Source organism: Vibrio sp. Vb2960 (assembly GCF_033337665.1).
GTDB classification, from domain to species: Bacteria; Pseudomonadota; Gammaproteobacteria; order Enterobacterales; family Vibrionaceae; genus Vibrio; species Vibrio alginolyticus.
On sequence record NZ_JAWORD010000013.1, the window covers coordinates 57,672 to 164,558 of the forward strand.

Here is a 106,887-nt window from a genome sequence, read left to right on the forward strand (position 1 = left end):
AACCCCAAGTTCTGAGCCAACATCAACATTCCTCTATTTGTTGGCATGGTCATTCCAGACATTTGCTTTGTGCCTTTAACTTTGCAATAGCTGATTATTTTCTGCATCAGCACTTTGCCTAAACCTTTTCCTTTCAAATCTGAACGAACCAAAATAGCAAACTCAGCGTCACTATTGTCTGGTGTAATCAATGCGCGGGCTACCCCTATGATAGACGGTCCGTCAGTATTAAACGCTACCGCAACAAACGCCATTTCGCGGTCGTAGTCGATTTGAGTAAAGTTTGCCAAAGCCTCATGGTTGAACTCTCCAACTTCAGAAAAGAAACGTTTATAGAGATCTTCTTTCGATACGCTATTAATGAATTGAGCATGCAGCGGTTCATCCTCAGGCAAGATAGGGCGAAGCAGGATAGGTTGGCCATCTCGAAGCGTTACAGTTTCGACAAACTCTGCCGGGAAAGGGCGAATCGCTAGCCGTTTTTGGGCGTCTCCTTCGTATTTACACAGTGTGACATCTGCATCAAGGATAGTTAAATCGCTTCCGGATACCAGTACTGGATGGATATCCAGCCTTTGTATTTCTGGTAACTCAACTGCCATTTGGGAGATACGAACCAAGAACTTCGACAACTCAGTAATATCGAGCGCATCTTTGTGTTTCTGCAGGCGAATCTTTCCAGACTTTAGGGCAACAACGACAAGGTAGCGCGCAAGCGTCATGTTCAAAGGAGGAAGTGCAGCGACGGCATCTTGGGCGATATTCCACTCAGAGCCGCCTTGACCAAGCAAGATCACTGGTCCAAAGACTTTATCTACTGCAATACTAATCCGTAGCTCTTCAGCGCTGCCGAGCTTTGCCATCCCTTGTACCAACAGCCCATGTACATTGGCGGAAGGGTAGCTGAGCTTTACGGTATCTAAAATGGATAGCGCTGCGTTGGAAACTTCTCGACTGTTTCTTAAATTTAGAGCGACACCGTGAACATCCGATTTATGAGGAATGTCTGGAGAACGCAATTTAACCGCAACAGGATATCCAATATTTTCTGCCATATGAACGGCTTCAATGTCGTCAGATGCAATCCACGTAGGCAAAACGTTAAACCCGAACAGCTTAAATAATGGGCTGGTTTGATGCGTATCCAAGGTGACTGTGTTTTTATCCAGTAGTCGTTCGTTTACCCATTCTTTTGCTGAACTCACACTTCCAGAATGTAATGGCTCTGCCGTCGTTGGCGTTTCCATTAGTTGTTTCTGGTTTCGTCTGTATTCGACCAAGTGCATGTATGCTACAACCGCACTTTCAGGTGTTCTATAGGTTGGAATGCCTGCTTGAGTAAAGGCCAGTCGCGCTTCTCTCGACGTTTGTTCTCCTGACCAGTTGGTCAAGATATTAAAATGCTTATGCCGAGGGTGAGATTTGATGGCATTAATAACGACTTGAGCAGTTTCAAGAGGATCAGAAACAGCAGAAGGACTATGCATAATCAATATCGCATCTGCACAGTCGTTATTCATCAGTGCGTTAATGGTATCAATATAGCGTTTTTGGGTTGCGTCACCAGACAGATCAATTGGATTTCGAGCACGCCAGTTGGATGGAAGTACTGCTTGTAATTGCTCAATGGAAGCGTCATCAAGCGTTGCGAGTTGGCCACCACGTTCAATCAAAGTATCAACGGACATAACAGCAGGGCCGCCGCCATTGGTGATGATCGCTAAACGCTCTCCACGAAGTGGCACAGAATGCGTGAGTGTTTCTACCGCGGCAAAAAGCTCATGCGTATTGCTGACTCGTAACATACCAGTTCTGCGAATAGCAGAATCGTAAATTACGTCAAGTGTATCTCCGTCTTGCTGCTCAAAAGTATTCATCTCTTTAGAGCGGCCCGCTTTTAGCACCAATATACGTCGGTTACGTGAAGCGGCGCGCGCAGCAGACATAAATCGGCGAGCGTCTTGGATATTATCAACATAAAGCAGAATAGCTTCAGTGTTTCCATCCATACTCAAATAGTCGAGCAAATCTGCAAAATCGATATCTTGTCCGCGCCCAATCGAAATGAACGAAGAAAAACCAATGTTCTTATCATTTGCCCAGTCTAAAACCGTGGTACAAACCGCCGCGGATTGTGAGATGAAAGCAATTTTTCCGGGTTTAGCTGCAACAGGGGAAAACGTGCAGTTAAAATTGTGCCAAGGAAGGATGATACCTAAGCTGTTTGGGCCTAAGACTCGAATGTTCAATGATGAGATATCTAAAGGGTTAGGGTCATCAGAGATAACAATCGCAAACGGTGTGCCTCTCTCATCTAGCTCTTTAAGCAATTGCTCGTTACGTGAAACGTTCGTACACAAAATTGCAATATCTGGCGTATAGGGCAGGGAAGCTACATCAGGGTAAGCGATCACGCCAGATACGGCTTTATATCGCGGCGTTACTGGCATAATCGCGCCACCAAATCCACTTTGTAGAAGGTTGCGCATCACAACATGTCCTGCTCGCAATGCTTTTTGAGATGCCCCAATAACGGCCACAGAGTTGGGTTTAAAGAGTTTATGTAGTTTATTCATGCTGACTCCTGGCCGTTTGTAAGTCACGTTGGCTTCTCGGTTTCATATCAATCATAAACGAATAATTTACTGATAAAACATCTTCAGACCAGACATTGCAGAAAATGTGTACGATGCTTATGGAGTTTGTGTTATTCATCACATCAAAATCACAGATTATTGTATTTGATGCTTGATAAACGGCCCTGCTATCGGCATGATTTATCGTAATATTTATCCAGAGCATTTGTTACTTCATGAAAAAAATCGCAATCATCGGCTTGTCAGTTCTGCTTTCTGCTTGTGCATCTGAAACTTACATCACGGATGTGACCTCAGAAAGTTACCGAGAGGACTACAAATCAGATCGTATCTCTAAACCAATTATGGCGTCTGAAAACGCTGTAGTAGAAAAAGACGTACAACCAACTGTTGTGAAAATGACGGCAAAGCCTGAAGAAAAGAAAGTAGTCAAGCTAACGCCAAAAGAGCAGGCGAAGCCAGTTAAGATCGTACCACCAAGTAAAAAGCAAGCTGGCATTCAACGATTCGGCTATACCATTCAAGTCGCAGCTGTGGGTAGCCAAGCTAAAGTCGATCAGTTTGCAAATAAGCTGCCACAGAACGGTCAGCCAATTTGGGAAAACTACAAAGTTGTAAACGGTACTAAGTGGTTCTCAGTTTTATACGGAGACTACGCAACAAGCGCAGAAGCCAAGCAAGCGATTTCGACTTTGCCAGCTCAATTTCAGCAGTTAAGACCATTTGTTAAAAGCATTGATGCAATCAAAAACTCAGCTTACCCAACGCTTAACAAATTAAATTAACACATCAAATAAGGGAGCGAATAGCTCCCTTATTTATTTGCTCAAATCCTATTCGAACAACATTCCTCACATTAAAATTACTGTACGTCACACTTCAAAGGTTTATCATAATAAATAGTATCTTTTGTAGGTCACGGAAAGATGGATTCATGATTAAAAATATTCTTTTACTATGCGGCGGTGGCTCTTCTGAGCACGAGATTTCATTATTGTCTGCAAACTTTGTCGAACAACAACTAAATCTTATTGAAGACGTTCACGTTACACGCGTAGAAATAAAAAACGAAGGTTGGATGACCAACCAAGGTGAGTTGGTTTACTTGGATCTCAATACCAAGCAGTTGTGCTCAAGTGAATCTAATCAAACCATTGATTTCATCGTGCCTTGTATACATGGTTTTCCTGGCGAAACAGGCGACATTCAATCTCTGTTTGAAATCGCAGGTATTCCTTATCTTGGCTGCGGGCCAGAAGCGAGTAGCAATAGTTTCAATAAAATCACATCTAAGCTTTGGTACGACGCTATTGGCATACCCAATACGCCATACTTATTCTTAACGCGAAACGATGAAGAAGCTCACGTTCAAGCTCATAAAGCCTTTGAAAAGTGGGGAAAAGTTTTTGTTAAAGCCGCTCGCCAAGGTTCTTCCGTTGGCTGTTACAGTGTCACAGAAAAAGACAAGCTTTCTAATGCAGTAAATGATGCTTTTGGGTTTTCTGACCAAGTGTTGGTTGAGAAAGCAGTAAAACCTCGAGAACTTGAAGTTGCTGCATATGAGATGAATGGCCAACTACATATCACTAAGCCAGGCGAGGTCATCGCGCCTGATGGTGCTTTTTACTCGTACGATGAAAAGTACAGCAGTTCAAGTCACTCGCTCACAGAAGTTGAGGCGAAGAATCTAACTCAAATACAATTAGATTCCATCCAACACGCGTCAGAGACGGTATTTAAACAAATGAATCTTCGTCATTTATCTCGTATCGACTTTTTCCTAACGGAAGATGATGAGATTTACTTAAACGAAGTAAACACATTTCCAGGAATGACTCCGATCTCAATGTTCCCTAAAATGCTTCAAAACAACGGGCACAAATTTCATGAGTTCTTGGAAGATTGTATAAACAGTGCAAAGTGATTAACGTTATCGAGACGCGTTTTATGATACAAGTTGTTTTCTAGAGCAAGGATTATTCAAGCCGTATTTGAATATTGCTCAGTAGCAATTATGATTATATCAACGCATTAAACAGATGACTCAGTGGTATGGCGATTTCAAATTATAGAGGTTTTAACCTGCAGTCAGTCGGATCAGATGGCAGTGTTTGGAAGGTTAAAATCAAGAACCACGTTTTACAGGGCAGTTTGACGGCGGTAAAGAAAAGCATTGATTGGTGGTGTGACACCGCATCGATTATTGATCCCAAAGAGTTTGCTTCACTCGGACAAAGAGTGCAGCAAACTGGTGTTGCAAAATCAGAGGTCTTTAACGGCTATACTATTCAAAACGATACAGGCCAACCTAACTCTTGGTACTGTATGTTTAATGGTAAACTGATTAAGGGCAGTAAAGCCGCTATTCAACGCCATATCGAAGCTTATTTGGTTGCAAAGCAAAAAGCGATGCAAGCTCAACAACAAAAGAAACAATAGAATGACTCTGGTGTATTCAACAGAAACCGGTCGAATTAAACCGGAAGAAGAAAAAGTATCTCGCCCTAAAGGCGATGGTGTTGTTCGGATTCAGCGCCAAACGAAAGGCCGTAAAGGTAAAGGCGTATGCATTGTTACAGGTTTAGACTTGGATGATGCACCTTTAAAGTTATTAGCGGCAGAACTCAAAAAAGTCTGTGGCTGTGGTGGCTCTGTAAAAGATGGCAATATCGAGATTCAAGGTGATGCTAGAGACAAGATCAAGGCACATCTTGAAAAGAAAGGCATGACAGTCAAATTAGCCGGTGGCTAATTTAATATTTCCAGTAAACAAAAATGGCGTCTAAAGAAATAGACGCCATTTTTTATAAGTTGCTAATTGAAGAGCAAGCAATCGTAGATTGATAGATCGATATTAGCTATTTTATGGTAAATAACCATTATGTTTAATACTTACAGTAAGGCCCTTAAATTTAAAATCTGCAGGGGAATAGGAGCATACTCAGACAACATTTAGCGTACAGCAATACATAATTTAACATAATATACATAATGCGCACTTAGCTATAGCTACTTTAAGGTCGCCAAGCCACAACGCAAACATGCCACAAATCATTGAAATACTTGATAATCCTAGCCCGTTAAACTTTTTTGCTATGTTTTCCCACATTCCTTTTATGTGCGGATTTTCGTTGCGATCAGCGTGACATCCCAACAAAGCTATCTCTGGGTCAATTCCTGAATTCTCCGCTAGAAAAACTGCTTCTGAATCAGATATATAGCGTCTTCCTTTTCGCATTTCGCTGATTCTGGACGCGTTTACATTCAAATCGTGCGCGATTTGCTTGTCTTGTACGTAGTTTTTTGCCTTTTTGTAGGCATCTAACAGCTCACTTTGATACATGGGACTACCTCCGTTTTCTTGATTTTAGCTTACTAGTTACGGAAATTCGCATCTAGTAATTACGAAAATCCGCAATTACACTTGCGGAAAATCGTAATTAAGACCGCCTTAGCTCTGGGCGTTTGCCCTTGACGCTTTCGCGCTTGGCTTCGGCGGTCGCTCTCACAACTAGTCAAGGTGGTTGTTATGTCAGAAGTCTCCAATACAAAAAAACTAGAAATATATCTGAATCGCGCTTGGAGTTTGTTTCTTGTCTCGGTTATTGCCGCGGGTATTTATTTCTTTGGTTCCCTTATCTACGACTCGTTTGAAATCCCATACGACGATTACGAAACTTTTTCGTTTTATCTTGACCATGAATTTTGTGGTGATTTGGCTCGCGACTATGCCTCTGACGGTCGCGTCACTGTTTATGAGTATCTGGTTGTTTCACATTGCTCTGGCAAAGATGAGAAGCGTAAATTCTACTCAGAGCTTGAGGCTCAATAATGCGTGAACTTGTTATTGATTTGGCATCAGGCAAACAAGAATGGATTGATTTTGTTCCTGTCCATTCTTGGGCTTCATGTGAGCATATTCCTGACAACTTATTCGACCATCGTTTTGAGTACGTCGACCACAGATTCACAACGCCTGAGGATTTCATTCCGTCGGCTGTGAAATCGGCAATGAGTGCGTCAATCTACTCACACGACCTGTCAGATTTTATTGAGCGCCCTACTTCTAACCCTTGTTTGGACTTGCCGAAATCATTACACCGTAACGGCGACTTCGCTCGACACATGACACGCGCTTACACCGACATCCTGAAAACACGCAACGCTCTGGAAGCTGTACGCGCAGTTAACGACGCTCACGACCGTTTGACTGAGCACGGCTACAGCTACGCGATGTCAGATGAGCAAATTACCAATCTAGCCAAGCGCAAATCACGCGACTTTTCTCGCGTGTTAAGTGCGATTCCTCTTGAAGAATCACAAGCGCGTTTTGATAAATCGGTTCAGCTTCTTGATTCATTAGGCTTGGCATTTTCACCTGAGCAAATTCAATACGCAGAAAACAACTGTGAACTTTTCGCATTGGTGAACCGTGCGCTTGATGAGCATTGGCTTGTTCGTCAACTGCGTCGTAAATGTGCTTACGAGGTTGAATGTGTTGCGCGTGATTTAGCGCTTGTTCAACGCCGTAAGCAAGTTTACTGCTCGGATTTTTCTCTAAGCCGTCAACGTGATCGCAATACATCTAACCGTATCGCGCTAGAAAACACGATTGCTTACGATGAGGCTGACCCATCTAACTACTTCACACTCAGTGAGCTATCCGCTAAGTCGGTTTCCAACGCTGAGATTCGCCGCGCTGAAATGTTCGTTCGTCTGCGTGGCTTTGAGGAAATCGCTCAAGAATCGAGTCACGATGCGGTGTTCTTCACGGTAACAGCGCCGTCTCGTTTTCACTCTGTTTCTAAGGGTGACCTCAACCCTAAATGGCTTGAGGCTGGCAAGCCTGATGCGAAAGCGGCTCACGCTTACCTCATGGGCGTTTGGGCGAATCTTCGTAAGTCGATTGATAAGAGCAAAATCAAGGTTTACGGGATGCGTATTGTCGAGCCTCACCAAGACGGCACGCCGCATCACCACTTGTTGCTGTTCATGGAAAAATCCGCACGCAAATTTGTGACGTCTGAGTTTCGTCGTCTTGCTATGGCTGACTCGCCAGACGAAAAAGGTGCAAAGAAAGCCCGTTTCAAAGCCGAAGTTATCGACTGGTCGCAAGGTTCAGCCGTTGGTTATGTCGCTAAATACCTGAGCAAAAACATCGACGGTCAACACATTGATTCTGACAAAGGTTCGTCTTTGTCTGGCTCAGATGCGGCAGAACGTGTCGTAACTTGGGCGCGTGTGAATCAAATTCGTCAATTTCAATTTATTGGTGGTCCATCTGTCACGGTATGGCGTGAGCTTCGTCGTCTTCGTGATGAATTCAAAGAGGACGATGCTTTGTTTACAGATTTATCTCAAGACGAACACTTTCTATTAGAAAAGGTTCGCCGCTCTGCTGATGAGGGCGACTGGAAAGCGTTTTGTTACGCAATGGGCGGTGTGTTCGTTAAGCGCAAAGACCAACCAGTAAAAGCGGAATACTCCGTTTCAACATCTATCGAAAAACTGATTGCTTCAGGCGGTGAATACTCATCGACTCGCTACGGCGATATGGCTCAAGCGCGTTTGAATGGCTTGATGTTCCATAAGATTTTTATCGCGACTCGCTTCCGTACTTGGAAGACCGAGAACAAAGAGCAATTCATTCGTGCTCAACAAGGGATTATGTCTAACGTGGTCGATTACTTTGACGCACTAGAACGTGAAAAAGAATACGAGCGTATGTATGACGACCTTTACGAGCAATACGAAAAACACCTAGCGCTCTATGACGAAATGGAAGCGCTGTTGCTCACCGACCCTCAGGAAATTAATGCGTCGTGTTGGGTGGGCGCAGCCCCGCCCGACATGATGCATTAATTTCCCTTGGACTTGTGTCAATAACTGTCATTTCAATTTTCAACTAACCAACAACGTAAAAATAAGGGCAAAACACTATGAGAATGGAAGGTTTAATTCTAGATGTTTCGGACATCGTTCAAGAAACCAAAACAGACCGTAACGGCGAACAAAAGCAAAACGGCAAGCTGCGTCTCATCACGACCAACCCAACGGACACTATTGAAGTGCGTGTCTCTCCTGAGCTTTGGGAAAACGGCAAGGCTGGCGAACTGCTCAAGCGCTGTGTGGGTAATCGCATGATGTTTGATGTGGAACACAAGAAATTCAGCTTTGGTAACGATGAGGGTAAACACGTCTCTATCGACGGTTTCCACCTCTACGCCCTACCTCAACTTAACGAAAAGTAAGGGCTAAATCATGACCGAGACGCAATTTGCAGAGCTAATGGCTCGACTCGATAACTTTCAGTTAATGGTGTTTTTAGGCATTTGCTTCTTGCTAGTTGCGCTCGGTTGGATGGTCGGAGGACAAAGATAAATGCTGTCATCAGAGTTCATGCTCGGCTGTTTCGCGACAGCCTTTATCCTTGGCTTCTCGATTGGCTTCCACATTCTCGGATTCAAGAAAGCGGCTGAGGTTTCAACTTCTTCATAAACCATAACATAGGAAATAAGACTATGGAAAAGCAAAGCAAAGTACGCGCAGCAATGGCTAAGGCTGGCGCAGTAGTAACGGCAAAACGTGCGGCATTTGGTGGTGCACTTCTTATGGCAGCATCTTCTGCGAATGCAGCACTGCCAGAAGTGGCAACACAAGCCTTTAGCACACTGGCAAGTTACGTCACTGAAATGCTCACCTCGACATGGGGCATCGCCGTGCCAATGACGGTTGGCTTCATCGGCATCAAGCTATTCAAGAAAGGTGCAAACAAAGCAACGTAATTCTAACAGTTGTTTTATACACCCATTGGTCAACGCCTCCGAATGGGGGCGTTTTTTATGAGGAAAATAAATGAGTATTAAACAAAGCATTGCGTCACTGGTTATTTTGCTGAGTGTTTCGTTTAGTGCTAATGCTAGACTCATGATTGTTACTAGCTCTAAACACTCGTGTATTCAAACGGGGCAAATTATTGATTTTTCATCTAATAGTGGAGGTTGGCCATTTGCACCGGGCGTCTGTGCTGGTCTTAAAACTAGATACGGTGATATTACTACTGGTTTGCAGGATTATGATGGCGGTAGGCTTTTAGCTAGTGCTCCTGGTTCTTATATTGAGGTTGGTTACGCCAGTCGTTTTTCAGGCTGCTCAGATGGTGAAACTTATAATCCTGAAACTCGTAAATGTGAATCTCCACCTCCACCTGCTTTTTGTTCTCAAGAGTCAACACAACAGCAGATGAGAGATTATGAAGCCTCTTGCCTTGCGGATGGTGGTTCTCCAACAATTATTTGTAATGACCAAGTTAATCCTCCTGACCTTCGCATGTCTTGTGATGTTCCACCGCCAAAACCTGATCCAGATGAATGTACCCCTGATTCATCTGATTGGCCTGCATGTAAAGACCCGGAGCCTGAGGAATGTACACCTGATTCGCCGGACTGGGACCCTAGGTACGGTACGTGCTGTAGACCAGAAAACAACTGGTGTGACACACCTGAACCCGAATCTTGTGTTATTGGTGGTCCTAATTGGCCAGCTTGTGCCACTGATACCGATATCGACCCCCCAACGGGCGGTGATTTGGGCGACCCTGATAAACCAAGTGGTGGCGGTACTGGTAATCCTGACCCAGATAAACCTGAGCCTGATGTCGATAATACGAGTGATACCCTCGCCGCTATTAAATCCATGAATAGTGATTTGAATGCACAGCTAACTGGCATCAATAACGATATGAACAAGAATCAGGCGGAAACTAAGTCCGCCCTTGATGCGCTCAAGGCGTCGGTTGATTTGAATACCGATACCGTTGTCGATAATGCAAACCATGTAGCGAATGCTATTCAAGGTCAGTCCGATATGTTGTCTGATATTGGCAATAATACAAATCGCTTGCTGACTTCGGCAAACAACCAGTTAAGTAATGGTTTTGGTCAGCTGTCTAGCGACCTTGGAGATTTGCAGGAAACCAACCAACAAGGTTTTGATGACCTTTTGAACAAGCTAGACGATTTAAAACCATGCGACCCTACTCCTGAGAATAGATTCTGTGAAAGCCCTCATGGATTGGATAGTAACTTTGTTGGTGATGCACTAACTCAAGCGGATTCGATTGTTTCCGGTGCTTTAGGCTCTTATGAATCGACGGTTGTTGGTGCGGCAAATGATTTGCTTGAAAAGAATATTACGGCTGAATCTGAGGCGCATATTACTGCGGTTTCTGATTCATTCCTTAACTTGCTTCCACAACCTAGCGAATGTATGCGGCTTTCTTTGCCAACACTCAATGGTGGGAACGTTTCAATCTCTTGTGAGTTCTCTCATAAGTTAAAAATGATCCTCTCCATTCTGATTTACATCTATACGATTAAGACGCTTGTTGAAATCCTGCTGACTGAGGTCACGCCTGTACCAAGTAACAAGCCAGGTTCGGGGAGATATTACTAATGATTCAGCTATTACCTATTGTTTCAGGCATTAGTGCGGCACTGCGTTTACCTGCTTTGGTCGCGTTTATAGCACAAATAGCGACGACTCTGTTTGGTTGGTTCTTTATCGCCAAGGCGCGCAACGTCACGATTAACTTGGTGATTATTACCTTATTGATTGGGCTTACACTCGCGCTCACTCTTGCCATTTATACGCTTGCCACTGGGCTTTCTTACGTCACGCCCCCGTTTTGGTCACAAGCGGCGGGCATGTTTATCCCAAATAACGCAATTCCTTGCGTGAGTGCGATTTACTCGGCGCGTCTGCTGCGTTGGGTGTGGGAGTGGAAGTTCTACGCGATTGTGAGGGCGGCGTAATGGCATCGGTCTACTTTGTCACGGGTAAGCTCGGCTCAGGCAAAACACTAACGGCGGTCGGTAAGATTCGTGAGGCGTTTATGCGCGGTGTGCCTGTGGCGACAAACCTCGATATCAACTTGAAAGAAATGCTTGGACGCAACAAGCGCAATACTCGCCTTTATCGTCTGCCGGACAAGCCTCAGGTAGAAGATTTGATGGTGATTGGCTCAGCAAACAAGAGCTATGACACCAAAAAAGACGGTTTGATTGTGCTCGATGAGTGCGGAACGTGGTTTAACTCGCGCACATGGAATGACAAGAATCGACAAAAGTTAATTGATCACCTTTTGCATATTCGAAAGCTTGGATGGGATGTGATTTTCATCGTTCAAGACATTTCGATTGTTGATAAACAAGCGCGTCTTGCACTGGCAGAACACACCGTGTTTTGTCGTCGTTTAGACCGCCTTCAAGTGCCTATCATCTCGACTGCGGTATCCGTTCTCACGCTCGGTCAACTCAAGTTGAAAATGCCTAAGCTGCACGTTGGCATTGTGAAGTATGGTGACAATGCGAACTCGCTCACCGTTGAGAAATGGATGCTTTGGGGCACGGACTTATACAGCTCTTACGACACTAAGCAGATGTTTAGAAACAACTATGAGGACGGCGTTTATTCAGTATTGCCGCCCTACTATACCCACGGACGTTACACTGTCCCGTATACGTTGAGAAATATCATGCGCATTACGAAAATCTATCTCCGTAAATACTCTCGATTCAGTGTATTTACGGCAGGTGTCGCCGTCTCGTTTGCGGTGTTCACCTTAGTTGGCACGCCGAACATGTCGACGGAACCCGAAACGACTCGAACGGCGGTGCCTCGCGAGTCATTGAGTGACTTGCTCGACGGCTATCGAATCGAATCTTCAATGAATCCTCCAAACGTTGCCCCGTCTTTTGTGCTGGTTAAGGACGATGTGCGTCTGTCGTCCTCACAACTATACGCAAAGGGCTTTACGGCTCAATCTAACGGCTCTTGCTCCATTACGGTTAGCGGCAACGGTCAATCATTCAAAGTCATGTGCTAGGGAATAAGGTGCGCTTTATGTCATGGATAATCGCAAAACTCACAGCTTGTCTTTCAAAAAAACAAAAAAAATCTTATTGTGTCAGAGGCTTATTATCAGCGCTCTCGTTGCTCACTATGCGCTGTGGTAAAGTTGAGAAACAAACTACGGCTTGTTCCAACTTTTCCACATCCAGCATTACCACCTTTCTGCTCGCGTGCACCCTGCTCAGCTCCCCTTCTTTTGCTGCAAGCTCTGCGCCTTTTGAGGCAAAGAACACACCGATTGGAGACTTTGCATCGTGGTTCTCGGTTCATACTGGGAATACGGTGGTGCTCGGTCAAGGTGTTGCTGGTGAGGTCACCTTTACCGCACCGGATTTGAAAGATGAGGACTATCCAGCCTTTTTCCTTTCGGTGCTTCGTGCGCACGGTTACGAGCTTACGCATGACCACGGCGTTTTTACCATCATTGCTGACGCCAACAAAGTGGAGACGTTCGAACCCTCTCAAGTGAAGTTGTACTTCTTTGAGAATGTCCGAAATACCAAGGTCGTTGATTTGATTTCCTCGATGCTTGCTGCAACGCAGAATCAAACACTGAACAATAAAGCAATTAAGAATTACAAGGTTGAGGTATTACCGACCACAAACAGCATTATCGTGACTGGCTCTGAGAACCAATTGAAGCACATTGATGTGCTCATCAAAGGGATTGATAGACCACAAAAGCAAGTCTTTATTGAGGCGGTGATTACCGAAACTGAGCTTGGTGATTCTCAGGAAGTCGGCGTGAATATGGACTTGGCACTGAGTGAAGCAGGCTTTGTTTCGCAGCCTACTGCAATCAAGAAAGCCGTTGATAACCTACTATTTTATGAGGGTGGTGATTTTAATGCGCTTATTAAAGCCGTGTCTAAGAATCAGAATACTAAGCTCCTATCACGACCAAACATGTTCATCATGGACAGAGAGCGCGGTTACATCACGGTTGGCCAGAACGTGCCGTTCCTCACTTCCTCTGAGGTGACAGATGGCGGTAATAGAGTCCAGCAAATCGAACGTAAGGATGTGGGCGTGTCACTTGAGGTAGTGCCTCATGTAATTGGTGATCATGTTGTGCTTCAGATAATGCAAAAATCCGACTCGGTGACGGATTCCTCTATCGCATCCGACATCATCACCAATACGCGAACACTGCAAACCGTGGTCAAGGTCAAAGACCGCCAGACGATCTCTTTAGGGGGCTTGATTTCCCAAGAGCAGCGCGACTCAGTAAGCGGTGTGCCTGTCTTGATGGATGTGCCTTTGCTTGGTGCTCTATTCCGGTCAGAAAAGACCAATACGGTAGATAAAGAGCTTAAAGTAACGATAAGAACCACGATACTTTGAGTTAGAAAGAAAGCCGAACAATTGCTGTTCGGCTCTGCTTTAGCTGTACTGTAATACGCTTTCCAATTCTCTACACTTTATTATCGTGTCACGTTCTAATACGGTTGCGATATGTGTTTTGTCATAAGAACTTCTAGCTTCGAACCTAAGCAACGGATGGTGTCCGTTAAGTGCATTGTTTACGTATATGTCTCGTTCTTGTCTCTTCTTCTGCCTATGAGATGAATCATCTAGCTCTATGACCGCCAAGACTTTTGTGTCTCTATCCGTTATCACGTAGTCCATTCTTTTCGCCCAAGTTCGAGAATTGTCTTTAAAGTTGGTCGGTTGAACTAACGCCATCAATGAAACTTGGCTATGAATCACGTATTCATCAGGTATAAGCTCCTGCAACACTTTATAGAATCTGCGCTCTGTCTTGGTGGCCAAATATGTACTTTTCTTGTGAGGTACAGAATTGGTCTTATTGTTGGTGTTTGGAAAAGGTACTTCGACTATCTTTGGGTTCTGTTCTACAACTTTAGGTTCAAAAGAATGTATGCTGTTCGGTCTTCTAACTGCTGCACCTTGTTCCCATTCGTTAAGCCTACGTTTAGGTTTCTTACTCTTTTTTGTGAATAGATACACAATACACGCTAAGGATATAAGTATCAGTAATTCAGGCACTTTCCGTTCCTCACTCATAAAAAAATGAGTGCATGGTAGCATATCGTTTTTGTTCGGTGTGTTATTGAAATCAGCTTTTATGCGCCCCCGTAATGTATTACGGGGGTAAATTCCCACTCACTACTAACCTTGTGCTCTGATACAAAAAAGCCGAACAGTGATTGCTCGGCTTAAAATTTAGCTCTCGGGTAAGTTACACTTATCTTTGAGCGTTGTGTACGCGTCTTCTATTCCTTCCAGTGAAAAGTGTATTTTTTCCTTTTCACTATCGATTACGCTTATCTCCAACAATTTCCCAGTTAACATTTCTCGAATCAACAAATCAGTTGAGCCACTTGAGTAAAACATATCGTCATACTTGTTTGACCCACCTTTAATTGACAATACTTTGCCGCCGTCTATTGAAAGCTTCACATTTGTAACACCACTCCAGTCATAAAGGCTGTGATGTTTAAACCCAACAAGGCTGAATACTTTCTTGTCAGCTCCTCTTCCACATCCAATATGAAATTGAGAGCGATTGCTTTCAGTATAATGCGTTCTTAAGTACTGTCCGTTTGAGTAGCTCTTCTCGGTAAATCCTTCAAAGTTCGCTAGACTTGGAAAAGGCATGAGTAAAGGCAAAGTTAACATCACAAGTGTTTTTTTCATTTAGAGTCCTTCCCTTCAAATATATGCTACTTATTTTTTATCCCTGCTATACATCTAGCATACTTCATGAGTTTTGTAAGTGTTCCTGTGTCACTAGGTGACTGAATTTCAAGTAAAGCTATTCCAGTAAGGATCTCTTGGGGTGTAACTAGTTGTCCTGTTGGTAGTTCAAGCGTGTCTTTATGCATTTTGAAATTTTCCCAAGCTTCCGAGGTGGCTAGTTCCCTCCCCTTGGTCATTCTCATTAGCCGTTTGCATTCGGGTGGTATGGGCTTTCCTGAGTCCCATAATTTGACCATCCTCACACTTTTAAAACATAGTTTTGCTGCTTCTTCTACACTTAAACCACACTCAAATTCACGAAAAACGTAATTCTTGCTCATTTTTCGAAAGTTCGTCATATATACCCTGATAATCAAAAGGGTGTATATGTAATTGATATGAAACATTATTCAACATAACGTCGCATAATGCGCACTTTAGAGTTAGAAGATTAGCATTGGCGATGATAGCTTAGTTACACCGTATTTGGCTATTGCGGCCTTGCAAGCTTCATCAGCTGTCTTGTATGGGCCGTGAACTTCGATTTCACCACAGCGGCCACTTGATAAGAACCAGTCATCAACTTTAAAACCGTGTAGCTGATTAAGTTCCTGCACTGTATCTTGGGTTACGTTCGACACCATACACGTTGGTTCTGCATCTTGCTCATTCAACATGAGTCAACATGGACACGCATTTGCTTAACCCAAACGTGTAAGTACTACATTAGTTTTATAGGAACAAGGAATCTAACAGATGTAAACTCTCTACTTTTCAATCTATACCTAGATCTTTCTTCATATGTTCACTCAACTCGTTAGTGGTTCTTACATTAATCTTATGTTTGCAATGATGGATTCTCAACTCTTCACCAAATAATTTTGCTAGTGATTTGGTATACAAAGTATTAATATTATTTATTATTCTATACAATGTATCTTTCTGATAAACAGATCTTTTCGAATTTTGTATTGCAGTCTTCATATTTTAATATCCTTACACATTTAACTTTATAATTTAAAAAATCAATTTCAACTTTTATTATTACTTTTTTAGATATGTAATGAGTCATTATCAATGATGCACAATCAACAATTAAATCACCCGAATCCAACTTAGTAATTTCACGAGACAAATTCTTTATTTTTAAATCTTTATTTTCTATATTTAATCCGATTGAGTTAATTTCTTCAGGATATCGGTTTAACTTAATATCCAATATGGTTTTATTAAGATAGTAGTCTGCCATTATTTCATGGCGGCTTTTAAATATCATTGTCCCCCTCCGATGATGCAAGTTATACTTTCCCACCAGTTAAAAGACAACGTGACTCAGAGTTGCAAAAAGGTAACAATCATGGAATTGATGAACAATGAGCTGATCTGCTTTGCAGCCATTTGTAAACACCTCTCTCTTACAGAGGCATCAAAAGAACTTGGAAAGTCGAAAGCTCAAGTCAGCAGGCAGCTAGCAGCATTAGAAAAACAACTTGGTGTAACACTCGTCCACAGGACAACAAGGAAACTCGTTTTAACTGATCATGGCGAAAGCATTAGAGAGCTTGCTATCAAGACGTTAGAGAGTTTGCACGAGTTAAATTACAGAGCTAGCTCGTTGAGTGAATGCATTGATGGAAAGTTTAAAATCACAATGCCCAACTCTATAGCCTCTTCTATTTTTGGTTCTGTTCTTAAAGACTTACAAGAACGATATCCAAAAGTTGATTTTGAAATATCGTCAAGTAACAATGTAGAAAATTTATTAGAAAGCAATGTAGATTTAGCGATTAGGCTTAATAATGTTATTGATGACAATCTTATTGCACATAAAATTGGTGATTATAGTGATGTTTTGATATCTAGGGTAAGTAATGCCAACAACAAAACACTATTAATCTACAAACATCATTCGAATAAGGAATCAATTAAAAATCAATATACTGATGTTATCGAAGTTGATAACACCTCTATTTTAATAAACTTTGTTTCTGAGGGAGTTGGGGTTGGTGTCATTCCAAACTATCTTATTAAAAGTAACTATATAGACAAAAACATCCGAATATCGCAAACTTTTGATATAGAACGTTCCATGTATATTGCCTACCCTTATCAAAACCCTTTGCCAAGAAAGCTAGCTGAGATATCTACTTTTATTAGGTCTGAGTTATCACAAGTATTGAAGAGTGAGTCATTTTAGGGCGGTTGTTCAGATTTAGAATTTTGCGTTGTCTACTCAACTAGGCCTAACGCTAATCTTTGTAACATATTGTTTCAGCGGTATTTATTAACACCCCCATCTTTATGCTTGCTATCACAATGTGAGATGCTCTGCCGTCTTGTTATCAAGGTTTTGCGTGGAATAAATCACGTGGGGTAAACGATAGATTGACTTACATTAAAATTTTCATCAAAAGCAACTTTATATAAAATTGATTTCATACAAATCTATGTGTATCTTCTACCCATATCCCCACAATAACCAAGGAGAATGCCATGGATAAGCTACTCGCGTCTGCATTAGAAATTAAGCAGCGAACTATGGTGACTGGCTTTTTTGCTAGAAATGGATTCAAAATCGCTATGACCGATTTTGATGATGTCACTTTTGAGCGAGAAGGCGTGCAAGTTAACGTACATTTTGATCTGCAGTCAAACGCGGAGTCTGCATCTGTTTTATCTCATGAGGCATCAATCATTCCTGGCTAAAAACTTTTATTATCACCGATACACCAAGCCGAACATAAAAGTTCGGCTTTTTAGTGATAAAAAATGATGAGTGCGAACAAGAGTTGTCGATCACTCGTCTAAATAGACGATTAATAAATCAGCTTCAACTTCGTTCACAACCTTTGGTATCGATGAAAAAAAGCGACTCAATAAGTAGTGATGATGACCACAGACAACTAAATCTATCCCCTCTTTTTTGACGATTCCCGATAGTTTTATATGAAGATCGCCGATTACTACCATGGTCTCGTTTACTGGGTATAAGCATTTATCAGCGAGCTCTTGCAGCCTTCTTTCCAATTCTTGCTCTTCCTTAGCTTCCATGACTATGCGATCAACATCTACGTAAACAAATGAGAGTTTGCTGCTTGAGTTATCTGCTTGCATTATTGCTTTTTCGATAACGGCTTGGCTAGATTTAGATAAGTCGACAGCAACCAAAACATGCTTGTAACCCATCATTCCTCCCTTGGTTAGTTTTTGTTCTCATATTAAGTCTAGTCCACATAGAGCGAACACAACATCAAAACTACTGCTACTCATCCAAAGATCAACGATGTTTTTCCAATTTCTTCTCTAATTATCGGACTATTTAACAGGAAGGACGTCAGGAAACGTTACGTTGTAATAGGCGTTACTGCTCTTGATTTCTACTACTCTTGAGGTTTCATATTACCCACTTCAACGTCGCCTAGTTTAGTAAAACTACTTTAGGTTAAGCGTGTTCAATATGTAACGCTCCGCTCAAATCCAGGAGACGTATTTCGGCTAAAAAAGCAGCTCAATAAGATGAACTTCGATTCATCTATTATATATGTCTGCGAGTGCTTACTGTTCTTATATCGCTTATTTAATAAGTCTAGTTTAATTACCGCTATAAGTTACGGTGTATCTTTTTTCTTTTTTCAGCATAATCCTCTGCCTGGGAACAAAGCCCTCTCGTACTTTGTAATTAAATTACCAGATCAATCACTACCAATATGGTTGACAGATTAAATGACCGAGTTAAATAATTGATATTATTGAGTTTAATTTGTTGGTTCTTTAAAAATGCCTAATTACCTGTACTGCGAAAAATAAGGTTAACTAGATTAAGTAAAATTTTACTAACTCGCTATTTAGTCTTAAAGGCAATTGAACAAGATTAAAATCATATAGGTATAGTAAATTTTAGTTACAGCGTAACCAGGGTGGTGTTTGGGAGTGTAAAGGAATAGAAAATAGAAAGGCAAAAAACAGGGCGTATGCCCTGTCCATGAATTGATTAGTTTTGTTGCTGTTGTTTTTCTGCGTACTCAGAACGAATCCGTTCGGCAACAATTTTGATAGCTTCTGCAGTACTTGTGCCCTTCGCCATCAATTCTTGAATTCTCTCTACAGCTTGTTGTTGCTCTTGGTGAGATAGAGGGGGTAAATCGTCAAACATAAAAAGCTCCTCATTTTGAGGAGCTGACTATAACGATTCAATTAATAGGTAGCAAGGAAATTAATGGATGCACCCATAGCGTTCTCGTTTGTGTACTGAGCTGCGATATCCAATTCGAACAACTTAAGTGGGGACAACCCGATACCAGCAGTAATGGTTCCTTCGTCATTACTTCGAGCTAAGTTCTTCATATACCCTGCTCGTAATGCCATTTGACGCAAAATATCAAACTCAATACCAGCTCGAATCATTTGCGTATTATCATCAAAGGATGAAAAACGTTTTTCTTCGTTAAGATCGTAGTCAACACTCATCGTAAAGTAATCGGCAACAATCCCTGCCCCAACGGTGTATACAGGACGCATGCTATATTCGTATGATTTTATCGTATCGCTGCCATATTGGAATGATTTTGTTTTAACGTCTCTTCCGATCAAATTTTTCGCTGAAATACCGAGACGATATGGGCCAAAGAACCAAAGTGCGCCTGCGTCTAAGTTAAACATCGTTTCCGCGGTCTCATTTTCACGTAAGTCTTTAGTATCAAAATTCTGAAAACTCGTGGCGTATGAGTATGTGTATATACGCTGAAGTTTAGGAGTAACACCAAAAGAAAGGTGTTGGTTCATGAAATTAGTGTATTTAGCAAGTGAAATACCAGCTTCAGCCACGCCAATAGAAACACCTTGTACATAGCTATCATCTAATGGATTAGTACCTGAGGTATCAACATTTGGTTGTACGAATGATTCAGTGTATAGCTTACCGTATGCAGTTGCAGATAAGAATTTGTTGGGGATACCAATGGCAACGACACCACCAAGATCAAAGTCTGTCTTTTTCCCATCGATAGCATCCATCGATTTTTTGATTTCATCGACGTCTGTCAATTTGCTGATGCGTTCGATCTCATCAACTAGATCATATTGATCATCGTAGCTGCCACCAAAACTTGGCACGATCATGCCTGCATCGTCATTTCGGCGATAAATCGCAGTAAGAGCGGGGTTGAAAAAAGGCGCAGTTAGATAAGTTGCTGATACGGTACCAACGCCACCCATTGCATCACTACGAGCCTCTATCGCATAAGTAGCAGCAGAAGCAGCATTAGCGAAAAGAATAGTAGCAACAGAAGTGGCAAGAATTTTATATTTGTTTTTCATACTACACTTGTGATTTTAGTTCGTCCTGAACCTTTATCGGCACAAGTAGTATTTCTTTAACTATTCTTCCTGGGAAAGATCATAGGTTCGGCTAATAGTTTGAGCCTGCTCAACAATTATATCGCCCTGCCAACGGCGACTATTGATACTTACCGCCAATACGTATCTATCGTTTGGGACACCCGCTAGCTCCAATGAATTTGGATAGTTAGACTCATAAGTCTTTTTCCACATTTGCTCGTACTGGCCATCAATGTAGTCATACAAACCAACTTCAAGTTGCGGTAATGGACAATGGGGATTACGAAGTGCGCTCTTTTCTACTTTCCAATTCTCTTTAGATGTCCAACGAACATATTGAGAAGAGTTTGAATCTCCAAGTATTACCCAAGTTCGATACTCTTGTTTATCAGTAGAAACAACGGTTAAGTGATATAAACCAGCTTCAAGCTTGCCTGTTAAGTTATAGCGTTTCGAGTAACTACGCTCGTTGGCAAGTTCTGTCCCGTTCGGCTGTTGTTCATAGCTGAATGAACTGTCCGCGGATATAGAATCATCCACCCATCGATTAAATGAAATATTTTCGATGTCAGTTGTAGCTCTTAGCTTGATCACCAATCTAAATGTATCTCGCCCAGGGCTTTGAATAGTCTGACGAATAACGTTCACACCACTTATCCAATCAGGCAGCGTTACACCAGTGAGAGCCTTGCCACAGTTTTTGGATAGTGACTGACCAAGAAGATCATTAAGGTGAGGAGTCAAATCTTTACTTGGTTCCGTTTGCCAGAGTTCAACAAGAGAGTTGAACATACCCGCAAGATCATCTTCAAGTAAGTGTTGATGTGCCTGTGTTAAAGGCGTGTTAGTTTGAAACCAGTCCATCGCATGGACTGGTTTCACTAACGCTAATGAGACAACTACAGGGAGTAGTATTTTCATTACGACTTATGCTTTCATCTTGTAGCCAACACCACGAAGTGTTTCAATTTCCAGTCCTGGCAGTTTTTGACGAAGCTGTAGTACATGTGTATCAACCGTACGTGTTGTCGGGAAGTGATTGTAACCCCAAACGTGGTCAAGTAGCTCATCACGAGTAAACACGCGACCTAAGTTTGACGCCAAAAATAGCAGCAAATCAAACTCTGTTCGAGTAAGCGTAATTAGCTCGTCTTTATAAGTCACTTCACGAGTCGAGCGGTCAATCTCTAAGTCTTTTGTAATCACTTTATCAGCGTTGCTTTGTTCTGCTGAATCCGGTGCTCGTAGCTGTGCACGGATTCTCGCAAAAAGCTCCGCCTCAGCAAAAGGCTTTGTTAAGTAGTCGTTCGCGCCGGAATCAAGGCCTGCAACTTTATCTTTTACGGTAACAAGTGCCGTTAACAAGATAACTGGTACGTCTTTAATCTGTTTCCATTCTGGGAGACATTGTACAGAGTCACCATCTGGGAGTTGGCGATCGAGAATTACCAAGTCAGCTTTTTTCCATTGTGGCTCTACGTCTGCAATACGCTCCACATGTAAACACTCATATCCTGCTTGTTCCAGGCTTACTAACAGGCCGTCAGCCAAGTTTTTATCGTCCTCAACGAGAAGCAGTGTCTGTTTCACAAGGTATCTCCAATATAAAAGTTGTAGGTGGTCCCATTAAGGACATTTTTCCGCCCATGCGGCCTACCATAGATTCAACGATTGTTAATCCAAGTCCTAACCCGCTCTTACTTACGAACGGTTTCTTCAAATTTGCCCAATCTTTAGCCGTTAGGCCTCCTGCATCTCGGACTTGGAATACTATTTTTTCTTCACTAGTTGAGACATCCAATTCAACCGGTGCGACACCGTACTTAAGCGCATTACGAAGCAAGTTATCGATACAAGTTCCTAACCAGTACACATTAACTTTAGCAGCCACATCTTCATTGATGTTAAAAAGCACGGCACTATCAAATTCTTCTTCGATCTTAAATTCTAACCAATCTGCAACGGATGGTACCCAGTCTGTTGCAAGCATTTGGTTATCAGATTGCAAATAATCTTTACTCGCTTCTGCCAATTGACGCAGGCGGCGCGTATCTTCACACAATCTGCGGAATTCGTCATACACACTTTCAGGCAAATGCTCGAACTCTCGACGAAAGCCTTCAACCGTTAGTGACAGAGATGCAATCGGTGTTCTGAGCTCATGCGTTAAAATTTGCAACACGAGCATTCTACTACGTAGTTCTTCTCGCTTGCTATTCCAACGGTACACCGCCCAACCAATCACCAAAAGAATATTGGCGATTACCAGTATGATCATACTGATCCGCAAAACTTGCGAGTGATCTTCTACATCCCAACAAATATTGCCTCGTTTAACAAAGCAACTTTTGCTTTGAGAGGCTAGAGCATATGACAGACCCGCATTCGCTACGTTCTCTTGCCAGATATCTTTCTCGAAAACAAAGTAACGGTCACCACGTCTTAGCCAAAGTTCGTTACCTTCAATAAACATGCTCGCGCCTGCAATCAAAGCATTAATGGCGTCGTCATCCATGTTTTTCAAGCTTTCTAGCAACTCATCCCCTTCCTCGTTATCACGCTCTTTTATATGCATGTACTGAGATAGTTTGGGTTTGAGTTCTGGATACTTATCCACATAACGTGCCGCGTACGTCCCACCACCAGGGTGAATGAGACCACTACGCGAGAACCAACGAGGTGTCAGCTGCGTCCCTTTACAAATCGCTCTTGTAAATACTAAAGGCTCAGTAATTAAAGGACTTAATGGTAATTTGCCACGACAAGTATTCGCCAAGCTGTAAAGCTGTTGGATATCTTTTAACGGATAGTCAGACGTTTGCGGCAGAAGCGAATCTGGCGCAAGTAACTTGGTAGGATAATTTGATTGCAGAATACGAATATCGTACGACTTAAGAGCTACTTCATAGTTAAATAGCTCTGTAAACGTATCTATTCTTTCTGGTAGTGAATCGGAAAATGCAGGTGCCGAAAAAAGCGGCAATACAGTTGCAAAACCGAGCAAAAACTTTTTAATCAAACTGTTACCGTCACTTGTTACATTAGCCAAAACTATACATCAATCTACAAGCAATTGACATCTGCTAACAGAAGGATTTGCATTACTATAACATTGAAACGGAACAAAAAAGGGCCAGCGATTGCTGACCCTGTATAGTTTTAAATCAAGAATGGTTAAAGTGCTTTAAAAATAGACTCAACACTTTCTTTCGCATCACCAAATAGCATTGATGTATTTTCTTTGAAGAACAGTGGGTTCTGTACTCCTGCGTAACCAGTATTCATTGAGCGCTTGAATACCACTACGTTTTTCGCGTTCCATACCTCCAATACGGGCATACCAGCGATTGGGCTGTTCGGATCTTCCAGTGCGGCTGGGTTGACCGTATCGTTAGCACCGATAACCAATACGGTATCGGTTTCTGCAAAGTCATCATTGATTTCATCCATTTCAAGAACGATATCATACGGTACTTTTGCTTCAGCGAGTAACACATTCATATGCCCCGGTAGACGACCCGCTACTGGGTGAATCCCAAAGCGAACTTCAATACCTTGTGAACGAAGTACATCAGTAATTTCATGAACAGGGTATTGTGCCTGAGCTACTGCCATGCCATATCCTGGAGTGATGATTACTGATTTTGAGTTCTTCAACATCTCTGCAACTTCTTCAGCCGTTGTTTCACGATATTCGCCCTGCTCTTCGTCACCTGAAATCACTATCTCTTGACCAAAACCACCGGCAATAACACTGATAAACGAACGGTTCATTGCTTTACACATGATGTAAGAAAGAATCGCACCTGATGAACCTACCAAAGCACCTGTTACAATCAATAGATCATTTGCTAGCATGAAACCTGCTGCCGCTGCTGCCCAACCTGAGTATGAGTTCAACATAGAGACAACAACTGGCATATCAGCACCACCAATTGAAGCGACTAAATGGTAGCCGAATGCGAACGCAATCAAAGTCATCACAATAAGAGCGAACATGCTGCCATCTGCTTTTACGAAGTAGATCATAAGAAGCGTAGAGATAACAACCGCTGCGAGATTCATTTTGTGCTTATGAGGTAGGTTAAGTGGCGACGAAGAAATCACACCACGCAGCTTACCAAATGCGACAATTGAACCGGTGAAAGTTACGGCACCGATGAACACACCCAAGAATACTTCTACAAGGTGGATAACATGCTCAGCATGTGTTGCTGCTTCTGGCGCATCTAGGTAACTGTTGTAGCCAACTAAAACCGCAGCTAAACCTACAAAGCTGTGTAGAATCGCAACCAGTTCTGGCATCTCGGTCATTTCTACTTTCTTCGCATAGAAAATACCGATCGCACCACCTATCGCCATCGCGATAATGATCCAACCAAAACCTTGCGCATCTGGGCTAAAGATCGTCGCTATTAGCGCGATCGTCATACCAGCGATACCGTAGTAGTTACCATTACGAGCAGACTCTTGCTTTGAAAGCCCCGCCAAACTCATGATGAAAAATAATGCAGCAACAATGTAAGCTGCTTGTACTAATCCTGCAGACATTGTGACTCCTATTTATCTTTGCGGAACATTTCAAGCATACGCTTGGTGACGGTGAAACCACCGAAGATATTGATACTCGCGATCAATACGGCAATAAAAGATAGGAATGAAACGACGCCATTACCTTGTCCAATTTGCAGTAATGCACCAACGACAATAATGCCAGAGATAGCATTCGTTACTGACATTAGTGGAGTATGAAGTGCATGGGTAACATTCCATACTACGTAGTATCCGACAACACACGCTAGAACAAATACAGTAAAGTGAGAAAGAAACGCTGCCGGAGCAACCGATGCAACCCATGCAAAGGCTCCAACAGCCGCTGCCACACCAATAATTTTCTTCGTTGGAGACGTAGGTTCTTCTACTTTAGGCTCTGGCTTCACAGGCTGTTCTTGTTTCACTTGCGGCTGAGCTGAAACCTGAATTGGTGGCGCTGGCCAAGTAACTTCACCTTCTTTCACCACGGTAACGCCTCGGATAACAACATCTTCAAAATCAATATTGATGTTGCCATCTTTCTCTTTACACAGCAGTTTTAGAAGGTTAACAAGGTTTGTCGCGTAAAGCTGAGAAGATTGTGTTGGCAAACGACCAACCATGTCAGTGTAACCAACAATTTTTACGCCGTTATCCGTCATGATAACTTGGTCTTTCACTGTATATTCACAGTTACCGCCATTAGCAGCTGCCAAGTCGACAATTACACTGCCCGCTTTCATGCTGTCGACCATTTCTTTGGTGATCAACTTCGGCGCAGGTTTACCAGGGATGAGCGCGGTCGTAATAATGATATCAACATCTTTAGCTTGCTCTGCGTATAACTCTGCCGCTTTTTTGTTGAAGTCATCAGACATTTCTTTTGCGTAGCCATCCCCAGAGCCTGACTCTTCTTGAAAGTCAACGGTCAGGAACTCAGCGCCCATCGATTCAACTTGCTCTTTTACTTCTGGGCGGACGTCAAACGCACGGACAATGGCACCTAAGCTACCTGCAGCACCGATAGCCGCCAAGCCAGCGACGCCAGCACCCGCAACCAATACTTTCGCTGGAGGTACTTTACCGGCAGCCGTAATTTGACCTGTAAAGAAACGACCAAACTCATGAGCTGCCTCAACCACTGCGCGATAACCAGCGATATTAGCCATCGAAGATAGCGCATCTAAGGCTTGTGCACGTGAGATACGAGGAACGGAATCCATGGCAAGAACGTTAATGTTCTTACTTGAAAGTTGTTCCATCAACTCAGAATTTTGAGTCGGCCAAATAAAGCTAACCAGTGTTGCTCCATCTTGCAGTAACGCAATTTCGTCAATGCCTTGCTCATCATCCACAATTGGCGCATTAACTTTTAAAATAAGGCCAGATGCCCAAACTTCTTCACTAGAAACGATTTTCGCACCAGCTGCTTCATAAGCGGCATCATCGAAACTCGCTAGCACCCCCGCTTGGGATTCAATCGCGACATCGAATCCCAATTTTATTAACTGCTCAACCGACTTCGGCGATGCAGCCACTCGCGATTCACCCGCGAGTATCTCTTTAGGTACACCGATTTGCAAAACGCATACTCCTTGTATACATATCAATAAATTAGTCCCAAAACAGAGCGTCGCTCTACTCTAATTCTTTTTTATTTCTATCTGTTTACCACGCAAGACAATTGCAAACGAAAGATGATGTTTGGGGACACCCATTTGCACAATAACACCTTGACTAACAGCCCTGTTATTATTCTGTTTGTATCGAACGCGTCTCATTACTTCAAGTGTTTTGTAATTTAAATACTAAATTTCATTACATATAACGCTAAGTAATGAATGATTGTCGCTCTGTGCACGAAAAATAACAACGCAACACCGTACTAGACTGAGGTCTAACCAGGTAACGATTAAATACTGACTTAACAGAGATTTAAGCGTTAAAAAGAAAGAGCCACTAGCATATACACTAATGGCTCTTTTTAAGATGACTGGAATCAAATTGCAGTAAATTGCTAGTCGAAGATTTTATCGCCCATTTGATCAATAAACATTTGAGATTTCTTCAACATAAGGTCATTGGCATCTTGCTCTGAGCCAAGCAAATCGGAGCGAATAAACCGATGTGTTTTCACTTCATCATCGTCATGCTTTTCTATTCGACCAGCGATGCGATATTGTCCGCCCTCTGAAAGGCTCTCTGGGTAAATAAGGAAACCTTTATATTCAACTGGTTCGATATTTTTGGCTTCAACCGTTTTCTCACTACCACCAAACAAACGCGAAAAAAATCCCACGATTCCTCCTTGGGTCAGCTCACTAGTCAACTGAGCGACTCTTACTTAATATTAACGTTAAGGATCGGTTTTTCATACCAATCCAACTCTTTGTCATCATCATAACTAGTATGGGAAAAAATTACAGGCACATCATACTCTCGGTTCTTACGCCTGTCTTCTTTCACCATTTCTGCGGCGTTTTTCACCGCTATATCCGCGCTTTGCTTAAACTGGCTTAATTTTTGTTCAGGAAGTGAAGACAAAAAATCAATATCATGACGGATATAGACAGGCTTGAGCTGGATAAGCGCAAGGCAAGCAATATCGGCTAACTGTTCGTTGTTATACTGTTCTAAAAATTCGGGCAAACTGAGAACCTGGCCTACTAATGTTTCCATGTAGTTGTGCACATCTGAGCTTATCTGCATCTGTAAATCTCCTTTTTCCTATGAAATGAGTATAGCAACGACTTGTTTATAACAACTTATTGATTGCTCTTAATTTAATCAATCTCTCTCTTTTTGCCGTAATGTCTTCCAAAATACTTGGGAAAAGGAACAAATAGACGTATTCTTGCTAGTTCTCAAAGTTCGAAATTCAATAACGGATAAATATCCATATTGATAAAACGATTTACCTAACCAATTATATAATCAACTATTTTCAGGCAGTTTGTAATAGATGTCCTCATCGTCAATGACTTCATCAGGCTTCAGATTCTTATTCCCTTTTTTGCTACTGGGCATAGTGAGTTCGGGCATGGACAGCATTATTCAGATGACTCAGGCAAACTGGGGCATTGCCGCAAACTTGCCGTACATACTATTAGGTTGTGCGCTACTCCTTTGTTATTCATTTAAGCAAGGCAGAGAGTCCATGGTGTGCTTGGCAATGTTGCTAGCCTACTTCGTGATACAGCACCGCCTACAAGTCCCGCTTCAAAGTGGTACCGCTTTACTTGAGCTAACCATTTTAGCCACGTTACTTCCTGTCTCGTTTCTTACGGTATTTTTGTTTAGTAAAGAAGGTTTTGACTCTAGAGCCATGTTGACTTACATCTTGATGTTAGCAATGTTCGTTCTTTGGTCTTATCTAACGCTAGCATATTACGTTGAAGGAGGGTTTGAACAATGGACAAGCGGTATTTTATTTATTGTACCGACGGTCTCTAAACTGCCTTTAATTCTTGTTTTATATTGCGTGGGTATTGTCTGTTTTCTTGGAATTCTTGTTTTAAAGAAGAATGAAATTATCCATGCGATGACCTACTCTGCCATGGTATTGGCGTCTGCGACGTTCATTTTCTTTGATGTGCAGTACATATCAAGCACCATGTTTACGCTAACAGGGCTGCTTATCATTGTTTATGCCGCTTCCGCTAGCCATCAACTGGCTTTCACCGATAGCCTAACGCTGATTCCGAGCAGACGTGCACTTGATCTCGATCTAAAACACATGGGTAAGAAGTTCACGATCGCAATGCTTGATGTTGACCATTTTAAAAAGTTTAACGACACCTACGGTCACGATACTGGTGATGACGTTCTAAAAATGGTCGCTTCGCGCCTCACTAAAACCCCAGGCGGCGCAAAAGTTTATCGATTTGGCGGAGAAGAATTTACCATCGTTTTTAAAGGCAAATACGCTGACGAATGTAAGAACTTTTTGGAAGAAGCTCGCAAATCGATTGCAGAATACGAGATGATATTACGCGATGAAGAATCTCGCCCTGAGAACCATAAACAAGGACAAAAACGTCGTGGTAGCAACAGTTCGAAAAGAAAGTCGGTTTTTGTTACCGCAAGTTTCGGAGTTGCTGATAGCCGGAATGTGCAAGCTCCTCTGGACGTCATTAAATCAGCGGACGAAGCACTTTACAAAGCGAAAAAGGCCGGACGTAACTGCATAAAGCTTCGTTAGACCCTCACCAATCGTGAAAGTTAACAAGCTTGTCTGGGTTTACAACAAAACCGAACTTCCCCATCAGCATAATAACTGCAATCATCGTTGCCACTATCCCGATGTTATCTATCTAATCAAAGGTATAAGGTATACGCCCGATTGCGACATTCCGTTCGAACTGTGTTGCCTATCTTACTTTGAGTTAGCTTTAAAACAACCACCAAAAAGTGACAACGCAACAAAAAGAGTGACATTCATAAGATTTTGTTTTTAAAAAGAATTGACCACAGTATGTGTGTTTCTTCCCAAAGACTTCGAGGTATATAGTGCTTTATCAACGGTTGCATACAAGTCTGATTGCACTTCTTTCCCTGTCGGTTGAAAAACAAAAACACCCTGTGACACTGTCACTCTATTTGACACACTAGAATACTCATGTGGGTAATCGAGAAAATACATAGCCTCTTGTATACGCTCGGCTTCTCTTTCTGCTGTTTGAGTGTCGGTACACCCTAGCAACACGACAAACTCTTCTCCACCATATCGACCTACATATTCCCCAGAGCGACAAAAAGTAGCCTTGAGTTGATTCGCAATCGCTTGCAAGCAACGGTCGCCCTCAATATGACCGTAATTATCATTAAACGGTTTAAAAAAATCGACGTCCAATAGAATCAAAGCCATTGGCATATTGTGACGACCATGCCATGCAACCATCGATTCCAACTTATGGTCGATATAACGGCGGTTATAGAGTTTGGTTAGGCCATCTTCATTCGCTTGCTGAGTCAAAAGTTGATTAACCTGCTCCAATTGAGCTGTCGCTTGCTTAAGCTCTCGTCTCATATGAGCAATACGCTGCATTGCGATAAGTTTAGAGTTCAGTACCAGTTTATCTACCGGCTTAATTAAATAGTCATCACCGCCCGCATCTATGGCTTTAGCAATCATTTCTGGCTCTTCGTGACTACTCAAGAAAATAATTGGGATCCAATCCGGAAACGTTTCTCTTATATGAAGAGAGACTTCAAAACCGTTCATATCTGGCATTGATATATCGAGTAACACCAGTTCCGGATCAAAGCTCTCATAGGTATTTAACGCCTCTAGTCCACTACCTACGGCTTTTACAATATGTCCAAGTTGCTTTAGACGAATAGCCAACTGCATCCTGTCTAGCTGAACATCGTCAACCAGAAGGATTCGCATCGATGTCCCTGTCGGTTGCATAACGCGTTCCATTTTTAATTATGTCTTTATTAAACATATACCATACTCATAGAGTTGTTGCATTCGACTCATAATTAAGTGCTATATTTTTGTTTGAATATCACGGAATCCATTGCATAAAGCAGTTAGACTGGACGTTACCCTATCTAATCATGGCCTGTGAGCAGAAGTTCAACAAACTCATTCACTTTGGTCATCTTGTGGATTAATGGGTATAGCTATTTGATGCATTTGGTATTAATATTCCCGCCTTTTTGTAATGAGAGACACACCATGTCAGAAGCAACTAACAGCGAAAGCAAAAAAATCGATCTAGCCAGCATTTCTCCAGAGCTACGTAAAGTTATCGAATTTGACGAAGTTCCAGAGCAAATGTTCGAAATGGTTACCTCTATCCATGAAGTGTCTGAAGAAGCGGTACGTGAATCATGGGACGAAATGCCAGCAAGTGCACAGAACATTCTAGACAACTTTGAACAGTTTCATGCTCTAGTTTCTGTAGGCCAAGCATTCGCTGGTATTAATGTGATGGAAGAGTTTCCGACTCTTAATCTGCCAGAAAACATGACAGATGAAGATAAAGAAGAATACCGTGCTCAACTACTTGATAATGTGCTTCACAACTGTGTGAAAGACATGGTTAAGCAACTTAAGAAAGCACGTCGTGACCCACTTCTTAAGCGTGAATTCAAAGAAGTATTCGCGAAGTAATTCCGACATTCTTCTAGTAACAAAGGCCGCACTTTGCGGCCTTTTTTGATCATGAAGCGTAAATCAGTCTAAACGGTTAATGAGGCGCTAGTGCCATATCTTTTTGTGTCACACTGACACCTTTAATTTGTGCAAAAACACGGCTACCAACTTTTAGGTTGAGATCATCAAGGGCCCACGGTGTGATCGTTGCCCACAAATAACATTTCTCGTCTAGCTTGAGTGATACATTAATACTCTGCTTGTCATCGGCTGCGTTAAACGCCTCGATGGAATCGACAATAGCAGGCAAAATATTTCGAATCGACGTCGCCTTGGGTTGCTCGAGCGTGATAGAAACGTCGTTGGCACGCACTTGCAAGCGTATTGGCGTGTCTGGTGTTCCGTCGATCTTTTGCACCCACAGGAATACATTAGGTGCAAGGCTGATACAAGTCAGTGCATAACGTGCATGATGTTCAGCAATCCGGCCTTCAAATAAGCTGCTTTGATCTGAGAAAGATTGCCATGGACGCATAGCATGAGAAGCCCACACTTCCTCAAGCTTACCTGAACTCGAAATTTTACCTTGGTCAATAATTGCAAGGTGCTGAGCAAGCCTTAAAATTTCCTGGAGACTGTGTGTGACATAGATAATAGGGATATTTACCTTCTCCGACAACTCCTCAAGAAAAGGCATTACCTCACGCTTTCTTGGCATATCGAGTGAGGCAAGTGGCTCATCCATCAAAAGCAAATTGGGTTTAGATAGCAATGCGCGCGCAATCGCAACACGTTGCTTTTCACCACCAGAAAGTGATACCGGAAAGCGCTTTAGTAACGGTTTGATAGACAAGAGTTCGGTGACTGCATCAAAATACTCGTCATCTTTTTCTTTAACGCCATATAACAAATTGCCTTGAACCGAATAGTGAGGAAACAGACGTGAATCCTGAAACACATAACCAATACCACGCTTGTGCGTTGGTAGGTTGATTCCCTGTTCACTGTCAAACAAAACATGCTCACCAACCGCAACATACCCTTGCCTTGGAGTGACCAATCCGCTGATGATGTTAATCAACGTCGTTTTACCTGCACCAGATCGTCCAAACAAGGCACTAATTCCATTACAGGGTAACTTAAGTTTGATGTCGAAGTCAGTCTCACCAAGCATTTGTTTAAATTGGACTTTAATCGTCATTGCTTCGCACCCAATCTGCTTGCCGCTTTACGATTTAGCCATTCAGAGATCATTAATGTAGACAAGGCTAACGCGATAGAAATGATACACAGACGAGCCGCCTGCATTTCTGCACCTGGCGTTTCAATAAAGTTGTACATTGCCAGCGGAATCGTTTGGGTCTCACCCGGAATGTTAGAGACGAAACTGATCGTCGCCCCGAATTCGCCAAGACTACGAGCAAATGACAGCATCGTGCCCGTAATAATTCCGGGAATGGTCAGTGGTAACGTGATGGTGAGAAACACTTTTAAAGGAGAAGCGCCTAACGTAGAGGCTGCGTGCTCCAATTTAGGGTCGACGCTATCTAAGCTTAAGCGTACTGAACGAACCATCAAAGGCAAAGCCACGACAATACAAGCGACTACTGCCCCTTTCCAATTAAAGCTAAATACTACCCCTAAGTTTTCATAGAGCCACTTTCCAAGGACCCCTTGTCGTCCTAAAGAAATCAACAATAAATAGCCGATTACCACTGGCGGCAATACCAGTGGTAAATGAATTAAGCTATCGAGAATCGATTTACCAAAGAACGTTTTTCGAGAAAGTAGCCAAGCAAGAAAAACGCCGAGAGGAATCAGCCAAAGTACTGCGTACGCGCCTACTTTGAGGCTTAACATTAAGGCTTGGTATTCCAGTTCTGTCACGCTTCGTTCCTATAATTGAAGGCCGGTTTATTGCTGAAAGCCATATTGAGCAAAAACGCGTGCGGCTTCGTCCGATTTTAGGTATTGGAAGAACTGCTCCGACTCAGTAGAATCATTCACAATTGCAGCCGGGTACACAATAGCCGCATGCGTATCACTCGCAAATTCGCCGACAATTTTGACTTTATCAGTTAACTGAGCATCGGTTTTGTAGACCACACCTAAAGGCGCTTCTCCACGTTCAACCAACGCCAAAGCTAAGCGCACATTCTTTGCTGGTGCGACGTGAGTTTGAACCGCTTTCCATACACCCAGTGTAGTCAATGACTCTTTCGCGTACATACCAGCAGGTACTGATGTCGGATTGCCTAACGCAAGACGATTTCCATGCAATGCCTTCTCCCATGCCTTTGCATCAGAAAAGTTAAATGAGGTTAATTCTGAAGACTGGGGAGCAATCAACACTAAGCTATTGCGCACTAGATTTGCGACACTGTCACGATGAATGACGTCTTTCTCGACCAAATAATCCATCCATTTCGTGTTCGCAGAAATGAATACATCCGCTGGTGCGCCATTGATAATTTGTCGAGCGATAGCAGAAGAACCACCATAAACGGGAGTGATAGAAACGTCATACTTTTCTTCAAAGTTTTGCGCGATCTCGTTAATCGCATTCGTCATAGAAGAGGCTGCATACACTTTTAGGTTCGTTGCTGCGTTTGCTGAAAATGAAATGCTTAATACTGCCGCAAGGCAAGCATGCTGTTTCCATGCTTTCATAGAGATACTCCAATACAAGGCAAGCGAAAGAACAGGTTATTTGAATATAAAGTTCAATCAGTTAATGTGTTATTTAAACAAAAAATCAAGGCGCATATGTTGTTCTATCGCATCTGCGATGCGATTAATGCCTTGCTCCTTTAACTCTTCAAAGTCTTGTTGTTTGATTTGGGTGCCGTTTACCCATTCTGATACCAGGCTTAAGACATCTTCCTCGTCAAAGAACCCGTGAAGGTAGGTTCCCATGATTTGGCCACACTCGCTGATCGCCCCTTCCGCTTCACCGGAACTGAATGTAAGAGGTTGCAGGCCCCGTACTTCACTTCGCCCTACGTGGATTTCATAACCCTTTACATTGGCTGTTTTGCCGTTAAGAGAAAGCTGTGCTTGTGTGTTTGTAAGCTGTTTGCTGTTAGTTAGCGTCGTAGTGATATCAAGCAAGCCAAGTCCTTCGCTTTGACCTGGTTGGCCTTCGACGCCGTTTGGATCATCAATCAAGTTTCCAAGCATCTGGTAGCCGCCACAGATACCAATCACTTTTCCACCAAGACGAATATGACGAAAGATATCTTTATCCCACCCCTGGCTTCTTAGATAATCCAGATCGTCTCTGACCGATTTGGTCCCAGGCAAAATAACCAGGTCGGCTTTATCTATTTTTTCGCCTTTACCTACATAACGTAGATTGATGTCTGGATTCAATCGCAGCACATCAAAATCAGTATGATTACTAATCCGGGTTAAAACAGGCACAACAACATTCAGTTTTACCTCAGAGTGCAACTCTTGCTGCGCAGTGATCGCGTCTTCTGCTTCTAAATTCAAACCATGGAGAAAAGGAAGTACACCAAGTACAGGTTTACCTGTTTTTTCTTCTAGCCAATCGAGGCCCGATTGCAATAAACGAATATCACCTCGAAAACGGTTGATAACAAATCCTTTTACTCGCGCTTGTTCAGATTCAGAAAGTAGCGCAAGTGTTCCGTACAAATGTGCAAACACTCCACCACGATCAATATCAGCAACAATGATCACTGGTACATCAGCGGCCTCAGCAAAACCCATGTTTGCAATATCGCCTTCTCGTAAATTGATTTCAGCAGGACTCCCCGCGCCCTCGATAATGATCGAATCAAATTCTTGAGTCAGAAGAGAGAAGGAATCTAACACCGTGTCCATCGCCACTTTCTTGTAATCATGAAAGCCAGCCGCATCCATATTGGAAATCGCCTTACCCTGCAAAATGATCTGAGCACCTGTATCACTGTTAGGTTTAATTAAAACCGGATTCATATGTACGGTTGGCTCAATATTACACGCCTGTGCCTGAACGGCCTGTGCTCGACCTATTTCACCGCCATCTTTGGTTACCGCACTATTTAGTGCCATGTTTTGTGGCTTAAATGGGGCAACATTTATCCCTTTTCTTGCTAATACACGGCATAAACCTGCCACAAGGACACTTTTTCCGGCATCCGAAGTGGTGCCTTGAACCATTAAAGATGGGATCGCTGATTTCATGAACATTTGTAAGGAATAGAGGAAGATGAACAATCATAACGTCATCGTCCCCACTTACTCAAGCAAATGAATAGAATATGAATGTTGAAATCATCATTGGTTCAAACAAGCCCTGTTTTAATGAACCCATCAAAACAAACCGATGAGGATGTAACATGAAAAAGAATACAATTATCGCAACAATCGCCGCCTTAGCTATTGCTCCTTCTATCGCGTTCGCGAAAGATAACGCTCAAAACCAATCAAACTTGCAGTTTAACGGTCCTGTCACTGTGGAAAAATTGGATGCCTTGCTAAACGACTCCAATATGTTTACTGAAAAAGAAGTGGTCGTTGAAGGTAACTTATTGCGTCAAGTTCGCGCGGATAAGTTTGTCTTTAGCGATGGTTCCGGTGAAGTGATGGTCGAACTCGATGACGATATTCAGCTAAACACTCCGATTGATCACACGACTAAAGTCCGTCTGTTTGGCGAATTTGAAGGCGGGAACAAACCAGAGATTGAAGTCGAACAACTCGTGGTCATGTAAAACAAACCCCGATTGCTGTGCATATCAACATGATGTAGTGACGATTACAGCTAAATAGTGACGGCAAGCACTTAAAATGATAGCTTTATCAATCTTGGTCTGCTTTTTGCAGACCATTTTTTTGTTCATTTTATTCATCTTGCCCGGAGACACCATGCTAGGTAAAGCTCTAAAGGTTGCAGCCTTTGGTTTGTGTGCTATTTTGCCACTTTCCGCACATGCAAATAATTTCAACTACAACACGATGGAATTTCGCATGGGCACTAGCCCTGGTACATTTGGTGGCGAGTTCAATACCTACTTTACAGAGAATACCCATTTCATTGCTCGCGCAGACAGTGAATTCAGCGGAGACTGGGACATTGCTGGTGGTATAGGCTTTAATGGGCCAGCAGGCCAATTTGCAGATATTTATGGCCAAATGTTGGTACACAACATTAAAGAGAACCGCAGTGATAAAGTGGGCGACGAGTGGCGCACGGAAGTGAATATTGGCACTCGTATTTGGTTTATGCAAAATGTTGAGCTACATGGCCGTATCGGCCAAATCATAGATAATGACGATTCGAATACCATTTACAATCTAGGCGCACGATTCCACTCAACTCAGCAACTATCGCTTGGTGCAGATTTTAAAAATAATGGTGTCTATGGCCAGCAAATTGTAATGTCTGCTCGTTTTGCATTTTAGTGGATATGACTACTAGGCATCACAAGCAAGCATATGATTCAATAAAAATAGCCTCCGATTTTGGAGGCCATTTTTTGCTAATCAAGAATTATTAGCTTATAGCAGAAACTAGCTTTAATACATCAGTTTTTAGCGGTTTTTTTAGGTTTATCTTGCACATATTTTTTCGATACATCTACAACGGCGATATCTCTAAAAAAGCTTCGACCAAGCAAAATTGGAAACGTCATATGTCCGCGATCCGCTAACGTAAACTCTGTCTTTTCTTTGTGATCCCCAACGGTAATGTAGGCTTTTACCACCGCTCGTTTATCCACCTCTTCTGACGAAGACTGCTTAACTTTAGCCCAGCGCTCAACGGGTACTTTAAATTCTTTGGTGTCTTTGTCACCTAAATCTATCTTAAATTTAACCCAGTCTTTACCATCACGCTCAAACGGAACAATGTCAGTCGCACTAATTGATGATGTTGTCGCACCTGTATCGACTCTAGCCTTGAAAGTCTGGTCAATTTCAGGAACATAAACCCATTCTTCAGAACCAAGAATTAACATGCCATCGGGTGTTTTTGTGACCTTGACTGGCTTCTTAGGCTTTGGTTCCGGCTTTTTCTCAGGTTTCGCTTCTGGTTTGGGCTCCACCTCTGGCTTTGGATCTACATCAGGTTTCACTTCTGGCTCTACTTTAACGGGCTCTTCGACCTTTGGCGACTCTGGCTCAACAGGTTCCTGCGTCGTTTGAGTTGACGTACAAGCAATTAAACTGCCGCTCATCATAAGCGGCAGAATCAGTTTCCAGTTTTTCATCCACACTCCAATTAAGCTTGAGATACTTTCTTAATTGCGTCCGCTACGTATGGAATATGAGTTTCGGTAAGTCCGGCAATGTTAATTCGACCATCGCCAACACCATAAATGCCATAATCTTCACGCAGTTGCGCCATTTGGTTTCCACTAAAGCCTAGCACAGTAAACATGCCTTTGTGACCCTCAATGAAATCAAATTGATCTGTATAATGGTTGTTTCTCAACTCGTTACACAAACTTTGACGAAGGCTAACCAAACGATGTTGCATTTCACTCAATTCTTGCTTCCAAACGGAAGTAAGATTGTCATCTTGCAGAATGGTCTTAACTAAAGCTGCACCATGGTCGGGTGGCATCGTGTAAGTCGAGCGAGCTAGAGTGAGGAGTTTACCTTTTGCATTGGTTACATCATGCATGTTCTTACCAACCACAATCGCTGCACCAGTTCGTTCACGGTACAGACCAAAGTTCTTCGAACATGAAGTAGTAATCAACATCTCTTCAACGTTATCTGCCATAAAACGAAGACCTTTTGCGTCTTCTTCTAGGCCATCACCGAAGCCTTGGTAAGCAATGTCCACAAATGGGATGAAACCGTTCTTCTGCGACAATTCTGTAATGGCTTGCCAAGCAGAGAAGTCAATATCCGCACCAGTTGGATTGTGGCAACAACCATGAAGAAGTACCACATCTGAAGGCCCAGCTTTCGCAAGATCATCCATCATTTTTGCGGTGTCTACTTGTTTCGTTTCCGAAGAGAAATAGTGGTAGAACTTAACTTTAAGGCCTGCTGCTTCCATTACTGGCTTGTGGTTTACGTAGCTTGGGTTGGAAATCCAAACCGTCGTATCTGGCTGTGCGATCTTCATCAGATCACCGAGCATACGCAGCGCACCACTTGCACCTGGCGTTTGAATTGCTGCAACACGATCCATTGCAGACGTTCCCGTCAGTAGCAAATCGATCATGCTTTTATTAAATTCTTCGCAACCTGCAAGACCAACATAAGACTTGGTTTTTTGAGTTTCAACAACGACATCCTGCGCCATTTGAATGGCTTTCATAATCGGCGTTTCGCCTGCGCTGTTTTTGTATACGCCAATGCCAAGGTCAACCTTGTTTGGACGTTCATCGTTACGGTATGCAACGGATAGAGATAAAATAGGATCTAATACGGGAGTTGGGAGATTAGAAAACATGAAAGTCATAACCCTTTGAAATTCAAGTACCGAACCTCACGTTAACACCATCGCAAAAAATGACGAAATGATTTTTCACTTATTTCATCAATTAGAGAACAAAATTCTGGATTGCGGTGAGTTTTGTGCGCTCTATCGTTCAGAAAAAGAACGATTCACTCCTCGTTGTACCAATCCACTCTACCGTTTTTTCTAAACTCTCTTGGTGTCATGGTCGACCACGCTTTAAAACGTGTACTAAAGTTAGCGCTGGTCGGATATCCGACTATTTCTCCAATATGCTGAATTGGCCATTCTGTTGAACGAAGTAACCTAGCAGCATATTCCATGCGCATACGCGTTAAATGTGCCATTGGGCTTCGACCAAACTGCTTTTGAGTCAGTCGATGCAAATGAGGCTCCGAACATGGATATAGAGCCGCTACCTGCTCAACGCTCCAATCCTTATGGAGCTGACGTTGGACAAGGTCAAATACACGCCGAAGCCTCAATTGGCTGCGTGATATCGACTCTGAGGGCGGCATGTTTAACATCAGCTCTAACTGAGCCACACTATGCTCACCTACCGCACCACCATAATCGATTGGAAGGTGAATGCTGCGTAGTAGTGTTTGGATACATGCATACATCACTTCAGGTGTAGATGAAAGCTGATAGCGAACATCACATTCTAATATCGGCCACTCTCTATCAGGAGCAAGAAAAAGCCACGCGATCTGCCAAGGTTCTTCTTCTATACCAAAACCGTTTTCAACACCTGCCGGTACTGTAATCAACGAGCCCGGTTCCAAATCGTATCGATAAGTCCCACTCTCTAGCCACCCTTTACCACGCACCGTATAGAGCAGCATGTGTTTCTTTTGGTTTTTACGATAAACAGAGAAGAAGTCACGACAAGTGGCAATGCCGCACTGCACAATGCCTCTCTCCTCAAGTGCTAATACTCGACTGTGATCAATAAACTCTTGATAAGTTTTTTCTGAAATCGCGTAGCGTTCTTGTTTATCTTCCATGATTTATTGGCTCACATGTGCGTTAGTAGAGAGTTTTACAAAGGTTTTGGATTCCTTTGAAAAATACACCGCCAAATCATGAGGATAAACTACTCGCATTAATCTTTAAGGAGAAATGCGATGCTCTTAACACGCGAATACATCGATAAAGCATTTTGGCAAAAGCTGATTACGATTGGCCTACCTGTTTCACTTCAGTCCATGCTTTTTGCTTTGCTCGGCGTCGTGGATATTTTCATGGTAAGCCTACTCGGAGAATCTGCAACGGCAGCAGTTGGAGTTGGAAATCGTATCTTTTTCTTCAACCTAGCGGTTGTCTTTGGCCTGTGCGGTGCAGTTACCGTACTTGCTTCTCAATACTACGGCTCAGGAAACCTAGCCGGAATTCGCAGAACGTTGGCGCAATCTTGGTTTATTTCCATTTTGGTGACGCTGCCGTTTATCGTTCTTTATGCGATTTTTGATGAAGAGATCGTCTCTTTTATGTCAGACGATCCTGAATACGTCACTTATGCACGTGATTATCTTGTGGTTACGGGCTTTAGCCTCATTGCTACGGCGATAGTAGTACCGATTGAAGCGGTATTGCGCTCCGTGGGCCAAACCAAACTGGCAACCAACGTTAGTATCTCCGCCATTGTCGTTAACGTCGCGCTTAATTATGTTTTGATTTTTGGTTTATTTGGTTTACCTCAATGGGGCGTATTTGGTGCAGCCGTAGGTAGTTTTGTTTCTCGATTTTTCCAAACCGCCGTCTTGATTTATTTTTTCTACAAACGATATGCTTACCTAATTCCGACTAAGTTCGATTGGGTACAAGGCCGCTTAAAACAGTATCGAAAAAAGTACTTTAAGGTTTCTTTACCCATGTTGGTCCACGATGCGCTTTGGACTGGTGGATTGATCGTTTACAGCATCATCTATGGTCAATTGGGCGTTTCAGAACTGGCGATCATCTCATTCTTATCACCGATTGAAGGGGTACTGATTTCAACCTTTATGGGATTTGCGGTCGCTGCATCCGTTCTTCTTGGGAATGATATTGGTGCAAAACATTATGACCGAGTCGAGAAAACGGCGTGGTGGTATGTGTTAACCAGCGCAATCTTAGCCACCTTGCTGTTTTTCCTAGTGTGGTTGAGCTCGCCCATGATTCATCACCTATTGGTACTGAGCCCGTTAACCGATGCAGACATGGCACTTAACGTATGTTTAGTCATGGCGCTAGGTATGATTTTGAGGGTGTTTAACATGGTTGGGATTGGCGGCGTACTAAAGAGTGGCGCTGATATTCGCTATAGCATTTTCATCGACACGTTCGGTCAGTGGGCTATTGGCATCCCCCTTACTTATTACACAGGCATGGTGTTAGGGCTGCCTTTGCATTTTGTCTTGATGTCTCTGCTCGCGGAAGAGTTAGTGAAAGGCGTACTGACGACTTACCGTATTCAATCTAAACGTTGGATAAATAATATGGTTGAAGATGACCAATCGGTGACAGCGTAACCAAAAAGACATTAACGAACTCACACCAAAAGGGCTCACCCGTTCTGCACGCGTGAGCTCTTTTTATGTGCGGAGAATGCTTGATTAGATGTCCGTAAATCGATGAATGATTTGGTTTGAACTGCCACGCCATTCGAGATTGAGGTCTTTCTTGTCTTGTTCAAACTTACCATCAATCAAAACATCGATGTATTGCACCACTTCCCTTTGCGCGTCATTCAGTTCCGTCAGCGTGTAGCCAGTCCAAACCCAAATGTCTTTACCTGGGCACTCCTCTCTCACCCTTTTCACTATCTTCAAAATATGAGGCACATTAGCAGGGTGAAGCGGATCTCCACCCGACAACGACAAGCCACGGCGTTTGATACGCGTGTCGTTTAAGTCAGCGATGATTTTGTCTTCCGCTTCTTGCGTGAAAAGTACACCAGAATCCAAACGTTGCGTCGACTGGTTATAACAGCCACGGCACTGATGCACACAACCCGACACAAACAGCGTACAGCGCGTACCCGGTCCGTTAACAACGTCAATTGGATAGTATTGGTGGTAATTCATAATGCGTCTCTATGTTATCGCGAAAGAGAAAATCAACCTGTTTAAAGTTGATTTTCAAAGTGTAAAACGAGTGGTAGTTAACCTTACAGGTGTTTAACTCGGCGCTTCACTTCTTCTTGCTTACCGAAGTTAAACGGGCGTGCATCTGGGCTGCCTAGGTAGCCACAAACACGACGTGTCACTGACACTTTGGTTGAATCATGGTTGCCACAGCTTGGGCAAGTGAAGCCTTTACTTGTACAGTCAAACTCACCGTTGTAACCACACTCGTAACACTCATCAATTGGCGTGTTAGTTCCGTAGTAAGGCACTCGGGTGTAACTGTAGTCCCATACGTTTTCTAGTGCTTCAACGTTACGTTGCATGTTCGGGAACTCGCCGTAACAGATAAAGCCGCCGCTTGAGATTTCTGGGTAAGGCATCTCAAAGTCGATCTTGTCGTATGGGTTCACCTTCTTCTCAACATCTAGGTGGAAGCTGTTGGTGTAGTAACCTTTGTCTGTTACGCCTTCAATTACGCCGAACTCTTTCGCATCGATGCGGCAGAAACGGCTACATAGGTTTTCACTTGGCGTTGCATATAAGCTGAAACCATAACCTGTTTCGTCAGCCCATTGATTCACAGCATCTTTTAGATGCTTGATGATCGCGACCGCTTTTTCACGCAAAACAGCGTCATCATAAACGTGCGCTTCTGTACCGAATAGCGCGTTAATTGTCTCGTGTACACCGATGTAACCAAGAGAAATAGACGCACGACCGTTCTTGAAGATATCTGCGATTGAGTCGTCTGCTTTCAAGCGAACACCACATGCGCCTTCCATGTATAGGATTGGGGCCACACGTGCTTTCACGTTTTCAAGGCGAGAGATACGTGTCTCTAGTGCTTTACGAGCAAGACGTAGGCGGTCATTTAGAAGCTCGTAGAATTTCTCTTCGCTTCCGTTTGCACGGATAGCGATACGAGGAAGGTTCAAGCTCACGACGCCAAGGTTGTTACGACCTTCGTGAATCAGCTCACCGTTTTCTTCGTAAGTACCAAGGAAGCTACGGCAACCCATTGGGGTTTTGAATGAACCCGTTACTTCCACTACTTTGTCGTAGTTAAGAATGTCTGGGTACATACGCTTAGACGCACACTCAAGCGCAAGTTGCTTGATGTCGTAGTTTGGATCTTCTGATTTGTGGTTCAAGCCATCTTTGATGCCGAATACCAGTTTAGGGAATACCGCTGTTTTACGGTTCTTACCTAGACCTGCAATTCGGTTCTTCAGAATCGATTTCTGGATAAGGCGTGATGCCCAGCTAGTACCAAGACCAAAACCAAACGTAACGAATGGTGTTTGACCGTTCGCCGTGTGTAGCGTGTTTACTTCGTATTCTAGAGATTGGAACGCGTCGTAACACTCTTTCTCTGTGCGTGCTTTTGCGAACTCTTCTGGCTCAGCAATGTTCCACTCTTTTGCGATCTCTAGGTGTTTCTCGTAGCTTGTGATTACGTACGGCTCTAGAACTTCATCAATACGGTTGATGGTTGTACCGCCGTAAATGTGGCTCGCGACTTGAGCAATGATTTGTGCTGTTACCGCTGTTGCAGTCGAAATTGATTTTGGCGTATCAATCTCAGCGTTACCCATTTTAAAACCATGCGTCAGCATGCCTTTAAGATCGATAAGCATACAGTTAAACATTGGGAAGAACGGTGCGTAGTCTAAATCGTGGTAGTGAATGTCACCCACTTCGTGCGCTTGAACCACATCGCGAGGAAGAATGTGCGTCTTCGCGTAGTGTTTCGCTACGATACCAGCCAACAAGTCACGTTGAGTCGGAATTACTTTGCCGTCTTTGTTCGCGTTCTCGTTGATTAGATCCAGATTACTTTCTTCAATCAAACCTTCGATTTCGCGAGTTAGTGCACTTTGCTTCTCACGAGCGATGTCGCGATCGTGGCGATATTCAATGTAAGAACGCGCTAGGGCTTTGTAAGGACCTTGCATGAGTTCATTTTCGACTAAGTCTTGAATCTCATGGATGTGAACTTCATCGTGTTCTCTTAACTGTAACTCGACAGCAAGAGCCACATTAAGAGCATAAATAGCGACATCTTTATCTTTGTTTTCCGCTGCTGCTTCAACTGCTGCTTGGATACGATCCCTGTTGAACGGAGCTCTTGATCCGTCGCGTTTGATTACGATTGGTTTCACCTTGTTCTCCTTACCCGAGCATACTCACAGAGTTATCCACAAACACACTATATGGGGTTATTTTTTATTCTAGCAACACAATATATTGTGGCGTATTTAACGAGAAGCACCAATTGAAAACATTGATTTTGATCAATAAAAAATGGGTAGCGAACAAGAAGAAATCGATCTTATTGGCGTTGATCTCAGTTGCGAAGAAAACCATGAAAATTGCAAAATTGGTACTAAATCTACTTGCTATTTTTGGAGGTCTTGTAGGATAAAGGATGGAAAGGAATACGCTAAAAGATAGGAGTGCAACAGGCCAAAATGCGATCACTTTTTGTTACGTTAATATTACTTTTTAGTTCTCTTTCATTTGCTCAAAACTCCATCAACTTAACCAGTTGGAACATAGAATGGTTATCTATAGATGGTGGAAAAGTGTCGAGAACACCACAAGATTTTGAAAAACTGACCCACTATGTGGATAAAACACAAGCCGACATTTTTGCTTTTCAAGAAGTCGAAAGTGCTGCTGCCATCCAAAAAGCTGTTGGCAATGACTTCACTATTTATCTTTCCGATCGTTCAAACGCCTCCAACCAACACCTTCAGTTTAACGACACCAACCAATACACAGGCTTTGCCGTGCGCAATGGCGTAAGCGTATTAGACAAGCCAGACTTCTCTATCACACGAGGCAACAGCAAGCTGCGCTTCGCGAGCTACCTTGTTTTAAATCCAAACCAAGAAAACGAGACTCACCTACTCTCTGTACATCTGAAAGCGGGTTGCAGTGGCGCGTATCGTAATAACCGTGATTGTAAGATAGTGAAACAACAAGGACAGGCACTAGCTAAGTGGATAAAGGCGCGCGAGGACAACAAACAACATTATGTCGTGCTTGGCGACTTTAACCACAACTTGGGTTATCAAGGAGATTGGTTATGGGACGTGATATCGGACAATACTAGTGCAAAGCTAGTGACTAAAGACACTAAAGCGGAATGTAAAGTGCGCTCTAATCGTAATCCGAATAAAACCCACCAATTCCGCTCGGTGATAGACCACATCATTGCGAGTGGTGATTTAAAGGCGTCGTCTGGTGTTCAAACCGTTTTCAAAACACAAGATGTACTCGACTATAAACTGAGTGACCATTGCCCGGTTTCTACGACACTCACTTTTTAGCGTTTAAGTACTCTTTTTAACGTTGAAGTACTTTCTTTATTGACGAACCACTCTTTTAGCGGTGAATGACCCAACCAACATTGCCGCTATAAAGAGCAGAACTTGTGTGTTGCCAGTAAAAAGGCTGGCAACCGCAGGACCAGGACACACACCCAGTAAGCCCCAACCAATACCAAACAGTGCTGCACCACCGACTAACTTTTTGTCTATCGTTTTAGAAGTCGGACAGACAACCTCATCACCAAACACAGATTCGCTTCTTGGCTTTATTAATAAAAGATAAGCAGGAACGAACACAACAAGTGCTCCGCCCATTACAAAGGCTAAGCTTGGATCCCATGCTCCAGTAATATCGAGAAAGCCAATCACTTTTGCCGGTTCAGCCATACCAGAGACCACCATACCAATACCAAAGAGCACACCAGAAAATGCAACAACGGACATTTGCTTAATACTTTTCATTACATGAGTTTTCATAACGGCACTATTCCTCACGATACTAGCAAGACGGTTAACATGGCTGTGGCCATAAAAGTACACGTCGCGACCACAGAACGGATTGAGAAACGCCCTATCCCACAAATACCATGGCCACTAGTACAACCATTGCCGATACGCGTACCAACACCGACTAACAAGCCAGCAACGATAACTAAAATAAGAGAACCGCTGTACTGATCTGGTACATGCCCGCCAAGAACATAAACAGCAAACAAGCCACCTAATACCATCGCAATTAAAAAAACAATTCGCCAAACGCGGTCTGCGCTCTCAACGGCACCGTTTAAGATCCCACTGATCCCAGCAGTCTTGCCAGTAAATAGCATCAGTGTTATCGCTGATACGCCAACTATTATGCCGCCCAAAAGCGACATCCAAGGAACTTCAAACATAGCATCCGCCAAACTAATTACTTACAGAAAACTTGCTTAAACGCTTCAACCAGCGGACCAACTCTTTCATCAGAAATTGAATAAAATACCTGCTGAGAAACCTTCCTAGCTTTAATGATGTCGTGCTTTCTCAATACGGTGAGATGTTGTGAAAAAGCAGATTGGCTTAATGATGAACCTTCAAACAGTTCACCGACCCCTTTCTCGCCTTCAATCAGCTTACACATCACGATTAGGCGCTCTGGATGAGCCATAATTTTAAGCAGCTCACTCGCTTCGGTCGCACTTTGTAGCATACTGTCGCCCATTCTTATGCCTCTTCATTACTACATTACATTTTATTAGATATTACTAATTAATATTATTAAGTCAATGCTAATGTAGATTAAATAACATTAGACTTAGCTAATTTATTTAAGTAAGGTGTAGGCGTTTTCGATCATTCAGCAGGAGAAATCCATGAGCAAAATCGTGATTATTGGTGGGGTTGCTGGCGGTGCATCTGCAGCAGCTCGCGCTCGTCGTCTTAGTGAAGACGCAGAAATCATTATGTTTGAACGCGGTCCATTTGTGTCATTTGCAAACTGTGGCTTACCCTATCACATTGGTGGCGATATCCAAGAGCGCAGCAAACTGCTTCTTCAAACGCCTGAGAGCTTTCTAGCGCGTTTCAATGTTGATGTCCGTGTGATGAACGAAGTGGTTTCTATTAACCGTCAAGACAAAACGGTTACGGTTAAGAATTTGCTTGATGGCTCGGAATACCAAGAGAGCTACGACTTTCTTCTACTCAGCCCTGGCGCAGGTCCAGTTGTGCCGCCTATTCCGGGTATTGATAACCCGTTAACACACTCGCTGCGCAATATTCCAGATATGGATCGCATCATTAAAACGATCGAAACCAACAAAGTTGAACACGCTACGGTCGTTGGTGGTGGTTTTATCGGTTTGGAAATGATGGAAGCCTTCCACCAGCTAGGCATAAAAACCACATTAGTTGAAATGGCGGATCAAGTGATGACGCCCGTTGACCGTGAAATGGCTGGCTTCGCACATGCTGAAATTCGTGAGAAAGGCATCGACCTTAAACTTGGCGTCGCACTTGAGTCGGTGAAATTCGTACCTAACGAGCACGTGGCAAGTTTCGACTCTGGTGAGAGCGAAAAACACCAACATCTAGAAGGTGAATTGGAATTAACACTAAACAACGGTGAAAGACTCACCACCGATATTTTGATTATGGCAATTGGTGTTCGCCCCGAGACCAAATTAGCAAAAGAAGCTGGCTTAGAAATCGGCGCTCTTGGTGGTATTTATATCAATGAATACATGCAAACCAGCGATCCTTCGATCTACGCTGTCGGCGACGCGGTAGAAGAGAAAGACTTTGTGACTGGCGAGCAAACTCTAGTGCCACTTGCGGGCCCGGCAAACCGTCAAGGCCGAATGGCAGCAGACAACATGCTTGGCCGCCAAGAAACTTACCAAGGTACGCAAGGCACGGCGATCTGTAAGATTTTTGATTTAGCCGTCGCTTCTACTGGTAAAAACGAGAAACAGCTGAAACGTGAAAACATCGCTTATGAAAAAGTGTATGTGCATACAGCAAGTCACGCGAGTTACTACCCAGGTGCAGAAACCGTGTCATTCAAAATGCTGTTTGATCCAGTAACAGGTAAAATATTAGGTGCGCAAGCAGTAGGTAAAGACGGTGTTGATAAACGTATCGACGTAATGGCAGTTGCTCAGCGTGCTGGTATGACGGTAGAGCAACTGCAACACCTCGAGCTCACTTACGCGCCACCTTATGGCTCTGCTAAAGATGTAATTAACCAAGCGGCGTTTGTGGCAAATAACATCATCAAAGGCGATGCGACCGCGATTCATTATGATGAAATGGATTCACTGACAGAAGACCAACTGTTACTTGATGTTCGTAATCCTGGTGAATTGGAGTCCGTTGGTTATCTTGAAGGTGCAATTAATATTCCTGTCGATCAACTACGTCGTCGCATGCACGAACTTCCTAAAGACAAAGAGATCGTGATTTACTGTCAAGTTGGATTACGCGGTAACGTAGCATACCGTCAGCTGGTCAACAATGGTTACAAAGCCCGCAACTTGATTGGTGGATACAGAACTCTCAAATTTGCTCGCTTATAACTTGATAATAAAAAAGAGAAAACCACGTGCTTGGTTTTCTCTTTTTTTGCAGGAAAGAAAGCGTAGATCATTCACCTTCAATTGCCAAACGGACTGCTGCTTGAGCATGGATAGAAGTGGTATCAAGTAGTGTAACCTCGGTGTGACTTTGGTTTACAAGTAAGGCAATTTCAGTACACCCGAGAATCACAGCTTCAGCTCCGTGCTCTTTTAGTTTTTCAATAATTTGCAAGTATATCGTCCTTGACTCCTCTTTGATTTCACCTTGGCATAACTCTTTATAAATAATGTTATGTACTTTAGAGCGGTCGTCTTGATCGGGAATGACGACATCAAGCCCATAGAGGTCGGAAAGCCTTCCTTTATAAAAGTCTTGCTCCATTGTGAATTGAGTACCAAGGAGTCCGACCTTTTGAACCCCTTTCTCACGAAGTAACTCAGCAGTCGCGTCTGCGATATGTAGTATAGGGATATTAGTACTGGCTTCAATTTGAGGCGCAACTTTGTGCATTGTGTTAGTACAAATAAGAATGAAGTCAGCGCCCCCTTTTTCTATTGAAGATGCAGCATCAGATAGAATGCTTGCCGTTTCTTCCCATTTACCTTGATGTTGAAGCTTCTCTATCTCTGAAAAATTCACGCTATACATACAAATTTTTGCAGAATTTAGGCCGCCTAACGCCTCTTTGACTCCTTCGTTGATCAATTTGTAATAACTAAGCGTCGACTCCCAGCTCATACCACCTAGAAGACCGATAGTTTTCATATAACTCTCCAATCGTTATACACCACCGTGCCAGGGGGTGTTTTTTCAGAAACAAAATCAGCCACTTAAATAAGCAGCATTCAAGCGTCTTCACTATTGAGCATTGGGTAACACGAAAATAAAATCATTCCCACAAGGACCGCTACGCGATTCTCATATATCCTCGCAATATCGTTACTGCATTTCCAGAAAGCTTAACGTGCTCAGTGCTTAACAACTCTGTATGGACGACCCCACTTCTCTTGGAGGCTTGGAAGCCTTTCAGTTGCTTTTTGTTGAGCTTTTTAGCCCAGTAAACACATAAAGCGCAATGTGCAGAGCCTGTAACTGGGTCCTCGTTAACACCCACCCAAGGCGCTAAGTATCGAGAGACAAAATCGGCGTCAGTGCTTGATTGAGCAGTGATGACGACACCACGACCTTTTTGTTTAAGCAGCACACCAAAATCAGGGTCGAGCTGTTCAAGCACAAATTCATCATTAATGACGATCAACTGCTTATTATCAAACTGACCGTAGGCGACTACATTGGCGGCATCTAGCCCCAAACCATGAAGTAAGTCTTTGTTAATACTCGCTCGCATATCTAAAGTTGGAGCAGGAAACACCAAATGAATTTCTTCATGATCGAGTTGTGCGGTTAAAACCCCAGATAGCGTAACGAACTCAATCGTATCTCCAGTATTATATAACCCCTGCTCTTTCAGAACGTGCGCCGTTGCAAGTGTGCCGTGTCCACACAAAGCAACTTCCGTCCTCGGTGTAAACCAACGAAGTTGCATTGTACTGAGTGACAGAAATGCAGTTTCAGATAACGACATCTCGGCCGCGATGGCCAACATCGTTTCCTCATCAAGGCTTGACTCTGTGATACAAACACCCGCGGGATTACCTTTGAAAACCTCTGATGTAAACGAGTCAACCTGAAAAATTTTAACTTCCACGAAATATCCTTAAGTTCTATCAAACACGTAATTCTGTATCACGTGATTTTTAATATCTGTTGTTTGAGCGAAAAAACCTATGAAATTTTCTACCAACCTTATAGGTCTTGTTGGAAGCGCTAACAAACAGGAGAATGTAGTTAATTATGCAAAACGTAAAAAGCCATCATCAATGTGACTCAATTGGATATCTTATCGGAGTTTTCGGCGTTTCTTTAGTTCTAATATGGATTGGTATTTATAAATTCACACCTACAGAGGCCAAGCTTATACAACCGCTCGTTGAAAATCATTTTCTGATGAGTTGGTTGTATGATGTGATGTCAGTTCAAGCCGTATCAAACATCATTGGCGCAACAGAAATCATTGTCGCTATTGGATTAATCGTTGGCCTTAAAAACACACGAGTCGCTTATTTTTCTGGCATAGCCGCCGCAATTATTTTTCTTGCGACACTCAGCTTTCTAATTACGACACCGAATACATGGAAAGTGTCTGATGGGGTTTTGGTGACAAACTTCTTTTTAGTAAAAGATATTCTATTTTTAGCCATTGCGATTAGCGTCATCGAACGAAACAAGCCAAACAGAGAATAACTCTAAATAGTTCGAAATCTTGTTTTTCCAGAACGTAGCCTGAAAGGTGCAAACGACTTACAAGTCGAATGGTTCTGTCAATAACTCTAAACAAAGACTCTTAAATTTAGAATGTTTAAGAGTCTTTGCCTTCTAATGATGCGAAACAACATCCTAGCGTAAAGTGAAAAGAAAAGCCTTTTACTCCACTACTGAGGTTTATTGATACTTTGCCGAAGTAATGAACTCACCAAATGTCTCGCACCATACAACAACCGTATTGTATTCAGAAATTGAAGTGCTTTGAGGAACCTCAACAACGAAGTTATCGAACGTTTTGACATCACCAATTAAGCTCATTTCAGATTTAAGGTCATTAAACTCTTGTTCCGTTTCGACAAACTTAGGAGATAGATAGAGTTTATAGTCTGGTCCGGGAGCGAGTTTTCCTACCAACGTAATGACTTCAGAACTCAAATGAATCTCTCCCTCTCCCCAATGAAAAGCATCGCTACCTTTGAGTTCCCTCTTAAACACTGCGCTGTATTCTGCACCTTGCTTGCTCTTAGCAACTTGTTCATCGGTCGGCGCAGGTGGTGCAATAAGGATCGGTAAAGTATAGATACCTATCGCAATGCCAATAGAAACTGCCACTAAGTGACTGATTGTTAATTTAATTATATTTTTCAAGGTCATAAGCATCTTCTTATTAGTTTTACTACTTGAAATTAGATTCAAATCGGCCTTATCTGTCTATCATCGAGCAGCATAATGTCATTAACATTATACACAAGCTATGCGCACTAAATGCAGACTGAGCGCAATTAAAAACGGCTGATAATTAATATCAGCCGTTTGCTTATCGGAAATGTCGTTGTGCCGGTTTGGTCACTATTCCGCTTCCACCAAAGCGATCTTATCGGATGTCGATTTTTCCAATTTGATCGCAATAAACTTAGAGGTTGGCGTAAACGTTCTATCCCCATAACTGTCCAAAGGAACTAATGGGTTTGTTTCTGGATAGTAAGCCGCCGCCTGACCTGCTGGTACATCATAGGCAACAAGCGTAAATCCGCTCACACGGCGCTCAACGCCATCTTCCCACAATGACACCATGTCCACTTTGTCGCCCGGTTCAAAACCGAGTTTACGAATATCCGCTTCATTGATAAACAGCACTTCGCGCATACCAAATACTCCACGATAACGGTCATTCAAGCCGTAAAGTGTCGTATTGTATTGGTCGTGTGAGCGCATGGTTTGCAAGATCAAATCTGGCTTTTGGCCTTTTTCGAGTATCGCTTCGCTGATCAACTGCTTCGGCAACTCGCTAGAGCTGAACTGTGCTTTGCCGCTCGGTGTATTCCATCGACGCTCGGCAGCTGGGTTTACCAAGTGGAATCCACCCGGGTGTTTAAGCTTATGGTTAAAGTCGGTAAAGCCCGGAATCGTGTCGGCAATCAAATCGCGAATACGGTCGTAATCTTCAATCGCCCACAACCAATCAATTGGTTTTGCCCCGAGTGTAGCATTGGCAATACCGGCAATAATCGCTGGTTCTGAACGCAAATGCTCCGAACGCGGTTTTAGCTGACCAAATGAGATATGTACCATGCTGAAGGTATCTTCAACCGTCACGCCTTGTGGGCCAGTCGCTTGCTGATCAATCTCGGTACGGCCTAAGCATGGAAGAATAAGCGCATCTTTACCTGTGACAAGGTGAGAACGATTTAACTTCGTCGAAATGTGTACGGTTAAATTACAGTTTCGCATCGCGTTGTGCGTACGTTCTGTGTCTGGCGTTGCTTGTGCAAAGTTACCGCCCAAACCGATAAATACTTTCGCTTGCCCTTCTTCCATCGCTTTAATGGCTTGCACAGTGTTGTGGCCTTCACCACGCGGGACGGCAAAGTTAAATCGACTTTCAATGCGATCCAACAACAGATCTGAAGGTTTTTCATCAATGCCCATCGTACGGTCGCCCTGAACGTTACTGTGACCTCGCACAGGTGAAAGACCCGCGCCCGGCTTACCAACGTTACCTCGTAACATTTGCACGTTTGCGACTTCTTTAATGGTTGGCACAGAGTGACGATGCTGAGTCAACCCCATCGCCCAACACATGATCACACGTTCTGCACGTCGATACATGCTCGCCACCATCTCGATTTCACTTAAATCAAGACCCGATTGTTCCGCGATGTGTTCCCAAGACGTTGCATCCACTTCAGCCAAATACTTATCAATACCTATCGTGTGTTGTTTGATGAATTCGCGGTCAAATACCGCTTTGCCACCGTTTTGCAATGCCTCGCGCTCCCATTGCAACAAGAATTTCGCGATGCCACGAAACACTGCCATGTCTCCACCTAAAGCAGGACGCAGGTACGCCGTGTTTGTAGGCTCTGAGCCGTTACTCAACATCTCAATCGGCATTTGTGGGTTTTGGAAACGCTCTAATCCGCGCTCTTTGAGCGGGTTTAGACAGATAACCTGTGCACCACGTTTTACCGCTTCGCGCAGAGGTTCAAGCATTCGTGGGTGGTTCGTGCCCGGGTTTTGACCAATCACGAAAATCGCATCAGCTTCTTCAAAATCATCAAAGATCACTGTGCCTTTACCAACGCCAATGGTGTCTTTCATCCCTATTGCACTGGCTTCGTGACACATGTTGGAACAATCTGGAAAGTTATTGGTACCGAATGCGCGCACAAATAGCTGATACAAAAACGCCGCTTCGTTGCTTGCACGACCAGAGGTATAAAACTCAGCTTGGTGTGGTGAATCCAATTGATTGAGATGTTTCGCGACAAGTGCAAAAGCCTCATCCCAAGAGACTGGCACATAGTGATCGGACTCAGCATCGTATCGCATTGGGTGCGTGATACGGCCTTGGTATTCCAACCAGTAATCGGTTTGCGTTGAGAGAGAAGAAACGCTGTGATTGGCAAAAAACTCAGGATCAACCAGACGATTGGTCGCCTCCCAGTTTACCGCTTTCGCGCCATTCTCACAGAAATTGACTTTACCGCTATCTGGCGACTCACCCCATGCACATCCCGGGCAGTCGAAACCGCCATTTTGGTTGGTTTTGAGCATAGTGCGAATGTTTTTAACTGCATTTTCACTGCCCCACCAACTTCTGGTTACGGCTTTCAGTGCACCCCAACCACCAGCTGGACCTTTGTATGTTTTTATTTGTTCTTTTTGGCTCACGACTTTACTCCTCGCAGATATACCAGCAAGCAGGGTGCCCGTGAAAACAAGCGCGTTATTTATTGAGATAATGCGGAAGTATTGAAGGGCTTAGTTTCTAATCCATGTATTTTTTAATCCAAATAAGTAACCACTCAACATGCTCTCGCTTGTCCGAGCGTTTACTTATCTAGATTCTTGATATCGGATACCCGCCTACTGTTTCTAAGACTGGTAGATTCAATTCGCATTGTTGCGTCTTGATCTAAATCAAAGATTAAGTCGTTATTCAATATGCGTCCAATTGATAATCCTGACCGAGTGATAAACAAAATCTATGACGAATTTTTCCACTGACGGTCATAACATTTTTAATCAATACAATTTATGAGGTTAATCGTTTTCCCATCCGATTCCACCTAGTTCGCTTAACGAGCTCAATAAAATCGGCACTCTTGATAATAGATAATATCTATCACACTATAGATACTTTAAATTTGACCCTAATTAATATCAGGAATAGCCTTGATTCAGATCAATTTTGAGTGTGGTTTTATTCTTGACTTGGTTTTGGTTTTTCATTCCCCAGTTAAAACGCTCCAGCGCTTAAAAAGTACGGTAGTGCTGTGCCCTTTTTAGGGAGTTCCCCCGTACATGTGACTCACAACGCAAGGTTAACAAGCCATTATGGATATCAAACAACTTAAATATCTCATCGCACTTGAACAGACCAAACACTTTGGTCAAGCCGCCGCATTGTGCCACATTACGCAGCCTACTTTGTCCATGAGAATCCGAAGCTTAGAGGAAGAGCTCGATCTCGAATTAATCCAAAGAAGTCAAAGATTTGAAGGATTTACTGAAGCCGGAGAACGCATTTTAGCTTGGGCAAAAACCGTCTTAGCAGCTCATGATGGATTGCAAGCCGAAGCCGCCAACTGCCGTGGTCAGTTGGTAGGCTCTCTTCGGCTTGGAATGGTGCCACTCGCCAGCCAAAACCCTATGCAATTGCTTAAACCATTAGCTCAACAGTTCCCTGAGTTACGCTTTCAAATACTCTCCATGACGACCGAACAGATCATAGACCAACTCAATCGCAATCAACTTGATTTGGGGATGTGTTATGTCGATCAAGTCAACACCGCTTACTTCGATGTTATCAAACTAGATTCAACCAAACTTGGCGTTTTATTCGATGAGCGTCATTTTGATTTTGCCGAATCTGAAGTGTTGTGGGAGTCACTCAATAACATTCCGCTAGGGCTGCTTTCGAAGGGCATGCACTATCGCCACTCCATTGATCTTAGCTTTGTGAGTAAAGGGCTGGTTCCGCAAACCGTCATTGAAAGTAACTCCACCTTTCACTTGATCCAAGCAGTAGCCAGTGGCCTTTGTTGCGCCATTATGCCGCTGAACTGTGGATTGGAAGAGTTGAACGATACGCTTCGCATTATCCCTATCGAAGAAGCCGCCGTTCACGCCCCGCTAGGTTTGTTAAAGCGAAAACAAGAACCCTTCTCCGCGCTAACCGATCAGTGCTTCGCAGAAGCAAAAAACATTTTTAATCTATAACAAGAATCCACACGTCAATTTTTGGCATACATAACGGCTTATGAGGTGATTTCATGAGATGTACTACTCAATCTTATTTTGAACTGTCCGATTTCAATCAAGCACCACCTCAACCAAGTGCGTTCAATTACCGAGAATTGATTGATGGCCGCCCAGTGCAACAAATGTCGCTGGCGAGTGAATCCGCCTTAGCTATCAGCTACAACGGCATTAGCCAAGCGGTCATGATGGTGACGCCAGGCCATCTGGAAGACTTCGTGAAAGGATTTAGCCTAAGCACAGGCATCGTCCACGACTTCAAAGAGATCAAAGACATTGAAATTGGTGGCGATCACGAATCTCACTATGCGGAAGTGGAAATCAGCAACCGCGCTTTCTGGGCGTTAAAAACACAGCGCCGAAATCTTGCCGGCACAACCGGATGCGGCATTTGTGGTGTCGAGGCTCTGGAACAAGCTTTGCCTGATTTGGCGCCGCTGACACCGTCTCTTCCTCCGCGCTCCGATGTATTTGAAGGGCTGCGAGACAAAGTCGCACTGCATCAAGAAGCCGCACGTGAATCTGGCGCGTTACACGCCGCCTTATTTGCAGATTTACAAGGCAACATCAAGTTGTGCCGAGAGGATATCGGCCGCCACAACGCGCTAGATAAGTTGATTGGCGCATTAGCCAACAATCACATCGAGCCTCAAAGTGGCTTCGCTATCATGACAAGCCGTTGCAGCTTGGAGTTGATCCACAAAGCCGTTCGCGCGCGTATCCCCACTCTGGTTTGCTTATCTGCACCTACAGCGTTAACCGTCGAATGGGCAAGAAGAAACCATTTGAACCTAATTCACTTACCAAAACACGGCTCGCCGCGTCTATACAGCCCTGCGCCTTAACACGTCAACCTAGCCGAATTCCTAATATTTCTAACAGAGACCTCCGGGTTTCTGTTGTTTGCTTCTCATTCCCAATTGATACTTAGCGACAAGCCACTATTCTCTCCAACCAAACGTGCTCACCCCTTGTCTGCACTAAGCTTACGCATATTAACCCGCTTGCATTTGAACGCTTTCCAATCCGATAAGAACCCAGTCAAAAACCCATAGATTAGTAAGGATTTTGTGTGACTCTTTTCACGCTTTTCCGCCTTCCTAGGCATTTCTAGGAATTTTTCCTAGCCGATCTAGGCAACCATCTCATGTGCCTCACAAAACCACTCTCTAGAATTCCGCTCAGTCAAAGGTAACAAGAGCGCATAACGGTCTCCGTTGTGTTTCTAAAACAATTACAAGAGAGTTCATCATGTTAAAATTCCTCGAACAGGTGCGGAAGCCGACCCTCGATCTTCCTGTCGAAGTTAGAAGAAAGATGTGGTTTAAACCGTTCATCCAATCTTACTTGGTCGTATTTATCGGCTACCTAACCATGTACTTGATTCGTAAGAACTTCAATGTCGCGCAAAACGACATGATCTCAACTTACGGTTTGAGCATGACAGACCTAGGTCTTATTGGCCTTGGCTTCTCCATCACATACGGCATCGGTAAAACCGTTGTGTCTTACTACGCTGACGGTAAGAACACCAAGCAATTCCTCCCTTTTATGCTGATCCTTTCTGGTCTTGCCATGCTTGGTTTCAGCTTCAGCATGGGCGGCGGTAGTGCAAGCCTGTTCTTGATGGTGGCTTTCTACGCTCTAAGTGGTTTCTTCCAAAGTACTGGTGGCCCTTCTAGTTACTCAACCATTACAAAATGGACACCTCGTAACAAACGCGGTTCTTACCTAGGCTTGTGGAACATGTCGCACAACGTTGGTGGTGCGGGCGCAGCGGGTGTTGCTCTTTTCGGTGCCAACTACCTATTCGACGGCCACGTAATCGGCATGTTCGTGTTCCCTTCTATCATCGCGATCATCGTTGGCTTTATCGGTATGCGCTTTGGTAGCGACTCACCAGAAGCTTACGGTCTAGGTAAAGTAGAAGAACTTTTCGATGAAGCAGTGAGTGAAGAAGACACCGCCGCTGAAGAAAACCAGATGACCAAAAAAGAAATCTTTGTTGAATACGTTCTTAAAAACAAAGTTATCTGGCTACTTTGCTTTGCCAACATCTTCCTTTACATCGTGCGTATTGGTATCGACCAATGGTCAACGGTATACGCGTACCAAGAGCTTGGTCTGTCAAAAGAAACGGCAATCTCTGGCTTTACTCTGTTCGAAGTCGGTGCGCTTGTCGGTACTTTGATGTGGGGTTACTTATCTGACTTAGCAAACGGTCGCCGCGCATTGGTTGCTTGTGTGTCTCTTGGTTTGATCATCGTATCGCTTGAGTTCTACCAACACGCCACTAGCGAGTTCATGTACTTAGCCTCTCTATTTGTATTGGGCTTCTTGGTGTTTGGTCCGCAACTTCTTATCGGTGTTGCCGCGGTTGGTTTTGTCCCTAAAAAAGCAATCAGTGTAGCTGACGGAGTAAAAGGTACATTCGCTTACCTAATCGGTGACAGCTTCGCGAAACTTGGTCTCGGTATGATTGCCGACGGTACACCTATCTTCGGCTTAACAGGTTGGAAAGGTACCTTCGCAGCCCTAGATACCTCCGCCATGATTTGTATTGTTTTGCTTGCTTTCGTCGCTATCGCGGAAGAGAAGAAGATTCGACACGCGAAGAAGCTTCAATTTGCACAAAACCAAGCCTAGCTTCTCTGCGCGCTTTACTTCGGTAAAGCGCGCAAGATCATTAAAAAGCATGGCTCAATTCAGTATCATTAAAGATTTTTCTATTGGCTCCTGTTGGAGCTTATTGTTGTTAGTCGTCTGCTCTATTTGGTTGTAATAATGATTCATGTTGCTCTAGTTGATGATCACGTCATCGTGCGTTCAGGTTTCGCACAATTATTAAATTTAGAAAGTGATATTACCGTTGTTGGTGAATTCGGCTCTGTCGCCGAAGCGCGAAAAGGCTTGCCTGCGGTACACCCTCATGTCGTCATACTAGATATCTCCATGCCAGATGAAAGCGGCTTAAACTTTCTCAGCGAAATACCAACTGGCATTGCCTGCGTGATGCTTAGCGTGCATGACTCCCCTGCGATGGTGGAAAAATCACTAAAGCTAGGTGCAAAAGGCTATCTTAGTAAACGCTGTAGCCCAGACGAACTTATTCAAGCCGTGAGAACCAGTGCTTCTGGCGGCTGTTACCTCACATCAGATATTGCACTTAAACTTGCAACGCCTAGCGACAACACCACCTCTCTATGCCAACTGACAAAACGTGAAAACGAGGTATGTCAGCTACTTGCTAGTGGGTTAGATGTCAAGTCAGTCGCGGCAGAGCTTGGCTTGAGCCACAAGACCGTGCATGTGCATCGTGCGAATGCCATCGACAAACTCGGCGTGAAAAACAACGTTGAGCTCGCCAAACTATTTTCTCAAGAGTCCTTTTAATGCGAGCTTACGCTGTTACCACCATTTGCGGACTATTTGTTATGGCTTGCGCTTGGTTTTGCTTGTGGGTGATTGCCTATTACTTTGTCAATGATCCTGAGCTGGCGATCTTATTGTTTCCTTTCGCTTTACGATTAGGTGTCGCCCTTCACACTCGCACCGCTTATTGGCCGACGATTTACCTTTCGGAGTGGGGACTTTCCATCGCACTTGCGATGTTACTGGGTCAACCGCAGTGGCTTACCGTGCTGATTGCGAGCATTGCCAGTATCCCGGTCACACTGATTGCGAAAAAATACTACTACGGTGACCAAAACCGCCACTTAGCCGTCATGGGCATTGTGATCATCATTACCGCCTTCATCAACGTAATGGCGGTCGGATTTCACGTTCCTTCGGTTTACATGGTATGGCTGGCTAGCATTTCTGGAGGCTTGCTCGTGGTGCCTATGTGCTACCTGTTGTGGAGCTATTTGTTCCAAAGTCGTTGGTCTCCGCTTAGCTCTCTCCTACTTAGTAATGCCGTTGTATTTCAGGTACGTCATATCGTGCTTTATGCGCTGCTTTTGATCGGCAGTATTTTGGTGCAAACCAGCTTGCCTGAAGAGCTAAAACGATTTGCGCCATTTTGTATGGCGATTCCAATCATCGTGCTTGCTCTGCGTTACGGCTGGCAAGGTGCTCTGCTCGCCACCATGCTCAACAGCATTGCGCTGATTGCGGCTCGCAGCGGCGTATCAAATCTAGAAATCACCGATTTGTTATTATCTCTCTCGGCGCAAACCATCACCGGCATTATGCTCGGCTTAGGGGTTCAGAAACAAAAAGACCTCAATCACAAACTGCGCGGCGAACTTGCACGCAATCAGAATTTGTCTCGCCAGCTTATCAAAGCGGAAGAATCGGTAAGACGCGATATTGCGCGCGAGCTACATGACGAAATTGGACAGAACATCACGGCGATCCGCACACAAGCCAACATCATTAAGCGGGTAAATAACGCCGAAACAAGCGTGGGTTGCGCCGACATGATCGAAGGGCTTTCCCTCAACGTGTACGACACCACTAAGCGACTGTTAAGCAAGCTAAGACCAAAAATGCTGGATGATTTGGACTTAAAAGAATCCGTCGAGCAACTGACGCGAGAGATGGAATTCGCCAATCACGGAACAACTGTTCAACTGAACTGGCAAGGCGATTACACCAGCCTGAGTGACACACTCAAAGTAACCCTATTCCGTTTATGCCAAGAGTCATTAAATAACGCTGCCAAGTACGCAGAAGCGCAGTTGATCAATATTGAACTGACAATTGGAGAAGCTGCGGTGTCACTGATGATTCACGATGATGGTGTCGGCTTCAAAGTTCAGGACAGCATGAAAGGCATGGGCGTTCGCGGCATGCAAGAACGTGTGCACGCGTTAGGTGGAAAAATGGTTATCTACTCCACCAGCGATCAAGTGATCGGCACACAAATCAGCATTACTTTACCTAAGGTGTAACTCAAGATGTTTGGATTTTTACGTTCACCTAAATTTACTCAACCGAGCCTGAGCAACGAGCAAATCGACCAGCGTTACCACCATTGGCGTTTGCACATTATGTTGGGGATGTACATCGGCTACGCAGGTTTCTACTTTACCCGTAAGACCTTTAACTACGCCGCACCAGCGATGATTACCGATCTTGGCTTAGATAAAGGCGATTTGGGTCTTATCGGTACACTTTTCTACATTACTTACGGCTGTTCGAAGTTTATTTCTGGCACGATTTCGGATCGCTCTAACCCTCGTTATTTCATGGGATTAGGATTGATTGCGACAGGTCTGGTCAATATCGCGTTCGGTTTTTCTAGCTCACTCGCGGCTTTCATTACTCTGTGGATCTTAAACGCCTGGTTCCAAGGCTGGGGCTGGCCTTCATGCTCCAAGCTGTTAACCACTTGGTATTCACGCTCCGAGCGTGGCTTCTTATGGGCCATTTGGAACACCGCACACAACGTTGGTGGCGCGCTGATCCCTATTTTGGTGGGCTATTTAACGTTGCACTACAGCTGGCGTGAAGGCTTTATTCTACCCGGCATCATCGGCGTATTACTCGGTCTATTCGTTTGTTGGCGATTGCGCGACAAACCCACAACAATGGGTTTACCAAGTGTCGGCCAATGGCACAACGACGCACTAGAACTTGCGCAGGAAAATTACGGACGTGGCCTCACCTACCGAGAAATTCTGAAATCGTACGTATTTAACAACAAATACATCTGGCTGCTCGCGTTCAGTTATGTGTTGGTTTACATCGTCCGAACCGCAATCAATGACTGGGGAAACCTGTACTTGACCGAGCAGCATCACTATAGCCTGATTAATGCCAACGCTGCTCTGTCTATGTTTGAAATCGGCGGTTTTGTTGGTTCATTGGTTGCGGGCTGGGGCTCAGACAAACTCTTTGGCGGTAACCGTGGACCAATGAACTTGCTGTTCGCGATTGGGATTTTCTTATCTGTCTCTGCGCTTTGGCTAATGCCTCTGACCAACTTTGCATTCCAAGCAGCGGGATTGTTCTCCATCGGCTTCTTTGTCTTTGGACCACAAATGCTGATCGGTATGGCGGCGGCTGAGTGCTCTCACAAAGATTCTGCCGGCGCGGCAACAGGATTCGTGGGCTTGTTCGCCTACATGGGCGCAGCATTGTCTGGCTATCCACTGGCATTAATTCTTGAAGAATATCATTGGACAGGTTTCTTCATCACCATTTCAGTTTGTGCAGCCGTCATTGGCCTTTTGTTGCTGCCATTTTTGCAAGCGCAGCCATCACGAAAACCACTCGAACCAAAGCCTCGGTTGTAAATCGACTTATCGCCCTTAGGGCAAATTGGCGAGTGACCTAACCGCGCTCGCCCTCCTTATTTAACGTATCTCTGCTCAATTTTTCTTCCGATTCAGTTCGGAGGGTTAACTATGGGAAAAATTCATGAATTTGAACACTATTTCATCGCATAGCTTCTTTCAAATGAACAACAAAATCCAAAACTACGCTTGGGGAAGCACCTCTTCTATTCACGATTTGTTTGGCTTTTCTAACGAAACGAATGAGCCTCAAGCAGAAGTATGGATGGGTACTCACCCAAACGGCTGCTCTGAAGTTCAGGTTGAGCAAAACACGCTGCCTTTGTCTGAACTGATCAAACAAAACCAACCCGCTTACTTATCAGCAGAAACCGCAGCGAAATTTGGCGACCTGCCCTTTCTGTTTAAGATCTTAGCGGCCGAACATGCACTGTCGATTCAAGTTCACCCAAGCAAACAAGATGCCAAAATAGGCTTCGAAAAAGAACAAAGTGCCGGGATCCCACTAAACGCAAGCCATCGTAACTACAAGGATCCAAACCATAAACCTGAGTTGGTGTACGCGCTGACAAGTTACCAAGCCATGAACGGTTTTCGTTCGTATGACGAGATTATTGAGGCATTTGGCCTTTGCGATATCGATGAGCTACGCACACCGCTAGATGCATTCAAACGCGAAATCAACTCACAAGGTTTACGCGATTTCTTTGTGCACATTCTGACCATGGAAGGAGAAACAAAAGAGCGAGCACTGAAACAGCTTCTTGCCCACGCTTCACGTCAATCGGAGCAAGGCACTGACAGCGACGTTTTCCAGCTCATCTTGGATCTATCCACTCAATACCCTGGCGATGTCGGCTTGTTTGCGCCATTACTGTTGAATGTCATCACGCTGCAACCTGGCGAAGCGATGTTCCTGAGCGCAAGAACGCCACACGCTTACATTAAAGGTACGGGATTAGAGATCATGGCGAACTCAGATAACGTTTTGCGTGCAGGACTCACGCCGAAACACATGGATGTTGAAGAACTGGTTAAATGCACAGACTTTGTGCCTAAGCCGTTTAACAGCCTTGTTCTAGAACCCAATGCCGATGGTTGCCAAAGCCTTTATCCGGTCCCAGTGGCAGACTTTAGCTTCTGCATTCTAAACCAACCGAACAATGAAGTGGTTGAGGCAAACAGCGCAGAGATTTTGATGGCGATTGATGCCGACCTGACACTCATCAGTGATAACGGTGAGACGTTAACCGCTGCGAAAGGACAATCTGTATTTGTTCCTGCTTACGTTGGCCATTACCGTATTCAAAGTACGGGACGTGTGGCTCGCGCCTTCAACTAGTTTTTGAATAACTGATTCAAACTAACGTCTGACCCAAGGGACTGGGTTAGACAATTTATTCCTTTCATAGATTGAACCATTCCGCTTTTAAGGCACTCATGCTTACACCTTGCCGAATCCAAACACCTACAGGCCAGTTTCTCTAAGAGCCATAACCTCCCGGCTCTGCCATTTACTGCAACATTCATTGTCAAAACCCATTTATGTCCGGTAAATTCGTCGCCCCAATATCAAATCACTTGGATAATAAAGGCGCTTGCACAGTGGTATTTGTTGCAAAACGTATAATCAACGTTGTAATCAAAGCCTCAATCACTACAATCTCTGGTTCGATTTCTCAGTTAACGTTTGTATGCCGAAGTTAAACCAAGATAACCCTGTTCAAAGCTCCGCCCTTTCCGATATCGAAACCAGCAGTAAGATTCAATCGGCATTAGAACCGAAGTTTAACAAGCCAGAGAAACGTCTCTGCTTAAGCCCTGGCCTGTCGGATAAGCATTTGGCACGCCGTTGGCAAGTATTGGAACACGTGACCAATAAAGATCATCTTCTTGATCCTTTCACGCAGTCACATTGCGACGCTTACTCCAACAACATCGAGCACTTCATTGGTACTGTCAATGTGCCGGTCGGCATCGCAGGTCCTTTACGCGTCAACGGTTTGTATGCGAACGATGACTTTTTGGTTCCGCTCGCAACGACAGAAGCCGCGTTAGTCGCTTCCTACAACCGTGGCGCAAATCTTATTACCGCCGCTGGTGGCGCAAGCGCATTGTTGCTGAGTGAAGGGGTGAGCCGAACACCAGTATTCGCCTTTAATAACCTTGCCGACGCTGGCCAGTTCGTCAGTTGGGTTGTTACCCAGTTTGAAGTATTTCGTCAAATTGCGGAATCCACCACCTCACATGGCAAACTCAAAGATATCAATGTAAATATCGAAGGAAACCACGTTTATTTGGTCTTTGAATACGTGACCGGTGACGCTTCCGGACAAAACATGGTGACCATCGCAACAAACGAAGTGTTCCATCATATTTTGGCGACCAGCCCAATCAAACCAACTCAAGCATTCTTGGATGGCAACTTATCAGGCGACAAAAAACCAAACGCGCACACACTGCGCTCAGTACGCGGTAAGAAAGTATCCGCCGAAGTGACCATTCCTGCTGAGTTGGTGGAAAAATATCTGCATACAACGCCGGAGTCTATGGTTCAATTTGGCAAAATGACAACGGTGGGCGGTTTACTCAGCGGGACAATTGGCGTCAATGCGCATTACGCAAACGCCCTTGCTGCGCTGTACATTGCTTGTGGTCAAGATGCCGCTTGCGTTGCAGAGTCTGCCATTGGTATCACTCGTATGGATGTGGACGCTCAAGGCAACTTGTACGCGTGCGTAACCTTGCCAAACATCATGGTGGGAACGGTTGGCGGGGGCACAGGCCTTCCGACACAAAAAGCATGTTTGGATATTTTGGGTTTGCACGGAAACGGCAAAGCGAAAGCCTTAGCCGAAGTCGCAGCTGCGCTTTGTCTGGCTGGCGAACTCTCGATTGTTGGCGCATTTTGTGCCGATCACTTTTCTCGTGCTCACCATAAGCTTGCCCGAAAATAACCTTTGTTGCTTTGTACAAGAGAACATCCGTGTGGTTTTCTCTTGTGCAAACCAATGGACTTTATTTATTGGCTCAATAATTTTTTGAAACTAACTTAAGCCTTAACAAACATACCAATCTCTTGTTAACAGTACTTTAGCTGTCCCCCTTCTATATCCATTGCGATATCTCTGCTTATTACTCTTCACTGGCCATATTTAATATCAGTATCTTAGAAAAAATAGCATCAAAAACTTCTAGCACTATAGTACCAAATTCATCGTTTGAGTTTTTTGTTCACCACTTATAGCTACTATACTCGCCTATGCAGCTGCTTGATTTTCATAAATTTACTAAACAGCTCAAAAGAGCTTAATAACTCCCGTTAAATGGACTTAAATCGTTACTTCGGGTAAGCGAGTTAACTATGAGACGTCAGAAGCTAAATAAAATCTCTGCTTGGGTACTAGGATTGGCTATCTTATTGCTGAGCCATGTGTCTAATGTATCAGCACAAATACAGCAATCCCCATCCGATCAAACCGTTGCGCGTTTTCTCTATCAAACCTCTTTTGGACCAACACCTGCGTTAATTAATGAGGTTAGGGAAAACGGGTTAGAGGATTGGATACAGAAACAAATCAACCTGCCAGCAACCTACCATCAACCACTTTATCAAACGCCTTTTTCTAAAGGCCTACAGTCAAACCGAGAAAATGCTTGGTATCAAATTGTTGTTACTGCTGAAGATCAGCTTAGGCAGCGAACGGCTTATGCATTGAGTCAGATCGTAGTCGTTTCTCGTTATGGCGGCGTTCTTTCCAGCAAACCTACAGGGTTGGTGAATTACTACGATCTGTTGGTTGAACATGCGTTTGGCAACTACCGAGACCTGTTGTACGACGTTTCCATCCATCCAGTCATGGGAAGCTATTTATCTATGCTCGGTAGTGCAAAAGAAAATAGTACGACAGGAACGCTTCCCGATGAGAACTTTGCTCGAGAGTTAATGCAGTTATTCACTATCGGTTTGTATGAACTCAATTTAGATGGCAGTAAAAAACTAAACCACGCAACAGGCAAACCTATCCCCACGTACAATCAAACTGATATTCAAGAGCTCGCGCGAGCATTAACTGGATGGAAAAATTCCGACATCGCATTCGTGAAACCGATGCGAGTTATCAGTCAAAGACACGACACCGGCGAGAAGCGATTTCTAGGGAACGTGATCCCATCGGGTCTAACCGCACAAGAAGAGCTTTCAAAAGTGATTGATATGTTGATGTCTCACCCAAATGTTGCTCCATTTGTTTCAAAGTTACTTATCCAACGTTTGGTCAGTTCAAATCCAAGCCCAGAGTACGTCGCGCGTGTTGCTACGATATTTAACAACAATGGGGAAGGAGAAAAAGGCGATCTAACCGCCGTTGTTCGAGCCATATTGCTCGACCCTGAAGCATTAGGGATGACGGATACCCCGCCTATAAAAGTGAAAGAACCGATACTGGTCCTGACTAATTTTCATCGAGCATCAGGTTTTACGATTAAAGGTTCACGTTACGAAGACGCAACAACGATGATGAACATCGCTAATCAAGGGCCGCTTCGTTCTCCTTCCGTGTTTAATTTTTACTCTCCAGACTATCAGCCGTCTAACGAGTTTACGGAGTCTGGTATTAACTCTCCAGAGTATGAACTTCTCAATTGGTCTGTTTATACCGATTTGGTCAACTATATGTTAACCAGCACTCGTAGAGGAGGTGGTGATTCCTACCACTTCGATCTTAACGAGTTTTATCTTCTTCTGGACGATCACCGTGCCTTAGTCGAATTGGTTAACGAGCGTTTCTTTGCTGGAACGGCTTCTGCTGAATTGAAAGAGCTCATGCTCACCGCCCTGAATGATTATCGTGGGGACTATGTGCCAACAACAAAACTCGCTCTAGTGATATTTACCGCCATTTCTGGCGACGAATTCTATATTCAGGATTAGGAGTGAATTATGGACATTTCACGACGACATTTTATACAAAGCACGCTATCGATGGGCGCACTAGCCTCTCTTAGTCTGCCAGGTTACTCTCTCGCAGCGCCATCCAATGACTTTCGAGCATTAATATGTGTGTATTTAGCTGGCGGAAACGATGCATTCAACACCATACTGCCATTATCGGAGGCGCACTATCATCAATATTCCAAAGTCAGAGGGCCACTCTCTGTCGCCAAAGAAGACATACTCCCTATCAATTTGAGTGCTGTCGATAGCTCAAATCACCCAGTTAAGCTCGGCTTACACCCCAAGTTAAATGCGTTAACTTCCGTTTTCGAACAAGGCGATGCCAGCATCGTGCTCAATAGTGGCATTCTCAACCATCCCGTCACCAAACAAGCTATTGAGCAAGGTGAAGCATCACTACCCGAGCAACTGTTTTCTCATAATTCTCAAACAGACGCTTGGTTACTTGGTGGAATGAGCGAGTCTAAAAATCTTGGTTGGGCTGGCAGAATGTTGGATGTATTAAACTCTGAATCAGAAATAACACCGCTATACAGTGTGCATGGCAACTCGCTTTGGTTACGGGCAATGGAACACCGCCAAACCGTCCTGAAAAAAGATCGTGCAGTTCAGCTTACCGCGATTGATAACCCGCTATACAAGGGGATCTATGATCGCCTTCTCTCTCATCAAACTGACAATCCATTTAATGGTCATTTTAATTTGATGGTTGATGAGTCGATGGTAATGAGTAGTGTCCTGAGCGAGCAACTCAACCACATTGCTGACGAGCCGCTGTTTACGTCATCGACGCTCGGCAAGCAGATGCAAACCGTGTACAAATTGATAGCAAGCCAAGATGTATTGAAGCAGCAACGACAAGTCTTCTTCGTTAAACACTCTGGGTATGACCTACACGATTCGCAACTGGCACGTCATCCAGTGTTACTTGAGGATCTCGCGACAAACCTTTTAGCAATGTATCGTGCAGTCGAACGGTTAGGGCTAAACAAGCAAGTCACCTCTTTCACTATGTCTGACTTCGGTCGACGGATGATGAGCAACGGAAATGGTACCGATCATGGCTGGGGTGGCCATCAACTATTAATTGGAGGCGCGGTAAATGGGAAACGACCTATCGGTACATGGCCGGAACTAATACTGGGCGGAAACGATGATTACTCTCAAGGCCGACTCATACCCAAAATTGCCGCTGATCAAGTTGGTTCAACACTAGCACAGTGGATGGGCGTGAGTGATAACGCTGCACTGGAATACGTGTTCCCGAACATCCGTAATTTTACCCATTCAAACCTGGGTTTTATGTCGTAAGATATTTTACAGGTAGCTGTAGAACACATCATCAAATAAGGGAGCCTCGCGCTCCCTTACTCATCTTATGTTTGCAAAGTGTCCGTTACACCTCGTCGCGACGGCGTTCGTTACACAGCTTAATGGCACGCTCAAGTAATTCTAGCGCGGATTGCTCACATTCAGGCAGAACCGCATCACTTTCACCAATTGGCGTTACGCGGTCACCCCATTTCAATACTGCCGCACCCCATGTCAAACCTGCACCAAACGCAGCAAGAAGCATGTTATCACCTGGGTTAACTCGACCTTGCTCTACCGCTTCACACAATGCAATTGGCACCGTCGCAGCTGAAGTATTGCCATAGTTTTGAATGTTAACAAACGCTTTGTCGTGTGGAATTCCAGACAGGTCACACAAGGTTTGAATAATACGAATATTCGCTTGATGCGGAATCACAACATCGATTTGTTCCGTCGTTAACTGTGATGCTTTCAGTACGGTTTTCGCAGCTAGCCCCATACCTTTTACTGCACGTTTGAAAATTTCTTGTCCTACAAAGTTGAAATCCCAGTAACCGTTGTCTTCCGCAAAGCGATCCATACAAGTACCAAACTTTGGTACGGACAGAATATCGCGGCCTTTTGCGTCACAACCGATTTGAGACTGTAGTAAACCCGTTTCTTTTTCCGTTCTTGATAACACAACGGCGCCCGCACCATCACCAAATAGAACAGCGGTATCTCGCATTGCCCAATCGATGTAGAAAGACAATCTTTCCGCACCAATAATGATCGCGTTATGATAGTTACCTGATTGAATCAAACGTGTGCCCGTTTCTAGGCCATAGACAAATCCCGTACATGCGGCATTTAAGTCAAAGGCAGCGGCTGCACGAATACCTAGGTTCTGCTGTACCTTAGACGCGATATTTGGAATCAATGAATCTGGTGAACAAGTCGCCACAATGATTAAATCCACGTCTGTTGCATCGACGCCTGCTCGAGCTAATGCATGTTTAGCAGCAACGGTCGCCATGTCTGACGTGTTTACATGACTAATACGGCGGTTTTCGATACCAGTGCGGGTTCGAATCCACTCATCGGAAGTATCGAGGAAAGTGCTAAGATCATCGTTAGAGAGCACGGCTGGCGGAACACATTTCCCCCAACCTGTAATTTCAGCGTAGTAATTTGTCATCGCAGACCTATTTATTGTTGTATTTTAATAAAATTTCTTAGAACCTTAGGCTCAAATACAAACCTGCGCTGCGTTATTTCGGCAGGTTAAAAAATAAGTATACAAATAATGAGGCTGACTGGTAAGTCATGTTTTCATCAATACGTAATAAAGGAAGAAGTCATGTCATCGTTTAAAACTCGCTGCCCTTCGTGCGGCGGTCTAAATCGTGTCCCTAATGAGCGCGTTGCCGAATCTGCAACTTGCGGTAAATGTAAAAGTGCACTTTTAGACGGCTCGCCTATCGAAGGTACACAAGATAACTTTTCTGCTCTATTACAAAGTGATATGCCTGTTGTAGTAGATTTTTGGGCCCCATGGTGCAACCCGTGCGTTGGTTTTGCTCCTGTTTTCTCTGATGTTGCTCATGAGCAAGCCGGAACGGCTCGTTTTGTTAAGATTGATACCGAAGCTCAACAACAACTTGCGACGCAATTTGGTATTCGCAGTATTCCTACCATTATGGTTTTCAAGAATGGTCAACGCGTTGATATGATCAATGGTGCGTTACCTAAAACTCAATTCGATCAATGGTTAAATCAAGCACTTACTAAATAATCTTCCACGCCAACCTTGTTTGTAGGTTGGCGTTTTTATGCAACTTATCAACCTATCTAGTTAACAAATATTATTTATCGAAACGACTTAAATTTATCATTTTACTTGCCTAACTATTAGCCTCATATTCGCGCCGAATAACCCTTAGATTTCATTTAACTTATAGGCGCAAAACAGTGGAAAACACAGTCGTTCCTGCAGCATCACCACGAGTTACAGTTCCAGTCGTCGCACTGTCTCTTTATGCGGTGGCTTCGGGCTATTTAATGAGCTTGATCCCTCTCATGCTCGGTGAATACAACATCTCAGCAGATTACGCGAGTTGGTTGGCGAGTGTGTTTTATGGCGGCTTATTAACCGGTGCTATTTTTATTGAACGTATCGTACGTCAAGTTGGTCACCGTAACGCGTTTATTGGTTGCTTGGCCGTATTTTCGCTAACTATCGTCACACTACCCGTGTTTGCTAACGGATTGATGTGGCTTGCCGCTCGCTTTATTGCGGGTATCGCGGTTGCTGGTGTTTTTGTCATTGTTGAGTCTTGGCTAATGTCTGGAGACGAAGCATCGCGTGCGAAACGTTTGAGCTTGTACATGCTATCGCTTTATGGTGGTTCAGCATTAGGCCAGTTTGGTATTGGCGTGCTTGGCGTAAGTGGCGGCGTTCCGTTTATTGCGATCACGACGTTGATCCTAATGGCGATGCTGGTGCTAATGTTCATTGAGTGTGAGCAGCCAAACAGCCATGAATCAACCGCTTTATCATTTAAGCAAATTGCCAAACTAAACCATGCAGCAATTATTGGTTGTGTTGTTTCAGGTTTGACCTTAGGCGCGATCTACGGATTAATGCCAGTTGAGTTAACTAACCGTAAAATTAGCCATCAAGACATTGGTACATTGATGGCGCTAGTGATTCTAGGTGGCATGCTAGTTCAACCAATGGTGACCGCGTTAAACAAATACATGAGCCGCACAGTGCTAATGGCGTTTTTCTGTATTTTGGGTATTTTTTCGATCGGTATGACGTTTATTTCCTCGTCAGCCGTGGTATTGGCTGCTGCATTATTCTTTTTAGGTGCAGCTACTTTTGCTTTGTACCCGATTGCAATCAACTTAGGTTGCGAAGGTCTTGATGAACGCTTTATTGTCTCTGCGACACAAGTCATGCTGTTTAGCTACAGCATCGGCTCTGTTGCTGGTCCTGTTGTCGCTGATAAATTCATGGGCCAAGAACACGGCTTGCTAGGCTACTTGTTTGCCGCTTTGGTTGCGACTGGCGTATACATGCTACTTGCTGCGAGCAAAACCAAGCAGCGTATGGCCGCTGGCCTCTAACCACGCCGCTTCTACTCAACGAAAACGAGGGCATGTCGCCCTCGTTTTTTTATTCTTCGAATTTTTGTTTAGATAAACGCTTGTGACGGTTTGACGCGTTCGCTGCAGGCTTTTCCGGTACCATGCGCTTTTCATGAAGCAAATGACGAACCGCCAAGATGGGATGTTTCAGTAACATTCTGGGGCCAGAGTAACGCATGACCAAACGCATTTGTTCTTTCGGCTCTGGTTTGTAGCAGTGAATCGGACATTTGTTACACGTCGGTTTATTCTCTCCATAAGGACAGCGGTCGAGGCGCACTTCTGCGTATTCAAGCAGCTCACGACATTCTGAGCATAAGTCACGTTTTGTTCCATGATGGTCATGACAGTAAACCTCTACCATGGCTTTTACTGTCTTAAATTCAGTGGCGAGTTTGCCAAGTAAAATATCGCTCATGCGCTATCCAAAAATCACAACATCATTGTGTAAAGTTCTAACGTGCGGCCATTATCATATTGCTGCTCAACTCGTTCAAACTCAAAGCCCAGTTTTTTGAGCAAACTTATACTACGAATATTGTCATTATTGGTGATGGCAACCAAATTATCGAGTTTCATTTCCTCTCTAGCGTATTCCAGCACTGCGGTTGCAGACTCCGTTCCGTAGCCGAAGCCATAAGCGGAAGGTAAAAATCCATATCCGAGATCATAGTATTGTAATGTGTCACGTTTAACCAACCCACAAATCCCGATGGGTTGCCCATCTTCTTTCTTCTCTACAACGAGTAAACTCACGCCTTTAATTTGTTGCATGCGTAGCATGTTTTCTTTTATGTAACGCGCCGCTTCATATTCGGTACGAATTTGTTTGTCTCCGACAAAACGGTAGAAGTCTGGGTGGTTATAAAGTTCTAGTATAAATGGTGCATCATCTACACTCACAAGACGCAGTATCAAACGTTCGGTGTACAGTGTTTTCATTTGGGCTCCATTAAAACGCGATAGATGATTGGACATAGGAACGTACTTGAATTTTGCGACCGATACCGGCGCTTATTTAGTTGTAACTTGATAAAAAAGTAACTATCCTGCCTCGCTAAATTAAAGGACCACCACCATGAACCGCAAGAAGAAAATCAATCAGATCTTGAAAGCGAAGCAGAAGAAGCATAACGCTAAGCTACATAAGAGCAATAAGCCGCGTTATATCTCCAAAGCTGAACGCGCGAAAATGGAAGCTGAAGAACAAAACCAAGCTTCAGAACACACGGAAAACGTTGTAGACACAGCGCAGACAGATCAAGCCTAAAAGAAAAGCCGCTTTCAGCGGCTTTTTTGATATTCGGAGAGAGTTAGCTTTAGTATTCGACACTGTAGTTCAGTGTGAATGTGCGACCTCTTCCTTTGTAGTCGTACGCTGCTGCATCGTAGTGTGCTGCATAAAGAATCTGCGCACGTTGTCCCCAAGCGGTTGTGAAGTCTTCGTCAAATAGGTTTTGAATACCAAAACCTAACTGCCCGATAGGTAGTGTTACGTTACCAAGAAGATCAAACGTAGTGTATCCATCTAGTTTATTGTTTGCGTCATCTTCGTAATCAAACATCGTCTGGCTTTGTAAACGTACTGAATAGCCATCCTGATAGTAAGCCGCCCACGCGTTCGCTTTTGATGTACTTGCTTTACCCGCGCTTAGATCTTCCCACTTACCGTTGGTTTTCAGCTCAGAAACCACATAGTGACCTGATGCACCTAACAAAATATCACGGTTTACCCAGTAGTTAATGTTTGCTTCGGCACCGTATACACGTTGCTCGTCATCAACATTGGTGATTAGGAGCGTCTTCTTGTCATACTTGATTGAGTTATCCGACACCGAGTAGTAACCCGCCGCTTGCAGTGCGACAGTATCGGTATCTAATCGGTAACCGATTTCATAGCTGTCCGTTTTGATGCCCGACATTTTTGAGTCAGATACGTTAATGCTATTGTTCAACGCGTAGTGACCATTTGCATCCGCGGCATCGTAGCTACCTTGGCCGTAGTACTTTGCAGGATCAGCGAGTTCGAAACCTTGAGAGAAGTTCGCCCAAAGCTGAGATTCATCGTTAAGCTGATAAATGGTGCCCAAATTAAATAAGCTCACAGAGTAGTCAGTGCTGCCACCTGGTACCGCATCCGCTGATACACCATTACCCGATGCGATCTTCTTTTGTATACTATAGGCAACAAAATCATCAATCTTATTGTCCATGTATTGGTAGCGGTAGCCTGCTTGTACTGACCAATCTTGATTGATTTGGTAATCCCCTTGGACAAACATTGCGTAAGACGCCACATCAACATCTGGGTAACGCCCCACTTCGGCATAGGTTCGATTAATTAAGTTCCCAGAGCTGTTCGCAATGGTTGGATCGAACAGAGCCTGGTTACTTTCAAAACGGTCTAAGTACGCATCGACACCATAAACAAGTTTGAATGACTCCCAGCTTTTAGCTAACGCTAAGCGCCCAGCAAAAACTTCTGTTTTTTGTTGAGAGGCACTTTGGTAATAAGGAGTAAAGGTTTGGTCTTCACTACGGTAAGATAACTCGCCTATCAGTTGATGACCGAATACGCTGTCGTGAGCGTAATTCGCACTTAAGAGAACTCGCTCTGTACCATGTTCACGGTCGGAATCGAACCCCTCTCGTACATCAACAAATTTATTGTTAACAATGTACAAACCGTATGGCGAATCTTGCTGGCTGTCATAGTATTGTGCGACAAGGTTTAACTTGCTGGCATCGGAGATTTGAATCTCGGTCGATCCCATAACATCGAGCGTTGAATTATACTGCAAAGAGCCCTGTGAAATGTCTGGGGTGACAATGTCGCCATTTGCGTCAAATGCACCTTGTGTCTCGGTGTACACAACCGAACCTCTAGCGGTAATTCGCTCATTACCACCCGAGATAGACTGAGCGAGTTTGTAATCAAAGTCATCGCTGCTATTAAAGCCTGTAGTGCCACTCACGTAGGATTCAAACGACAAGTCATCCGAGTACGCTTTCTTGGTGATAATGTTAATAACACCACCAGTAGCGCCTGCACCATAAATGGAGGTTGCACCAGATAGTACTTCAATTCGCTCGATGTTGAATGGGTCTATTGCATCTAACTGACGACTAATCGGGCGAGAAGACTGTAACGAGACACCATCAATCATTACCAACATTGCTCTACCGCGAAGGTTCTGACCATAGTTAGTTCGACCACCGGTGCCGACGTCTAAAGAAGGGATGGTTGCAGAAAGAATATCACCCAGTGTCTTGCCCGCACGATATTGCTGAGCAATCTCTTCTTGGCCAACAAACCAAACCGTTCCTGGAATATCGGAGATCGATTTCGGCATCACACTGCCTACAACAACCAATTGCTCATCGCTCGGAGTCGATGTTTGTTGAAGATCTTCTGCTGCTATTGAGCTAACTGCGTATCCACTGCTCATCGCAAGTACGATGAGATTGAAAGAAAACGTCCTTTTCATCATTGTATTTATCTTTTTGTTGTCAACAAGAGCATGCAATGATACTTATTCTCACTCTCAAATCGAGCACTGTTACACAAGTTAAATAAATGTTAATTAAGAACCTTCTTGCTCATAAGCTGTCGATTTTCCTCTAAACGAGGACAATCTGCACAAAGCTTTCTGCCTTCACACTTATAGACTAAACAACAACTTTTTCTTACTAACTTTAGCGGCTGATCAGATTCCGTCTCATGAAGTGAGCGGCTATTATCAACATCCAAACCCATTGCGCTTAGCCACAAGACCGCATGCTCCTGAAGTGTCGAGTTAGTCATTTGCGGAAAGCGCTGTTGGAGACGAATTAAACAAGCCATGATTCCGTCCGACATCAATTGATGGGTGAAGCCAGGACGAATGCGTGTCCATTGACTCATCTCTTGTTGATAGAAGTCGAACAGTTCTCGGATTTGACGCCCCGCCTCTTTTATCAACGCTTCTGGCTCGCCATGTATATGCGCTTCGTCGGCGAATCGGTACCCAGAAACAAAACAAGGTTTGAGGTGCTGCGCTATCTCGCGAATGTTTGGCAACGTGTGGTAACCGTAAATGGAGATGAATGCGACATAAACTGGCTGCCAACAAAGTAAATCCCACGTTCTTGTCAACCAATATGCTTTTCCCGCTTCCGGATGAGCCTCCGAGATTTGCTGGTAAAGGCCTTGGATGATCGGGTTGATATCATTCTCGATATGGATAGCTTCTTGCCCTATCTCGCCGATATCACCGTGTAGATAAGGTGTAATCTCACTCGAAGTTTGAAACAGTTGCGGGAAAAATTGCTCAGACATGATGGCTTATTGTTGGTGTAGTCATTCTGACACCTTTATACCCAAGCACCAATCGCAATGCAAACTATTATCCTTTGCGTTTTCATAACAAAGAAGCACTCTTAGGGTTAGTTATGACTGTATTTCCGAGTTCTGTGAAGCTGTAAGGTCTGGTTAAGTATGCGATGAATAGCAACAAACTCTTAAACCTCTTCGCATTTAGCGCTGACATGACCGCAAAAATACACAGCATAAAAACACCCTGATAAAACTGTGTTAACAGTTTCCCTGTGTAGCGTGAGTTATTGCCAATAATTGAATATTGCAGTTTCTTATCCAGCGGATTGTGAACAACATGAAGTATTTTCTTTCTGAATATCGAGACAATACAAAGAGGTAATTTGGCTATGTAGCCCTCTGTTTTGAATAAGGAAATCCACATGTTGTATCTTGAGTTTCTATTTTTGCTCGTGATGCTGTATATCGGCTCACGTTATGGTGGTATAGGCCTTGGTGTCGTATCCGGAATTGGCTTGGTGATTGAAGTATTCATCTTTAAGATGCCGCCAACCTCTCCTCCTGTCACCGTCATGTTGATCATTTTAGCGGTGGTAACATGTGCTTCCATTCTTGAAGCCGCTGGCGGTTTGAAATACATGCTGCAAGTTGCCGAGCGTGTGCTTCGTAAGAACCCAAAACGCGTCACCCTTATTGCTCCTTTCGTGACTTACTTTATGACCTTCCTGCTTGGTACTGGCCACGCGGTTTACTCCATTATGCCAATCATTGGCGACGTTGCATTGAAAAACGGCATTCGTCCAGAGCGTCCTATGGCTGCCGCTTCTGTCGCCTCTCAAATCGCAATCACAGCCTCGCCAATTTCAGCGGCCGTAGTTTACTACTTGGCGCAACTCTCTGATATTCAACACGAGATCACTCTGCTCTCAATTCTGCTCGTTACTGTACCTGCAACCTTATTCGGTACGTTGTTGATGTCACTTTACAGCCTAAAGCGTGGTAAAGAGCTAGACGACGATGAAGAATACCAAGAGCGTTTGAAAGATCCTGTGTGGCGCGAAAAGATCCTCAACACAACTGCGACGTCTCTTGATGAAGTACTACCAACAAGTGCTCGTAACTCTGTATTGCTGTTCATTGCATCGATCTTGGTTATCGTCGTTATCGCGATGTGGCCAGACATTCGTACCATCGTAGATGGCTCGAAGCCAATCAGCATGGCAGTTGTGATTCAAATGATGATGCTTTGCTTCGGCGGTATCATTTTGCTTGCGACCAAAACTGACCCGCGCGACGTACCAAATGGGGTGGTATTTAAATCTGGTATGGTGGCGGCGATTGCTATCTTCGGTATTGCATGGATGTCAGATACCTACTTCCAGTACGCTATGCCTCAATTTAAATCTGGCATCGTAGAGATGGTAACCAACTATCCTTGGACATTCGCGCTTGCATTATTCATTGTGTCGGTTGTGGTGAACTCTCAAGCTGCAACGGCTCGCATGATGCTGCCTGTTGGTCTCGGCTTAGGTTTGGAACCTGCGCTGCTTATCGGCTTGATGCCAGCGGTATACGGCTACTTCTTTATTCCCAACTACCCTTCAGATATCGCGACTGTGAACTTCGATACCTCGGGCACAACTAAGATTGGTAAGTGGTACTTCAACCACTCATTCATGTCTGTGGGCTTAATCGGCGTGATTGGTGCGTGTTGCTTGGGTTACTTGCTAGGGCAAATGATCATTCCTTCGTAACTAGCCAAATCAACGATAAATTAGAGGCGAGTCATTGTACGTTTCGTACAGCCTGAGTGACTCGCCTTTCTTTATTGCACTATTCACTACAGCAAGAAATCGTCATCAATCGCGACAAAATTGTCGGCACAATCAATCAGAGTTTGGGATGTTAGCTTAGGTACACCATAAACGGTCACCGTTTTATTGAAGCGCTGCTGAATTCTCTCTACTAGCAGACTAAAGTCTCCATCTCCCGAAACTAGAATCACTTCCTCAACTTCGGGAGCAATTTCAATTGCATCGAGAGTAATACCCACATCCCAATCGCCTTTCGAGCTGCCATCACGACGCTGGATGTAGGGTTTAAGCATCACCTCAAATCCAACACCACGAAGAATATGGTGGAACTGACGTTGCTTGGGATCATTGCTCGCAATTGCATAAGCACGAGCACTTACCACCTCTTTCCCTTGTGTGGCAACATACCAAAACTGGTTGTAATCAAAATTGCTTCGATACGCTTCGCGACAGGTGTAATACACATTCTGTACATCAACCAAAATGGCGATTTTTTGTTTGCTTTCCGAACTCATCTATTTCTACGCTCAATTTATTTGCTGCCTACCCTATGCCAGTTTTGGAAAAAGCACAATGAGCCAATTCCACTAAACTTAACGTATAAAAAGTTATTTGGGTTTCTAGGGGAACTGTCATGGGCGGAAAGTTACTAGTGATACTGCTTTCTTGTATCTTGTCATCGACAGCATTTGGTTATCCAGCGCACTCCAAATACTGGCCACATAGAAGTGTGCTCTACTTTGCGCCAGAAAATGATGAATACGTCAAACAATTCTTGCTAGAAACACTTATGAATGAGTGTGAGTTGGAAGACAGAGATGTCGTCACGCTGGTCATTACAGAACAAGGTTATACTTTTCCTGCTTGGCTTAAAGAAGAGTTCGACCTAAAAATGCTAGCTCGTCTTTATGAGGTCGAAAAAGGTTCTCATACCGCTATTTTGCTTGGTAAAGATGGTCTAGAAAAGCACCGCTGGGGCGCAGAAACAGACTGGTCGTTTATCAACAACCTCATTGATCAAATGCCTATGCGTAAGCAAGAAATGCAGAGGCAACAAAGCCCCTGTAAAATATAGTCACTTCTGGGCAGTATTACTTTGCGAACCAATCCAACTTGTTGTGAAGTTGAGTCACGCTGCCAACCACAATCAATGCTGGGCTCACGGCTTGCTCTGCCATGATCGATAGCTCGTTCAACTTTCCTTGGAACACGCGCTGCTCTGGGCGCGTACCGTTTTCAATAATGGCGCATGACATCTCAGGATCTAACCCATGAGTGATCAGCTTATCCATAATATGGCCGCTTTGCTTCAAACCCATATAGAACACAAGTGTGTTGTTGGATTGCGCTAGTGAATGCCATTCAATCTCACGACCATCTTTTTGTACATGACCAGTGATAAATTGAACGCTTTGTGCATGGTCGCGGTGTGTTAATGGAATACCTGCGTAAGCCGTTGCACCCGCAGCAGCTGTGATACCCGGAACCACTTCGTATTTGATGCCGAATTCTGCTAGCTCTTCTAGCTCTTCACCGCCACGACCAAAGATAAATGAATCGCCGCCTTTTAGACGTACAACGCGTTTACCTTCTTGCGCTTTTTGCACCAAGATTTGGTTGATTTGATCTTGAGGCACGCAGTGAAAATCGAGCTTTTTCCCAACATAAATCATCTCTGCTGATGCATGCGCCAACTCAAGAATCTCTTTTGATACCAATCGGTCGTACACAACAACTTCAGCCGCTTGAATGGCTTTTAAGCCTTTTACTGTGAGTAAATCAGGGTCACCAGGACCTGCACCAACAAGAGAAACAAAGCCGCTGTTTAAAGATGAGTTAACAGTTGTCATATCAACGCCTATCGAAAATTTGGACATAAAAAGTAACACTCAAGTCATTAACTCAAGGTTAAAATCACCCCAAGGAGTTATTACTTTTTATAGCTAAATCAATACAATACTTATCGAAAGTTAAATGAGTTGAACAGCCCTACCTACCATAGGTAGGGCCAGATAAAAGCGGTTTATTTTGCGATTGCAGGCTCTGTTTTTACTTCTTCTTCAACTACGTTGATAGAAGGCGCTGTTTTTGCGTGAGTTAGGTACAGTGGAATACAAGTCATTACGAGACCACCGACAATATTACCTAGAATGGTTGGAATAAGGTTGAAGTTCAACCAAGTCGCGATACCAAAATCCGCACCTAGAATCATACCTAGTGGGAATAGGAACATGTTTACTACTGTGTGCTCGAATACTAGAGCGAAGAAGATGAAGATTGGGAACCACATCATTGCTACGCGACCAGATACTGAACGTGCTGTCATGTTGCCGATAACGCCTAGACATACCATTAGGTTACAGAAGATGCCGCGTACGAAACACGTGATCCATCCGTCCATACCCATGTTTTCAAAACCAAGGCTACGCGCGGTAGAAACAGCCACAAATTTCTTCGCTACTGCATTCAGTTCTAGAGAGAAGTTACCTGTTAGAGAGATAGCCACTAGGTAAGCAACGATCAGAGAACCGATAAGGTTACCCAAGCCTACAAGACCCCAACAACGGAAGATACGACCCCAAGTGATGCCCGGACGGTTAGCAAACTTAGCCAGAGGCGCTAGACCAAAAACACCGGTTACTAGGTCATACCCCATCACACTTAGAATTACGAAACCAACGGGGAAAACAAGTGCTCCTACAAGACCGATACCCGTTTGTACAATCGCGGTAATAGCAACCACCACCGCAAGCGAAAGAATAACGCCAGCCATCGTACCGCGAAGCAGAAGGTCTCGCGTGCTTGTATTAGTTTTCGCTTCACCAACATTGATCATGGTTTGCACGAATTCTGCAGGCTTAAAATCAGTAGACATGAATGTGTCCTTATCCAAAATTGAAAGTTAAAAAGTTAAAGATTGAATAGAGAAAGGCTTCCCGTTGACACCTGAACGCTGTCTACAACACCTCGCTTCCCTGTTCCCCTGAGATGATGCTTGGAAAGCCTTTGTCTATTAAATCTAGGTTTCAGTTCATTCCCTCCCCCTAAGAGGAGGGAATGAAAACCAAGCTTACGCAGAGATTTCTACTTCGCCGTTGGTTACGCGGGTTTTGTACGCTTTCACGCTAAAACGCTCGTCTTCCATGCACGCACCTGTTGTCAGGTTAAAGCGTTGCTTCTTAAGTGGGCTAGCCACCCAAAGCTCGCCTTGGTGCTCACAGATCAAACCGCGAGAAAGCACGTTTGATTGGAAGAACGGGTCTGTGTTGCTGATCGCCAGCACTTCTTCTGCTTGTGTTGGGCGGAATACCGCAACTTGCTGACCATCAACCAGTGCACAAACACCTGTGCCCGGTACGATGTCGCTGATTTGGCAAATCTTTTCAAATGACATAATCAACCTTCCCTTATGCTTCAGTGATCGCTACGTGTAGGATGTCGCCTTTCGCTTCAGGGTGCTTTTCCGTGAAGGTTGCTGGGCGGTGCTGTTCACGCTCTTGTACAAACACAACGTTGTCATCGCGCTTGTCAGAGTTGATGAAGTGCGCGAAACGAGTCAGTTGTGATTCGTCGTTGATGGTCGCAGTCCACTCACACTCGTACTCGTCTACAAGCTTCGCTACGTCTGCCTCTAGTTGAGCGTTGATACCAAGCTTGTCGTTAACAATCACTTCGCGTAGGTAGTCAACGCCACCTTCCATGTTTTCCATCCAAACTGATGTGCGTTGTAGTGGCGCAGCAGTACGGATGTAGAACATCATGAAGCGGTCGATGTACTTGATTAGTGTTTCTTTATCTAGGTCACTTGCAAGTAGGTCTGCGTGACGAGGCTTCATACCACCGTTACCACATACGTACATGTTCCAACCTGCATCAGTCGCGATAATGCCAAGGTCTTTACCTTGTGCTTCCGCACACTCACGAGTACAGCCAGAAACACCGAACTTCATCTTATGAGGGGTACGAATGCCTTTGTAACGGTTCTCGATGTAAGAACCCAGACCAACAGAATCTTGAACGCCGTAACGACACCACGTTGAGCCAACACAGGTCTTCGCCATACGAAGGGCTTTTGCGTACGCTTGACCTGTTTCGAAACCAGCGTCGATAAGCTTGCGCCAGATCTCTGGAAGATCGTCTTTTTGAGCACCAAACAGACCAATACGTTGAGCACCGGTTACTTTGGTGTATAGGTTGTATTCTGCTGCAACGTTCGCTAACGCACCCAGTGCTTGAGGTGTTACTTCACCACCCGCCATACGTGGGATAACAGAGTAAGTACCGTCTTTTTGGATGTTACCTAGGAAGTTATCGTTCGTGTCGTGCAGCTTAACCAGTTGTGGCTTAAGAATGTGCTCACCCCAGCAAGAAGCCAAGATAGAACCAGCCAGTGGTTTACAAACTTCACAGCCGTAACCTTTACCGTATTTCTCTAGAAGCTCATCAAACGTTTTGATCTCTTCAATACGGATTAGGTGGAACAGCTCTTGGCGTGAGTATGCAAAGTGCTCACACACGTCGTTCTTCACTTCGATACCAGATTTAGCAAGCTCAGCATTTAGAACAGACGTCACTAGAGGAATACAACCACCACAGCCTGTACCTGCGCCAGTCACTGCTTTGATGTCAGCAAGCGTATGATTACCATCAGCAACCGCCTGTGCGATCTTGCCTTTTGTCACGTCGAAACAAGAACAGATCACTGCGCTTTCTGGTAGAGCGTCTGCACCTAATGCTGGTTTCTCAGCGCCTGCGTGAGCAGGAAGGATCAACGCATCTGGGTGTTCTGGTAGGTCGATTTCGTTCAACATAAGTTGAAGCAGGTCGCCGTAGTCAGAGGTGTCACCAACCATAACCGCGCCAAGTAGTTTCTTGTTGTCTTTAGAAACGATAAGACGTTTGTAAACTTCTTGTTCTTCGTTCTGGTAAACGTAACTCTTACAGCCTTCAGTACGACCGTTCGCGTCACCGATTGAACCTACTTTTACACCTAGAAGTTTCAGCTTCGCAGACATGTCAGCGCCTTCGAATTTGCTTTCTGTGTTACCTAGTAGGTGGTCAACAGCAACTGTCGCCATCTTGTAGCCAGGAGCAACAAGGCCGTAGAACATTTCGTTCCAAGACGCACACTCACCAATCGCGTAGATGTTCTCATCAGAAGTCTGACAATGATCGTTGATAGCAACACCGCCACGAGGTGCCACTTCTAGCTCCATTTGGCGTGCTAGTTTGTCTTGTGGACGAATACCTGCAGAGAATACGATGAAGTCTGTTTCTAGCTCTGCGCCGTCAGCAAAACGCATAACGTTGCGTGCGTTTGTGCCTTCTGGCGCAATCTCAAGCGTGTTTTTGCTAGTGTGAACGTTCACGCCCATACGCTCGATCTTTTGTCGAAGTTGGTTACCACCAGCAAGGTCAAGTTGCTCAGCCATTAGCTTCGGTGCGAACTCAACAACATGCGTTTCTACACCCAGTGCTTTCAATGCGCCTGCTGCTTCAAGACCTAGCAGACCACCACCGACAACAACGCCTGATTTGCTCTTCTTCGCACACGCTTCGATCGCTTTAAGATCTTCGATAGTACGGTAAACAAAACAGTCTTTGCTTTCGTGACCTTTGATAGGTGGAACAAATGGGAACGAGCCAGTAGCAAGAATCAGCTTGTCGTATTGAACTTCACGGCCAGTGCTTGAGTAAACAATGCGGTTTTCACGGTTGATGTTAATCGCGCGTTCGCCGATCAGCATGTTAATACCGTGTTTCTCGTAGAAGCCTTCTTTTACTAAAGAAAGTTCATCTGCAGTATGGTGAGAAAAGTAAGAGGAAAGGTGCACACGGTCGTATGCGACACGAGGTTCTTCACAGAAAACCGTAATGTCTATATTAGACATATCAGCTTTCTCGACTAAGTCTTCAATATAACGGTGCCCTACCATACCGTTACCGATGACTACTAGCTTCAACTTGCTCATTATAATTCCTAAGGGTTAGGTTCTTATCACTGAGCTCATTGTTAGTTGTGAAAGAAAATTAATACATGATGTAAATCAATTACAATTTCAAACTACCCTAAAGGGGTAGATGAACGTATTTATCTGACTATTGCGAAATAAAAAGTAATTTATTAACGGATATTGGTAGTTTTAACAAACTGAGATAACCGAAGCCATGCTAGCAACGGACTATACCGTTTTGCTTTTATGAAGTTAGGCTGACCATCGAAACCGAGCACACCTACGATAAATCCTGTTTTGCTTCTAAACGACGCACTCACTTGACTTCACCGTTTCAAGGTGATCAGAGAACAATATCTGAAGTGATTGAAAGATTTAGAAAAATCAAGCTTCACAACAAAAATTTTTTACTAGCTAAGTCGCACTATAAAGACTAAAATCAGGTTTAGTTCATATGGAATAGCGTCCATATGATTGATACCGTAATTGACATATAGAGTGCCGTCCCATTTTTGTGAGGCGGCCTTTTATTTGGGAGTCATAAAATGTCAGAAAACAATTCTATCTACATCTCAAGCTTAGATATGAACCGAATCACGGCTTTGTTGGATAAAATGCCAAACATCGCAGCGGAGCTTGTGGAATTAGAAGCAGAGCTCGACCGAGCAACAGTTCTTGAGCCAGAACAAATGCCAGATAACGTGGTCACGATGAACTCGACTGTAGAGTTTAAATTTTCAGGTGAAGATAGAACCATGACAAAGACACTGGTTTACCCTTCTGAACTGAAAAGCAGTGATGATATCTCTATTTTTGCACCCGTAGGCAGCGCACTGATCGGTTTGTCTGTCGGCCAAAAACTTGACTGGCCAATGCCAAATAATCAAGTGAAGACAATTGAAATTGTCGATATCACATACCAACCTGAGCGTTGTGGTGCACTAAACCGCTAACCCTCAGTAGTCCCGGTGCAAAGGCCTCCATTTAAGACTTTGCACCAGGAGAGCTCCTCGCTTACCCCCTATTTCCTTCTTTGTTTTCCAAGCATTTACTTTGCTGCTCTTAAGTAACATCACCGATTCTTTATTATTTACCGCATATTCAATATTTATATCTCCAAGCTCAATCATAGAAATTGCAAAGTATTTTTCGTATATTGTCGCTCCGAAAACGACGTAAATTATGCGCAAAATGGAAGAATATCTAACTCGAATTGCCTGCTTAGAAAAAGAAAATGAAGAGCTGAAGCGGAAGAATGCGCGACTACAAGAAAAGTTGAATGCTGCACTCGACAGTAATGGACTGTGTTTGTGGGAGCAGCATATTCCTTCAGGCACTTTGACGATATTCAATATGCAGTGGGGCAAAATGCTAGGTTATCAGCCCCATGAGTTAACCGCGACGGTTGAAACGTGGAAAAACAATCTCCACCCTGAAGATTATGATCTTGCGGTGGGTGCATTTGAAGATCACCTAGCTGGCAAAACCGACCTTTATGAGGTAGTTCATCGCATGATTCATAAAGACGGCAGTGATAGTTGGGTCTACGATCGAGGGCGCATCGTCGAGTATGGTTCTGATGGCGAACCACTACGCATGATGGGCACTCATATCGATATTACAAAAGAAAAGCGATATGAGCAGCAACTGGCTAAGTTAGCTTCGAGTGATCCATTGACCGGATTGTTAAATAGAAAAGCAATTGAGGAAAACTTTAATCATCAACCTCAAACCAAGCCGTCTCAGCAGTCTCAGCAGTCTGCCTTAGTGTTTGTTGATATAGATAATTTTAAAGCAGTTAACGACCAGCTAGGCCATCATACTGGTGATACTCTCCTCATCAATATCGCCAATAGCTTAACAGAGCTTGCGCCAAGCAAGTCTCAAGTCGGACGCATAGGAGGAGATGAGTTTGTCGTTTTAAGCTCTTATTCAAATCAAGAAGAAATATCTCAACTTTGTGATCGACTCTTAAGTTCCATCATTCCTGCGATAAATCAGGACTTAAATAAAGTAACGATTGGAATGAGCATCGGTGTTTGTCTATTTGATAAAGGAAAACAACAGTTTAATGAAGTTTATCAAAAAGCCGATCATGCAATGTATGAGATAAAGAAAAATGGCAAAAATGGCGTTGCCTATATCCAGATATAATAAGTCTCTTGTTTTTTGAAATTAATATTTCTTTAATTTGACAATTTTCTCTACGGAATTGATATCGTCTTATTTTTAATTAGTCATTTATATAGGAAACAAAAGAAATAACAAACAATTAAGAGTGTTGCATACTACACGGTGTAATATTATTACTGTTTTTGTGACTGCTTTTGTTGCATACAATATTATTTCTTATTATTTTTATAAAAACTACCAATAAAAAGTAGTTAAACATTATAATTCATAAACTTATAAAAACCGAAATGCATGGTTGAATTTTAACCACCCCTTCTGCTAATATCTCGCCTCGTGTTTAAAAGTAATAAACACACACAAATATAAAACAAACTTTATAAAACATAATGCACACTTGATCATTACTGGTTCTATTTGGGTAGAGCTCGGTATTTATTTTATTTAAAACATTATGAATTTGTAATTTCATTTAATATCAAAATATTAAGTAGGTATATAAATTGAAGAAGGTCATCCTCCCTCAATTGGGCTTTGTTGCGTCAAATTTACGCTTGCTAGCTCTTGGCTTTGTAACCCTCGTGTCAGCATATTCTTTTTCATCAGAGGTTTATGCTGAGCAAGTGGCTAGTGGTGAACAAAAAACATTAGTTGTACTCGTCAATTTCCAAGAAAACCCTCAAGAGATCCCGATCTCTAAAGAAGACGCCCATCATGTTGTTTTTAATACCGTTAGCGACTTCTATTCGCAAATGTCCCAGGGGCAACTTTGGCTATCTGGTGATGTTGCTGGAACATTCACCTTACCGATATCAAACCAAATTTGCGATGATGATGCTGTAGCAGCGGAAGCCAACAAAATGGCTGAAACTGCGGGATATCAACTATCAAACTATGACCGTTTTATCTACTTAACAACCAAAACTGGATGTGCATCAGAAGGCTCTGGTAGTCAAGGAGTAACTCCCTCTAGAGCGTCAATAAATGCGGTTTTCGAGCCTCGAGTTATCGCCCATGAATTAGGACATAATTTGGGATTGCATCACGCTTCCGCACTCGACTGTAAAGACGGTACGTTAGCTGGTGATTGCCGTGTCATAGAGTACGGCGATAGCTACGATACAATGGGTAACTACGATATGGGTTACTTTAGCGCCTTCCAATTGGAAAACTTAGGGTGGCAGACCTCCCCTGCTCAAATCATTTCTAGTGATGGTGTTTACTCGATTGATGCCTATGAAGACTTTGAAAGTACTTCATCAAAAGTTTTAAAAATCCCAAGAGGTACCGATCCAATTACAGGTCAGCGCCAATGGTTTTATGTTGAATATCGACAAGCTCTTGGCTACGACAGCTTTTTACGTGACCGTTCGTACATCGTATACCGCCAAGATGTGACAGAAGGTGTGGTTGTGCGCCTAGCGACAGACGGTGATCTTAAAAGTAGCCGCTTGCTACACATGAAGCCTGACTCCACTTTCAAACAATTATTTGGGAGTAATGACTGGGAAGACCCTGCTCTTCCGATTGGTGGAACGTTCACCGATCCAAAAACAGGCGTGTCGATTACTTTGGAAAGTGCTAATGGTCAAAACGCACAGGTCAGTGTCATATTTGGTGGTGAATCAGGGCAATGCGTTGCGACATCGCCTCTACTCTCTCTAACCCCACTTTCAGGTTCTGATGCTAATGCCGGAGAAACATTAGCGTATAATCTTAAAGTGACGAACCAGAACAATACAGAATGTGCAGACGCGACCTATACAACAGCTTTAAGCGTTCCTGACGGATGGAATTATGACGCAAGTGCCTTGACGGTTCCTTCCGGCATGAGTGCAGAAACGACGGTCATGGTTACGTCAAACAGCGATGCTCAACCGAACTCTTACAGCATAGCCGTTGACGTTATAGATGCTGAAAATGAACAATCAGCCAAAACCGAGCTGCCTTACACTGTGTTATCTGAGTCAACGTCACCATTTGAAGCGGTGAATGATAGCGTAACGATCAGTGATAAATCCGTCGTTCGCATCCAACAGTTAAATAATGACTCATTTGAACAATCGACTTCTCTTGCAATTACGGTCGCTAAGCCAAACAAAGGCAGCGCCCGTGTACTGAGCGATGGCTCCATTGAATACATACCTTCGAAGAAGTTTAAGAATAATGATTCATTTACTTATACGATCAGTGACGGTCAATCTTCTTCAACCGCGACGATTAGCATCACCTTACAATCGAGTTCTGGTGGGAATGGTGGTGGAAACGGTAAAGGGAAACCGAACTAAATCACGCAATTCAATATGAAAAAGCCTGGAGAATACTCCAGGCTTTTTATTCACAAGACGTCAATTAGTTGCTTGGTGCAGGACAAATGTCACAGTCTGCAGAAGCTGTATTCGTCGCTTGAGTATTATCGATTTTCAAGAAACCAACCGCTGTCACAGTATCACGGAAAGATTGTGTTTCTGCATTGCTAAATGCCGTTGGGATATAACTACCAGTATAAGACTGACATTGATCCGAAGCGAGTTCGATATTATCTACCACTTTCACGTCATCAGAAGTATCCTCAGGCGTACCTGAGTCATCCACAACAGAAACATTCACTAAAGTAAGTCCAGGCGTTGTGTTACATACCATTCCCGAGAAGCTCACTTCTGCAATGATACCGTTTTCAGTAAGTTTGAAGCCGCTTTCACATGATTTCGTTACACTAATCATTGGAGACAAGCTCAATGACTCACATGGATCACTTGCTGTATCAGTAATGGTCGCTTGACCACCCGGAGTCGCAGCTGCTGTGACTCTTACTGTATTAGTTAGACCGTTATTTGTACTTTCAAAACTGCCGCTGTATGAAGCACTGTCACCTGAAGCAATGGCACCTAAGCTATGTGTAGTACCTGCTTCTAAATCCTCTACAACAACATCGTAGAGCGTACCAACACCATCATTAATCACGTCGCCGCTGTATGAGTAAACGTAACCATCTTCTGTATCATTCACGACCGCTTGATTACATGTTTTGGTGATATCAACACTACACAACTCAAAGTCACCAACCACGAAGTCTTTCAACTGAGCGGTAATACTGCTTGATGCTCTTGTTTCGGCTGCAAATGAGCTAAAACAGGTGTCTGTTTGTAGAAGTTCAGTAAGGTTTACACCACCTTCAAAGAAGGTTTCTGGAGGGAAGACATTTTCGACACCACTTTTTGGCGTATACGCCCATGGTGCAGGTGAGTCAGTTGTATTGGTTGAAGCACACACATCTTGCGCGCCCGGTGAACACAGTGCATTTGTCTTAACTTTCAAACGTAAGTTTGTCGCAGCACACTGACCATCTTGTGGATTATTGTTATCAGCTTTCGCACAAGTTGTGTCCCATTCAAGAACCAAAATTTCTGGCCCCTCATTTGCCCCTTGCAAATAATTCACCTGAATCAAAAGGTCGCCAGCAATATGTTGACCAGTGAATGTACCGTCTGGGTTTGTACTGACTGAGTCTTGATAAAACCAAAAACCTAAGAAGGCATCACCGCTGTTACCAAAGCGGTCTGCACCAAAGGTGAGTACAAGGTCATTATTAATGTTGTATGCCGCTGCATACGCATGAAGAATATCCCCTTTATCAAGTACCGTCCCAGTCTTCCAACCGAGTTCTGGTATGTCTTTGATGTCTTTATTACCACCAGTAAAGATTGTATCCGGTGTTGCCGTGTCATTCTCAAAGCTAAATACTAATGCTCCACCACTGTTTGGCGGCGTTGACCAGTCATCTGGAGCTCCCACTCCAGAGTCATCTATCGCATTAGCATTTGCTTCTAACTCAAATACGCCATCTGTTGGTGTTGCAAATGCAGAGCTACCTATTAGCAAACTTGTAAATATTGCATAAAGAAAGCTCTTCATCGTATGCCAGATACCTGACTTACAAGAATTCATAACCTACTCCTTAGAACGCTTCTAAAGCTAGACGAAGGTCCCTATGTCATTAATTGCCTTTTAAGAAAGTGTGAAAGCGAGATACAACTTTCGTTTCGGCTTGTATAACGCATAGAGCATGCCACTACTTAAGGTTATGATTTTATTAAACTAAATATTTTCAACAGCGAAGAGAATGAACAGAGTGTTCAATTTTAAAGAAAGAGAAAGAAAACAAAAGAGACAAAAAACCTACGATAACAAAGATATATACGTGTTCTAGGATAATGTTACAGATTGACACTTTATTGTTTACACCTGTGACAGGTGCACAAAAACGACGGTATTGAAACTGTCCACTATGAATATGAAATAGACGCTTACTCACCTGCTCCAACTAATGTGAAGGTGATGTGTAACACCTGTTTGCATAGTGTTACATCCTTTACACATCTAATTGAATACTCATTTAACTAAAACATATTCAGTCGTTTAGCGAATAAGTTTTAGCCCAACCATTTATGAAAATATAAACAAACTGTTCACCCCTCTGTACAAAAATAAAAAATAACCAACAAATACAAAAAGTTAAATATGGAACACTCTATGCTAGTCAACCGACGCAGTTTAACTCTGTGAGAAAACTATCACGTATGTGGGCTCAAGGACGTAGCGAGCCCACTTACACAAGGAGGTTTTATGAAAACCATATTTAACTCTTGGTGGGGCAATAAGAGTTACCGTTGTTCCACTTTATGTAGCCAGAATATACTTACAGCGATCAATATCAGCAGCATGTTTAAGCTGTTTACTTGGGTCATAGCGGTTAGCTTAGTGCTGAGCTCTCAAATTGTTTACGCATCCGCTGGCGACCCTTCAAGCCGAGGCGTGCAACCAATATTTGTTGAAGGGAATAACACCTGTCAACAATTACTTCCAGGGATCGATGGTTTGATAGAATACAAACTTGAGCCAGTTACAGACGGCACTTTCGGTGATGGCATGCTTGAAGTGGTTATTGATCAACAACCTGGGGCAAAAACCTTCAGTTGGGATCAAGGTGATAGCCCTGTGATTATGCAAGCTATCTTCGTAAAAGGTGGTCCTGACGGAAACCTATATAACTACTTTACAGATGGATTATTGTATCAAGATGATGCCTTGCTGCATTCACCTGTAGGGAAAAATGGTAGATACTATGGCTTAAGTCATATTTCATTCTGTTACACACCAGGCGTACCAGACATTAAAATCACTAAAACTTGTACATTTGGTGATGTTGTCAATGGTAACACTTTGAAATACAACTATAAACTCACTGTAGAAAACACCGGTGACTTTGCATTGTATGATGTTGTGGCAACAGACACTACAGCCGTTGACAACGATATGGCTGCTGGTGACCATGTGTTCAATTTAGCGATGCTCGCCGTTGGACAAACGCAAGAGTTTAATGGTTCGTTTATTATTGACCAAAACGGTATCACTAACTATGCAGAAGTAAGCGCAGCACTTGAAACTGGTGGTGGTGTAGCGGTTTCTGACAACGCAGATTGGGAATGCCCAAGCCAAAACATCCCTGGTTCATTGTCTCTAGAGAAAGACTGTAGTGTCGTCGTCGTGAATCGATTTGAAGATACTGGTATTAATGAATACGGTCTTCAAGTCAATTACAGTGGTAGTGTATGTAATACCTCCGATGTCACCATTGACGGCATTGTCGTAATCGACAACAAAGACTCGAATCCAATCCAGGTTGGTATGCTTGCGCCTGCTGAGTGTTACGACTTTACTGGTAACTACGAGCCAATCCCAGGAGATGGTGAAGGCCTTCCATTACCGGGTGAAGAAGTCAGAGCGTTTACAGATACTGTGGATGCGAGTGGTGAAACTATCTTCGGTAATGTTGTCGTAGAAGCGATAACAGCGTCTGCAGAATGTACGCTATGTCCAACTTGTCCAGAGCCTGTTAACTGCCCTGAATAAGGTCTACTTACAACTTAATAAAACAACGCCTGACGTTAACTCGTCAGGCGTTTTCTTTCGAACTATATCGTTCTATTTATTCTTACCTTTCCCATTGTTACCAGAGTTGCCAGAATCGCCACCAGCTGAGGACTCTAACTTCACTGAGACCTGAGCGGTCGAGCTGCTTTGACCATCACCTATGGTATAGGTAAAGCTGTCATTATTTTTGAATTTCTTCTCAGGTGTGTAACGCAGGGTGCCATCTGATAACAGCTCTAGTCGCCCCTTACTTGGTCTAGTAAAAGAAACCACGCTTGCAGAGTTTTGCTCTCCAACAACATCGTTTGCCATCACATCGATAATCACCGACTGTTTCGAAGACATAGTCACCTGATCATCAACAGCAACGAGCTCTGGTGATGGCGAGATTTCATTGGTTACAGAGTAATTCACGGATGCTGCGGTTTGCAGACTTGAGTCTTCTCCGTGCGTCACGATCATCTTCAAAGCATAGTCTTTATCACTAGCCTCAACCGAAGATACGACTGATATCATTACTTGTCCGGTTTCACCTGCTGCTAGCGTGATTGCATTGCTGCTTGCTTTCCAACCAGTTGGCACTGACGCGTTTACAGAAAAACTGCTCGCTGAACAATCTGCACTATCTTTGTTGGTAATAGTGACCTGATATTGAACCTCATCGCCGGCTGCAACCGAATTGTTTGTTGCAGCTTTCGCAGTCACTGATGGAGCATTAACAGTACAAGTCCCGATATTACCATTGTCAGAGCCGTCAAAGACAACGCTTACTTCGGCGATGCCGTTCGCTGCACTCACCAAACTCAATGTTACACCTGAGTCTGGGTCAGTATAGCTACCACCGACCGGCATAGATGGGTCAAACCAGTCATTTCGGCCAAAAACCGCACGATATTCAGAATCAGTTTTAAAGTGAAGCAGATTACTGCTGCGCCCATCACCTTCTACAGCGCTTCGAATGATGATGCCATCCGTAACGTCCCCACGATAGAACGAGTAAGAACGAGCATCTAAAAAGTCGTCAAACCCAATAGACTGGCGGTATTCAATGTAAAACCATTTTTTTGCACCTGTAGAAGGATCAGTACCACGAGGTACTTTTATCGTAACTGGCTGCTCACTAGTCGTCTCGTAATTCGCGATGGAGTAAGTACCATTTTGAGTAACTTCCAGTGTCTTTGAGGCGTGCTCTCCCTCTAGCCATCCTAGTCGCTCGCGCTGGAAAGTATTCAAATAGCCGATGTCTGGACCACCCATTACATCATAGGTATCACCGTATTCACGCAACGTACAGTTGTCTGAAAGCGTATGCTCGCCACAATCAAGAGCACGAGAGTGATGCAAACCAAAGTTATGTCCAAGCTCATGAGCGATATTCATCGGAGAAAAATCACCATTGATGTGCGCGCGTGAAGGCATGCCATCAATAGTTGCGGATCCAGCGACACCACATGCCGTTTTTGTCATCAAGTAAACAATACGATCGTACTCTTCAAGCTTCACTCCCGCTGCGATGGCTTCTTGATCCGCTGCATCTTGAACAGCGGTAAAGTCACAAACCTGATTAGACAACGGTAGATTAAACCAACCCACGACTTTCCCAGACAGCCACATTTGATCAAAAGAGCTTTCACGGTAGAAGTCATTCACTGTACCAAAGATTAGATTATTTGCTTCTGACAAAGTTAATGGCTGCTCATTTGGGTTTTCTTTGAAGTTCAGCAGGATAACCAATGTATTTTGCTGTCCCGTCGTATTTCCTGCTGCACTGGCGTAATGGATGCTCTGTAAACAAGCGAATATTACTAATAAAAATGACAACCCTTTATTTAGGGTTGTTCTATTTATTTTAATCTTTTTTATCACTGCTTCACCTAATTTTAATTTAATAACGAGTTCACCTTCCCGCCAATATAAGCAGAAATGGTAGGGTAAAATCATATAAATTTTAGGCAATAAAATGCCCTAGCCTATAAAGCCAAATATGTTCCTATATACATCAACATGGTTATAAAAGGATAACCACCAAAAATATAAGAGCCGGAATCATAGCAAAGCAACCGGTCAAAATTCAACCAGAGTGATAAGTAATTTAGGTTAAGTTTGTGTAATAATAAATTTATCCATTTTTGTCAGTTACTTAAAATAACCTTATGATTGTTTTATATGAACAACCTTTGTATTCAACAATGACTTTAATAAATCACTTGCACTACAGCCAATTTAAATCATTAAAAATCAAACAATTATAAATTTAACTAAAACAATCTCAATTTCATCGCATAAAGTTATAACCTTTAAATTCATTAACTTAATAGCGAGTCATTCTAATAATATACCTCAACAACTCATGAGTAATATTATCCATCTTTAATTGTTAAATTTACGTTAAATTAAAGTGGTGAAAGTTTTTTGCTCACCTAGTTTTATACTCGATTAAAAGACAGACTGAGCGATACAGTGCAATATCAACTAGAGACATATAGAGAAACAAGCAGGATATATGCACAACTTTATTTTCAATATTGAACTAAAATCACATTGATAATATAACGCTATAGATAGCAATTCAGGAAAACCTGTTAAAGAGTGATTAACTGATAATTGAGGTTGGTATTTGTACAAAAATTAATTATTCAATAATAAATGTGTATTAGAATAGTTTGACAATACCAGATAGTAAAAAACCGGCACAAGGCCGGTTTTTAGAAATAGTGGAGGCGCCTCCCGGAGTCGAACCGAGGTCCACGGATTTGCAATCCGCTGCATAGCCACTCTGCCAAGGCGCCTTTCTGATTTTATATCTCTGTCACCAAAGATTTTGATGGTGCCCCGGGCCGGACTTGAACCGGCACAGCGCGAACGCCGAGGGATTTTAAATCCCTTGTGTCTACCAATTCCACCACCAGGGCAACGCAATCATGCGATGGGTTAGACACCATCTATCTCGCGACCTTTGCCGTGAGAACGAGGCGTACTTTAACGGATTAATTTATCTGGTCAACAAAAAATTAGTCTTTTTTATTCAAATGGTTAAAAAGACGACTCTAACGAACAAAGGGCGATCATTTTGCTTATTTGATCATCAATACGCTTTGCTTTCGTGCCTTTTAACCTTCTCATTTTATATCAATGAAGAGCCAACAAATCGCGCAAGTTAACAGTATGGGTATAAACTTAACGTGTATTTCAGAGAACAAAATAGCGCTCATCATGTTTCGAAAACCATCATTTCACTTACCCTTACATGCCGACTCCGAACTCGACTTCGTAGTGCCCCACTTCTTCCTTAGTGAATTTGATTATGCACGCTCTCTGGAGCAGGGAGTCATCGAAGACTTAGATCCTGAATTTACACATCAATATCGCGTCACACTGAGGCGCATACGCTCACTATGCTTACTACTTCGCGAACTGCTCCCTCCTTTTGAACAGCGTATTTTGAAACCTCATTTAAAAATAATGATGAAGAAAACAAATAAGCTGCGTGATTTGGACGTATTTATCTTGGGCAAAAAACAATACATTGAAATGCTCCCAAACCACAAATCGTCTCTTGAGCAGCTTTTTGGCTTTATCGAAGCCGAACGTGCTTACGAACAGGCAAAAGTTACGCGTTGGCTAGCTACAGAAGAATACACAACGCACTGCACTTTGGTCAGGAATAGTCTGCTGCGAAGTACGCAACACGAACGAGTGGATAGCAACGTACCTGCGTTACTCTTCGCAAGCCAAAAAATCTCCGATCAATTTAAAAAAGTTGATAAAGCACGACGCAAAATCTCGGACAAAAGTCGTGACAGCGTGATTCATTCGATGCGGATAAAGTGCAAAGCGCTTCGTTATTTGTTAGAAGGATTTTCCACGCTCTATCCTTCCCAACAGCACAAAAACAACGTGAAACAACTAAAACTATTGCAAGACAAGCTCGGTGACTTTAACGACACTTCAAGTCAAATTGAATTTTTCGCACAACTCAAAGAAACAGCAAATCTCAATAAACAAGATCGTAAGGCTTTGAAAAAGCTAATTAACGTGCTTAGCGAACATCATGAACTCTCTCGCCAAACCATCTTGACGCATTTAAGCCAGTTTGAGTCTTTCATTCGCGATTCCAATACACAAAATCTCTACCGACCCTAAATCAAGGTTCACGTATTCTTAATATTCATTAATTACAGTCAATCGTTGGGCTCCACTAAGAAAGATAACGTGAAACCATTAAAACGATACCAATACGAGCGCTATGCGGTGCTTTGTAATCTCGCCTACCCTCGCGTCTTCAGACAAACTCAATATGGATTCGATCCTAATGGGCAACGAGTCATTAGAAATGAACACGGTAAGATTATGATTCGCGTGCTCTGGAGTAAAAAACAGAGTGAAGTGGTCGTAGTGATTAAAGGCTCACACAGTATCAGTGATTGGTTGTTGAACTTCGCGATGTGGACGAGAAGCTGTCGAAGGTTGGGACTAAACTATCGCATTCACGCGGGTTTCTATCATCTGTTGTTCCAAGAAAGTTTACCGAGCCGGAATGAAGATCGGTTAGGGTTGACCGTGATCGAACGCCTCGAAGGTATCGTTGTACCACTTATTCTCAGGGGAAAAAGAATCACTATTACTGGCCACTCTTCAGGTGGCGCGATTGGCAGTGTTTTTGCTGACTATATTGAGAAAAAATACCCCAAAAGCATTAAACGCGTGGTCACTTTCGGACAGCCCGCTGTCGGAGATTGGACGTTTAAGAAACGCTACCGTTTGGGGCACAAAACATACAGGATTTGTTGCGACATCGACATCGTGACCTTTATGCCGCCCGTACCTTTTTTGTATTGGCATGTAGGCAAAATGCTATGGTTATATAACGGGAGAATATACGAGAACACCCCAACGCTCATACGGCTTGGGCGCTCCTTATTTAGTTGGTTAATGCGACCGTTCTCTTATCACTTTATGAGTAAATACATTCGCGACAAAGACTTTTTTGATGAACGCTGAGTTAAACATCCGAAAGGTATGACGTACAGACACCAAAAAGCCGGACTTCGCCGGCTTTACGATTAAGTGGTGATCTACAGAGAGGCGATTTCTTTTTCAAGTTGATATTTGTTATCTGTGACAATTCGCTCTAACACTTCAACACGTCGCTTCAAGTCACCAATTTGCTTGTTAAGGTTATCTTGTTCTTCTCGGCTCATCGTATTACGTTCAGATATCTCCAACGCTCTTACTTCTTTACGATGGTTCAAGATTAACTTTATTATCCCGCCCCCAAATATGGCACCGAACACAATAGCCACAACCAATACATCAGCAATAGATTCCATTCTTTATCTTCCTCTAGATTATGCTCAACTATAAGTTACTCATTTGTCGAATGAATATCAAATAACACATTGATTCATTGAAGAGTTTTATCAAGAATTGCCTACTCTGTATCAAAATCACAGGAATGGATTATTCAACGCCAACCCAAACCGAGACAGATCCGCCGTTTACTGGGAACTCAGCCCAACCATTCGCATCAGTCCAAATGTCTTCAGTTCGGATACCCAACTTGTCTACGTAGCGAGCACTTGGTTTACCCGTATACATCCACTTCGAGCCGCCAGGTCCATCACTCATGATCACGGCCATTGAATGTGGATGCTTTGCATCACCTTCTCGAGTCCAACCAATTACGTCCCAGTGGTCGAGATAAGAATGTTGTTTGCCATAGGCATAATCTTTACGCAGTGTTACTAGCTCTTTAATGTAAGGCACTTTGACCATATTGATGTCATGCCATTTATCACTGTACTGCGCGCCGTAGTAATCTGCATAAAACACGGATGGATAACCTTCTTCACGCAATAAGATAAATGCGTAAGCGAGCGGCTTGAACCACCAATCAACGGTTGATTCCAACGCCTGCAAAGGCTGAGTGTCATGGTTTTCTACTAAGGTAACCGCTTTGACTGGATTGTCCTTCATCAGCGTACCATCCATGATTTGACGCATATCGTAGCTACCACCCGATTTAGACGCATTATAAAAGTTCATATGTAACGGTGCATCAAACAAAGACATGCTGCCAGAGGTTTTGGTGATAAAGTTATGCAGCTGATTCACATCGTAGTTCCAGTACTCTCCGACCGTGAATAGTTCTTTCCCTGTTTTCCAACGTAGGTGATCAATCCATTCTTGCAGGTATTGATATTTGATGTGCTTCACCGCGTCCATTCTAAACCCATCAACACCAGTCATGTTGATATACCACTCACCCCAGTCTTTAAGTTCTTTCTTAACTTCAGGGTGATCCATGTCTAGATCAGCGTACATAAGGTAATCGTAGTTGCCTTTTTCCGAGCTCACTTCCCAATCCCATGCCTTACCCTCACCTTTGAATTTGAAGATAGCTTTTTCTTCGCCAGCATCGTCCCAATCCACGCCATCAAAGTGGTACCACGTCCAATGAAAGTTTGAGTACTTGTCGTTGCGCCCAGGGAAATCAAACTCTACCCACGCTTCAATCCATTTATCACCAAGTTCAATATTTCGGTTGTTCCAATCTACTCGCTTGGTATCAACCCAAGACTTTCCATCCGCACCACCGCGATGGTTGAACACCACATCGCCATAAATCTGGATATTGTTTTTATGGGCAGCATTGATGGCGCTTAGGTACTGATCTTTGGTGCCATACTTGGTGCGCACCGAACCTTTTTGATCAAACTCTCCCAAATCGTACATATCATAAACGCCATAACCGACGTCGTTGCTACCACCAGCACCTTTATAGGCGGGTGGTAACCATAACGCAGTAAAGCCGTTATCAGATAGTGCCGACGCGTTGTTTTCAACTTGTGTCCAGAGTGCACCGTCATTTGGCACATACCAATGGAAATACTGCATCATGGTGCCATTTTGTGCCGCCATTACAGGCGAACTGAGCAGCAAAGTTAAGGGTAAAAGTGTAGGTTTAAGGTTGAATGTTTTCATTATTTTTCTCTCACGTTAAGGACTAGAATCCTCCTTTCTGCATATACGCACCAAGCGATGCTAACTATGACGCTAGCTAGGTTGCTGCCTGTAATACAAAAAGTTCGGATTACAATCGAAGAGAAACTATCACCAATCACACTATACAATTATTGAGTTGTCTAACATTTATAAAATCAATGATTAGCGCGTTAAAAATATTGAATGGTGATCAAAACATGGGAGACTTTAGGAAAGCGCGAAGGGTTACGAAAAGGTGGACTAAAAACGAAAAAAGCCAGTCATTTAAGACTGGCTTTCGAAATAGTGGAGGCGCCTCCCGGAGTCGAACCGAGGTCCACGGATTTGCAATCCGCTGCATAGCCACTCTGCCAAGGCGCCTTTCTGATTTTATATCTCTGTCACCAAAGATTTTGATGGTGCCCCGGGCCGGACTTGAACCGGCACAGCGCGAACGCCGAGGGATTTTAAATCCCTTGTGTCTACCAATTCCACCACCAGGGCAACGCAATCATGCGATGGGTTAGACACCATCTGTCTCAGCGACCTTTGCCGTGAGAACGAGGCGTACTTTAACGGATTAATTTATCTGGTCAACAATAAATTTTATCTTTTTGATTTAAGTGCTTAAAAAGCGATCTGACTAGTACATTTGGCATTCAATTAGACCAATAAGCACCCGTTCCCTTTCATTGTCTATTAAGTCATACGCATACTAGTGCCCGTAACTGCTTCGAGGTAAACACGCGACTATCACGTTATGAACGCTGATCTTTTCACCGCTGTAACATCTGTAACAATTTGATTCCCTACTCTTGGCACGACTGCGTACAGAACATCATATTTTGTTACCGATAACTTTATATCGAATGTGGTCGTACCTTTATAAAATCATTGACTTTTTTTATTTTCAAACAAAGCTCAATTCATTATCGAAAATATCAATAAATAATGGTACGTTACACGAGTTGCAGTAATTTAATGGACATATATCACATATAAGGATGTGGTTTACTTTGGCGACACAACATAAGAAAAACAAGGTATATCACTAATGTCTATCAAGAATCTTTCTATAGCGAAAAAGATATCGCTATCGTTTTTACTCATTGCCATCGTCAACATTGCATTTGGCGTGTTTTTATCTACAGAGCTCAAAAGCATCAAATCTGAGCTTTTAAACTATACCGATGATACGCTTCCTGCAATGGAAAGGGTCGATTCGATTCGAGATCATTTGTCTCGCTGGCGCCGAGCTCAATTTGCTGCGTACACTTATGAAGACGCAGACCAAGTCAAAACTAAAATTTCTAACAATATTAGAGAACGCGAAAAGATCACTAGAGAGCTCAACGCTTACGGTGAAACTATCTGGCCTGGCGAAGAGCAGCAAACTTACCAGCGTCTTATGCGTCAGTGGAAAAAGTACTTGGTTACTATGGACCAGTACAATGAAGCGATGCTAGCTAACGACAAAAGCAAGGCCCACCCTATTTTGGCGAACTCTTTGTCTGCTTTCGAAGCGGTTGACTCAGAGTTAGGCGAACTAATCCGTCTCCTTAAAGAAGCTATGGATAGCAACAAAACTCATATCCTGTCCTCTGTAAATGGATTGAGTAATTCTTCAATTGCAAGTAACGTGATTATTCTACTGATCATGGTAGGCATGACATACGTGCTGACTCGCCTAATTTGTGGCCCACTTAAACTTGTTGTTGAGCAAGCAAATGCCATCGCGACAGGTGATCTATCAAGTGACATTGACCGTAAAGCAATCGGCAATGACGAGCTTGGTGAACTGGCAGACGCGACAACTAAGATGCAAGATGACTTACGCCAAGTTATCGATAACGTGATTGCTGCAGTTACTCAGTTAAGCAGCGCTGTCGAAGAGATGAACCAAATCTCCGATATTTCTGCGTCTGGTATGAAAGATCAACAGCTGCAAATTACGCACATCGCAACAGCAATGACAGAAATGAAAGCGGCCGTAGCCGATGTTGCTCGTAACACTGAAGACTCAGCGAACCAAGCTAACGAAGCAAACCGCCGCACACAACACGGTGTTCGTGAAACCCAAGGTATGGTTGACGCGATTCAAGAAGTTTCAAACGTAATTGGCGCTGCAGGCGATACCGTAGCAGAGCTTGAACAGCAATCGAATAAAATTAACGTGATCGTGGATGTTATCCGCGACATCGCCGATCAAACCAACCTACTTGCACTTAATGCAGCCATTGAAGCGGCGCGTGCTGGTGAGTCTGGTCGTGGCTTTGCCGTCGTTGCAGACGAAGTTCGAACTCTTGCCGGCCGTACGCAAGATTCAACGAGTGAAATCACTTCGATCATTGAGCAGCTACAATCACTTGCAAAAGACGCAAAATCAGCCACTGAACTTTCTAGAACCAGTATCTCAGAATGTGCAGAACAAGGCATTCAATCAAAACAGCTGATGAGCGACATTGAGCATTCGATTTCGGACATCTCAGACATGGGTACCCAAATCGCCACGGCTTGTAACCAGCAAGACTCTGTTGCAGAAGAGCTTAACCGCAGCATTGAAAACATACATTTGGCATCTCAAGAGGTCTCGCAAGGTTCGGAGCAAACCGCACAGGCGTGCCGCGAACTAAGCCAGCTATCCATTTCTCTTAAAGATGTAATGAGCCGCTTTAAACTGAGTTAAACTCAGTGGATACCTTAGTAGATACCAAATCAATCCCGATTTGCTTAAATAGAATGTCATCACTGAGGTATATTTAGGTATATATTAAATCACTATCTTAACAAACGCTCCAAAGCACCACTTGGAGCGTTTTACTTCGTCAGGTACTTTCCCCAAGTACTCAATAACATAACCAATACAAAAAACGCGTACGGAGACTTTATGCGCTTAAATAAAACCTTACTATCACTGACTATCGCTGCTGCAATCGCGGTTCCTGTAATGCAAGCTACTGCTGCTCCTCTTCAAATTAGCAATACAGCAGCAAAAGCAGAGCAAGTTCAAGGTGCTAACGCTTGGCTAGAAATAAACTTAGGTCAGTTCCGCGATAATATTGAGCAGTTTAAATCGCACATGGATGGCAAAACGAAAATTTGTGCCGTGATGAAAGCCGACGCATACGGCAATGGTATCGCAGGCCTGATGCCGACTATTATCGAACAACAAATTCCTTGTGTTGCCGTTGCAAGTAACGCCGAAGCACAAACTGTTCGCGACAGTGGCTTTAAAGGCCAACTTATGCGTGTACGCTCAGCGGATATTGGCGAGATTGAAGCCGCAATCGACCTAAATGTCGAAGAGTTGATAGGCACAGCAGAGCAAGCTAAAGCACTGTCTAAACTAGCCGAGAAAGCTGGTAAAGAAATCAAAGTTCACCTTGCTCTGAACGACGGTGGTATGGGACGTAATGGTGTTGATATGACGACAGAAGCGGGCAAGAAAGAAGCGCTAGAAATCGCTCAACAAGCTGGCGTTAGTATTGTTGGTATCATGACTCATTTCCCTAACTACAATGCAGACGACGTGCGCCAAAAGTTAGCTTCATTCAAAGACAGTTCTGCATGGCTGATTAAAGAAGCGAATCTAAAACGCGACAACATTTTACTGCACGTAGCAAACTCTTACACCGCGCTTAATGTTCCTGAGGCCCAGCTTGATATGGTTCGTCCTGGTGGCGTTTTATACGGAGACTTACCAACTAACCCTGAGTACCCTTCTATCGTGTCTTTCAAAACACGCGTGGCATCCGTTCACCACCTTCCAAAAAATAGCACAGTCGGTTACGACAGCAGCTACACAACAAGCAAAGAAAGCTTAATGGCGAACATTCCTGTTGGTTACTCTGATGGTTATCCACGAAAAATGGGGAATACAGCAGAAGTTCTGATCAATGGCCAACGTGCAAAAGTTGCGGGCGTTGCTTCAATGAACACCACAATGGTAGATGTTACAGGTATAAAAGATGTTGAGCCTGGTTCTGAAGTTGTTTTGTTTGGCTCCCAACAAGGCAAAACGATTTCAGCTACTGAGATGGAAAAACACGCAGAAGTCATCTTCCCTGAACTATACACGGTTTGGGGAAGCGCGAACCCTCGTGTCTACGTAAAATAAACCTACTCAGTTATTCGTAACAGAGCGAAAAAGCGAGCCTGGTGCTCGCTTTCTTTCTTATTTACTAATCTGTACTAGCTCGTGATGTTATCAATTAAACAGAACTTACTATTTCTGTTGTTTTAATCTCCTTTAGCACTACCAAGTACGACTCTCTACACTCTGTTTCTTAAAGCCGCTTGGATGGCTCATTTTTATATAGCACTTAGTGTTTGAAAGCCCCTCCAATTGATGTTAAACATGAAGTTTACAAAAGAATAACAAACACACTCGTATGGCACTGCCCCTTTGCCTGCTAGCTAGGTATCTCTATGACAGAAAATACTCAACATCTTCAACGCTCCTCCGCTGAGTTGCACGAATTTAATCGGCTTGACGTCTGGAACGGATTCACCCAACTTTTACCCCTCTCTATGTTCGTGGTCATATTTGGCCTCGCTTTCGGTGTTGCTGCCGTACAGACTGGACTAGATGTATTTCCCACAATGTTGATGAGCACACTGGTCTTCGCCGGTGCTTCACAATTTGCCACGTTAGAAATGTGGGGAGCAGAAGTCCCTCTCATTCCAGTTCTTATTACTGTATTTGCTATTAATGCTCGTCACCTCTTGATGGGAGCCACACTTTATCCATGGTTACGACAACTCCCACCAACAAAACGTTACGGTGTAATGCTGGTAGCATCAGACGCTAACTGGGCAATGGCACTCAATGCATTTGGTAGAAAAGAACCAGGCTTTGGCTTGCTTATTGGTGGCGGCTTAGCGATGTGGTCTTTTTGGATTGTGGGCACCTGGATCGGCATTTATTTTGGTAGCGCAATCAAAGATCCGGTGGGCCTCGGGCTCGATATGGTTATGGGATGCTTCCTGCTGTCTATGGTGGTGGCCGGGCCGAAAGACTTAAGAATCTTTGCGATTTGGGCCATAGCAGCAGCCTCTTCTATGTTGGCGTATTGGTATTTGCCAGAGAATAGCCACGTAGTGGTTGGCGCCATTACTGGCGGAGTATTGGGTGCTTGTTGGAAGGAGAAGAAAGCATGAACATCGAAACAACCTTAGGTGGCACACTGCTTATCATCATCGCTATGGCGTTAGTCACGCTCATAACCCGCTGGGGCGGAGTGTATGTTATGTCATTCATTCCAATTAGCGAACGGGTTCAACGTTTCATTACTGCGATGTCAGGCTCCGTACTGGTTGCCCTTTTAGCTCCGCTAGCAGTAGAGGGGGATAATGGTGCTAGAGCAGCACTGTTTTCTACTGCCGTTGTCATGTTCATCGTGAAAAAGCCTCTACCCGCAATCGCAGCAGGCATCATCGCCGCCGCTGCAGTACGTGCTCTTTAGTCGTTGTTTCAAAACCGATACCAGTCATCAATAAAAGACCCAAAACACAAAGCCCTGATGTCACAAGTATCATCAGGGCTTATCTTATGCTCATCATTTTAACGATGAACAACGATTATTAATCATGGTGAGACAGCACATCACGCACAGCAGTTACAATTGCGCTTATATTTGTCCATTTTACCAATACCAGGGTTAAAGGTATTGGTTGGGTCTAATTCGTGGTAAAACTTCTGCAACGAGTTTTCGGCTTCATACAAGTGACCCACGTTATGTTCTGCTGGGTATTTGGCACCACGGCTATTGAGGTGCTCTAGCATCAGCTTTTTCATCAACTTCGTGTCAGTCCCTTTTTTGAAAATGTAATCTTGATGGAAGACGTAACACATAAAGTGACCATAATAGAGCGCTTGAACAAGGTTCTTACTCACCTCTTCAGGCAAAGTTTCTAGCCACTCTTCATCATTGCGTCGCAATGCAATATCAAGTGCAACGATGTCTTCTACGTCTTTTCGGTGAATCGTCTCGTAACGAATTGCTGCACCTGCTGCTGCAAAGCGATGTAAATAAGCTTTTTTACCCTCTTCCGGCGTACACTCGAAGAAATCACAGTCGTCTTCAACAGCCCAAACTTCTTTGAGGTATTTTTGTGCTTCAGTAATACCACCATCACTCATTTTCAATACCAGGTGATGCTCATACTTGTCACGGAAATCCAGCATTCGCTCTGGTAAGTGTTGTGGGAACAACTTGCTCGCGTAGTACAAAATGGTGTCTGGCAGATATTTACTGACAAACGGGATGCGCTCTAAGAAATTTTCTACCTTAGCTTTAAGTGCGAACATTTTTGGTAGCTTATCTGTGCCTAACAAGTCGATGGATAAGAACACATCCTTGCCGTACTTCTCTGCCATGTTAAAGATATCTCGATGCAAGTATTCTCCCATCTCAGGCAAGTTATGAAACGTAGATAAGAAGTCTTTTCGCAACTTCGTTAGTTTCGCAGGGTCATTGGTGCCAAGGTAAAAAACCTGCTCTTTTTCTGGTACTGGGTAGCTGTCAACCCGAACGGCAAAAACCCCCAACTTACCAGCGCAGCCACTGGCTTCAAATAATCGGCGTTCATCGGCATTAAAACGAGAAGGAATGTCAGAAGTCACGTCTCGAACACGTTCATCGTATTCTTTGTCTGATGCCATTCGCTCATCATGAATGATCTTCGCTGGGTCAAAGTTCCCTTCTTGCAGGTTTGTTAGAATTTCTTCTGGCGTTTCACCTAACCCTTCAATACCAAGGTGGTTCACCAAATGTAACTGGCCTTGCTTATCGACCTGCGCGTAGAGCGCCAGTTCCGTATAAGCAGGACCACGCTTAACTAGCGCACCGCCTGAGTTATTGGCGATACCACCGACCACAGTGGCACCTAGCGATGAAGAGCCGATGATAGAATGCGGTGCTCGGTTCACTGCCTTCAACTCTTTCTCCAAAGAGTGTAAGCTCGCACCAGGCAAGCAAACCGCCTGCTTACCACCATCTAATAAGTGAATCTTCTTGATTTTGGTAATATTGATCACAACCACATCGCGATCATAATCATTACCACTCGGAGCTGAGCCCTCTGTTAAACCTGTTTTAGCCGCCTGCATGATAATGATGCAGTTTGCTTCAACACACTGTTTAATAATCTTCCATTGTTCTAGAAGAGTGTTAGGAAACACGATAGCAAGCGCATTACCACTACCCGAACGAAACCCCGAGCGGTAATATTTCGTTTTAACCTCGTCGGTTAGAACATTTTCTTCCCCCACGATGGTTTTAAATTCTTCAATCAGCTGCTTTTGTTTCATATCCGTATCTCTAGTTATTGTACTTCGCTCACAACACCGCTTAGCGGCAGGCATGGCGTTTGAGCCACTATAAGCAGTCCATTTCTCTGCGTCTATGTCAGGCGGACAAACAATACGTAATCAATAAACAACAAACAAAATAATTCTTTATTTTTCTGTTACTTATCTTTCACATTTGAGAAATTTAACGTAAGAAACAGACCGTTTCTTAAAAGAAACAATAGCAAAACCATTTGTTAACAGTTGTGCGGGGTATCTTGTTATCAATATTAGTGAAGAAAACGAGGAGAAGCGTAAGCTCCTAAATTTAAGAGGACTCTTAGAAATGAAGATGGAAACATAAGCTCAACACCAACATAACGATCGGTGTTGAGTTATTGGCTTAAAATCGATGGTTTTGACTTTGAAAGCTTGTGTATAGATGATCGATAAAGATCTTAATTTTTTCTGGTTGCTGACGAGTGTAAGGATACACCGCATAAATACCCAAACATTTGGCGGTTTCGTCTTTAAATAACTGAATCAGACTGCCTTGCTTTAAGTCTTCATAAACCAATACACGCGGTACATAGATGATTCCCTGCCCTAACAGCGCCACATTTCTCAATACAGAAGAATTGTTAGTACAGAGGTTACCGTCGACGGTGATTTGATATACCTCGTCTCCATCTTTAAACGCCCACTCATGCGCTCCGGTTTCTTGGTAGGAATAGACTAAACAATTGTGTTTAGCCAAGGCTTGAGGTTGTTTAGGTATGCCATGTTTAGCTAGGTATTGGGGTGACGCGCAAATGATCCAATTCGCATCCACCAGCTTTCTTGCAATCAGACTAGAATCTGGCAACACACCCGTTCTAATTGCCAAATCAAAACGCTCATTCACGATATCGACGAAACGATTATCTAGATCCATATCGATATTGATGTCTGGGTATTTCTGATTAAATTCATTAATCACTTGAGGAAGAATTAATTCACCAGAGATAGTAGGCACCGAAATTTTAATGTTTCCAGATAAGTTTTTACCTAAACCCACAATGGATTCTTCCGCCGTTGCCACCGCTTGATAAACCGCTTTTGCATGAGTAAAAAACGCTCGTCCTGCTTCAGTCAACGTTAGCGTTCGCGTTGTTCGGTAGAGAAGCTGTACACCAAGCTCTTGTTCAAGCTTGGCAATGCGTTTACTGACGACCGATTTAGTCAGTGACATATGTCTCGCGGCAGCACTGAATGAACCTTGCTCGATCAAGTGATAAAAAATGATGTAATCGTCGGTATTTCTCATGCGTCTTCGTCAAATCCTTTGGAAGCCCGTATTGTAAACTGAAATTGGCTGAGGTGTGAAACATCGGGTCACACTTAATATCAGAAACTCGTGACAGAGGTGGGGTTGCTAAGCTCACAGGTAATGAAAAAGAGATGGTGTGAATTTATCAGTCTTCAGATACAAAAAAACCAGCTGTCGCTGGTTTTAAGTTGATGCACTTGGCATCGAGATACCGCCATGGCCATATCTGAATAATTTGGAGCGACACACGAGGTTCGAACTCGTGACCTCAACCTTGGCAAGGTTGCGCTCTACCAACTGAGCTAGTGT

97 protein-coding genes and 4 tRNA genes (1 of these 101 cut by a window edge) are annotated in these 106,887 nt (G+C 43.6%); 47 read left to right on the top strand and 54 right to left on the bottom strand.

The genetic code is table 11. From position 1 onward, the window contains the following. Positions 1–2,576: the 5' portion of a bifunctional acetate--CoA ligase family protein/GNAT family N-acetyltransferase gene (locus tag R7O03_RS12815; RefSeq protein WP_065275287.1), read on the bottom strand. The gene continues 58 nt to the left of window position 1, outside the view; only the first 2,576 of its 2,634 coding nucleotides appear in the window; it begins with the start codon at positions 2,574–2,576; the stop codon falls past the left edge of the window. Between the two features lie 236 nt (positions 2,577–2,812). Between R7O03_RS12815 and R7O03_RS12820 the strand changes: the two genes are divergently transcribed. The 4 genes from R7O03_RS12820 to yciH all read left to right on the top strand — a co-directional run bounded on the left by R7O03_RS12820 (position 2,813) and on the right by yciH (position 5,349). Beyond that, positions 2,813–3,382, top strand: a complete 570-nt coding sequence (locus R7O03_RS12820) for an SPOR domain-containing protein (RefSeq protein ID WP_005390018.1) — start codon at positions 2,813–2,815, stop codon at positions 3,380–3,382. A 149-nt stretch (positions 3,383–3,531) separates the two neighbouring features. After that, positions 3,532–4,521, top strand: a complete 990-nt coding sequence (locus R7O03_RS12825; protein ID WP_033907069.1) for a D-alanine--D-alanine ligase — start codon at positions 3,532–3,534, stop codon at positions 4,519–4,521. Positions 4,522–4,649: 128 nt separating this feature from the next. Continuing rightward, the gene (locus R7O03_RS12830; protein ID WP_005376294.1) at positions 4,650–5,036 is read left to right on the top strand and encodes a DUF3319 domain-containing protein; all 387 of its coding nucleotides are present in this window, start codon (positions 4,650–4,652) and stop codon (positions 5,034–5,036) included. A gap of 1 nt (position 5,037) precedes the next feature. Beyond that, positions 5,038–5,349 (top strand): stress response translation initiation inhibitor YciH, encoded by a 312-nt coding sequence (yciH, locus tag R7O03_RS12835; RefSeq protein ID WP_005376292.1) that lies wholly within the window; start codon positions 5,038–5,040, stop codon positions 5,347–5,349. 222 nt (positions 5,350–5,571) lie between these two features. On the opposite strand, the gene R7O03_RS12840 is transcribed toward yciH, so the two are convergent. Next, on the bottom strand, positions 5,572–5,940 hold the full coding sequence (locus R7O03_RS12840) for a DUF3693 domain-containing protein (RefSeq protein WP_029856192.1): 369 nt from the start codon (positions 5,938–5,940) through the stop codon (positions 5,572–5,574). Positions 5,941–6,126: 186 nt separating this feature from the next. On the opposite strand from R7O03_RS12840, the gene R7O03_RS12845 reads away from it, so the two are divergent. From R7O03_RS12845 to R7O03_RS12880, 8 genes are all read left to right on the top strand, one after another. Further along, complete coding sequence (locus tag R7O03_RS12845; protein ID WP_025518896.1) at positions 6,127–6,429, top strand: hypothetical protein; 303 nt, start codon at positions 6,127–6,129, stop codon at positions 6,427–6,429. Next, positions 6,429–8,459, top strand: a complete 2,031-nt coding sequence (locus R7O03_RS12850; RefSeq protein WP_318131745.1) for a replication endonuclease — start codon at positions 6,429–6,431, stop codon at positions 8,457–8,459. The genes R7O03_RS12845 and R7O03_RS12850 overlap by 1 nt, the downstream gene beginning before the upstream one ends. Before the next feature lie 83 nt (positions 8,460–8,542). Then, the gene (locus R7O03_RS12855) at positions 8,543–8,848 is read left to right on the top strand and encodes a hypothetical protein (protein ID WP_005389159.1); all 306 of its coding nucleotides are present in this window, start codon (positions 8,543–8,545) and stop codon (positions 8,846–8,848) included. A 270-nt stretch (positions 8,849–9,118) separates the two neighbouring features. After that, entirely contained in the window at positions 9,119–9,382 is a 264-nt protein-coding gene (locus tag R7O03_RS12860; protein ID WP_021448020.1) for a major coat protein, read from the top strand. A gap of 70 nt (positions 9,383–9,452) precedes the next feature. Further along, positions 9,453–11,051, top strand: a complete 1,599-nt coding sequence (locus R7O03_RS12865) for a chemotaxis protein (RefSeq protein ID WP_318119308.1) — start codon at positions 9,453–9,455, stop codon at positions 11,049–11,051. Then, positions 11,051–11,410 carry a DUF5455 family protein gene (locus R7O03_RS12870; protein WP_012841818.1) on the top strand — a complete coding sequence of 120 codons (360 nt, stop codon included), beginning with the start codon at positions 11,051–11,053 and terminating at the stop codon, positions 11,408–11,410. Before R7O03_RS12865 ends, R7O03_RS12870 begins: the two co-directional genes overlap by 1 nt. Continuing rightward, positions 11,410–12,483 carry a zonular occludens toxin domain-containing protein gene (locus tag R7O03_RS12875; RefSeq protein WP_262635777.1) on the top strand — a complete coding sequence of 358 codons (1,074 nt, stop codon included), beginning with the start codon at positions 11,410–11,412 and terminating at the stop codon, positions 12,481–12,483. Before R7O03_RS12870 ends, R7O03_RS12875 begins: the two co-directional genes overlap by 1 nt. A 17-nt stretch (positions 12,484–12,500) precedes the next feature. Continuing rightward, the gene (locus tag R7O03_RS12880) at positions 12,501–13,853 is read left to right on the top strand and encodes a secretin N-terminal domain-containing protein (RefSeq protein WP_318131746.1); all 1,353 of its coding nucleotides are present in this window, start codon (positions 12,501–12,503) and stop codon (positions 13,851–13,853) included. A gap of 39 nt (positions 13,854–13,892) precedes the next feature. Here R7O03_RS12880 and R7O03_RS12885 read toward each other — a convergent pair whose 3' ends face one another. The 5 genes from R7O03_RS12885 to R7O03_RS12905 all read right to left on the bottom strand — a co-directional run bounded on the left by R7O03_RS12885 (position 13,893) and on the right by R7O03_RS12905 (position 16,488). After that, the gene (locus tag R7O03_RS12885; RefSeq protein WP_241782049.1) at positions 13,893–14,519 is read right to left on the bottom strand and encodes a DUF2726 domain-containing protein; all 627 of its coding nucleotides are present in this window, start codon (positions 14,517–14,519) and stop codon (positions 13,893–13,895) included. 177 nt (positions 14,520–14,696) lie between these two features. Beyond that, a complete protein-coding gene (locus R7O03_RS12890) occupies positions 14,697–15,170 on the bottom strand; it encodes a hypothetical protein (RefSeq protein ID WP_186585298.1) in 474 nt (157 codons plus the stop codon). A 26-nt stretch (positions 15,171–15,196) separates the two neighbouring features. Continuing rightward, positions 15,197–15,571 (bottom strand): phage protein, encoded by a 375-nt coding sequence (locus R7O03_RS12895; protein ID WP_025572405.1) that lies wholly within the window; start codon positions 15,569–15,571, stop codon positions 15,197–15,199. 84 nt (positions 15,572–15,655) lie between these two features. Continuing rightward, positions 15,656–15,889 (bottom strand): hypothetical protein, encoded by a 234-nt coding sequence (locus tag R7O03_RS12900; protein ID WP_137282630.1) that lies wholly within the window; start codon positions 15,887–15,889, stop codon positions 15,656–15,658. Positions 15,890–16,137: 248 nt separating this feature from the next. Next, positions 16,138–16,488, bottom strand: coding sequence for a hypothetical protein (locus R7O03_RS12905; protein WP_213893413.1), 351 nt, complete (start codon positions 16,486–16,488; stop codon positions 16,138–16,140). 81 nt (positions 16,489–16,569) lie between these two features. Between R7O03_RS12905 and R7O03_RS12910 the strand changes: the two genes are divergently transcribed. Together R7O03_RS12910 and R7O03_RS12915 are read left to right on the top strand one after the other, a co-directional pair. After that, positions 16,570–17,409: a LysR family transcriptional regulator gene (locus R7O03_RS12910; RefSeq protein WP_137282627.1), complete on the top strand. Its 840-nt coding sequence runs from the start codon at positions 16,570–16,572 to the stop codon at positions 17,407–17,409. Positions 17,410–17,705: 296 nt separating this feature from the next. After that, positions 17,706–17,918: a hypothetical protein gene (locus R7O03_RS12915; RefSeq protein WP_005376260.1), complete on the top strand. Its 213-nt coding sequence runs from the start codon at positions 17,706–17,708 to the stop codon at positions 17,916–17,918. A 90-nt stretch (positions 17,919–18,008) separates the two neighbouring features. Here R7O03_RS12915 and R7O03_RS12920 read toward each other — a convergent pair whose 3' ends face one another. The 10 genes from R7O03_RS12920 to R7O03_RS12965 form a co-directional block, all read right to left on the bottom strand. Next, entirely contained in the window at positions 18,009–18,398 is a 390-nt protein-coding gene (locus tag R7O03_RS12920; RefSeq protein WP_053307697.1) for a universal stress protein, read from the bottom strand. A gap of 805 nt (positions 18,399–19,203) precedes the next feature. After that, positions 19,204–19,365 carry a YoaH family protein gene (locus R7O03_RS12925; protein ID WP_005376257.1) on the bottom strand — a complete coding sequence of 54 codons (162 nt, stop codon included), beginning with the start codon at positions 19,363–19,365 and terminating at the stop codon, positions 19,204–19,206. Positions 19,366–19,406: 41 nt separating this feature from the next. Further along, positions 19,407–20,528 carry a conjugal transfer protein TraF gene (locus tag R7O03_RS12930; protein ID WP_005388052.1) on the bottom strand — a complete coding sequence of 374 codons (1,122 nt, stop codon included), beginning with the start codon at positions 20,526–20,528 and terminating at the stop codon, positions 19,407–19,409. Positions 20,529–20,588: 60 nt separating this feature from the next. Next, positions 20,589–21,470 carry a DUF2861 family protein gene (locus R7O03_RS12935; RefSeq protein WP_005388048.1) on the bottom strand — a complete coding sequence of 294 codons (882 nt, stop codon included), beginning with the start codon at positions 21,468–21,470 and terminating at the stop codon, positions 20,589–20,591. A 6-nt stretch (positions 21,471–21,476) separates the two neighbouring features. Further along, entirely contained in the window at positions 21,477–22,139 is a 663-nt protein-coding gene (vxrB, locus tag R7O03_RS12940; protein WP_005376251.1) for a response regulator transcription factor VxrB, read from the bottom strand. After that, positions 22,114–23,568 (bottom strand): sensor histidine kinase VxrA, encoded by a 1,455-nt coding sequence (vxrA, locus tag R7O03_RS12945; RefSeq protein WP_025767766.1) that lies wholly within the window; start codon positions 23,566–23,568, stop codon positions 22,114–22,116. Before vxrA ends, vxrB begins: the two co-directional genes overlap by 26 nt. A 155-nt stretch (positions 23,569–23,723) precedes the next feature. Further along, entirely contained in the window at positions 23,724–25,100 is a 1,377-nt protein-coding gene (gene pntB / locus R7O03_RS12950) for a Re/Si-specific NAD(P)(+) transhydrogenase subunit beta (protein ID WP_005376248.1), read from the bottom strand. Positions 25,101–25,108: 8 nt separating this feature from the next. Further along, positions 25,109–26,665 (bottom strand): Re/Si-specific NAD(P)(+) transhydrogenase subunit alpha, encoded by a 1,557-nt coding sequence (locus R7O03_RS12955; protein ID WP_318131747.1) that lies wholly within the window; start codon positions 26,663–26,665, stop codon positions 25,109–25,111. Between the two features lie 434 nt (positions 26,666–27,099). Beyond that, complete coding sequence (locus tag R7O03_RS12960; RefSeq protein WP_115386646.1) at positions 27,100–27,381, bottom strand: HlyU family transcriptional regulator; 282 nt, start codon at positions 27,379–27,381, stop codon at positions 27,100–27,102. A gap of 41 nt (positions 27,382–27,422) precedes the next feature. Further along, a complete protein-coding gene (locus tag R7O03_RS12965; protein WP_258645194.1) occupies positions 27,423–27,791 on the bottom strand; it encodes a late competence development ComFB family protein in 369 nt (122 codons plus the stop codon). Positions 27,792–28,044: 253 nt separating this feature from the next. Here R7O03_RS12965 and R7O03_RS12970 point away from each other — a divergent pair, with 253 nt between their 5' ends. Beyond that, positions 28,045–29,283, top strand: a complete 1,239-nt coding sequence (locus tag R7O03_RS12970; protein WP_318131748.1) for a GGDEF domain-containing protein — start codon at positions 28,045–28,047, stop codon at positions 29,281–29,283. Between the two features lie 252 nt (positions 29,284–29,535). On the opposite strand, the gene R7O03_RS12975 is transcribed toward R7O03_RS12970, so the two are convergent. Beyond that, on the bottom strand, positions 29,536–30,495 hold the full coding sequence (locus R7O03_RS12975) for a diguanylate cyclase (protein WP_017634619.1): 960 nt from the start codon (positions 30,493–30,495) through the stop codon (positions 29,536–29,538). 273 nt (positions 30,496–30,768) lie between these two features. Between R7O03_RS12975 and R7O03_RS12980 the strand changes: the two genes are divergently transcribed. Continuing rightward, positions 30,769–31,206: a DUF3069 domain-containing protein gene (locus R7O03_RS12980; RefSeq protein ID WP_005376232.1), complete on the top strand. Its 438-nt coding sequence runs from the start codon at positions 30,769–30,771 to the stop codon at positions 31,204–31,206. A gap of 76 nt (positions 31,207–31,282) precedes the next feature. On the opposite strand, the gene modC is transcribed toward R7O03_RS12980, so the two are convergent. The 4 genes from modC to R7O03_RS13000 all read right to left on the bottom strand — a co-directional run bounded on the left by modC (position 31,283) and on the right by R7O03_RS13000 (position 35,379). Next, positions 31,283–32,389, bottom strand: a complete 1,107-nt coding sequence (gene modC, locus R7O03_RS12985) for a molybdenum ABC transporter ATP-binding protein ModC (protein WP_085569024.1) — start codon at positions 32,387–32,389, stop codon at positions 31,283–31,285. Continuing rightward, positions 32,386–33,075 carry a molybdate ABC transporter permease subunit gene (gene modB / locus R7O03_RS12990; protein ID WP_054575444.1) on the bottom strand — a complete coding sequence of 230 codons (690 nt, stop codon included), beginning with the start codon at positions 33,073–33,075 and terminating at the stop codon, positions 32,386–32,388. The genes modC and modB overlap by 4 nt, the downstream gene beginning before the upstream one ends. Positions 33,076–33,102: 27 nt before the next feature. Further along, positions 33,103–33,858, bottom strand: coding sequence for a molybdate ABC transporter substrate-binding protein (modA, locus tag R7O03_RS12995; protein ID WP_262653673.1), 756 nt, complete (start codon positions 33,856–33,858; stop codon positions 33,103–33,105). A gap of 69 nt (positions 33,859–33,927) precedes the next feature. Continuing rightward, a complete protein-coding gene (locus R7O03_RS13000) occupies positions 33,928–35,379 on the bottom strand; it encodes a cobyric acid synthase (RefSeq protein ID WP_262653675.1) in 1,452 nt (483 codons plus the stop codon). A gap of 155 nt (positions 35,380–35,534) precedes the next feature. On the opposite strand from R7O03_RS13000, the gene R7O03_RS13005 reads away from it, so the two are divergent. Both R7O03_RS13005 and R7O03_RS13010 read left to right on the top strand, forming a co-directional pair. Then, on the top strand, positions 35,535–35,909 hold the full coding sequence (locus R7O03_RS13005; protein ID WP_318131749.1) for a NirD/YgiW/YdeI family stress tolerance protein: 375 nt from the start codon (positions 35,535–35,537) through the stop codon (positions 35,907–35,909). 154 nt (positions 35,910–36,063) lie between these two features. Continuing rightward, positions 36,064–36,600, top strand: a complete 537-nt coding sequence (locus tag R7O03_RS13010; RefSeq protein ID WP_318131750.1) for a hypothetical protein — start codon at positions 36,064–36,066, stop codon at positions 36,598–36,600. Positions 36,601–36,722: 122 nt separating this feature from the next. Here the strand turns inward: R7O03_RS13010 and R7O03_RS13015 are convergent, their stop codons facing one another. From R7O03_RS13015 to R7O03_RS13025, 3 genes are all read right to left on the bottom strand, one after another. After that, entirely contained in the window at positions 36,723–37,406 is a 684-nt protein-coding gene (locus R7O03_RS13015; RefSeq protein WP_005388032.1) for an ATP-dependent zinc protease, read from the bottom strand. 11 nt (positions 37,407–37,417) lie between these two features. Then, entirely contained in the window at positions 37,418–38,605 is a 1,188-nt protein-coding gene (locus R7O03_RS13020) for an amino acid aminotransferase (RefSeq protein WP_318131751.1), read from the bottom strand. A 155-nt stretch (positions 38,606–38,760) separates the two neighbouring features. Beyond that, positions 38,761–39,618, bottom strand: a complete 858-nt coding sequence (locus R7O03_RS13025; RefSeq protein WP_258460742.1) for an AraC family transcriptional regulator — start codon at positions 39,616–39,618, stop codon at positions 38,761–38,763. Positions 39,619–39,738: 120 nt separating this feature from the next. Between R7O03_RS13025 and R7O03_RS13030 the strand changes: the two genes are divergently transcribed. Beyond that, positions 39,739–41,124 (top strand): MATE family efflux transporter, encoded by a 1,386-nt coding sequence (locus R7O03_RS13030; protein ID WP_318131752.1) that lies wholly within the window; start codon positions 39,739–39,741, stop codon positions 41,122–41,124. An 84-nt stretch (positions 41,125–41,208) separates the two neighbouring features. On the opposite strand, the gene nrdG is transcribed toward R7O03_RS13030, so the two are convergent. Together nrdG and nrdD are read right to left on the bottom strand one after the other, a co-directional pair. Beyond that, a complete protein-coding gene (gene nrdG / locus R7O03_RS13035; RefSeq protein WP_005376213.1) occupies positions 41,209–41,679 on the bottom strand; it encodes an anaerobic ribonucleoside-triphosphate reductase-activating protein in 471 nt (156 codons plus the stop codon). Positions 41,680–41,762: 83 nt separating this feature from the next. After that, complete coding sequence (gene nrdD, locus R7O03_RS13040) at positions 41,763–43,883, bottom strand: anaerobic ribonucleoside-triphosphate reductase (protein ID WP_005388026.1); 2,121 nt, start codon at positions 43,881–43,883, stop codon at positions 41,763–41,765. A gap of 309 nt (positions 43,884–44,192) precedes the next feature. Here nrdD and R7O03_RS13045 point away from each other — a divergent pair, with 309 nt between their 5' ends. Beyond that, on the top strand, positions 44,193–45,056 hold the full coding sequence (locus R7O03_RS13045) for an endonuclease/exonuclease/phosphatase family protein (RefSeq protein ID WP_318131753.1): 864 nt from the start codon (positions 44,193–44,195) through the stop codon (positions 45,054–45,056). Between the two features lie 36 nt (positions 45,057–45,092). Here R7O03_RS13045 and R7O03_RS13050 read toward each other — a convergent pair whose 3' ends face one another. From R7O03_RS13050 to R7O03_RS13060, 3 genes are read right to left on the bottom strand one after another with little or no spacing between them, the layout of a single operon-like run. Next, positions 45,093–45,533 (bottom strand): YeeE/YedE family protein, encoded by a 441-nt coding sequence (locus tag R7O03_RS13050; protein ID WP_154204408.1) that lies wholly within the window; start codon positions 45,531–45,533, stop codon positions 45,093–45,095. A 14-nt stretch (positions 45,534–45,547) separates the two neighbouring features. Next, the gene (locus R7O03_RS13055; RefSeq protein ID WP_254901900.1) at positions 45,548–45,961 is read right to left on the bottom strand and encodes a YeeE/YedE family protein; all 414 of its coding nucleotides are present in this window, start codon (positions 45,959–45,961) and stop codon (positions 45,548–45,550) included. Positions 45,962–45,966: 5 nt separating this feature from the next. After that, a complete protein-coding gene (locus R7O03_RS13060) occupies positions 45,967–46,257 on the bottom strand; it encodes an ArsR/SmtB family transcription factor (RefSeq protein WP_005376206.1) in 291 nt (96 codons plus the stop codon). Positions 46,258–46,408: 151 nt separating this feature from the next. Between R7O03_RS13060 and R7O03_RS13065 the strand changes: the two genes are divergently transcribed. Continuing rightward, positions 46,409–48,112 (top strand): FAD-dependent oxidoreductase, encoded by a 1,704-nt coding sequence (locus R7O03_RS13065; protein WP_318131754.1) that lies wholly within the window; start codon positions 46,409–46,411, stop codon positions 48,110–48,112. A gap of 67 nt (positions 48,113–48,179) precedes the next feature. On the opposite strand, the gene R7O03_RS13070 is transcribed toward R7O03_RS13065, so the two are convergent. Beyond that, positions 48,180–48,878 (bottom strand): aspartate/glutamate racemase family protein, encoded by a 699-nt coding sequence (locus R7O03_RS13070; protein ID WP_318131755.1) that lies wholly within the window; start codon positions 48,876–48,878, stop codon positions 48,180–48,182. A gap of 142 nt (positions 48,879–49,020) precedes the next feature. Next, positions 49,021–49,821, bottom strand: coding sequence for a PhzF family phenazine biosynthesis isomerase (locus R7O03_RS13075; RefSeq protein ID WP_318131756.1), 801 nt, complete (start codon positions 49,819–49,821; stop codon positions 49,021–49,023). Between the two features lie 146 nt (positions 49,822–49,967). On the opposite strand from R7O03_RS13075, the gene R7O03_RS13080 reads away from it, so the two are divergent. Further along, positions 49,968–50,417 (top strand): YkgB family protein, encoded by a 450-nt coding sequence (locus R7O03_RS13080; RefSeq protein WP_005376100.1) that lies wholly within the window; start codon positions 49,968–49,970, stop codon positions 50,415–50,417. Positions 50,418–50,615: 198 nt separating this feature from the next. On the opposite strand, the gene R7O03_RS13085 is transcribed toward R7O03_RS13080, so the two are convergent. Together R7O03_RS13085 and R7O03_RS13090 are read right to left on the bottom strand one after the other, a co-directional pair. Beyond that, positions 50,616–51,092: a DM13 domain-containing protein gene (locus R7O03_RS13085; protein ID WP_005376099.1), complete on the bottom strand. Its 477-nt coding sequence runs from the start codon at positions 51,090–51,092 to the stop codon at positions 50,616–50,618. Positions 51,093–51,287: 195 nt separating this feature from the next. Beyond that, positions 51,288–53,612, bottom strand: coding sequence for an FdhF/YdeP family oxidoreductase (locus R7O03_RS13090; RefSeq protein WP_182038295.1), 2,325 nt, complete (start codon positions 53,610–53,612; stop codon positions 51,288–51,290). Positions 53,613–54,278: 666 nt separating this feature from the next. Between R7O03_RS13090 and R7O03_RS13095 the strand changes: the two genes are divergently transcribed. The 10 genes from R7O03_RS13095 to R7O03_RS13140 all read left to right on the top strand — a co-directional run bounded on the left by R7O03_RS13095 (position 54,279) and on the right by R7O03_RS13140 (position 67,712). Then, positions 54,279–55,163, top strand: coding sequence for a LysR family transcriptional regulator (locus tag R7O03_RS13095; RefSeq protein ID WP_318131757.1), 885 nt, complete (start codon positions 54,279–54,281; stop codon positions 55,161–55,163). Positions 55,164–55,216: 53 nt separating this feature from the next. Then, a complete protein-coding gene (gene fdhD, locus R7O03_RS13100) occupies positions 55,217–56,047 on the top strand; it encodes a formate dehydrogenase accessory sulfurtransferase FdhD (protein WP_017447522.1) in 831 nt (276 codons plus the stop codon). 406 nt (positions 56,048–56,453) lie between these two features. Then, positions 56,454–57,848: a hexose-6-phosphate:phosphate antiporter gene (gene uhpT, locus R7O03_RS13105; protein ID WP_213879600.1), complete on the top strand. Its 1,395-nt coding sequence runs from the start codon at positions 56,454–56,456 to the stop codon at positions 57,846–57,848. Positions 57,849–57,986: 138 nt separating this feature from the next. Continuing rightward, positions 57,987–58,595 carry a transcriptional regulator UhpA gene (uhpA, locus tag R7O03_RS13110; protein WP_213879597.1) on the top strand — a complete coding sequence of 203 codons (609 nt, stop codon included), beginning with the start codon at positions 57,987–57,989 and terminating at the stop codon, positions 58,593–58,595. Continuing rightward, entirely contained in the window at positions 58,595–60,097 is a 1,503-nt protein-coding gene (gene uhpB / locus R7O03_RS13115) for a signal transduction histidine-protein kinase/phosphatase UhpB (RefSeq protein ID WP_318131758.1), read from the top strand. The genes uhpA and uhpB overlap by 1 nt, the downstream gene beginning before the upstream one ends. A gap of 6 nt (positions 60,098–60,103) precedes the next feature. Next, positions 60,104–61,444, top strand: a complete 1,341-nt coding sequence (locus R7O03_RS13120; RefSeq protein ID WP_318131759.1) for an MFS transporter — start codon at positions 60,104–60,106, stop codon at positions 61,442–61,444. A gap of 124 nt (positions 61,445–61,568) precedes the next feature. After that, positions 61,569–62,786 (top strand): mannose-6-phosphate isomerase, class I, encoded by a 1,218-nt coding sequence (gene manA / locus R7O03_RS13125; protein ID WP_318131760.1) that lies wholly within the window; start codon positions 61,569–61,571, stop codon positions 62,784–62,786. 352 nt (positions 62,787–63,138) lie between these two features. Further along, positions 63,139–64,401 (top strand): hydroxymethylglutaryl-CoA reductase, encoded by a 1,263-nt coding sequence (locus R7O03_RS13130; RefSeq protein WP_213866328.1) that lies wholly within the window; start codon positions 63,139–63,141, stop codon positions 64,399–64,401. Positions 64,402–64,808: 407 nt separating this feature from the next. Beyond that, positions 64,809–66,377, top strand: a complete 1,569-nt coding sequence (locus R7O03_RS13135) for a DUF1800 family protein (RefSeq protein ID WP_213874082.1) — start codon at positions 64,809–64,811, stop codon at positions 66,375–66,377. Between the two features lie 9 nt (positions 66,378–66,386). Then, positions 66,387–67,712 carry a DUF1501 domain-containing protein gene (locus R7O03_RS13140; protein ID WP_318131761.1) on the top strand — a complete coding sequence of 442 codons (1,326 nt, stop codon included), beginning with the start codon at positions 66,387–66,389 and terminating at the stop codon, positions 67,710–67,712. An 85-nt stretch (positions 67,713–67,797) separates the two neighbouring features. Here the strand turns inward: R7O03_RS13140 and R7O03_RS13145 are convergent, their stop codons facing one another. Further along, positions 67,798–68,892, bottom strand: coding sequence for a ketoacyl-ACP synthase III (locus tag R7O03_RS13145; RefSeq protein WP_213866326.1), 1,095 nt, complete (start codon positions 68,890–68,892; stop codon positions 67,798–67,800). A gap of 162 nt (positions 68,893–69,054) precedes the next feature. Here R7O03_RS13145 and trxC point away from each other — a divergent pair, with 162 nt between their 5' ends. Continuing rightward, positions 69,055–69,489: a thioredoxin TrxC gene (gene trxC, locus R7O03_RS13150; RefSeq protein ID WP_005387991.1), complete on the top strand. Its 435-nt coding sequence runs from the start codon at positions 69,055–69,057 to the stop codon at positions 69,487–69,489. Positions 69,490–69,665: 176 nt separating this feature from the next. After that, complete coding sequence (locus tag R7O03_RS13155) at positions 69,666–70,826, top strand: MFS transporter (RefSeq protein ID WP_033907039.1); 1,161 nt, start codon at positions 69,666–69,668, stop codon at positions 70,824–70,826. A gap of 49 nt (positions 70,827–70,875) precedes the next feature. Here R7O03_RS13155 and R7O03_RS13160 read toward each other — a convergent pair whose 3' ends face one another. Then, positions 70,876–71,265 carry a nitrous oxide-stimulated promoter family protein gene (locus R7O03_RS13160; protein ID WP_054575964.1) on the bottom strand — a complete coding sequence of 130 codons (390 nt, stop codon included), beginning with the start codon at positions 71,263–71,265 and terminating at the stop codon, positions 70,876–70,878. Positions 71,266–71,279: 14 nt separating this feature from the next. Continuing rightward, on the bottom strand, positions 71,280–71,789 hold the full coding sequence (locus R7O03_RS13165) for a GNAT family N-acetyltransferase (RefSeq protein ID WP_054579612.1): 510 nt from the start codon (positions 71,787–71,789) through the stop codon (positions 71,280–71,282). A gap of 136 nt (positions 71,790–71,925) precedes the next feature. On the opposite strand from R7O03_RS13165, the gene R7O03_RS13170 reads away from it, so the two are divergent. After that, complete coding sequence (locus R7O03_RS13170; RefSeq protein WP_005376066.1) at positions 71,926–72,117, top strand: DUF2986 domain-containing protein; 192 nt, start codon at positions 71,926–71,928, stop codon at positions 72,115–72,117. 49 nt (positions 72,118–72,166) lie between these two features. On the opposite strand, the gene R7O03_RS13175 is transcribed toward R7O03_RS13170, so the two are convergent. Together R7O03_RS13175 and R7O03_RS13180 are read right to left on the bottom strand one after the other, a co-directional pair. Then, entirely contained in the window at positions 72,167–74,338 is a 2,172-nt protein-coding gene (locus R7O03_RS13175; RefSeq protein ID WP_318131762.1) for a TonB-dependent receptor, read from the bottom strand. A gap of 89 nt (positions 74,339–74,427) precedes the next feature. After that, positions 74,428–75,165 (bottom strand): siderophore ferric iron reductase, encoded by a 738-nt coding sequence (locus R7O03_RS13180; protein ID WP_042520969.1) that lies wholly within the window; start codon positions 75,163–75,165, stop codon positions 74,428–74,430. A 419-nt stretch (positions 75,166–75,584) separates the two neighbouring features. On the opposite strand from R7O03_RS13180, the gene R7O03_RS13185 reads away from it, so the two are divergent. Continuing rightward, on the top strand, positions 75,585–76,916 hold the full coding sequence (locus tag R7O03_RS13185) for an anaerobic C4-dicarboxylate transporter (RefSeq protein ID WP_005376060.1): 1,332 nt from the start codon (positions 75,585–75,587) through the stop codon (positions 76,914–76,916). 86 nt (positions 76,917–77,002) lie between these two features. Here the strand turns inward: R7O03_RS13185 and R7O03_RS13190 are convergent, their stop codons facing one another. Further along, positions 77,003–77,491 carry an NYN domain-containing protein gene (locus tag R7O03_RS13190; protein ID WP_005387978.1) on the bottom strand — a complete coding sequence of 163 codons (489 nt, stop codon included), beginning with the start codon at positions 77,489–77,491 and terminating at the stop codon, positions 77,003–77,005. Between the two features lie 119 nt (positions 77,492–77,610). On the opposite strand from R7O03_RS13190, the gene R7O03_RS13195 reads away from it, so the two are divergent. After that, positions 77,611–78,051 carry a DUF4174 domain-containing protein gene (locus R7O03_RS13195; RefSeq protein WP_005387976.1) on the top strand — a complete coding sequence of 147 codons (441 nt, stop codon included), beginning with the start codon at positions 77,611–77,613 and terminating at the stop codon, positions 78,049–78,051. Between the two features lie 16 nt (positions 78,052–78,067). Here the strand turns inward: R7O03_RS13195 and cobA are convergent, their stop codons facing one another. The 4 genes from cobA to nirB form a co-directional block, all read right to left on the bottom strand. Further along, positions 78,068–78,826, bottom strand: a complete 759-nt coding sequence (cobA, locus tag R7O03_RS13200) for a uroporphyrinogen-III C-methyltransferase (RefSeq protein WP_025767740.1) — start codon at positions 78,824–78,826, stop codon at positions 78,068–78,070. Positions 78,827–78,999: 173 nt separating this feature from the next. Next, the gene (locus tag R7O03_RS13205; protein WP_033907034.1) at positions 79,000–79,851 is read right to left on the bottom strand and encodes a formate/nitrite transporter family protein; all 852 of its coding nucleotides are present in this window, start codon (positions 79,849–79,851) and stop codon (positions 79,000–79,002) included. Positions 79,852–80,046: 195 nt separating this feature from the next. Continuing rightward, a complete protein-coding gene (gene nirD, locus R7O03_RS13210; RefSeq protein WP_005387969.1) occupies positions 80,047–80,370 on the bottom strand; it encodes a nitrite reductase small subunit NirD in 324 nt (107 codons plus the stop codon). Positions 80,371–80,383: 13 nt separating this feature from the next. Beyond that, the gene (gene nirB / locus R7O03_RS13215) at positions 80,384–82,948 is read right to left on the bottom strand and encodes a nitrite reductase large subunit NirB (protein WP_318131763.1); all 2,565 of its coding nucleotides are present in this window, start codon (positions 82,946–82,948) and stop codon (positions 80,384–80,386) included. 527 nt (positions 82,949–83,475) lie between these two features. On the opposite strand from nirB, the gene rnk reads away from it, so the two are divergent. From rnk to R7O03_RS13230, 3 genes are all read left to right on the top strand, one after another. Beyond that, a complete protein-coding gene (rnk, locus tag R7O03_RS13220) occupies positions 83,476–83,883 on the top strand; it encodes a nucleoside diphosphate kinase regulator (protein WP_005390213.1) in 408 nt (135 codons plus the stop codon). 238 nt (positions 83,884–84,121) lie between these two features. Beyond that, positions 84,122–85,084 (top strand): sensor domain-containing diguanylate cyclase, encoded by a 963-nt coding sequence (locus tag R7O03_RS13225; RefSeq protein ID WP_318131766.1) that lies wholly within the window; start codon positions 84,122–84,124, stop codon positions 85,082–85,084. A 479-nt stretch (positions 85,085–85,563) separates the two neighbouring features. Then, positions 85,564–87,348 (top strand): Ig-like domain-containing protein, encoded by a 1,785-nt coding sequence (locus R7O03_RS13230; RefSeq protein ID WP_318131764.1) that lies wholly within the window; start codon positions 85,564–85,566, stop codon positions 87,346–87,348. A gap of 64 nt (positions 87,349–87,412) precedes the next feature. Here R7O03_RS13230 and R7O03_RS13235 read toward each other — a convergent pair whose 3' ends face one another. Then, on the bottom strand, positions 87,413–89,008 hold the full coding sequence (locus tag R7O03_RS13235; protein WP_167416012.1) for a DUF11 domain-containing protein: 1,596 nt from the start codon (positions 89,006–89,008) through the stop codon (positions 87,413–87,415). 678 nt (positions 89,009–89,686) lie between these two features. Between R7O03_RS13235 and R7O03_RS13240 the strand changes: the two genes are divergently transcribed. Further along, positions 89,687–90,973, top strand: a complete 1,287-nt coding sequence (locus R7O03_RS13240) for a hypothetical protein (protein WP_151515534.1) — start codon at positions 89,687–89,689, stop codon at positions 90,971–90,973. A 72-nt stretch (positions 90,974–91,045) separates the two neighbouring features. Here the strand turns inward: R7O03_RS13240 and R7O03_RS13245 are convergent, their stop codons facing one another. The 3 genes from R7O03_RS13245 to R7O03_RS13255 form a co-directional block, all read right to left on the bottom strand. Further along, positions 91,046–92,728: an Ig-like domain-containing protein gene (locus tag R7O03_RS13245; protein ID WP_262902076.1), complete on the bottom strand. Its 1,683-nt coding sequence runs from the start codon at positions 92,726–92,728 to the stop codon at positions 91,046–91,048. 981 nt (positions 92,729–93,709) lie between these two features. Continuing rightward, positions 93,710–93,783: transfer RNA gene (locus R7O03_RS13250), tRNA-Cys, on the bottom strand. Positions 93,784–93,819: 36 nt separating this feature from the next. Further along, positions 93,820–93,906: transfer RNA gene (locus R7O03_RS13255), tRNA-Leu, on the bottom strand. Between the two features lie 301 nt (positions 93,907–94,207). Here R7O03_RS13255 and R7O03_RS13260 point away from each other — a divergent pair. Then, positions 94,208–95,137: a CHAD domain-containing protein gene (locus R7O03_RS13260; RefSeq protein ID WP_149192243.1), complete on the top strand. Its 930-nt coding sequence runs from the start codon at positions 94,208–94,210 to the stop codon at positions 95,135–95,137. A 69-nt stretch (positions 95,138–95,206) separates the two neighbouring features. After that, the gene (locus R7O03_RS13265; protein ID WP_005375991.1) at positions 95,207–95,995 is read left to right on the top strand and encodes a lipase family protein; all 789 of its coding nucleotides are present in this window, start codon (positions 95,207–95,209) and stop codon (positions 95,993–95,995) included. Positions 95,996–96,069: 74 nt separating this feature from the next. On the opposite strand, the gene R7O03_RS13270 is transcribed toward R7O03_RS13265, so the two are convergent. The 4 genes from R7O03_RS13270 to R7O03_RS13285 all read right to left on the bottom strand — a co-directional run bounded on the left by R7O03_RS13270 (position 96,070) and on the right by R7O03_RS13285 (position 98,482). Beyond that, positions 96,070–96,324 carry a hypothetical protein gene (locus R7O03_RS13270; protein ID WP_005375990.1) on the bottom strand — a complete coding sequence of 85 codons (255 nt, stop codon included), beginning with the start codon at positions 96,322–96,324 and terminating at the stop codon, positions 96,070–96,072. A 130-nt stretch (positions 96,325–96,454) separates the two neighbouring features. Then, a complete protein-coding gene (gene amyS / locus R7O03_RS13275; protein ID WP_258478333.1) occupies positions 96,455–97,978 on the bottom strand; it encodes an alpha-amylase in 1,524 nt (507 codons plus the stop codon). Between the two features lie 307 nt (positions 97,979–98,285). Beyond that, a tRNA-Cys gene (locus R7O03_RS13280) sits at positions 98,286–98,359 on the bottom strand. Between the two features lie 36 nt (positions 98,360–98,395). Further along, positions 98,396–98,482: transfer RNA gene (locus tag R7O03_RS13285), tRNA-Leu, on the bottom strand. A gap of 550 nt (positions 98,483–99,032) precedes the next feature. Here R7O03_RS13285 and R7O03_RS13290 point away from each other — a divergent pair. The 4 genes from R7O03_RS13290 to R7O03_RS13305 all read left to right on the top strand — a co-directional run bounded on the left by R7O03_RS13290 (position 99,033) and on the right by R7O03_RS13305 (position 103,443). Further along, entirely contained in the window at positions 99,033–100,664 is a 1,632-nt protein-coding gene (locus R7O03_RS13290; protein WP_005375988.1) for a methyl-accepting chemotaxis protein, read from the top strand. Between the two features lie 201 nt (positions 100,665–100,865). Continuing rightward, positions 100,866–102,095, top strand: coding sequence for an alanine racemase (gene alr, locus R7O03_RS13295; protein ID WP_318131765.1), 1,230 nt, complete (start codon positions 100,866–100,868; stop codon positions 102,093–102,095). Between the two features lie 311 nt (positions 102,096–102,406). Next, positions 102,407–103,138 carry an AzlC family ABC transporter permease gene (locus tag R7O03_RS13300; RefSeq protein WP_062730973.1) on the top strand — a complete coding sequence of 244 codons (732 nt, stop codon included), beginning with the start codon at positions 102,407–102,409 and terminating at the stop codon, positions 103,136–103,138. Next, complete coding sequence (locus R7O03_RS13305; RefSeq protein ID WP_017820198.1) at positions 103,135–103,443, top strand: AzlD family protein; 309 nt, start codon at positions 103,135–103,137, stop codon at positions 103,441–103,443. Before R7O03_RS13300 ends, R7O03_RS13305 begins: the two co-directional genes overlap by 4 nt. A 140-nt stretch (positions 103,444–103,583) precedes the next feature. On the opposite strand, the gene dld is transcribed toward R7O03_RS13305, so the two are convergent. Both dld and R7O03_RS13315 read right to left on the bottom strand, forming a co-directional pair. Continuing rightward, entirely contained in the window at positions 103,584–105,290 is a 1,707-nt protein-coding gene (dld, locus tag R7O03_RS13310) for a D-lactate dehydrogenase (RefSeq protein WP_213970846.1), read from the bottom strand. Between the two features lie 382 nt (positions 105,291–105,672). Next, on the bottom strand, positions 105,673–106,575 hold the full coding sequence (locus R7O03_RS13315; RefSeq protein ID WP_017633645.1) for a LysR family transcriptional regulator: 903 nt from the start codon (positions 106,573–106,575) through the stop codon (positions 105,673–105,675). Between the last annotated feature and the right edge of the window lie 312 nt (positions 106,576–106,887).

Bases quoted from the DNA above. Each gene is read 5' to 3' on its own strand.
- R7O03_RS12820 (WP_005390018.1), top strand. From the start codon at position 2,813: ATGAAAAAAATCGCAATCATCGGCTTGTCAGTTCTGCTTTCTGCTTGT.
- R7O03_RS12825 (WP_033907069.1), top strand. From the start codon at position 3,532: ATGATTAAAAATATTCTTTTACTATGCGGCGGTGGCTCTTCTGAGCAC.
- R7O03_RS12830 (WP_005376294.1), top strand. From the start codon at position 4,650: ATGGCGATTTCAAATTATAGAGGTTTTAACCTGCAGTCAGTCGGATCA.
- yciH (WP_005376292.1), top strand. From the start codon at position 5,038: ATGACTCTGGTGTATTCAACAGAAACCGGTCGAATTAAACCGGAAGAA.
- R7O03_RS12840 (WP_029856192.1), bottom strand. From the start codon at position 5,940: ATGTATCAAAGTGAGCTGTTAGATGCCTACAAAAAGGCAAAAAACTAC.
- R7O03_RS12845 (WP_025518896.1), top strand. From the start codon at position 6,127: ATGTCAGAAGTCTCCAATACAAAAAAACTAGAAATATATCTGAATCGC.
- R7O03_RS12850 (WP_318131745.1), top strand. From the start codon at position 6,429: ATGCGTGAACTTGTTATTGATTTGGCATCAGGCAAACAAGAATGGATT.
- R7O03_RS12855 (WP_005389159.1), top strand. From the start codon at position 8,543: ATGGAAGGTTTAATTCTAGATGTTTCGGACATCGTTCAAGAAACCAAA.
- R7O03_RS12860 (WP_021448020.1), top strand. From the start codon at position 9,119: ATGGAAAAGCAAAGCAAAGTACGCGCAGCAATGGCTAAGGCTGGCGCA.
- R7O03_RS12865 (WP_318119308.1), top strand. From the start codon at position 9,453: ATGAGTATTAAACAAAGCATTGCGTCACTGGTTATTTTGCTGAGTGTT.
- R7O03_RS12870 (WP_012841818.1), top strand. From the start codon at position 11,051: ATGATTCAGCTATTACCTATTGTTTCAGGCATTAGTGCGGCACTGCGT.
- R7O03_RS12875 (WP_262635777.1), top strand. From the start codon at position 11,410: ATGGCATCGGTCTACTTTGTCACGGGTAAGCTCGGCTCAGGCAAAACA.
- R7O03_RS12880 (WP_318131746.1), top strand. From the start codon at position 12,501: ATGTCATGGATAATCGCAAAACTCACAGCTTGTCTTTCAAAAAAACAA.
- R7O03_RS12890 (WP_186585298.1), bottom strand. From the start codon at position 15,170: ATGAAAAAAACACTTGTGATGTTAACTTTGCCTTTACTCATGCCTTTT.
- R7O03_RS12895 (WP_025572405.1), bottom strand. From the start codon at position 15,571: ATGACGAACTTTCGAAAAATGAGCAAGAATTACGTTTTTCGTGAATTT.
- R7O03_RS12900 (WP_137282630.1), bottom strand. From the start codon at position 15,889: ATGTTGAATGAGCAAGATGCAGAACCAACGTGTATGGTGTCGAACGTA.
- R7O03_RS12905 (WP_213893413.1), bottom strand. From the start codon at position 16,488: ATGATATTTAAAAGCCGCCATGAAATAATGGCAGACTACTATCTTAAT.
- R7O03_RS12910 (WP_137282627.1), top strand. From the start codon at position 16,570: ATGGAATTGATGAACAATGAGCTGATCTGCTTTGCAGCCATTTGTAAA.
- R7O03_RS12915 (WP_005376260.1), top strand. From the start codon at position 17,706: ATGGATAAGCTACTCGCGTCTGCATTAGAAATTAAGCAGCGAACTATG.
- R7O03_RS12920 (WP_053307697.1), bottom strand. From the start codon at position 18,398: ATGGGTTACAAGCATGTTTTGGTTGCTGTCGACTTATCTAAATCTAGC.
- R7O03_RS12925 (WP_005376257.1), bottom strand. From the start codon at position 19,365: ATGTTTGACGATTTACCCCCTCTATCTCACCAAGAGCAACAACAAGCT.
- R7O03_RS12930 (WP_005388052.1), bottom strand. From the start codon at position 20,528: ATGAAAAACAAATATAAAATTCTTGCCACTTCTGTTGCTACTATTCTT.
- R7O03_RS12935 (WP_005388048.1), bottom strand. From the start codon at position 21,470: ATGAAAATACTACTCCCTGTAGTTGTCTCATTAGCGTTAGTGAAACCA.
- pntB (WP_005376248.1), bottom strand. From the start codon at position 25,100: ATGTCTGCAGGATTAGTACAAGCAGCTTACATTGTTGCTGCATTATTT.
- R7O03_RS12965 (WP_258645194.1), bottom strand. From the start codon at position 27,791: ATGCAGATAAGCTCAGATGTGCACAACTACATGGAAACATTAGTAGGC.
- R7O03_RS12970 (WP_318131748.1), top strand. From the start codon at position 28,045: ATGTCCTCATCGTCAATGACTTCATCAGGCTTCAGATTCTTATTCCCT.
- R7O03_RS12975 (WP_017634619.1), bottom strand. From the start codon at position 30,495: ATGCAACCGACAGGGACATCGATGCGAATCCTTCTGGTTGACGATGTT.
- R7O03_RS12980 (WP_005376232.1), top strand. From the start codon at position 30,769: ATGTCAGAAGCAACTAACAGCGAAAGCAAAAAAATCGATCTAGCCAGC.
- modC (WP_085569024.1), bottom strand. From the start codon at position 32,389: ATGACGATTAAAGTCCAATTTAAACAAATGCTTGGTGAGACTGACTTC.
- modA (WP_262653673.1), bottom strand. From the start codon at position 33,858: ATGAAAGCATGGAAACAGCATGCTTGCCTTGCGGCAGTATTAAGCATT.
- R7O03_RS13000 (WP_262653675.1), bottom strand. From the start codon at position 35,379: ATGAAATCAGCGATCCCATCTTTAATGGTTCAAGGCACCACTTCGGAT.
- R7O03_RS13005 (WP_318131749.1), top strand. From the start codon at position 35,535: ATGAAAAAGAATACAATTATCGCAACAATCGCCGCCTTAGCTATTGCT.
- R7O03_RS13010 (WP_318131750.1), top strand. From the start codon at position 36,064: ATGCTAGGTAAAGCTCTAAAGGTTGCAGCCTTTGGTTTGTGTGCTATT.
- R7O03_RS13015 (WP_005388032.1), bottom strand. From the start codon at position 37,406: ATGAAAAACTGGAAACTGATTCTGCCGCTTATGATGAGCGGCAGTTTA.
- R7O03_RS13020 (WP_318131751.1), bottom strand. From the start codon at position 38,605: ATGTTTTCTAATCTCCCAACTCCCGTATTAGATCCTATTTTATCTCTA.
- R7O03_RS13025 (WP_258460742.1), bottom strand. From the start codon at position 39,618: ATGGAAGATAAACAAGAACGCTACGCGATTTCAGAAAAAACTTATCAA.
- R7O03_RS13030 (WP_318131752.1), top strand. From the start codon at position 39,739: ATGCTCTTAACACGCGAATACATCGATAAAGCATTTTGGCAAAAGCTG.
- nrdG (WP_005376213.1), bottom strand. From the start codon at position 41,679: ATGAATTACCACCAATACTATCCAATTGACGTTGTTAACGGACCGGGT.
- R7O03_RS13045 (WP_318131753.1), top strand. From the start codon at position 44,193: ATGCGATCACTTTTTGTTACGTTAATATTACTTTTTAGTTCTCTTTCA.
- R7O03_RS13050 (WP_154204408.1), bottom strand. From the start codon at position 45,533: ATGAAAACTCATGTAATGAAAAGTATTAAGCAAATGTCCGTTGTTGCA.
- R7O03_RS13060 (WP_005376206.1), bottom strand. From the start codon at position 46,257: ATGGGCGACAGTATGCTACAAAGTGCGACCGAAGCGAGTGAGCTGCTT.
- R7O03_RS13065 (WP_318131754.1), top strand. From the start codon at position 46,409: ATGAGCAAAATCGTGATTATTGGTGGGGTTGCTGGCGGTGCATCTGCA.
- R7O03_RS13070 (WP_318131755.1), bottom strand. From the start codon at position 48,878: ATGAAAACTATCGGTCTTCTAGGTGGTATGAGCTGGGAGTCGACGCTT.
- R7O03_RS13080 (WP_005376100.1), top strand. From the start codon at position 49,968: ATGCAAAACGTAAAAAGCCATCATCAATGTGACTCAATTGGATATCTT.
- R7O03_RS13085 (WP_005376099.1), bottom strand. From the start codon at position 51,092: ATGACCTTGAAAAATATAATTAAATTAACAATCAGTCACTTAGTGGCA.
- R7O03_RS13095 (WP_318131757.1), top strand. From the start codon at position 54,279: ATGGATATCAAACAACTTAAATATCTCATCGCACTTGAACAGACCAAA.
- fdhD (WP_017447522.1), top strand. From the start codon at position 55,217: ATGAGATGTACTACTCAATCTTATTTTGAACTGTCCGATTTCAATCAA.
- uhpT (WP_213879600.1), top strand. From the start codon at position 56,454: ATGTTAAAATTCCTCGAACAGGTGCGGAAGCCGACCCTCGATCTTCCT.
- uhpA (WP_213879597.1), top strand. From the start codon at position 57,987: ATGATTCATGTTGCTCTAGTTGATGATCACGTCATCGTGCGTTCAGGT.
- uhpB (WP_318131758.1), top strand. From the start codon at position 58,595: ATGCGAGCTTACGCTGTTACCACCATTTGCGGACTATTTGTTATGGCT.
- R7O03_RS13120 (WP_318131759.1), top strand. From the start codon at position 60,104: ATGTTTGGATTTTTACGTTCACCTAAATTTACTCAACCGAGCCTGAGC.
- manA (WP_318131760.1), top strand. From the start codon at position 61,569: ATGAATTTGAACACTATTTCATCGCATAGCTTCTTTCAAATGAACAAC.
- R7O03_RS13130 (WP_213866328.1), top strand. From the start codon at position 63,139: ATGCCGAAGTTAAACCAAGATAACCCTGTTCAAAGCTCCGCCCTTTCC.
- R7O03_RS13135 (WP_213874082.1), top strand. From the start codon at position 64,809: ATGAGACGTCAGAAGCTAAATAAAATCTCTGCTTGGGTACTAGGATTG.
- R7O03_RS13140 (WP_318131761.1), top strand. From the start codon at position 66,387: ATGGACATTTCACGACGACATTTTATACAAAGCACGCTATCGATGGGC.
- R7O03_RS13145 (WP_213866326.1), bottom strand. From the start codon at position 68,892: ATGACAAATTACTACGCTGAAATTACAGGTTGGGGGAAATGTGTTCCG.
- trxC (WP_005387991.1), top strand. From the start codon at position 69,055: ATGTCATCGTTTAAAACTCGCTGCCCTTCGTGCGGCGGTCTAAATCGT.
- R7O03_RS13160 (WP_054575964.1), bottom strand. From the start codon at position 71,265: ATGAGCGATATTTTACTTGGCAAACTCGCCACTGAATTTAAGACAGTA.
- R7O03_RS13165 (WP_054579612.1), bottom strand. From the start codon at position 71,789: ATGAAAACACTGTACACCGAACGTTTGATACTGCGTCTTGTGAGTGTA.
- R7O03_RS13170 (WP_005376066.1), top strand. From the start codon at position 71,926: ATGAACCGCAAGAAGAAAATCAATCAGATCTTGAAAGCGAAGCAGAAG.
- R7O03_RS13175 (WP_318131762.1), bottom strand. From the start codon at position 74,338: ATGATGAAAAGGACGTTTTCTTTCAATCTCATCGTACTTGCGATGAGC.
- R7O03_RS13180 (WP_042520969.1), bottom strand. From the start codon at position 75,165: ATGTCTGAGCAATTTTTCCCGCAACTGTTTCAAACTTCGAGTGAGATT.
- R7O03_RS13185 (WP_005376060.1), top strand. From the start codon at position 75,585: ATGTTGTATCTTGAGTTTCTATTTTTGCTCGTGATGCTGTATATCGGC.
- R7O03_RS13190 (WP_005387978.1), bottom strand. From the start codon at position 77,491: ATGAGTTCGGAAAGCAAACAAAAAATCGCCATTTTGGTTGATGTACAG.
- R7O03_RS13195 (WP_005387976.1), top strand. From the start codon at position 77,611: ATGGGCGGAAAGTTACTAGTGATACTGCTTTCTTGTATCTTGTCATCG.
- cobA (WP_025767740.1), bottom strand. From the start codon at position 78,826: ATGACAACTGTTAACTCATCTTTAAACAGCGGCTTTGTTTCTCTTGTT.
- R7O03_RS13205 (WP_033907034.1), bottom strand. From the start codon at position 79,851: ATGTCTACTGATTTTAAGCCTGCAGAATTCGTGCAAACCATGATCAAT.
- nirD (WP_005387969.1), bottom strand. From the start codon at position 80,370: ATGTCATTTGAAAAGATTTGCCAAATCAGCGACATCGTACCGGGCACA.
- nirB (WP_318131763.1), bottom strand. From the start codon at position 82,948: ATGAGCAAGTTGAAGCTAGTAGTCATCGGTAACGGTATGGTAGGGCAC.
- rnk (WP_005390213.1), top strand. From the start codon at position 83,476: ATGTCAGAAAACAATTCTATCTACATCTCAAGCTTAGATATGAACCGA.
- R7O03_RS13225 (WP_318131766.1), top strand. From the start codon at position 84,122: ATGGAAGAATATCTAACTCGAATTGCCTGCTTAGAAAAAGAAAATGAA.
- R7O03_RS13235 (WP_167416012.1), bottom strand. From the start codon at position 89,008: ATGAATTCTTGTAAGTCAGGTATCTGGCATACGATGAAGAGCTTTCTT.
- R7O03_RS13240 (WP_151515534.1), top strand. From the start codon at position 89,687: ATGAAAACCATATTTAACTCTTGGTGGGGCAATAAGAGTTACCGTTGT.
- R7O03_RS13260 (WP_149192243.1), top strand. From the start codon at position 94,208: ATGTTTCGAAAACCATCATTTCACTTACCCTTACATGCCGACTCCGAA.
- R7O03_RS13270 (WP_005375990.1), bottom strand. From the start codon at position 96,324: ATGGAATCTATTGCTGATGTATTGGTTGTGGCTATTGTGTTCGGTGCC.
- amyS (WP_258478333.1), bottom strand. From the start codon at position 97,978: ATGAAAACATTCAACCTTAAACCTACACTTTTACCCTTAACTTTGCTG.
- R7O03_RS13290 (WP_005375988.1), top strand. From the start codon at position 99,033: ATGTCTATCAAGAATCTTTCTATAGCGAAAAAGATATCGCTATCGTTT.
- alr (WP_318131765.1), top strand. From the start codon at position 100,866: ATGCGCTTAAATAAAACCTTACTATCACTGACTATCGCTGCTGCAATC.
- R7O03_RS13300 (WP_062730973.1), top strand. From the start codon at position 102,407: ATGACAGAAAATACTCAACATCTTCAACGCTCCTCCGCTGAGTTGCAC.
- R7O03_RS13305 (WP_017820198.1), top strand. From the start codon at position 103,135: ATGAACATCGAAACAACCTTAGGTGGCACACTGCTTATCATCATCGCT.
- dld (WP_213970846.1), bottom strand. From the start codon at position 105,290: ATGAAACAAAAGCAGCTGATTGAAGAATTTAAAACCATCGTGGGGGAA.
- R7O03_RS13315 (WP_017633645.1), bottom strand. From the start codon at position 106,575: ATGAGAAATACCGACGATTACATCATTTTTTATCACTTGATCGAGCAA.